At 71.0% G+C, this 114,116-nt stretch carries 102 protein-coding genes, 2 pseudogenes and 1 riboswitch (2 of these 105 cut by a window edge); of the genes and pseudogenes, 29 read left to right on the forward strand and 75 right to left on the reverse strand.

The annotated features are described in order from the left end of the window. The 4 genes from AC5P09_RS03255 to AC5P09_RS03270 all read right to left on the reverse strand — a co-directional run. Window positions 1–914: the 5' portion of a glycosyltransferase gene (locus AC5P09_RS03255; protein ID WP_493872352.1), read on the reverse strand. Its footprint begins 250 nt before the window's first position; 914 of the gene's 1,164 nt are visible here — the first part of the coding sequence; the start codon lies at window positions 912–914; the stop codon falls past the left edge of the window. Further along, window positions 911–2,044: a glycosyltransferase family 4 protein gene (locus tag AC5P09_RS03260; protein WP_493872353.1), complete on the reverse strand. Its 1,134-nt coding sequence runs from the start codon at window positions 2,042–2,044 to the stop codon at window positions 911–913. The genes AC5P09_RS03255 and AC5P09_RS03260 overlap by 4 nt, the downstream gene beginning before the upstream one ends. A gap of 231 nt (window positions 2,045–2,275) precedes the next feature. Next, window positions 2,276–3,694 carry a HEAT repeat domain-containing protein gene (locus tag AC5P09_RS03265; RefSeq protein WP_493872354.1) on the reverse strand — a complete coding sequence of 473 codons (1,419 nt, stop codon included), beginning with the start codon at window positions 3,692–3,694 and terminating at the stop codon, window positions 2,276–2,278. A 299-nt stretch (window positions 3,695–3,993) separates the two neighbouring features. After that, window positions 3,994–4,386, reverse strand: coding sequence for an ankyrin repeat domain-containing protein (locus AC5P09_RS03270; RefSeq protein WP_493872355.1), 393 nt, complete (start codon window positions 4,384–4,386; stop codon window positions 3,994–3,996). Window positions 4,387–4,659: 273 nt separating this feature from the next. Here AC5P09_RS03270 and AC5P09_RS03275 point away from each other — a divergent pair, with 273 nt between their 5' ends. After that, complete coding sequence (locus AC5P09_RS03275; RefSeq protein WP_015661880.1) at window positions 4,660–4,854, forward strand: hypothetical protein; 195 nt, start codon at window positions 4,660–4,662, stop codon at window positions 4,852–4,854. A 68-nt stretch (window positions 4,855–4,922) separates the two neighbouring features. Beyond that, window positions 4,923–6,542, forward strand: coding sequence for an ATP-binding protein (locus tag AC5P09_RS03280; RefSeq protein WP_493872356.1), 1,620 nt, complete (start codon window positions 4,923–4,925; stop codon window positions 6,540–6,542). A 60-nt stretch (window positions 6,543–6,602) separates the two neighbouring features. Here AC5P09_RS03280 and AC5P09_RS03285 read toward each other — a convergent pair whose 3' ends face one another. Further along, on the reverse strand, window positions 6,603–8,108 hold the full coding sequence (locus tag AC5P09_RS03285; protein WP_493872357.1) for an SCO1417 family PLP biosynthesis transcription factor: 1,506 nt from the start codon (window positions 8,106–8,108) through the stop codon (window positions 6,603–6,605). 64 nt (window positions 8,109–8,172) lie between these two features. Here AC5P09_RS03285 and yczE point away from each other — a divergent pair, with 64 nt between their 5' ends. From yczE to AC5P09_RS03305, 4 genes are all read left to right on the forward strand, one after another. Then, window positions 8,173–8,868 (forward strand): membrane protein YczE, encoded by a 696-nt coding sequence (gene yczE / locus AC5P09_RS03290; protein WP_493872358.1) that lies wholly within the window; start codon window positions 8,173–8,175, stop codon window positions 8,866–8,868. Then, the gene (locus AC5P09_RS03295) at window positions 8,865–9,632 is read left to right on the forward strand and encodes a glycerophosphodiester phosphodiesterase family protein (RefSeq protein WP_493872359.1); all 768 of its coding nucleotides are present in this window, start codon (window positions 8,865–8,867) and stop codon (window positions 9,630–9,632) included. The genes yczE and AC5P09_RS03295 overlap by 4 nt, the downstream gene beginning before the upstream one ends. Before the next feature lie 65 nt (window positions 9,633–9,697). Continuing rightward, window positions 9,698–11,053 (forward strand): MFS transporter, encoded by a 1,356-nt coding sequence (locus tag AC5P09_RS03300; RefSeq protein WP_493872360.1) that lies wholly within the window; start codon window positions 9,698–9,700, stop codon window positions 11,051–11,053. A 267-nt stretch (window positions 11,054–11,320) separates the two neighbouring features. Next, the gene (locus AC5P09_RS03305; RefSeq protein ID WP_003977404.1) at window positions 11,321–11,695 is read left to right on the forward strand and encodes an RNA polymerase-binding protein RbpA; all 375 of its coding nucleotides are present in this window, start codon (window positions 11,321–11,323) and stop codon (window positions 11,693–11,695) included. Window positions 11,696–11,833: 138 nt separating this feature from the next. Here AC5P09_RS03305 and fxsA read toward each other — a convergent pair whose 3' ends face one another. The 4 genes from fxsA to AC5P09_RS03325 all read right to left on the reverse strand — a co-directional run bounded on the left by fxsA (window position 11,834) and on the right by AC5P09_RS03325 (window position 15,957). Next, the gene (gene fxsA / locus AC5P09_RS03310; protein WP_493872361.1) at window positions 11,834–12,397 is read right to left on the reverse strand and encodes an FxsA family membrane protein; all 564 of its coding nucleotides are present in this window, start codon (window positions 12,395–12,397) and stop codon (window positions 11,834–11,836) included. Window positions 12,398–12,517: 120 nt separating this feature from the next. Next, on the reverse strand, window positions 12,518–13,309 hold the full coding sequence (locus tag AC5P09_RS03315) for a polyprenol monophosphomannose synthase (RefSeq protein ID WP_493872362.1): 792 nt from the start codon (window positions 13,307–13,309) through the stop codon (window positions 12,518–12,520). 558 nt (window positions 13,310–13,867) lie between these two features. Further along, window positions 13,868–15,469, reverse strand: a complete 1,602-nt coding sequence (locus AC5P09_RS03320) for an amidohydrolase (RefSeq protein ID WP_493872363.1) — start codon at window positions 15,467–15,469, stop codon at window positions 13,868–13,870. A 47-nt stretch (window positions 15,470–15,516) separates the two neighbouring features. Continuing rightward, the gene (locus AC5P09_RS03325) at window positions 15,517–15,957 is read right to left on the reverse strand and encodes an Lrp/AsnC family transcriptional regulator (RefSeq protein WP_493872364.1); all 441 of its coding nucleotides are present in this window, start codon (window positions 15,955–15,957) and stop codon (window positions 15,517–15,519) included. A gap of 268 nt (window positions 15,958–16,225) precedes the next feature. On the opposite strand from AC5P09_RS03325, the gene AC5P09_RS03330 reads away from it, so the two are divergent. Next, a complete protein-coding gene (locus AC5P09_RS03330; RefSeq protein ID WP_266443195.1) occupies window positions 16,226–16,660 on the forward strand; it encodes a hypothetical protein in 435 nt (144 codons plus the stop codon). 183 nt (window positions 16,661–16,843) lie between these two features. After that, the gene (locus tag AC5P09_RS03335) at window positions 16,844–17,104 is read left to right on the forward strand and encodes a hypothetical protein (RefSeq protein WP_493872365.1); all 261 of its coding nucleotides are present in this window, start codon (window positions 16,844–16,846) and stop codon (window positions 17,102–17,104) included. On the opposite strand, the gene AC5P09_RS03340 is transcribed toward AC5P09_RS03335, so the two are convergent. Next, the gene (locus tag AC5P09_RS03340; protein WP_493872366.1) at window positions 17,067–18,239 is read right to left on the reverse strand and encodes an acyl-CoA dehydrogenase family protein; all 1,173 of its coding nucleotides are present in this window, start codon (window positions 18,237–18,239) and stop codon (window positions 17,067–17,069) included. The two genes, AC5P09_RS03335 and AC5P09_RS03340, sit on opposite strands and share 38 nt — an antisense overlap. A 332-nt stretch (window positions 18,240–18,571) precedes the next feature. Here AC5P09_RS03340 and AC5P09_RS03345 point away from each other — a divergent pair, with 332 nt between their 5' ends. Beyond that, on the forward strand, window positions 18,572–19,822 hold the full coding sequence (locus tag AC5P09_RS03345) for a glycoside hydrolase family 18 protein (RefSeq protein WP_493872367.1): 1,251 nt from the start codon (window positions 18,572–18,574) through the stop codon (window positions 19,820–19,822). A 97-nt stretch (window positions 19,823–19,919) separates the two neighbouring features. Here the strand turns inward: AC5P09_RS03345 and AC5P09_RS03350 are convergent, their stop codons facing one another. The 3 genes from AC5P09_RS03350 to AC5P09_RS03360 all read right to left on the reverse strand — a co-directional run bounded on the left by AC5P09_RS03350 (window position 19,920) and on the right by AC5P09_RS03360 (window position 22,303). Then, window positions 19,920–20,582, reverse strand: a complete 663-nt coding sequence (locus AC5P09_RS03350; RefSeq protein WP_493872368.1) for a TetR/AcrR family transcriptional regulator — start codon at window positions 20,580–20,582, stop codon at window positions 19,920–19,922. Window positions 20,583–20,646: 64 nt separating this feature from the next. Further along, window positions 20,647–20,787, reverse strand: coding sequence for an SCO1431 family membrane protein (locus tag AC5P09_RS03355; RefSeq protein WP_493872369.1), 141 nt, complete (start codon window positions 20,785–20,787; stop codon window positions 20,647–20,649). Between the two features lie 148 nt (window positions 20,788–20,935). Next, entirely contained in the window at window positions 20,936–22,303 is a 1,368-nt protein-coding gene (locus tag AC5P09_RS03360) for a C39 family peptidase (protein WP_493872370.1), read from the reverse strand. A gap of 204 nt (window positions 22,304–22,507) precedes the next feature. Here AC5P09_RS03360 and AC5P09_RS03365 point away from each other — a divergent pair, with 204 nt between their 5' ends. Together AC5P09_RS03365 and AC5P09_RS03370 are read left to right on the forward strand one after the other, a co-directional pair. After that, complete coding sequence (locus tag AC5P09_RS03365) at window positions 22,508–23,128, forward strand: uridine kinase family protein (RefSeq protein WP_493872560.1); 621 nt, start codon at window positions 22,508–22,510, stop codon at window positions 23,126–23,128. Between the two features lie 434 nt (window positions 23,129–23,562). Then, on the forward strand, window positions 23,563–25,425 hold the full coding sequence (locus AC5P09_RS03370; RefSeq protein ID WP_493872371.1) for an AAA family ATPase: 1,863 nt from the start codon (window positions 23,563–23,565) through the stop codon (window positions 25,423–25,425). A gap of 179 nt (window positions 25,426–25,604) precedes the next feature. On the opposite strand, the gene AC5P09_RS03375 is transcribed toward AC5P09_RS03370, so the two are convergent. The 9 genes from AC5P09_RS03375 to AC5P09_RS03415 form a co-directional block, all read right to left on the reverse strand. Further along, entirely contained in the window at window positions 25,605–26,690 is a 1,086-nt protein-coding gene (locus AC5P09_RS03375) for a hemolysin family protein (RefSeq protein ID WP_493872372.1), read from the reverse strand. Then, window positions 26,687–28,015: a hemolysin family protein gene (locus tag AC5P09_RS03380; protein WP_493872373.1), complete on the reverse strand. Its 1,329-nt coding sequence runs from the start codon at window positions 28,013–28,015 to the stop codon at window positions 26,687–26,689. Before AC5P09_RS03380 ends, AC5P09_RS03375 begins: the two co-directional genes overlap by 4 nt. A 157-nt stretch (window positions 28,016–28,172) precedes the next feature. Then, window positions 28,173–28,616, reverse strand: a complete 444-nt coding sequence (locus AC5P09_RS03385; protein WP_493872374.1) for a PH domain-containing protein — start codon at window positions 28,614–28,616, stop codon at window positions 28,173–28,175. Window positions 28,617–28,630: 14 nt separating this feature from the next. Continuing rightward, a complete protein-coding gene (gene hisG, locus AC5P09_RS03390; protein ID WP_493872375.1) occupies window positions 28,631–29,479 on the reverse strand; it encodes an ATP phosphoribosyltransferase in 849 nt (282 codons plus the stop codon). Window positions 29,480–29,536: 57 nt separating this feature from the next. Beyond that, the gene (locus AC5P09_RS03395) at window positions 29,537–29,809 is read right to left on the reverse strand and encodes a phosphoribosyl-ATP diphosphatase (RefSeq protein WP_030946750.1); all 273 of its coding nucleotides are present in this window, start codon (window positions 29,807–29,809) and stop codon (window positions 29,537–29,539) included. A 34-nt stretch (window positions 29,810–29,843) separates the two neighbouring features. Next, window positions 29,844–30,329 carry a 6,7-dimethyl-8-ribityllumazine synthase gene (gene ribH / locus AC5P09_RS03400; protein ID WP_493872376.1) on the reverse strand — a complete coding sequence of 162 codons (486 nt, stop codon included), beginning with the start codon at window positions 30,327–30,329 and terminating at the stop codon, window positions 29,844–29,846. A 21-nt stretch (window positions 30,330–30,350) separates the two neighbouring features. Beyond that, window positions 30,351–31,640, reverse strand: coding sequence for a bifunctional 3,4-dihydroxy-2-butanone-4-phosphate synthase/GTP cyclohydrolase II (locus AC5P09_RS03405; RefSeq protein ID WP_493872377.1), 1,290 nt, complete (start codon window positions 31,638–31,640; stop codon window positions 30,351–30,353). Further along, window positions 31,637–32,278: a nicotinamide mononucleotide transporter family protein gene (locus AC5P09_RS03410; protein ID WP_493872378.1), complete on the reverse strand. Its 642-nt coding sequence runs from the start codon at window positions 32,276–32,278 to the stop codon at window positions 31,637–31,639. Before AC5P09_RS03410 ends, AC5P09_RS03405 begins: the two co-directional genes overlap by 4 nt. Then, on the reverse strand, window positions 32,275–32,877 hold the full coding sequence (locus AC5P09_RS03415; protein ID WP_493872379.1) for a riboflavin synthase: 603 nt from the start codon (window positions 32,875–32,877) through the stop codon (window positions 32,275–32,277). Before AC5P09_RS03415 ends, AC5P09_RS03410 begins: the two co-directional genes overlap by 4 nt. 145 nt (window positions 32,878–33,022) lie before the next feature. Then, window positions 33,023–33,153, reverse strand: a riboswitch (FMN riboswitch). A 313-nt stretch (window positions 33,154–33,466) separates the two neighbouring features. Between AC5P09_RS03415 and AC5P09_RS03420 the strand changes: the two genes are divergently transcribed. Continuing rightward, entirely contained in the window at window positions 33,467–34,210 is a 744-nt protein-coding gene (locus tag AC5P09_RS03420) for an SDR family oxidoreductase (RefSeq protein ID WP_493872380.1), read from the forward strand. 122 nt (window positions 34,211–34,332) lie between these two features. Here the strand turns inward: AC5P09_RS03420 and AC5P09_RS03425 are convergent. Together AC5P09_RS03425 and AC5P09_RS03430 are read right to left on the reverse strand one after the other, a co-directional pair. After that, window positions 34,333–34,608 (reverse strand): annotated as a pseudogene (locus AC5P09_RS03425) (ROK family transcriptional regulator); the annotation flags it as partial. 744 nt (window positions 34,609–35,352) lie between these two features. Further along, window positions 35,353–36,240, reverse strand: a pseudogene (locus AC5P09_RS03430) (ROK family transcriptional regulator); the annotation flags it as partial. Between the two features lie 126 nt (window positions 36,241–36,366). Here AC5P09_RS03430 and AC5P09_RS03435 point away from each other — a divergent pair. After that, window positions 36,367–37,578, forward strand: coding sequence for an MFS transporter (locus AC5P09_RS03435; RefSeq protein WP_493872381.1), 1,212 nt, complete (start codon window positions 36,367–36,369; stop codon window positions 37,576–37,578). Window positions 37,579–37,601: 23 nt separating this feature from the next. Further along, window positions 37,602–38,489: a phosphotransferase gene (locus AC5P09_RS03440; RefSeq protein ID WP_493872382.1), complete on the forward strand. Its 888-nt coding sequence runs from the start codon at window positions 37,602–37,604 to the stop codon at window positions 38,487–38,489. Window positions 38,490–38,505: 16 nt separating this feature from the next. Here AC5P09_RS03440 and AC5P09_RS03445 read toward each other — a convergent pair whose 3' ends face one another. Beyond that, the gene (locus AC5P09_RS03445) at window positions 38,506–39,633 is read right to left on the reverse strand and encodes a glycoside hydrolase family 6 protein (RefSeq protein WP_493872561.1); all 1,128 of its coding nucleotides are present in this window, start codon (window positions 39,631–39,633) and stop codon (window positions 38,506–38,508) included. Window positions 39,634–39,815: 182 nt separating this feature from the next. On the opposite strand from AC5P09_RS03445, the gene AC5P09_RS03450 reads away from it, so the two are divergent. Beyond that, window positions 39,816–40,526, forward strand: a complete 711-nt coding sequence (locus AC5P09_RS03450; protein ID WP_493872383.1) for a DUF5995 family protein — start codon at window positions 39,816–39,818, stop codon at window positions 40,524–40,526. Between the two features lie 19 nt (window positions 40,527–40,545). On the opposite strand, the gene AC5P09_RS03455 is transcribed toward AC5P09_RS03450, so the two are convergent. The 8 genes from AC5P09_RS03455 to AC5P09_RS03490 form a co-directional block, all read right to left on the reverse strand. After that, a complete protein-coding gene (locus AC5P09_RS03455; RefSeq protein ID WP_493872384.1) occupies window positions 40,546–42,243 on the reverse strand; it encodes a flavin monoamine oxidase family protein in 1,698 nt (565 codons plus the stop codon). A gap of 234 nt (window positions 42,244–42,477) precedes the next feature. Beyond that, window positions 42,478–43,266, reverse strand: coding sequence for a carbon-nitrogen hydrolase family protein (locus tag AC5P09_RS03460; protein WP_493872385.1), 789 nt, complete (start codon window positions 43,264–43,266; stop codon window positions 42,478–42,480). A 257-nt stretch (window positions 43,267–43,523) separates the two neighbouring features. Next, window positions 43,524–44,720 carry an MFS transporter gene (locus tag AC5P09_RS03465; RefSeq protein WP_493872386.1) on the reverse strand — a complete coding sequence of 399 codons (1,197 nt, stop codon included), beginning with the start codon at window positions 44,718–44,720 and terminating at the stop codon, window positions 43,524–43,526. A 105-nt stretch (window positions 44,721–44,825) separates the two neighbouring features. Further along, entirely contained in the window at window positions 44,826–46,280 is a 1,455-nt protein-coding gene (locus AC5P09_RS03470; RefSeq protein ID WP_493872387.1) for an HAD-IA family hydrolase, read from the reverse strand. A 28-nt stretch (window positions 46,281–46,308) separates the two neighbouring features. Continuing rightward, window positions 46,309–47,385 (reverse strand): ABC transporter ATP-binding protein, encoded by a 1,077-nt coding sequence (locus AC5P09_RS03475; protein WP_493872388.1) that lies wholly within the window; start codon window positions 47,383–47,385, stop codon window positions 46,309–46,311. 3 nt (window positions 47,386–47,388) lie between these two features. Further along, a complete protein-coding gene (locus tag AC5P09_RS03480; protein ID WP_493872389.1) occupies window positions 47,389–48,201 on the reverse strand; it encodes an ABC transporter permease in 813 nt (270 codons plus the stop codon). Then, the gene (locus AC5P09_RS03485; protein WP_493872390.1) at window positions 48,189–49,085 is read right to left on the reverse strand and encodes an ABC transporter permease; all 897 of its coding nucleotides are present in this window, start codon (window positions 49,083–49,085) and stop codon (window positions 48,189–48,191) included. Before AC5P09_RS03485 ends, AC5P09_RS03480 begins: the two co-directional genes overlap by 13 nt. After that, a complete protein-coding gene (locus tag AC5P09_RS03490; RefSeq protein ID WP_493872391.1) occupies window positions 49,082–50,239 on the reverse strand; it encodes an ABC transporter substrate-binding protein in 1,158 nt (385 codons plus the stop codon). Before AC5P09_RS03490 ends, AC5P09_RS03485 begins: the two co-directional genes overlap by 4 nt. Before the next feature lie 254 nt (window positions 50,240–50,493). Between AC5P09_RS03490 and AC5P09_RS03495 the strand changes: the two genes are divergently transcribed. Continuing rightward, window positions 50,494–51,234, forward strand: coding sequence for a GntR family transcriptional regulator (locus AC5P09_RS03495; protein ID WP_493872392.1), 741 nt, complete (start codon window positions 50,494–50,496; stop codon window positions 51,232–51,234). A gap of 11 nt (window positions 51,235–51,245) precedes the next feature. Next, a complete protein-coding gene (locus tag AC5P09_RS03500) occupies window positions 51,246–51,695 on the forward strand; it encodes a hypothetical protein (RefSeq protein ID WP_493872393.1) in 450 nt (149 codons plus the stop codon). 14 nt (window positions 51,696–51,709) lie between these two features. On the opposite strand, the gene AC5P09_RS03505 is transcribed toward AC5P09_RS03500, so the two are convergent. The 6 genes from AC5P09_RS03505 to rpe all read right to left on the reverse strand — a co-directional run bounded on the left by AC5P09_RS03505 (window position 51,710) and on the right by rpe (window position 57,778). Continuing rightward, the gene (locus AC5P09_RS03505; protein WP_493872394.1) at window positions 51,710–52,162 is read right to left on the reverse strand and encodes an Lrp/AsnC family transcriptional regulator; all 453 of its coding nucleotides are present in this window, start codon (window positions 52,160–52,162) and stop codon (window positions 51,710–51,712) included. A gap of 10 nt (window positions 52,163–52,172) precedes the next feature. After that, on the reverse strand, window positions 52,173–53,642 hold the full coding sequence (locus AC5P09_RS03510) for an amino acid permease (protein ID WP_493872395.1): 1,470 nt from the start codon (window positions 53,640–53,642) through the stop codon (window positions 52,173–52,175). Between the two features lie 322 nt (window positions 53,643–53,964). Continuing rightward, window positions 53,965–55,407: a GuaB1 family IMP dehydrogenase-related protein gene (locus AC5P09_RS03515; RefSeq protein WP_493872396.1), complete on the reverse strand. Its 1,443-nt coding sequence runs from the start codon at window positions 55,405–55,407 to the stop codon at window positions 53,965–53,967. Window positions 55,408–55,538: 131 nt separating this feature from the next. After that, window positions 55,539–55,853 (reverse strand): barstar family protein, encoded by a 315-nt coding sequence (locus AC5P09_RS03520; RefSeq protein ID WP_493872397.1) that lies wholly within the window; start codon window positions 55,851–55,853, stop codon window positions 55,539–55,541. A gap of 116 nt (window positions 55,854–55,969) precedes the next feature. Continuing rightward, window positions 55,970–57,013: a sugar-binding transcriptional regulator gene (locus tag AC5P09_RS03525; RefSeq protein ID WP_266443092.1), complete on the reverse strand. Its 1,044-nt coding sequence runs from the start codon at window positions 57,011–57,013 to the stop codon at window positions 55,970–55,972. Between the two features lie 78 nt (window positions 57,014–57,091). Next, window positions 57,092–57,778 (reverse strand): ribulose-phosphate 3-epimerase, encoded by a 687-nt coding sequence (gene rpe, locus AC5P09_RS03530; protein ID WP_493872398.1) that lies wholly within the window; start codon window positions 57,776–57,778, stop codon window positions 57,092–57,094. A 311-nt stretch (window positions 57,779–58,089) separates the two neighbouring features. Between rpe and AC5P09_RS03535 the strand changes: the two genes are divergently transcribed. Continuing rightward, entirely contained in the window at window positions 58,090–60,270 is a 2,181-nt protein-coding gene (locus AC5P09_RS03535; RefSeq protein WP_493872399.1) for an MMPL family transporter, read from the forward strand. 73 nt (window positions 60,271–60,343) lie between these two features. After that, the gene (argG, locus tag AC5P09_RS03540; RefSeq protein WP_493872400.1) at window positions 60,344–61,789 is read left to right on the forward strand and encodes an argininosuccinate synthase; all 1,446 of its coding nucleotides are present in this window, start codon (window positions 60,344–60,346) and stop codon (window positions 61,787–61,789) included. A gap of 63 nt (window positions 61,790–61,852) precedes the next feature. Here argG and AC5P09_RS03545 read toward each other — a convergent pair whose 3' ends face one another. Further along, window positions 61,853–63,280: an RsmB/NOP family class I SAM-dependent RNA methyltransferase gene (locus AC5P09_RS03545; RefSeq protein WP_493872401.1), complete on the reverse strand. Its 1,428-nt coding sequence runs from the start codon at window positions 63,278–63,280 to the stop codon at window positions 61,853–61,855. A gap of 61 nt (window positions 63,281–63,341) precedes the next feature. Continuing rightward, complete coding sequence (gene fmt, locus AC5P09_RS03550; RefSeq protein WP_493872402.1) at window positions 63,342–64,274, reverse strand: methionyl-tRNA formyltransferase; 933 nt, start codon at window positions 64,272–64,274, stop codon at window positions 63,342–63,344. A 332-nt stretch (window positions 64,275–64,606) separates the two neighbouring features. Here fmt and AC5P09_RS03555 point away from each other — a divergent pair, with 332 nt between their 5' ends. Beyond that, a complete protein-coding gene (locus AC5P09_RS03555) occupies window positions 64,607–65,149 on the forward strand; it encodes a hypothetical protein (protein WP_493872403.1) in 543 nt (180 codons plus the stop codon). A 137-nt stretch (window positions 65,150–65,286) separates the two neighbouring features. On the opposite strand, the gene AC5P09_RS03560 is transcribed toward AC5P09_RS03555, so the two are convergent. The 14 genes from AC5P09_RS03560 to pyrR form a co-directional block, all read right to left on the reverse strand. Then, window positions 65,287–67,440: a primosomal protein N' gene (locus tag AC5P09_RS03560; protein WP_493872404.1), complete on the reverse strand. Its 2,154-nt coding sequence runs from the start codon at window positions 67,438–67,440 to the stop codon at window positions 65,287–65,289. Between the two features lie 132 nt (window positions 67,441–67,572). Then, window positions 67,573–68,781: a methionine adenosyltransferase gene (gene metK, locus AC5P09_RS03565; RefSeq protein WP_266443068.1), complete on the reverse strand. Its 1,209-nt coding sequence runs from the start codon at window positions 68,779–68,781 to the stop codon at window positions 67,573–67,575. A gap of 238 nt (window positions 68,782–69,019) precedes the next feature. Beyond that, window positions 69,020–70,222 carry a bifunctional phosphopantothenoylcysteine decarboxylase/phosphopantothenate--cysteine ligase CoaBC gene (gene coaBC / locus AC5P09_RS03570; RefSeq protein ID WP_493872405.1) on the reverse strand — a complete coding sequence of 401 codons (1,203 nt, stop codon included), beginning with the start codon at window positions 70,220–70,222 and terminating at the stop codon, window positions 69,020–69,022. Between the two features lie 123 nt (window positions 70,223–70,345). After that, window positions 70,346–70,618: a DNA-directed RNA polymerase subunit omega gene (gene rpoZ / locus AC5P09_RS03575; RefSeq protein ID WP_003988945.1), complete on the reverse strand. Its 273-nt coding sequence runs from the start codon at window positions 70,616–70,618 to the stop codon at window positions 70,346–70,348. 53 nt (window positions 70,619–70,671) lie between these two features. After that, entirely contained in the window at window positions 70,672–71,229 is a 558-nt protein-coding gene (gene gmk, locus AC5P09_RS03580) for a guanylate kinase (protein ID WP_307673456.1), read from the reverse strand. A gap of 60 nt (window positions 71,230–71,289) precedes the next feature. Further along, window positions 71,290–71,613 carry an integration host factor gene (locus AC5P09_RS03585; protein WP_003977346.1) on the reverse strand — a complete coding sequence of 108 codons (324 nt, stop codon included), beginning with the start codon at window positions 71,611–71,613 and terminating at the stop codon, window positions 71,290–71,292. Window positions 71,614–71,890: 277 nt separating this feature from the next. Then, window positions 71,891–72,733 (reverse strand): orotidine-5'-phosphate decarboxylase, encoded by an 843-nt coding sequence (pyrF, locus tag AC5P09_RS03590; RefSeq protein ID WP_493872406.1) that lies wholly within the window; start codon window positions 72,731–72,733, stop codon window positions 71,891–71,893. Then, window positions 72,730–73,836: a quinone-dependent dihydroorotate dehydrogenase gene (locus AC5P09_RS03595; protein WP_493872407.1), complete on the reverse strand. Its 1,107-nt coding sequence runs from the start codon at window positions 73,834–73,836 to the stop codon at window positions 72,730–72,732. The genes pyrF and AC5P09_RS03595 overlap by 4 nt, the downstream gene beginning before the upstream one ends. A 63-nt stretch (window positions 73,837–73,899) precedes the next feature. After that, complete coding sequence (carB, locus tag AC5P09_RS03600; RefSeq protein ID WP_493872408.1) at window positions 73,900–77,208, reverse strand: carbamoyl-phosphate synthase large subunit; 3,309 nt, start codon at window positions 77,206–77,208, stop codon at window positions 73,900–73,902. Beyond that, window positions 77,201–78,358: a glutamine-hydrolyzing carbamoyl-phosphate synthase small subunit gene (gene carA / locus AC5P09_RS03605; RefSeq protein WP_493872409.1), complete on the reverse strand. Its 1,158-nt coding sequence runs from the start codon at window positions 78,356–78,358 to the stop codon at window positions 77,201–77,203. The genes carB and carA overlap by 8 nt, the downstream gene beginning before the upstream one ends. Further along, the gene (locus AC5P09_RS03610) at window positions 78,355–78,921 is read right to left on the reverse strand and encodes a PH-like domain-containing protein (protein WP_493872410.1); all 567 of its coding nucleotides are present in this window, start codon (window positions 78,919–78,921) and stop codon (window positions 78,355–78,357) included. Before AC5P09_RS03610 ends, carA begins: the two co-directional genes overlap by 4 nt. Continuing rightward, the gene (locus tag AC5P09_RS03615; protein ID WP_493872411.1) at window positions 78,918–80,204 is read right to left on the reverse strand and encodes a dihydroorotase; all 1,287 of its coding nucleotides are present in this window, start codon (window positions 80,202–80,204) and stop codon (window positions 78,918–78,920) included. The genes AC5P09_RS03610 and AC5P09_RS03615 overlap by 4 nt, the downstream gene beginning before the upstream one ends. 5 nt (window positions 80,205–80,209) lie before the next feature. Continuing rightward, window positions 80,210–81,187 carry an aspartate carbamoyltransferase catalytic subunit gene (locus AC5P09_RS03620; RefSeq protein ID WP_493872412.1) on the reverse strand — a complete coding sequence of 326 codons (978 nt, stop codon included), beginning with the start codon at window positions 81,185–81,187 and terminating at the stop codon, window positions 80,210–80,212. An 87-nt stretch (window positions 81,188–81,274) separates the two neighbouring features. Next, window positions 81,275–81,844 (reverse strand): bifunctional pyr operon transcriptional regulator/uracil phosphoribosyltransferase PyrR, encoded by a 570-nt coding sequence (gene pyrR, locus AC5P09_RS03625; RefSeq protein WP_307673463.1) that lies wholly within the window; start codon window positions 81,842–81,844, stop codon window positions 81,275–81,277. A 253-nt stretch (window positions 81,845–82,097) separates the two neighbouring features. On the opposite strand from pyrR, the gene bldD reads away from it, so the two are divergent. Beyond that, window positions 82,098–82,601: a transcriptional regulator BldD gene (bldD, locus tag AC5P09_RS03630; RefSeq protein ID WP_217239608.1), complete on the forward strand. Its 504-nt coding sequence runs from the start codon at window positions 82,098–82,100 to the stop codon at window positions 82,599–82,601. Window positions 82,602–82,813: 212 nt separating this feature from the next. Here the strand turns inward: bldD and nusB are convergent, their stop codons facing one another. The 12 genes from nusB to AC5P09_RS03690 form a co-directional block, all read right to left on the reverse strand. Then, window positions 82,814–83,248, reverse strand: coding sequence for a transcription antitermination factor NusB (nusB, locus tag AC5P09_RS03635; RefSeq protein WP_493872413.1), 435 nt, complete (start codon window positions 83,246–83,248; stop codon window positions 82,814–82,816). A gap of 2 nt (window positions 83,249–83,250) precedes the next feature. Next, window positions 83,251–83,817 (reverse strand): elongation factor P, encoded by a 567-nt coding sequence (gene efp / locus AC5P09_RS03640; RefSeq protein WP_030038547.1) that lies wholly within the window; start codon window positions 83,815–83,817, stop codon window positions 83,251–83,253. 48 nt (window positions 83,818–83,865) lie between these two features. Beyond that, window positions 83,866–84,972 (reverse strand): aminopeptidase P family protein, encoded by a 1,107-nt coding sequence (locus tag AC5P09_RS03645; RefSeq protein ID WP_493872414.1) that lies wholly within the window; start codon window positions 84,970–84,972, stop codon window positions 83,866–83,868. Between the two features lie 137 nt (window positions 84,973–85,109). Next, window positions 85,110–85,976, reverse strand: a complete 867-nt coding sequence (locus tag AC5P09_RS03650; RefSeq protein ID WP_411148972.1) for a Pro-rich N-terminal domain-containing protein — start codon at window positions 85,974–85,976, stop codon at window positions 85,110–85,112. A gap of 166 nt (window positions 85,977–86,142) precedes the next feature. Continuing rightward, the gene (aroB, locus tag AC5P09_RS03655; protein WP_493872415.1) at window positions 86,143–87,792 is read right to left on the reverse strand and encodes a 3-dehydroquinate synthase; all 1,650 of its coding nucleotides are present in this window, start codon (window positions 87,790–87,792) and stop codon (window positions 86,143–86,145) included. After that, a complete protein-coding gene (gene aroC / locus AC5P09_RS03660) occupies window positions 87,789–88,973 on the reverse strand; it encodes a chorismate synthase (protein ID WP_493872416.1) in 1,185 nt (394 codons plus the stop codon). Before aroC ends, aroB begins: the two co-directional genes overlap by 4 nt. A 187-nt stretch (window positions 88,974–89,160) precedes the next feature. Beyond that, complete coding sequence (locus tag AC5P09_RS03665; protein WP_493872417.1) at window positions 89,161–90,000, reverse strand: shikimate dehydrogenase; 840 nt, start codon at window positions 89,998–90,000, stop codon at window positions 89,161–89,163. After that, the gene (gene mltG, locus AC5P09_RS03670) at window positions 89,981–91,756 is read right to left on the reverse strand and encodes an endolytic transglycosylase MltG (RefSeq protein WP_493872418.1); all 1,776 of its coding nucleotides are present in this window, start codon (window positions 91,754–91,756) and stop codon (window positions 89,981–89,983) included. The genes AC5P09_RS03665 and mltG overlap by 20 nt, the downstream gene beginning before the upstream one ends. Before the next feature lie 121 nt (window positions 91,757–91,877). Next, on the reverse strand, window positions 91,878–92,342 hold the full coding sequence (gene ruvX, locus AC5P09_RS03675) for a Holliday junction resolvase RuvX (RefSeq protein WP_493872562.1): 465 nt from the start codon (window positions 92,340–92,342) through the stop codon (window positions 91,878–91,880). Window positions 92,343–92,377: 35 nt separating this feature from the next. Beyond that, window positions 92,378–95,050 (reverse strand): alanine--tRNA ligase, encoded by a 2,673-nt coding sequence (alaS, locus tag AC5P09_RS03680; RefSeq protein ID WP_493872419.1) that lies wholly within the window; start codon window positions 95,048–95,050, stop codon window positions 92,378–92,380. Next, window positions 95,050–95,400, reverse strand: coding sequence for a hypothetical protein (locus AC5P09_RS03685; protein WP_493872420.1), 351 nt, complete (start codon window positions 95,398–95,400; stop codon window positions 95,050–95,052). Before AC5P09_RS03685 ends, alaS begins: the two co-directional genes overlap by 1 nt. 9 nt (window positions 95,401–95,409) lie before the next feature. Continuing rightward, a complete protein-coding gene (locus tag AC5P09_RS03690; RefSeq protein WP_266443005.1) occupies window positions 95,410–95,859 on the reverse strand; it encodes a DUF948 domain-containing protein in 450 nt (149 codons plus the stop codon). Window positions 95,860–96,013: 154 nt separating this feature from the next. Here AC5P09_RS03690 and AC5P09_RS03695 point away from each other — a divergent pair, with 154 nt between their 5' ends. Then, window positions 96,014–98,026: an ATP-binding protein gene (locus tag AC5P09_RS03695; RefSeq protein ID WP_493872421.1), complete on the forward strand. Its 2,013-nt coding sequence runs from the start codon at window positions 96,014–96,016 to the stop codon at window positions 98,024–98,026. Next, window positions 97,914–98,735: a hypothetical protein gene (locus AC5P09_RS03700; protein WP_493872422.1), complete on the forward strand. Its 822-nt coding sequence runs from the start codon at window positions 97,914–97,916 to the stop codon at window positions 98,733–98,735. Before AC5P09_RS03695 ends, AC5P09_RS03700 begins: the two co-directional genes overlap by 113 nt. Before the next feature lie 27 nt (window positions 98,736–98,762). On the opposite strand, the gene rpsD is transcribed toward AC5P09_RS03700, so the two are convergent. The 3 genes from rpsD to AC5P09_RS03715 all read right to left on the reverse strand — a co-directional run bounded on the left by rpsD (window position 98,763) and on the right by AC5P09_RS03715 (window position 101,759). Continuing rightward, on the reverse strand, window positions 98,763–99,377 hold the full coding sequence (gene rpsD, locus AC5P09_RS03705; RefSeq protein WP_067428966.1) for a 30S ribosomal protein S4: 615 nt from the start codon (window positions 99,375–99,377) through the stop codon (window positions 98,763–98,765). 300 nt (window positions 99,378–99,677) lie between these two features. Further along, window positions 99,678–101,033, reverse strand: a complete 1,356-nt coding sequence (locus tag AC5P09_RS03710; protein ID WP_493872423.1) for a replication-associated recombination protein A — start codon at window positions 101,031–101,033, stop codon at window positions 99,678–99,680. 69 nt (window positions 101,034–101,102) lie between these two features. Then, the gene (locus AC5P09_RS03715) at window positions 101,103–101,759 is read right to left on the reverse strand and encodes a vitamin K epoxide reductase family protein (RefSeq protein ID WP_493872424.1); all 657 of its coding nucleotides are present in this window, start codon (window positions 101,757–101,759) and stop codon (window positions 101,103–101,105) included. 144 nt (window positions 101,760–101,903) lie between these two features. On the opposite strand from AC5P09_RS03715, the gene AC5P09_RS03720 reads away from it, so the two are divergent. The 4 genes from AC5P09_RS03720 to AC5P09_RS03735 are packed head-to-tail and all read left to right on the forward strand — an operon-like array spanning window position 101,904 to window position 105,434. Then, window positions 101,904–102,770 carry an ABC transporter ATP-binding protein gene (locus AC5P09_RS03720; protein ID WP_493872425.1) on the forward strand — a complete coding sequence of 289 codons (867 nt, stop codon included), beginning with the start codon at window positions 101,904–101,906 and terminating at the stop codon, window positions 102,768–102,770. Further along, complete coding sequence (locus AC5P09_RS03725) at window positions 102,767–103,612, forward strand: ABC transporter permease (protein ID WP_493872426.1); 846 nt, start codon at window positions 102,767–102,769, stop codon at window positions 103,610–103,612. The genes AC5P09_RS03720 and AC5P09_RS03725 overlap by 4 nt, the downstream gene beginning before the upstream one ends. Further along, complete coding sequence (locus AC5P09_RS03730) at window positions 103,588–104,814, forward strand: sensor histidine kinase (protein ID WP_493872563.1); 1,227 nt, start codon at window positions 103,588–103,590, stop codon at window positions 104,812–104,814. Before AC5P09_RS03725 ends, AC5P09_RS03730 begins: the two co-directional genes overlap by 25 nt. Then, window positions 104,811–105,434 carry a response regulator gene (locus tag AC5P09_RS03735; RefSeq protein WP_493872427.1) on the forward strand — a complete coding sequence of 208 codons (624 nt, stop codon included), beginning with the start codon at window positions 104,811–104,813 and terminating at the stop codon, window positions 105,432–105,434. The genes AC5P09_RS03730 and AC5P09_RS03735 overlap by 4 nt, the downstream gene beginning before the upstream one ends. A 130-nt stretch (window positions 105,435–105,564) precedes the next feature. Here the strand turns inward: AC5P09_RS03735 and hisS are convergent, their stop codons facing one another. Next, a complete protein-coding gene (gene hisS / locus AC5P09_RS03740) occupies window positions 105,565–106,827 on the reverse strand; it encodes a histidine--tRNA ligase (RefSeq protein WP_493872428.1) in 1,263 nt (420 codons plus the stop codon). Window positions 106,828–106,838: 11 nt separating this feature from the next. Beyond that, a complete protein-coding gene (locus tag AC5P09_RS03745) occupies window positions 106,839–107,561 on the reverse strand; it encodes an MBL fold metallo-hydrolase (protein WP_493872429.1) in 723 nt (240 codons plus the stop codon). Window positions 107,562–107,740: 179 nt separating this feature from the next. On the opposite strand from AC5P09_RS03745, the gene AC5P09_RS03750 reads away from it, so the two are divergent. Together AC5P09_RS03750 and AC5P09_RS03755 are read left to right on the forward strand one after the other, a co-directional pair. After that, complete coding sequence (locus tag AC5P09_RS03750; protein WP_493872430.1) at window positions 107,741–108,559, forward strand: peptidylprolyl isomerase; 819 nt, start codon at window positions 107,741–107,743, stop codon at window positions 108,557–108,559. A gap of 135 nt (window positions 108,560–108,694) precedes the next feature. Next, window positions 108,695–109,924 (forward strand): DUF349 domain-containing protein, encoded by a 1,230-nt coding sequence (locus tag AC5P09_RS03755; protein WP_266442973.1) that lies wholly within the window; start codon window positions 108,695–108,697, stop codon window positions 109,922–109,924. Between the two features lie 83 nt (window positions 109,925–110,007). Here the strand turns inward: AC5P09_RS03755 and AC5P09_RS03760 are convergent, their stop codons facing one another. From AC5P09_RS03760 to secF, 3 genes are all read right to left on the reverse strand, one after another. Further along, on the reverse strand, window positions 110,008–112,557 hold the full coding sequence (locus AC5P09_RS03760; RefSeq protein ID WP_493872431.1) for a RelA/SpoT family protein: 2,550 nt from the start codon (window positions 112,555–112,557) through the stop codon (window positions 110,008–110,010). 193 nt (window positions 112,558–112,750) lie between these two features. Then, the gene (locus AC5P09_RS03765) at window positions 112,751–113,299 is read right to left on the reverse strand and encodes an adenine phosphoribosyltransferase (RefSeq protein WP_493872432.1); all 549 of its coding nucleotides are present in this window, start codon (window positions 113,297–113,299) and stop codon (window positions 112,751–112,753) included. Next, a protein-coding gene (gene secF, locus AC5P09_RS03770) for a protein translocase subunit SecF (RefSeq protein ID WP_329342475.1) crosses the window boundary here: on the reverse strand, window positions 113,296–114,116 show its 3' portion. The gene runs 298 nt beyond the window's last position; 821 of the gene's 1,119 nt are visible here — the last part of the coding sequence; its start codon lies off the right edge, out of view — the gene reads right to left on this strand; it ends in the stop codon at window positions 113,296–113,298. Before secF ends, AC5P09_RS03765 begins: the two co-directional genes overlap by 4 nt.

Raw genomic sequence — 114,116 nt, forward strand, 5'->3', positions numbered from 1 at the left:
GTCCCACAGGCCATCGCCTCCAGCGCGGCCAGCCCGAACGTCTCGGCGGGCCCCGGCGCCAGGCACACGTCGGCCGACGCCTGCAACGCGCCCAGCAGCGCCCGGTCGGTGACGTGCCCGAGGAACGTCACCGGCAACCCGCGCTCCCGCGCCCGCTGTTCGAGCCGCGGCCGCAGCGGCCCGTCCCCGGCCACCACCAGCACGGCCCGCCGCCCGCGCCGTACGAGCGCCTCCAGGGCGTCCAGCGCGGTGCCGGGCCGCTTCTCCACGGACAGCCGGGTGCACGTCACCAGCAGCGTCTCGTCCTCGAGCGCGTGCCGGGCGCGCAGGCCGGGGTCGTGCAGCGCGGGATGCCGCTGCACGAGATCGACGCCGAGCGGCGCGCGGACGACATTCCGGGCCCCGATCCGCACGAACTCCCGCTCGGCGAACTCCGTGGTGCACACCACGCGCGCGTACGTGTGTGCCGTACGGACGTTGAGGGCGTCCGCGGCACGCCGGGCGGCGCCCTCCGGCACGCCCCAGGTGCGCAGCACGCCGTCGGCGGTCTCGTGGGAGACCATCACGGCGGGGATCCGGGCGCGCCGCGCCCACTTGCCGGTCCACCTGAGCGTCGTACGGTCGGAGACCTCCAGGCGGTCGGGGGCCAGCTCCTCCAGGAGCCGCGCCACCCGCCGCCTGTCGGTGAGCACGCGGTAGCCGCCGGTACCGGGCAGCAGCGGCCCGGGAAGGGTGATCACCCGTCCCTGCTCGGTCTCCCGGTCGCTCGCACGCTCACCGGGCACGATCAGCACCGGCTCGTGCCCGGCGGCCTTGAAGCCCTTGCCGAGCTCGCGCAGCGCGGTGCGCAGACCGCCGGAGGCCGGGGCCACGAAGTTCGCCAGGCGCACGATCCGCAGTGACTCGCCGCTCATGCCGCCACCACCGTCCGACGCCCCGTGAGCACGTTCGCGTAGTGCCCGATCAGCTGGTCGCCGACGGCCGCCCAGGTGCGTCCCTCGACCGTCGCGCGCGCGGCGGCGCCGAACGCGGTGCGCAGGCCGGGGTCGGCGGCCAGGGACCACACGGCGTCCCGTACGGCGTCCGGATCGCGCGGCGGCACCAGGAGCCCGGTGCGCCCGTGGGCCACCAGGTCCAGCGGGCCGCCGGCGGCGGGCGCGACGACGGGCACGCCGCTGGCCATGGCCTCCTGCACGGTCTGGCAGAAGGTCTCGAAGGGGCCGGTGTGCGCGAAGACGTCCAGGGAGGCGAAGATCCGGGCGAGTTCGTCGCCGGTGCGGCGGCCCAGGAAGACCGCCCCCGGCAGCGCCTGGTCCAGGCTCGGCCGGCTCGGGCCGTCGCCGACGACCACGACCCGGACGCCGTCCAGGCCGCAGACGCCGGCCAGCAGCTCGACCTGCTTCTCAGGGGCAAGGCGGCCGACGTAGCCGACGATCAGCTCGCCGTTCGGGGCGAGTTCGCGGCGCAGCGCCTCGTCCCGCAGCTCGGGGCGGAAGCGGGCGGTGTCCACGCCCCGCGGCCACAGCCGCACCCGGGGCACGCCGTGTGCTTCCAGGTCGTGCAGGGCCGGGCTGGACGGGGCGAGGGTGAGGTCGGCGGCCGAGTGGACGGAGCGGATGCGCCGCCAGGCCGCGGCCTCACCGGCGCCCATGTAGGTGCGGGCGTATCCGGCCAGGTCGGTCTGGTAGACGGCCACGGCGGGGACACCGAGCCGGGCGGCGGCGGCCATGCCGCGGACGCCGAGGACGAAGGGGCTGGCGAGGTGGACGACGTCGGCACGGTGCTCGACGATCGCCGCGGCCACCCGGCGGCTGGGCAGGGCGACGCGGACCTGGGGGTAGCCCGGGAGCGGGAGGGAGGGGACACGGATGACGGGGCACGGCGCCAGGGCATCGGCCCCGGGCCCGGTACCGGCGGCGGTGGCCGGCGCGACGACGAGCGGAGAGTGACCGCGATCCACGAGGTGCCGGGCGGTCTGGAGCGCGCAGTGGGCCACGCCGTTCACGTCGGGGGGAAAGGATTCGGTCACGATGACAACACGCATACCCGTGTTGTCGCCGTGCTGGACGTGGCCGCGTCAACGTGGATCTTTCCGGACGAGGAACGTCCTGTGAGCGTTGCGCTGCGCACCCGAGCAGGTCAGACCGTGTCCATGCCCGTCTGACCCGCGGGTCACCCCGAGTTCACCCGGAAGGTGCGCCGGAGCCCGGTGGGTTCGTTCCGAGGGCGCCCCCGAGCCGGATGCGGTCAAGATCGGCCACATCGACAGCGGCGGTCACATGGCGGCCGCGTCCGGTCCGATCCGGCTGCGTACGGCCGTCTGGACCTCGGCCTCCTCGGCCGGATCGGCGGCGAGCCGGCGCAGTCGCTCCACGACCCGGGCGTCACCGGTCTCGGCGTGCCGGGCGGCGATCTCGCGGGTGGTCTCCTCGCAGTCCCAGAGGCACTCGACGGCGAAGCCGGTGGCGAAGGAGGGGTCGGTGGCGGCGAGGGCGCGGGCGGCCCTGCCGCGCAGATGGGACGAGGCGGTCTCGCGGTAGATGTGCCGGAGTACGGGTGCCGCACAGACGATGCCCAGCCGTCCGGTGCCGTCGACGAGGGTCCACAGCGTCGGGGCGTCGGGGCCTTCACCCCGTACGGCCTCCCTGAGCGCCGCGAGGACGAGGTCACTGTCCCGGGAGGCGCCCCGGCAGGCGAGCATGCGTCCGGCGGCGGCGCCGAGGGGGTCGGGCCGACGGGCCCAGCCGCATGCCCGGTCGACCGCGGCGACACTGCGCATGCGTTCGAAAGCGTCCACGGCCGCCTCCACCACGGCCGCCGAGCCGGTGGCCACGGCGACCTCGATCAGATCGGGAGCGCTCGGATCATTGCTGTCGGCGAGATAACGCAGGGCGGTGCAGCGGGCTCCGTCGCTGCCGTCCTCGGCGGCCCGGAGGATCTCCGGCCGGTCCTCGGGGCCGGCGACGGCGGCGAGACAGCGGGCGGCGGGAACATGGAGGGCCACGCCGCGCTCGACACCCTGCTGGGCCCAGTCGAAGACCGCCTGCACGCTCCACCCCGGACGGGGCCCGGTAGGTCGCATCTGCCGTTGCCAGCGGTCGAAACTGCCGGACTCCTGAGCGGCACGCACGCGCGTGGCGATGGATTCGCGCGGATCGTCGGCCCACAGCCGCCAGGGCCGTGGCTCGAACGCGTCGCGCACCGCGACGGCCAGTTCGGCCTCGCCCTCGGCGTCGGTCGGGAAGCGCGCCAGGACCGGTGCCGCGAGGGCGCGCAGTCCGGCGTCGTCGTCGCGCAGCGCCAGTTCGTCCAGGGCCCAGGCCCAGTTGGTGCCCGAGGCGGCGTACCTGCGCAGCAGTTCGAGCGCGTCCCGCCTGCCGTACGAGGCGAGGTGGCCGAGGACGGCGAGGGCGAGCCCGGTGCGGGACTCCTCGGTGTCGAGGACGTCCTCGACGTCGAAGAGGTGCGCCTCGATCTCGTCCAGTTCGCCGTTCAGGTCGAGGTAGAGACGGGCGTAGTACAGGGAGCGGTTCTCCACCTGCCAGTCGTGGCGGGGATCGCGCAGCACACAGTGGTTCAGGGCCGCGAGCGCTTCGGCGCGCGGTGCGGTGAGCGCGTGCAGAGTGCCGTCGCCGCGGCCCCGCTGGAGCAGGCCGAGCAGCGTGCCGCTGGGCGCTATGACCGGATCGAACATGGGAAACAGCCTCACATCAAGCGTCGACGCAACCGGGATCGTGCATTACCTGGCCGCGTGACAACACGTCGGGGCGCCCGCCGTTTCCTGCTTGCTGTAAGCCATCTTCCTCTGCCTCTCGTAGGTGGCCCATGCGGACCGCATCACGGTCCGCGCGGTGCGGCATCACCTGCCCAGCCGTCGCGTCCGTGAATCACGACGTCATGATGACTCGGCAGTTCCATCCACCGCGACCGAAATTTCGGCGGCCCGTTACCGCCTCCCCCGTTGTTCGTGTCCGCCCTGGTCAGGCGGACGTGTCAGTGTGCGCCGAACAGTTCGAGCAGCTGCGTCTTGCCGAACATCCGAGCGGTGTCGACGGCCGACGGAGTGCCCGCGGCGGGATCGGCACCACCCTCGAGAAGCGCCTTGATGACTTCTTCCTCGCCCTTGAAGACGGCCCCGGCGAGCGGGGTCTGGCCCCGGTCGTTGATCCGGTTGCCCTCGGCACCCCGGGCGAGGAGGGCGCGCACGGTGTCGGCATGTCCGTGGTAGGCGGCGAGCATCACCAGGGAGTCGTCGCGGTCATTGGTGAGGTTGGCCGGAACGCCCGCGTCGACGTACGCCACGAGCGCCTCGGTCTGCCCCTGCCGGGCAAGATCGAAGATCTTGGTCGCCAGCTCCACGACCTCGGGGTCCGGGGCTTCGGTCATCGGCCGGTCCGCCTCTCAGTGCAACCGTTCAGGTGAATCGCCAGGGTACTGGCTCACGGGGCACATCACGGGGCACATGACCCGTTGTGCCCGAGGTAAAGATCACCGCAGACCCGGGCGGACGCAAGAGCCCAGCTCAAACGGACGAAGGCGACTCCGCCACTGGGGGGAAATCGGCGGAAATTCACCCAGTTGCACCTTTTATCGTATGGATACATGCTGTGATCCTGGAAGTACTCATGGTGACTGTCCCCACGAACCAGGAGAACTCAAATGATCCTGTCCATCTCAGGCGTGGTCCTGCTCGGAATCATCGTCTTCCTCTTCTTCAAGAAGGACGGCCTCAAGGCCTCCCACGCCCTGGTGGCCGCACTCTTCGGCTTCTATCTCGCGAGCACGGCCATCGCTCCGAGCATCAAGGCCGGCGGCGAGAGCCTGGCGAGCCTCCTCGGCGGAATCAAGTTCTGACGCCCCCACGTCGGCACGCACCACCATCCGTACGCACCACCATCCGTACGCACCACCAGGAGACAGCAGTGGCCCGGCGCCCCCTCCCCCGCATCCTGAGCACAGGCAGCGCGCAGATCGCCCGGAGCCGGGAGCTGGCCCGGACGGCGGCCGACAGCGCCACCGACGTCCTCCACCCACTGATCACGATCACCCGCGGTCTGCGCCGGCTGGCCTCGGCCGGGCGGCGCAAGTGGGCCGACACTCCCAAGGACAAGCGCGGGCCGCTGCTCTTCCTGGTGGCGTCGGTGGTGCTGGTCGTGGCGCTCGCGCCGTACGGCCCGCTGCTCGCCGTCATCACACTGATGGCGGCGGCAGCCTGGCAGGGCCGCGACCGCGCACAGCCGGAGTCCGACGGCCCCGACGAGTCCCAGACCCAGCGCCTCCAGTCGCTGTACGAGGCCCTGGTCCCGTACTTCTCGGCCGCCGAGGACCCGGCCCCGCTCTACGCCCACGGCGGCGAGTGGGACAAGGCCTTCCCCGCGTACGACTTCGACGGCACCGGCCGCATCACGCACCTGCTGATCCGCTACCCGGCGTACTTCACCGACGGCGAGGCCGAGGCCCGTACCCGCATCGAGCAGCTGCTGCACGCCAAGTCGGGCCGCGACCGCGAGTACCACTTCTCCTGGGACGAGGAGGGCAACCAGCTCACGGTGACCGTACTCGCGCCCCTGCCCACCGACATTTCCGCCCAGCGTTTCGTCACGTCCCCCGGCGAGACGGTCCTCGGCTTCACCGACCCCACCCAGGTCCAGCGGACGCTCCCCCTCACCCACGGTGAGGAACAGCGCGACGTACCGCCGGTCGTCTGGCGCACGGGCATCCGCTCCACCGAGCCGCACCTGCTGGTCATGGGTCAGCCGGGCAGCGGTACCTCCACGCTGCTGCGCTCCATCGCCCTGCAGGCCCTCCAGTACGGCGACCTCGTGATCGTCGAGGGCGGCGGCACCGGCGAGTACGCCTGTCTCACCGGCCGGGACGGCGTCCTCGCGGTCGAGTGCGGGCTGGCCGGGGCGCTGGCGAGCCTGGAGTGGGCGGCCACGGAAACGGAGCGCCGGCTGATCGCGGTCAACCGTGCCCGCCAGGCGGGCAATCCGCCGCCGGACGACACGAAGCGCCCCCTGTGGATTCTCCTGGACCGCCCGAGCGCCTTCGCCCACGTGGCCGCCGCGGACGGCCGCCAGGACCCGCAGTCCCTGCTCCAGGTCCCGCTCCGGCACGGCCGCGCGGCGAACGTGACGGTGGTCGTGGCCGACCAGTTCGACAGCGCCGAGACCCTCAGCGACGCCGTACGCCAGCACACGCGCGCGCGTGTCGTCCTCGGCCCGGCCACGACCGATCAGCTGGAAGCGGTCCTGGGCGCGCCCCCGCACACGACCCCGGTCGCCCAGGTCCCGCCCGGCCGCGGCTACGCCCGCCTCGGCACGGGCCCGGTCCACCGACTCCAGGTCCCGTGCACCCCGGATCCGTACGACGAGGCGACGAGCGAGGCGGACCGCCAGGCGGTACTGGCACTGCTGCCGCCGCGGACCACGCCGGCTGACGGGGAGCACGTGCCGGAGGCGGTACCGGCAGAGGGCGAACCGACACAGGGCGTACAGACGGAGGCCGTACAGACGGGGGCCGTGGCGGCGGAAGCTCCGTAACCGCCGGGCTGCGCGACCCACCCCCGCCCAGCACCCGCTCCCGCCCGACCCCCGCTCCGCTCACGCCACAAACGTACGAGGCGCCTCCCCACCCCCAGAGCCTCCGCTCTCCACCAACCGTGCCGCCGCGGCCAGCCGCACCGCGGCCTCCTCCGCCACCGCACCCCCCACGGTGAACGGCAACCGCACATACCCCTCGAACGCTCCGTCGACACCGAACCGGGGCCCGGACGGCACGCGCACGCCCACCCGCTCCCCCATCTCCGCGAGCCGCGACCCGGACAGCCCGCCCGTGCGGACCCAGAGGGTGAGCCCGCCCTTGGGCACCTCGAACTCCCAGTCCGGCAGCTCCCTGCGTACGGCGGTCACCAGCGCGTCCCGGTTGTCGCGGGCCTGATCCCGCCGTACATCCACGGCCTTCGCCCAGCCCCCCGTGCTGAAGAGCCAATTCACGGCCAGCTGCTCCAGCACCGGCGTGCCCAGATCGGCGTACGCCCGCGCGGCGACCAGGCTGCGGATCACATCCGGTGCCGCCCGCACCCACCCGATGCGCATCCCCGCCCAGAAGGCCTTGCTGGCCGACCCGACGGTGACGACCGTCGACCCGGCCGGGTCGAAGGCGCACACGGGACGCGGCATCGCGTCCTTGATGTCCTCGTCCAGCCACAGCTCGCTCATCGTCTCGTCGGCGACCAGGACCGTCCCGGCCGACCGTGCCGCCTCCACCAGCCGCCGCCGCTGGTCCTCGTCGGCGAGTGCGCCGGTCGGGTTGTGGAAGTCGGCGACGACATAGGCGATCCGGGGCGCGGCGTCCCGCAGGACCTGCCGCCAGCGGTCCATGTCCCACCCGGTGAGGCCCTCCGCCATCGCGACGGGCACCAGCCGGGCGCCCGCCTCCCGCATCAGCTGGAGGATGTTGGCGTACGAGGGCGACTCCACGGCGATGCGTTCACCGCGCCCCGCGAACAGATGACAGATCGCGTCGATCGCGCCCATCGCACCGGTCGTGACCATGATCTGCTCGGGCATCGTCGGGATCCCGCGCGCGGTGTACCGCTCGGCGATCATCGTGCGCAGTGCGGGCAGCCCGGCCGGATAGTCGCCGTGGGTGTGGGCGTACGGCGGCAGCTCCTCCAGGGCGCCCTGCACGGCCCGCGTCAGCCACGGTTCGGGGGCGGGGAGCGCCGCGCAGCCGAGGTCGATCATCGAGCCGAGGGCCTCGGGGGGCAGGGGTTCGAGCCCGCGCGCGGGCAGCGGATTGCCGGCCGGTACCGCCGTCCAGCTGCCGGCGCCGCGCCGGGACTCCAGGAATCCCTCGCTGCGCAGCGCCTCGTACGCCGCCGCGACCGTCGTACGACTCACGGAGAGGGACAGCGCGAGCTCGCGCTCGGCGGGCAGCCGGGCGGCGACCGGCACCCGGCCCTCGAGGACCAGCAGGCGGATGCCGTCGGCCAGCGCCCGATAGGCGGGCGGGCGGCGCGTGCCCGGTCCGGCCGGGCGGTCCTGCTGGGAGTTGAGCAGCCGGGCGAGCTGTGCGGCACCCATCGCCGAGGTCCACTGCGCCATGCAAATCAGTCCACCTTCCCCGAATTGGCCATGGATGATGTTTCCACCCAAGCCACAGGGTGTCATGCGTCAGGCCACTACGACCACATGGGGGGACCTCTTGTCCACGAAGAGGCCGAGCCGTCTCGGGCGCCGGTTGATCCAGCTGTACGTCGGTCTCGCGCTGTACGGGGCGAGTTCGGCGCTCCTCGTCGAGGCGGGCCTGGGGCTCGAACCCTGGAACGTGCTGCACCAGGGCCTGGCCGAGTTCACCGGCCTGACGATCGGCGTCGTGTCGATCGTCGTCGGCGCGGCGGTGCTGCTCCTGTGGATCCCGCTGCGCCAGCGCCCGGGCCTCGGCACGGTGTCCAACGTCTTCGTGGTCGGCCTCGCCATGGACGGCACCCTGACCCTGATCCCCGAGGCGCACGGCCTCGCCGCACGGATCCCCCTCATGCTCGCCGCCATCGTGCTCAACGGGGCGGCCACCGGTCTCTACATCGCCGCGAACTTCGGACCGGGCCCGAGGGACGGACTGATGACCGGGCTGCACCGGCGCACCGGCCGCTCGATCCGCCTGATGCGGACGGCCGTCGAGGTGGCGGTCGTGACGACCGGCTTCGTGCTGGGCGGCACCATCGGCATCGGCACCCTGCTGTACGCGGTGTCGATCGGCCCGCTCGCCCAGTTCTTCCTGCGTGTGTTCGCCGCCCCGTCGGCATCCGACGGCGGCACGGTCGTTGCCGGCGGGCAACCGCAGCAGGCGATACTTCGACGGTGACCTCGCGGATACGCCATCCCTACCTCGACCATCCCGGCCCCATCGCCTTCGCCCACCGCGGCGGAGCGGCCGACGGCCTGGAGAACACGACGCCGCAGTTCCGGCGCGCGGTCGAGGCGGGCTACCGCTACCTGGAGACCGACGCCCACACCACCGCGGACGGCAGACTCGTCGCCTTCCACGACGCGACCCTGGACCGGGTGACCGACGGGGCGGGCCGGATCGCGGACCTGCCCTGGAAGGACGTACGGCACGCGCGCGTGGCGGGCAGGGAACCGGTGCCCCTCTTCGAGGAGCTCCTGGAGACCTTCCCCGACGCGCGCTGGAACGTCGACGTCAAGGCGGAGCCGGCACTGCTGCCCCTCCTGGACCTGATCGAGCGTACGAACTCCTGGGAGCGGATCTGCGTCGGCTCGTTCGCCGAGGCGCGGGTGGTCCGTGCCCAGCGGCTGGCCGGCCCGCGCCTGGCGACCTCGTACGGCACCCGTGGCGTCCTCAATCTTCGGCTGCGCTCCTGGGGCCTGCCGGCAGCGGTGCGCCGTTCCGCGGTCGCCGCGCAGGTGCCCGAGATGCAGTCGGGGATCCAGGTGGTCGACCACCGCTTCCTGCGCACCGCCCACGCGCTCGGGCTGCAGGTGCACGTGTGGACGGTGAACGAGCCGGAACGCATGCACCGGCTCCTGGACCTGGGAGTCGATGGCATCATGACCGATCACATCGACACGTTGCGCAAGGTCATGGAGGACCGCGGCGTCTGGGTCTAACGCCCCGGACACCCCCTGGGCCGCACGCCCTAGCGCGGCACCTTCACGGGGAAGCGAGGGCACGGGTGGGCACCGACACCGTGCGGGCGGAATCGGCGGACGAGGCCGCCGACCGGCGGCGCGAACAGCGCGGCTGGTACTTCTACGACTGGGCCTGCTCCGTCTACTCGACGAGCGTGCTCACCGTGTTCCTGGGCCCCTATCTGACGTCGGTCGCCAAGGCGGCGGCGGACGCGGACGGCTTCGTGCATCCGCTGGGGATCCCGGTGCGCGCCGGGTCCTTCTTCGCGTACTCGGTGTCCCTGTCGGTGATCGTGGCCGTGCTGGTGATGCCCCTGGTGGGCGCCGCCGCCGACCGCACCGGCCGCAAGAAGCCCCTCCTGGCCGCCGCCGCCTACACCGGGGCCGCGGCGACGACGGCCATGTTCTTCCTCGGCGGCGACCGCTATCTGCTCGGCGGCGCCCTGCTGGTCGTCGCGAACGCCGCGCAGTCCGTGGCGATGATGCTCTACAACTCCTACCTCCCGCAGATCGCCCCGCCCGAGGAGCGCGACGCCGTCTCCGCCCGGGGCTGGGCCTTCGGGTACGCGGCCGGCGCCCTGGTCCTGGTCGTGAACCTCGTCCTCTACACCGGCCACGAGTCCTTCGGGCTCTCGGAGAGCGCCGCGGTCCGTATCTGCCTGGCCTCCGCGGGCCTGTGGTGGGGTGCCTTCGCCCTCATTCCGCTACGACGGCTGCGCGACCGCCGCTCCGCCTCGAAGGCCACGCCGGGATCGACAGCTCCCGGCTTCCGCCAGCTCGCCGCGACCGTCCGCGACATGCGCCGCCACCCGCTGACCCTCGCCTTCCTGCTGGCGTACCTCGTCTACAACGACGGCATCCAGACCGTGATCTCCCAGGCGTCGATCTACGGCTCCGAGGAACTAGGACTCGGGCAGTCGACGCTCATCGGCGCCGTGCTGCTGGTCCAGGTGCTCGCGGTGGCGGGAGCGCTGGGCATGGGGCGGCTGGCCCGGATCTACGGCGCCAAGCGCACGATCCTGGGCTCGCTGGTCGCCTGGACGGTGACGCTGGCCGCCGGGTACTTCCTGCCCGCCGGCGCACCCGTGTGGTTCTTCGTGCTCGCCTCCGGGATCGGCCTCGTCCTCGGCGGCAGCCAGGCGCTGTCCCGGTCGCTGTTCTCCCATCTCGTGCCGCCCGGCAAGGAGGCCGAGTACTTCTCGGCGTACGAGATGAGTGACCGGGGCATGAGCTGGCTGGGCCCGCTGCTCTTCGGGATCACCTACCAGGTGACCGGAAGTTATCGGGACGCGATCATCTCGCTGGTGGCCTTCTTCGTCATCGGATTCGTGCTGCTCGCACGGGTTCCGGTGCGGCGGGCGATCAGCGACGCGGGCAACCCGATTCCCGAGAGGATTTAGCGTTCAAGGCGAAAGCGCTGTAGTGTACGCGTTTGGCCTGCCAGGCGTACCGTTACTGCGCGTCAAAGAAGCCGAAACGCTGGGTGACATCTGCTAGCAGATGTGACAAACCGGGCGCTGGTGGGTACAACAAGGGGCGGCTACGACGGCGACGCATTGCCCGGGACGGGACCCGGAACGGGAATCTTTACCGCCGACCGGACGTTGACCGGATGACGACGACAGCGACACCTGTCCTGTGGGCGACAAGCCCGGGAGGCACGATTCATGAGTGAGCGAGCTCTTCGCGGCACGCGCCTCGTGGTGACCAGCTACGAGACGGACCGCGGCATCGACCTGGCCCCGCGCCAGGCCGTGGAGTACGCATGCGAGAAGGGACATCGCTTTGAGATGCCCTTCTCGGTCGAGGCGGAGATCCCGCCGGAGTGGGAGTGCAAGGTCTGCGGGGCCCAGGCACTCCTCGTTGACGGCGACGGCCCTGAAGAGAAGAAGGCCAAGCCCGCGCGTACGCATTGGGACATGTTGATGGAACGGCGCACTCGCGAGGAACTCGAAGAGGTCCTCGAGGAGCGCCTGGCTGTTCTGCGCTCCGGCGCAATGAACATCGCGGTCCATCCGCGAGACAGCCGGAAGTCGGCGTAGTCCCTTCGGGGTCTGGGCGGACAAACAACACAGCAAGCAACCGCGGGCGCCGTACGTGATGTCACGTACGGCGCCCGCGGTTTCGTGTGCCGGTCAGGGCCGAACAGCTCAGCTTCGTGTGCCGGTACGGCCAACAGCTCAGCGCGTCAGCGGCGGGCGGGGGTTCTCGGGCGCGTCACCCGGCTCGTCCCTGATGACCTCGCCCTGGACCACCTTGCCGTCGGGCCGGTGCATGCGGGCCTGCTGGAAGGCGTCACCCAGGGTGCCCTGGGCGGCCTCGCGGAGCTTGCGGTCGACGGTGCGCTCCGCGTAGCGGCCGAGGGCCTTCTGGATCGGGGGGACCAGCAGGAGCAGCCCCACCGCGTCGGAGACCAGGCCGGGGATCATCAGGAGCAGGCCGCCGAGCATCATCAGGCCGTTGCCGCCGCCCTTCGACGAGTCGGACGGTGCTCCGCCCCGCTGCAAGGCCTCGTTCAGGTTCTGGAAGGCGCGTCGGCCCGCCCGCTTGATGACCACCGAGCCGAGCACGAAGCCGGCCAGGAGCAGCAGGAACACCGTGATCCCGCTCGACGCGCCGGCGACCACGGTCAGCAGCCAGATCTCCAGCACCAGCCAGGCGGCGACGCCCAGCGGCAGGAAGGTGCGCAGCCGGGAGCGCCGGGGCCGGGCAGGGTACGTGGGAGTCGGAGCGCCAGTCGTCATACGTCCAGTGTGCCTGGGCCGGGCTCAGCACGGGATAAGGGGACGATCAACCCTGCCTGTGAAGTCGTACCGCTACGGCCGCCAGGTACGGCCGCCAGGTACGGCAGTCAGGTGCGGCTGTCAGGGCTTGCCCCGGCCGACGATCCTGCCGACCCGCTCCCCCACGCCCCAGGTCGTGACCCGCCACAGGGCCTCCACCAGGATGTCCCGGCTCATCTTGGAGTCGCCGTGCTCGCGCTCGACGAAGGTGATGGGCACCTCGACCACGTGGTAGCCGGCCTTGACCGCACGGCGGGCGAGGTCGACCTGGAAGCAGTAGCCCTGGGAGGCGACCTCGTCGAGGCCGAGGCCCTCGAGGGTCTCGCGACGGAAGGCGCGGTAGCCGCCGGTGACGTCGCGCAGCGGCAGGTCCAGGGCGAGGCGGGAGTAGAGGCTGCCGCCCCGCGAGATGACCTCGCGGGACTTGGGCCAGTTGACGACCCGGCCGCCGGGCACCCAGCGGGAGCCGAGAACCAGGTCGGCGCCTTTGAGGGCGGTGAGCAGACGGGGCAGTTCCTCGGGCTGGTGCGAGCCGTCGGCGTCCATCTCGATCAGGACGCCGTAGTCCTTCTCGATGCCCCAGCGGAAGCCCGCTAGGTACGCGGCGCCGAGGCCCTCCTTGCCCTTGCGGTGCAGGACCTGGACGTGGTCGTCGGTGGCGGCCAGTTCGTCGGCGAGCTTGCCCGTGCCGTCGGGGCTGTTGTCGTCGGCCACCAGCACGTGGGCCTCGGGGACGGCCTTGCGCACCCGGCCGACGATCGCCTTGATGTTCTCCGCCTCGTTGTAGGTCGGAATGATCACCAACGCCGTGCCGAGCGGGCCGAACTGTCTCCCCCGGTCCTGTGCCGCGAGGGTCCCGTCGCCGTCGTTCACTGCTGCCCCTTCAAGTCCGTACGCAGACGTCCACCATAGTGGCCGCGGCCTGCGATGACGTGACAGGACGTAAGTATGGTGGTGTCGTTTCCACAAAAGCCGGGTAAGGATGCGCACTTTGGGGACTGTGCCTGCGGCGGCGAGGGCTGTGCGTGCTGCGGATGGGGGCCCGGCGCCCTTCGGGCCGACCTGGGACCCGCCGGCTGCGGGTCGACCGAAAGCCGTTGTCTACTGAGCGCCCGGCCCCATCCGGGTCACACCTCCCCGACCGGGCCGGAACGTTCCCTCGCCGTGTCACGGGCGCTGAGCCTGGCTCCCAGTGGCGGTGCCCCGGTGCGGCACACCGTCCCTGACCCAGCGGCGCGGCGGCGAGTGCGCGGGCGTTCCCCGGTCGGGCGTCCGGTGGTGGACTCGGACGAACCTACCGGCCCGCCGCCGTCGGCTGTCAACAGCCGCTCCACCTGCGGCTCTTGCATCGAAGCCCTGGTCAGCGCGGAGGATGCGCAGGTCGCGCGTCGGGGCGGCGACGACCGATCGACGGTGCGCCACCCCGGTAGATCACTCGCCCGGCCGTACGAACACGGTCCGTCCGCCCACCACGGTGCGCAGGCAGACGGGGAGGTCGCGGCCCGGGGTCAGGTCGGGCAGACCCGGGGTGCCGGAGCGGGGATCGGTCGACCAGCGGGCCACTCGGTCGTCCGGGGCCTGGACGACCAGTTCGCCGGTGCGCCACACGGCGTAGTCCGCGGGTGCGCCCGGCACCAGGACACCCGCGTCGTCCCGTCCGACGGCCCGCCATCCACCGCGCGTATGCGCGGTGAACGCGGCGCGTACGGAGACCCGGTGCTCGGGGGTGCGGTGGAAGGCGGCCGCGCGGACGCCACCCCAGGGGTCGAGGGGCGTGACCGGGCTGTCGGAGCCGAAGGCGAGCGGGACGCCGGCCCGGAGCAACGCCGCGAAGGGGTTCAGAGCCCGGGCTCGCGCGGCGCCCAGGCGCTGGGCGTACATGCCGTCCTCGCCGCCCCACAGCGCGTCGAAGGCGGGCTGGACGGACGCGGTCAGGCCGAGCTCGGCGAAGGCCGCGATCGTCTCGGGCGTGAGCATCTCGGCGTGTTCGACGCGGTGACGGGCTGCCCGGATACGGGCCAGGCCGAGCTTCTCCGCGGCGGCGCGCACGCCGTCGACGACGGAGGTCACGGCGGCGTCGCCGATCGCGTGGAAGCCCGCCTGGAGGCCCGCCTCGGTGCAGGCGGTGACGTGCGCGGCGACGGCGGCGGCGTCCAGGTAGGCGGTGCCGGTGTGGTCGGCGTCGGTGTACGGCTCGTGCAGGCAGGCGGTGTGCGACCCGAGGGCGCCGTCCACGAACAGGTCGCCGGCCGCGCCGATCGCGCCCAGTTCCCGGGCCTTCTCGACGTCCTGCTCGGCCCAGTAGCCGACCACGCGCGGGCCCGCCTGCTCGGAAGCGAGGTTCAGCAGATCAGTGAAGTCGTCCTCGGAGGAGATCTCCGGGCCCGCGCACTCGTGGACGGTCCCGATACCGAGGGACACGGCGTGCGCGAGGGCGGCGCGCTGGGCCTCCCTGCGCTGCTGCGGGGTGACGGCGCCGAGGGCGGCGGCGCGTACGGCGTGGTGGGCGTCGGCGGTCAGCGGGGCGTCCGGGGCGCCGAGGCCGGGGGTCAGGTCCAGCAGGGCCGTCGTGACGACCGCCGAGTGGACGTCGATCCGGCTCAGGTACAGGGGGCGGCCGCCGGTGGCCGCGTCGAGCTCGGCGCGGGTCGGGGGGCGGCCGCCGGGCCAGCGGGCGGCGTCCCAGCCGTGCCCGAGCAGGACGCGGTCGTTCGGGCGGGCGGCGGCGAAGTCCCGTACCAGGGCGAGGGCCGCGTCCAGGGAGGGGGCGTCGGACAGGTCGAGGCCGGTGAGGGCGAGGCCGGTGGACGTGGTGTGCACGTGCGCGTCGGTGAACGCGGGGGTGACCAGGGCGCCGTCCAGGTCGACCACCTCGTCGACACCGTCCGCGAAGGCGTCGGCCGCGCCCTCGGAGCCGACCCAGGCGACTTGGCCGCGCTCCACGACCATCGCCGTCGCGAACGGGTCGGCGGGGCTGTGCACCTCGCCGCGGCGGAGGAGGACGGTGGTCGGTTCGGCGGTGCGTTCACTCATGAGGGACAGTTTCGCGCCTCGCGCGGGGCGTCCGGCACGCAGGTCGGTCAGATCCGCGGCGGTCGTGCCTCGTACGGCGTGGACAGCACCACCGTGGTCCGTGTGGAGACGCCCGCCAGCGACCTGAGCCGGGCCAGCAGCTCCTCCAGCGCGTGCGGTGTGGAGACCCGCACCTTGAGGATGTAGTTCTCGTCGCCGGCGACGCTGTGGCAGGCCTCGATCTCGGGGACGCCGGAGAGGCGGTCCGCGATGTCGTCGGGTGCGCTGGGGTCGAACGGCTTCACCGAGATGAACGCGGTCAGGGGCAGCCCGACGGACTCCGGGTCGACCACCGCCGCGTAGCCGCGGATCACTCCGCGCTGTTCCAGCCGGCGCACCCGCTGGTGCACGGCCGACGTGGACAGGCCGGTGGCCTTGCCCAGGTCTGTGTAGCTCATCCGCCCGTCCTTGACGAGCAGCTGCACGATTTGTCGGTCGAGCTCCTCCATGGCGCAAGAACCTACAGTGCGGCTGATCTCCTGCGATACCTGAGCGGCGCAGGTCATGCCCGGTTCGTGATGTGGCCGAGAGCAGCCGGTGAGCCGTCCGGGGAACAAAGGGGCCGCGTCCGGCACCTGCGGATGGCATGTGACTAAGACCACACTCCTCGAACAGGCTCCGTGATGGTCTCGTGATTACCGCCGAGACGGGGCGGGAAGTGCTTGCTGTGGTCGAGGCCGCAGCGCCTTCACGGCCCAGCCCGAGGGGGAGAATCCTATGCAGAGTCTTAAGCGCCCTGGTCGTACCGCACCCAAGCGGTCGCAGCCGGTTGTCGAGCCCGAGCCGGAGGGCGTCGAACCCGACGCCCTCGAGGACGAACTCGACGACTACGACACCTTCGAGATGTACCGGGTCGTGTGCCCGGACTGCGCGCAGCCGATCGCCCTGCTGGCGGACGAGGAGGTCCTGCCGGAGCACGCGCTGTGTGCCTCGCCGTGGAACCCGTTCGGGCTCACGGTCTGCGCCGGCACCGGCCGCAAGGCGTCCGACGCCCGGTCGGCGGACGAGTCGGCCGAGCCGCAGGAGCAGGACACCGCCCTTCTGTTGACGCTCCCTCAGGGACTCGACTGGCGGACGCAGCCCTTCTCGCACGTCGGCGGCCCGGGCTCGCGCCCCATGCGGGTGCCCGTCATGCGCCGCCAGGCCGCCTGAGCGGCCTCGCTCCGACCCCGTGACCGAGCCGCGCCACGGCTCACAGACTGCCGTGGTGCGGTTCGGTGCGGCCTGACCGGAAGTGGCGGTACGTCAGACAGTCACACCGACTCGGACCTCGGCGAACTCACTCCCGATTCCGCGCACCGGTGACCTGTCCGCCGACCTCTGCGTTGCCCCGGTATGACCCCCACAACTTCGGCGACCGGGCGTCAGCGCCGTGTGTATGTTCCCGCACCGGTCCCCGCATCGACAGAATCGGTTCCGCTCGCGCCGCCGCAGGTCCAGGACCCGCCCATCTACCGTGATCTGATGCGCACTTGGGCGGACGGCGGCCGCACCCTGCCGGGGCGCCACGACCCGGAGTGGGTGCGGCTCGCGGCACCCCAGGTGACGCCGGGCCAGTTCAGCGGGTCTCGGGACCCGCGAGGTGACGGGCGATGACCATCCGCTGGATCTGGTTGGTGCCCTCGACGATCTGCAGGACCTTGGCCTCGCGCATGTACCGCTCGGCCGGGAAGTCGGCCGTGTAGCCGTACCCGCCGAGGACCTGGACGGCGTCGGTGGTCACCTTCATCGCGGTGTCGGTGCAGTGCAGCTTGGCCATGGCCGCCTGCTTGGCGAACGGCCGGCCCGCGTCGCGCAGTCGCGCCGCCGCCAGGTACAGCGCCCGGCCCGCCTCGATCTGGGTCGCCATGTCGGCGAGCATGAAGCGCAGGCCCTGGAAGTCGGCGATCGGCCGCCCGAACTGCTGCCGCCCGGTCGCGTACGCCACCGCCTCGTCGAGCGCCGCCTGGGCCAGGCCGACGGCACAGGCCGCGATGCCGAGACGTCCGGAGTCGAGGGAGGCCAGGGCGATCGCGAAGCCCTGGCCCTCGTCGCCGATGCGCCGGTCGTCGGGGACGCGGACCCCGTCGAAGTGGACCAGGGCCGTCGGCGAGCCCTTCATGCCCATCTTCTTCTCCGGCGCCGCGCCGCTGAGGCCCGCCGCGTCGCCGGGCACCAGGAACGCCGTGATCCCGCGCGGGCCCGCTTCGCCCGTACGGGCCATGACCGTGTAGAAGTCGGCGATGCCGCCGTGCGTGATCCACGCCTTGGTTCCGGTGATCACCCAGTCGCCGCCCTCGCGCACCGCCTTCGTGCGCAGTGAGGCCGCGTCCGAGCCGGAGGAGGGCTCCGAGAGGCAGTACGCGCCCAGGAGGCCGCCGCCGAGCATCGCGGGGAGGTGTTCGACCTGCTGCTCCTTGGTGCCGTAGGCGGCGAGTGCGTAGGAGGACAGGGTGTGCACGCTGACACCGAGGCCGACGGTGAGGCGGGCCGCGGCGAGCTCTTCGAGGACCTGGAGGTAGACCTCGTAGGGCTGGTCGCCGCCGCCGTACTCGGAGTCGTACGGCAGGCCGAGCAGTCCGGATTCGGAGAGCAGGGTGAAGACCTCGCGCGGGAAGCGTCCGGCGTCCTCCTCCTCGGCCGCCTTCGGGGCGATCTCGCGCTGCGCGATGTCGCGGACGAGCGAGATCAGATCCCGGGCCTCGTCCGTGGGCAGTTGCCGGTCCACCGGCTGCGGGGCGCGGTCGGGCATGGCGACGCTCTCCTCCCTGTCGGACACGGGCGGACGGCCCGTTGTGGGGGCGGCTCCGCCAGGTCTCACTGAGTGCGACCGAGGCTCGCACTTCCGGGTCTCGGAAGCTGCTGACCAGCGGCTGTGCGCTGTGAGTATGCCCGATCGGAGGCACTCCGTCACCGGTTAACGACCGCTCACTTCAAGAAGTTCCGACGCGCCCACCCTCCCTGAAATTGGTACGAACCATTGACCGATTGGTCTAGTCCTCTTACTGTTTCGCTCCAACGCTTCCCCGCGTTCATGCCAATCGGCGTGCGATCCCCTCCCTGTCCCCCGCGAGGAGACACCCGATGCACACCCCACTCCGCCCCCGCGTCCGGTTCCGGGCCCTCCTGTCCGCCTCGTGCTGCGCCGCCCTCGGCGCCGGCCTGCTCGCCGGTGCGGGCACCGCCACCGCCACGGAGCCCGGCCCCGCCGAGTCCACCGCGGCCGGCGCGGCCGACTCAAAGGTGGTCGGCTACTTCACCGACTGGGGCATCTACGGCCGCCAGTACTTCGTCAAGAACATCGAGACCTCCGGCTCCGCCGACAAGCTCACCCACATCAACTACGCCTTCGGCAATGTCACCGACGGCAAGTGCGCCCTCGGCGACGCCTGGGCGGACACCGACAAGCCGTTCACCGCCGAGGAGTCCGTGGACGGTGTCGCCGACACCGCGGACCAGCCGCTGAGCGGCAACTTCAACCAGCTGATCAAGCTGAAGAAGCTCCACCCCGACCTCAAGGTCATCTGGTCGTTCGGCGGCTGGAGCTGGTCGGGCGGCTTCGGTGAGGCGGCCAAGGACCCGGCCGCCTTCGCCCAGTCCTGCTACGACCTGGTCGAGAACTCGAAGTGGGCGGACGTCTTCGACGGCATCGACATCGACTGGGAGTACCCGAACGCCTGCGGCCTGACCTGCGACACCAGCGGCCGGGAGGCGTTCCGGGACGTGATGGCCGCGCTGCGCGCCAAGTTCGGCAAGCGGCAGTTGGTCACCGCGGCGATCACCGCCGACGCCACACCCGGCGGCAAGATCGACGCGGCGGACTACGCGGGCGCGGCGCGGTACGTCGACTGGTACAACCCAATGACGTACGACTACTTCGGCGCCTGGGCCGCCACCGGGCCGACGGCACCGCACTCCCCGCTGACGTCGTACCCGGGCATCCCGGAGGAGGGCTACAACACCGCCGCCACCATCGCCAAGCTCAGGAGCCTGGGCATCCCGTCCTCGAAGCTGCTGCTCGGCATCGGCTTCTACGGGCGCGGCTGGACCGGCGTCACCCAGGCGAAGCCGGGCGGCACGGCCACCGGCCCGGCGGCGGGGACGTACGAGGCCGGTTTCGAGGACTACAAGGTGCTCAGGACCACGTGCCCGCCGACCGGCACCGTGGGCGGCACCGCCTATGCCAAGTGCGGCAGCGACTGGTGGAGTTACGACACTCCGAAGACGATCAAGGGGAAGATGAAGTACAAGGACGCGCAGCGCCTGGGCGGCACGTTCTTCTGGGAGCTGAGCGGGGACACCGCGGACGGCGAGCTGATCAACGCGATCAACTGACCGAGCCGAAAGGCGACTGGGGGCGGAGGACCACGAGCCTCCGCCCCAAGTCGTCCGTCAAGAGAGCATCGGCCGTGAAGGCGTCAGCCGGGTGTCGTCAGCCGTCGTCGCGGCGGGCCGGCGCCGGGGCCGGATAGGCGGGGTCCATCTCCTCGATGGCCCGCATCGAGCCGCCGAGCGTCTTCACCAGGAGTTCGCGCATCGTCTCGCGGGACAGCTTGGGGCGGTCGATCCAGTCGAGGGCGGCGCCCTCGACGCTGCACACCCAGGCGAGCAGGCCCATGCGCGGCACCTGCGCGATGTCACTGCGGCCGTACGCCCCTTCGGCGATGGTGGCGACGATCGCCTCGCGCACCCCGTCCCGGATGGCGTGCACCTCGGCGTCGAAGCCGACGCCGCCGCTGACGATCGTGCGGTAGGCGGCCTGGTTGTGCTCGGCGTAGCGCAGATAGCTGTCGATGGTGCGGTGGACCCGGCCCACCGGCTCCAGTTCGAGGCCGCTCGCCGCGTAGGTGACCAGGTCGGCGACGGAGTCCTGGATGATCGCCAGGTAGTAGCCGCGCTTGGACTGGAAGTAGTAGTAGATCAGTCCCTTGGCGACATGGGCCTGCCGGGCGATGTCGTCCATCGAGAGCGCGTCGTACGACGTGTCGGCGAACAACTTCCGCCCGATGGCGATGAGTTCGGCACGGCGTGCGACCGAGCGCTCGGTGCCGCGCGCCCGGGGACGGGCGGCGTCGCGCTGTTGACTGATATTCAATTTCGACCCTGGTCTCAACCGGTGGCGGGACACCCGCAGTATGTCAGGTCGGGTATGCGTCAGGTCACAGCAGGCCGAGCTGGGTGACGAGCATCGCGATCACCACGACGAGGGTCCAGCCCATGATGTGCTCGACGATCTTCGGGCCGTCTTCGCGGGGGCCGCCGGTACGGGCGCGGGCGGCGGCGGCTGAGTGTGCGGTCATGGCTTCTCGCTGAGGTCGGACGTACGGGTGGACTCCCCCCACCGGTCTGTCCACCTTGCCACTCGGGGCGGCTTTTGCGGCAGAGAGCTTGGTCACACGCGAACGGCCCCCGGCTTCGCTTCGAGCCGGGGGCCGTTCGTACGTCGGCTCAGCGCACGCCGACCGCCGCGAGCGCCTTGCGCTGGCGCGGGCTCGGCTGGGCCGGGAAGTACAGGTAGCAGACGCCGCCGGTACCGGAGACGACCTTGCCACTGGCGTTGTACCGCTTGGTCCTGAGCCAGATATTTTCCCACTCGCGCCGCTTGTAGACGCGCCGCACGGCCTCGTTGGTCGGCGAGTTCGGGTCGTTGGCGATCACGTCACCGGTGGCCGTGAAGCCGATCACGGTCATCAGGTGGCCGGAGGTGCCGTAACCCGCGCCCGTGAGCTCCTCCTTGAGGAAGGACTGGGACGTTATGGCCGGGATGCCGGCGGCGATCAGCGTCTCCAGGTCGGTGAGCGAGCCGAGCCGGGTGACCACGCCCTGGAGGCCCTTGAAAGTGGCCGCGTAGGCGGCGTTGAACGGCCAGTTGCCGCAGCCCTCGTACTGGTAGTCGTAGGTGTACCGGGCCGCGTGGCAGACCTGCGGGTCGGCGTACGCGGGGTCCACCCAGGCCAGTTGCTCGGAGCTGAGCCGGCCGCCCCAGTACTCGATGATCATCTGCGAGGAGGTGGGGCTGCACCAGGCCTCCCCGCCGTTGTCGTACTCGGGGTACTGGCCGATGTGGATCTCCTGCGAGTAGCGCGGGACGGTCAGTTCCTGGGCGAGACCCGGGGCGGAGGCCGGGACGGTGAAGCGGTCGGGGACGTCGGAGCCCATCGCACCGAGCCGCCAGACCGTGGGCGTGGTCTTCGCGCCGGGCTTGCGGTAGAGGGTGAGCCTGAGGCGGTACGACACCAGGCGCAGGCCCGCGGCCGGGTCGTCGATCGCGAAGGTGTCCGTCCAGACGCTGCTCTTGTCGTCGCTCTGGTCGTCGACCGAGGTCCGCCTGATGTCCTGGTCGCCGGCCGCCCAGCGGCCCATCACGTACCAGGGGGTGTCCGTGCCGTCGGAGTACGTGCCCTTGAGCTCCACCTGGAGCCAGGTGCCGGCCGGGGTGTGGGCGTTCCAGGAGGCGATCGCCTCCGTGGCGGGGACGGCGAGCTCGTGGACGGGGGACGTCCAGGTCGCGTACTCCCAGGCGGCCGTCCTGCCGGTGTGCGGGTCGGTGTAGTCGGCGGTGCCCGCGGGGGTGCCGATCACGACACCCGGGCGGACGCCCGCGACGGCCCGGGTGCCCTTGGCGGTGCCGCCGCGCCAGTGGGCGTACGTGGTCCAGAAACGGTTGTCGACCGGGCGGGCCGGGGCAAGGTCGGTCGTGTCGGTCACGATGCTGCTCGTGGTGTCGGCGGACGCCGGGCCCGCGCTGCCGGCCACGGCGGCGGCGACCGCGGCGGCCAGGACGGTTCTCCGGGACGGCTGTTCGGCTCTGCTCATGGGCGGAATGACTCCCAGGTGTCCGAGTCGGGGCAGGTCCAATGCACGGTTGTGCGCCAACTATGGAGCAGGCGGCATGCTCCTGCCAGCACTTCGGGCCATGCCACGCCCGGCAATATTGGTCTCTTCCACTGGCGTGACCTGGCCGACTTAGACTGCGGGGAGAAATCCTGCTCCCTGCTCCCTGCTCCCCGAGGAACGGCCATCCGCGACCTCGCCTCCCGGCTCCGCCGACTCCCCCCGTCCTGCGGACCGGTCCGCCTGATCGGCGTCGACGGACACGCCGGCTCCGGGAAGTCCACGTTCGCGCGGCAGTTGGCCCGGGAGCTGGACGGCGCGCCGGTACTGCGTCTCGACGACATCGCCAGCCATGCGGAGCTGTTCGGCTGGACCGAGCGGCTGCTGACCCAGGTGATCGAACCGCTCGGCCGCGGCGAGACGGCGCGGTACACGCCGTACGACTGGCACACCCGCCGCTTCGGACCGCCCCGCCCGCTCCCCCCTGCCCCGGTGGTTCTCGTCGAGGGCGTGGGGGCGGGCCGCCGGGCGCTGCGCCCGTATCTGGCGCACCTGCTGTGGATGGAGCTGCCCCGCGAGGAGGCGTGGGGGCGTGGGCGGGCGCGGGACGGGGAGGAGCAGCGGGAGTTCTGGGACGGCTGGGTCCGGGCGGAACAACGGCACTTCGCCGAGGACCCCTCACGGCCCTTCGCCGATCTGCTGGTACGGCAGTGCGCAGAGGGATATGAGGTGCTGTCGGGGCCTGCCGGAAGCATTGGACCGAACCAGAACATCACGCAGGGTGACGGACCATCCGCAGTGTGCTGAACTTGTGAAGAGCCGTGCGGGAGAACTTCCCGGAGTGCTTCAACTCGGCTTGACCGACGGGCCGTACAGGTCTTACGTTCTGAATGTGCGGCACATCGAAGCCGCCCCTCAGACGCGAAGCCCCCGGTTGTTCCCCCGTGATCGGGGGCTTCGTTCTGCCCTCTTCGCGTTTTCCGGACGCCCCGGGGCATGATTCGCTCACCCTCGGTCACCACGCGCGAGTGCGCCCCTGTGCTCCCACCTCGTCAAACGGCCTGTGCGGCACCCTACGGCGGGCGACACCACCGCAGGTACGATGCCCTCGGTGCGACCTACGGACGGCTGCTCTGCGCACCGTTGCAACTCCGGTCCGCGGCACAGCGGTTGGACCAAGGCGGTCGACGGGCACCGGCCCGCCGGCCAACCAAACGGGGGCACGGTTTGTGGGGGACGTGATGGACTTCGGCACGCAGGGCCCCGAGGCCCCGGCCGACCTCGCCTGGCTGCGAGGTGTGGACGCCTACACGATGGGCGCCTATCCGCAGGCGGAGGAGGAGTTCCGCACCGCGGTGCGGATCGATCCCGGCATGGCCGACGGCTGGCTGGGACTGCACGCGCTGCGCGTGGACACGACGACAGCGCTGCTCAGGATGTTCCGGCACCGGGACCGCTTCGGCGAACAGCGCGCGCGGCACCGCCGCACCATCAACTCCTGGTACTGGCTGGGCTGGTGGGTGCAACCGGTGCTGGAGAGCCCGCGCGACCTGCTCCTCGCCCACGCCTCGCACTGGCTGGACGGCCGGCACGTCCCGGAACTCGACCGGGCCCTGGCGGGCCTGCCGCCGGTGGACGCCGACCACCAGGTCCGCTTCCTGCACGCCTGCCGCGCCTATCTCGTCAAGGACTGGGAACAGCTGGTCCGGCACACCGACCCGCTGATCAACGACCCCATGCTGGGCATCGAGGCGGGCCTGTTCGGCGGTATGGCCCGGGTCCGCCTGGAGATGTACGGGCAGGCCGAACCTCTGCTGTCGGCGGCCCTGATGCGCTGCCGCAGCGAACAGCCCCAGCGCAAGGAACTGCGCTACTGGCTGGCGCGGGCCCACGAGGGCACCGGCCGCAGCGCCGCCGCGCTGCCCCTGTACCGGGCCGTGCACCGCGTCGACCCCGCCTTCATGGACACCTCGGCCCGGCTCGCGGCGATCGCCGAGGGCGACGGGTACGACGAGTCCACCGACCTCGCCGCGATCACGCTCACCGGAGCGGGGCAGGACGTGCTGGACGGCCCGGACGGACTCGACCCGCTCTTCGGCGGCGAAGGGCGCGACCTGAAGCTGACGGAGCCCGAGCTGCCGTCCTCCGGACCGCTGCCGTCGGCATCCGATCCCGCGGTCCGCGAGAAGGCCGTGCCCTCGCCCTCGCTGCCCGCCGGGCCCACGGATCCCGCGTTACTCGAGGAGGCGCTCGCCGAGCTCGAGCGCATGGTGGGCCTGGAACCAGTGAAACGCCAGGTGAAGGCGTTGTCCGCACAGTTGAACATGGCCCGGCTGCGCGCCGGGCAGGGGTTGCCGGTCCAGCCGCCGAAACGGCACTTCGTGTTCTCCGGCCCCTCCGGCACCGGCAAGACCACCGTGGCCCGCATCCTCGGCCGGGTCTTCTACGCCCTCGGGCTCCTCGGCGGTGACCATCTCGTGGAGGCCCAGCGGGCCGACCTGGTCGGCGAGTACCTCGGCCAGACCGCCGTGAAGGCCAACGAGCTGATCGACTCCGCGCTCGGCGGTGTGCTGTTCGTCGACGAGGCATACTCGCTCTCCAACTCCGGTTACGGAAAAGGCGACGCGTACGGCGACGAGGCGCTCCAAGTGCTGCTGAAACGCGCCGAGGACAACCGTGACCACCTCGTGGTGATCCTGGCCGGCTATCCCGAGGGCATGGACCGTCTGCTGGCCGCCAACCCCGGGCTGTCGTCCCGCTTCACGACCCGCGTCGACTTTCCGTCCTACCGGCCGCTCGAACTCACCTCGATCGGCGAGGTGCTGGCCACGGAGAACGGTGACGTGTGGGACGAGGAGGCGCTGGACGAGCTGCGCTCCATCGCCGGGCATGTGGTCGACCAGGGGTGGATCGACGAGCTGGGCAACGGGCGGTTCCTGCGGACGCTGTACGAGAAGAGCTGCGCGTACCGGGATCTGCGGTTGTCGACGTATCCGGGGGTGCTGACGCGGGACGACTTGTCGACGCTTCGGTTGCCGGACCTGATGCAGGCGTACGGAGAGGTGCTGTCGGGGCGGGGGCCGCAGGATCCGTCGACGATGTGACGGGGCTTGGGCAGGTGCTGGTGCGGGTGCGGGTGCAGGCGGGGGCTGCGCAACCCGGCGCTGACGGGGTGCCGCTGCGCCCACCCGTGCCGCCCCGGCGGCACCACTGCCCGCAGCTACGCACGATGCCGGCTGGGCGCCGCCGCTGAGGCACAGTAGCCCGCAGGCGGCGGCGCGCCTCAGCTCGCCAGCGCCTCCTCCGGCTCCCCGCTCACCCTCGGCTCCGCGACCCGTACCTCCGGCACCTCGCGGTGGGCCGGATCGCGTACCTCGCCGACCAGCAGCTCCAGTACGTCCTCCAGGGCGACGAGCCCCAGCACCTTGCCGGACGCGTCCGCGACCTGGGCGAGGTGTGTCGCGGCCCGGCGCATCACCGTGAGCGCGTCGTCGAGGGGCAGCTCGGACCGGAGCGTCGTCATCGGGCGCCAGACCTGCTGCGGCACCGCCCGCTCGGAGTCCTCCAGGTCGAGTACGTCCTTGACGTGCAGGTAGCCCATGAAGGCGCCGTTCTCCGCCGCCACCGGGAAGCGGGAGTATCCGGTGTGGCCGGTGAGTTCGACGATCTGTCCCGGGGTGACCGAGGGGCTGACCGTCACCAGCGACTCACGCCTCAGAAGCACGTCCGTGACCGGGCGGGAACCCAGCTCCAGGGCGTCCTCCAGGCGTTCCTGCTCCTCGGGGTCGAGCAGACCGGCCTGGCCGGAGTCCTCCACGAGGCGGTTGAGCTGTTCGCTGGTGAAGACGGCCTCCACCTCGTCCTTGGGCTCGACGCCGAAGAGCCGCAGGATGCCCCCGGCGCAGGCGCCGAGGCCCACGGTGATCGGCTTGCAGAGACGGGCGAAGGCGACCAGGCCGGGGCTGAGCCACAGCGCGGCCTTCTCCGGGGCCGCCATGGCGAGGTTCTTCGGGACCATCTCGCCGATGACGAGGTGGAAGAAGACGACCGCGGCGAGCGCGATGACATAGCCGAGCGGATGGATCATGCCGTGCGGCAGGTGGATCCACTCGAAGACCGGCTCCAGCAGGCGCGCCACCGTCGGTTCGGCGACCGCGCCCAGGGTCAGCGAGCAGACGGTGATGCCGAACTGGGCGGCCGCCATCATCTGCGGCAGCCGCTCCAGGCCGTACAGGACCTGCCGGGCCCGGGCGGTGCCGAGCGGTTCGATCTGGCTGCGGCGCACGGAGACGAGGGCGAACTCGGCGCCGACGAAGAAGCCGTTGAGGAGCACGAGCAGCGCGGCGAACAGAAGTTGGAGCACGCTCATCGGGCTGCCTCCACCACGACGGGGGCCGTCCGCACCAGGCGGACGCGCTCGGCGCGGTAGTGCCCCACCTGGCGCACCGACAGCCGCCAGCCGGGCAGATCGGCCCGGTCGCCGACGGCCGGGATGCGGCCGAGGAGGTCGGCCACCAGGCCGGCGACGGTCTCGTACGGCCCCTCGGGCACGTCCAGGCCGATGCGCCGGAGGATGTCGACGCGGCAGCTGCCGTCGGCCTCCCAGGCGGGCCTGCCGTCCTCCGGCGCGGCGGGGGCGAGTTCGGGCACGTCCTGGCCGTCGTGCTCGTCGCGGACCTCGCCGACGATCTCCTCGACGATGTCCTCCAGCGTGACGACGCCTGCCGTGCCGCCGTACTCGTCGACGACGACGGCTATGGGCTGTTCGTTGCGCAACTGTGCGAGCAGGGGCCGTACGGGCAGGGTCTCGGGTACGAGCAGCGCCGGACGGGCGATGTGCACCACCGGGGTGCGCAGACGGTTGTGGGCGGGGACGGCCAGGGCGTCCTTGAGGTGCACCATGCCGACGATCTCGTCGATCTTCTCGCGGTAGACGGGGAAGCGGGACAGACCGGTGGCGCGGGTCAGGTTGACCACGTCCTCGGCGGTGGCCGACGACTGCAGGGCGCTGACCTTCACGCGCGGGGTCATGACGTGCTGCGCGGTCAGCTCGGCCAGCGACAGCGTCCGTACGAAGAGGTCCGCGGTGTCCTGCTCCAGGGCGCCGGCCCGCGCGGAGTGCCGGGCCAGGGAGACGAGTTCGCCGGGGGTGCGGGCGGAGGCCAGCTCCTCGGTGGGCTCGATGCCCAGTGCGCGGACGAGATGGTTGGCGACCGCGTTCAGGCCGGCGATCACCGGGTGGAAGAGGCGGGCGAAGGCATGCTGGGGGCCGGCGACGAAGCGCGCGACCTGCATCGGCTTGGACACCGCCCAGTTCTTGGGCACCAGTTCGCCGATCACCATCTGCACGGCCGAGGCCAGCAGCATGCCGATGACCACGGCGACACCGGAGACCGCTCCCTCGGGGATGCCGGTCGCGGTGATGGGGCCGTCCAGCAGCTCGGCGAGCGCCGGTTCGGCGAGCATGCCGACGACGAGGGAGGTGATGGTGATGCCGAGCTGGGTGCCGGAGAGCTGGAAGGACAGCTCCTTGAGGGACTCGACGACCGTACGGGCTCGTCGGTCGCCCTCGGCGGCGGCCTTCTCGGCGTCCGTCGCCTCGACCGTCACCAGGCCGAACTCGGCCGCGACGAAGAATCCGTTGGCGAGAATCAGCAGGAAAGCCGCTCCGAGGAGCAGCAGGGGGGTGGTCATGATGCCGCCGCCTCGATATGTCGGGAGGGGGCGGCGCAGGTACTACAGGACGATCCGTCCATCGCTGGAGGGAGTCACTCCTCGGGTAGCAGGAACAACACAGGGCGGAGGCGCAACGAGAACGCCTCCGCCAACAGATTAATCAAGACATGGCCCGTTACGGCAGATCCCCAGTCGAACGGTCTTCGACGAGCGCCCGCAGGGCGCGTGCGTCGGCGATGGCGTGCTGCTTGGCGATGCCCGGCTGGATGCCGAGCGCGGGCAGGCTGGTGCCGTCGCTGAGGTTGAGGAAGACCCAGGGGTCGCCGGGGCGGAGGTTCACCTGGATGATCTCGGCCCAGGCCAGGCGGCGCTTGCTGGCGATATTGACGACGGTGACACCGGTCTCGTCGGCGACGACCTTCGGCCGCGACAGCATGAGCAGCACACCGAACAGGAGCGCCCCGGTGAAGACGAAGCTGAGGCGCTCGCCGGGGCTGAGCTGCTCCAAGAGCATCGCGACTGTCGTGATGACCACGAAGATCGCGACTCCGGCGGTCAGCAGCACGGCGCGGGTGCGCCCTGGCCGGAACGTGACGGGGAGAGCGGGCATTTCGGACATTCTGACGGTGCCCCTCAGAGACGGCAGGCGTGGATGGCCGTCGTCAGGATGGCCCGCGCGCCGATGTCGTACAGGTCGTCCATGATCCGCTGGGCTTCCTTGGAAGGGACCATCGCACGGACGGCGACCCAGCCCTCGTTGTGCAGCGGGGAGACGGTCGGGGACTCGAGGCCCGGCGTCAGCGCGACGGCCTTCTCGAGCTGCTCGACGCGGCAGTCGTAGTCCATCATCACGTACGTCCGGGCCACCAGGACGCCCTGGAGGCGGCGCAGGAACTGCTGGACCTTGGGCTCGTCGGCCTCAGCTCCGACGCGGCGGATGACGACGGCCTCCGACTTCATGATCGGGTCGCCGAAGACTTCGAGGCCCGCGTTGCGCAGCGAGGTGCCGGTCTCCACGACGTCCGCGATGACTTCGGCGACGCCCAGTTCGATCGCGGTCTCGACGGCGCCGTCGAGGTGGACGACCGAGGCGTCGATGCCGTTGTCGGCGAGGTGCTTGGCGACGATGCCCTCGTACGAGGTGGCCACCGTCTTGCCGGCGAGGTCCGCGATGCCGGCCGCCGTGCCGGGCTTGCCGGCGAAGCGGAAGGTGGAGCGGGCGAAGCCGAGCGGGAGGATGGCCTCCGCGCTGGCGCCCGAGTCGATCAGCAGGTCGCGGCCGGTGATGCCGATGTCGAGGCGGCCGGAGGAGACGTAGATCGCGATGTCGCGGGGGCGGAGGTAGAAGAACTCCACCTCGTTCTCCGGGTCGACGATCCGCAGTTCCTTGGACTCGCGGCGCTGCTGGTAGCCGGCCTCATGCAGCATCTCCGCCGCAGGTCCTGACAGGGAACCCTTGTTGGGGACGGCGATGCGCAGCATGAGGTCGGCTTCCTTCGTTCGTGCGTGTGTGGTGTGCGGGTGGGTGGGTGGCGCGGCTCAGAGGTGGGCGTAGACGTCGTCCAGGGAGATCCCGCGGGCGACCATCATCACCTGGACGTGGTACAGCAGCTGCGAGATCTCCTCGGCAGCCGCCTCCTTGCCCTCGTACTCGGCGGCCATCCAGACTTCGGCGGCCTCCTCGACGACCTTCTTGCCGATGGCATGGACGCCCTTGCCGACCAGTTCTGCGGTGCGGGAAGTGGCGGGGTCGCCGTGTGCGGCCTTGTGCTGGAGCTCGGTGAAGAGCTCCTCGAACGTCTTATTGGACATGGTGGCGCCCACTTTACGCGGTGTGGTGGCCGGCCTAACGCCACGGTTCAGATACTGAGCGGAGGGTGGCCGCCGTGGCCACCGCCGCCGTCACCGCCTCGTGGCCCTTGTCCTCGTTGGAGCCCTCGATGCCGGCCCGGTCCAGGGCCTGCTCCTCGGTGTCGCAGGTGAGGACACCGAAGCCGACGGGGACGCCGGTTTCCACGGACACCTGGGTGAGGCCCTGGGTGACGCCCTGGCACACGTACTCGAAGTGGGGGGTGCCGCCGCGGATGACGACACCGAGGGCGACGATCGCGTCGTAGCCGCGGCCCGCGAGGACCTTGGCGACGACCGGGAGCTCCCAGGTGCCGGGGACCCTCAGCAGGGTCGGCTCGTCAATCCCCAGGTCGCGCAGGGCGCGCAGCGCGCCGTCCACCAGACCGTCCATCACCTTCTCGTGCCACTGTGCCGCGATGACGGCGACCCGCAGGTCTCCGACATTGCGTACGGACAGTTCCGGTGCACCCTTGCCGCTCACGTCGCTCCTTGGTGTTCTGTCTTACTGGTTGCCGCAGGTGGACACGGGTGTCGTGTCCAGCCAGGGCAGGTCGTGACCCATCCGGTCCCGCTTGGTGCGCAGGTAGCGGAGGTTGTGCTCGCCCGCCTGTACGGGCATCGGCTCGCGGCCGTTGACCTTGAGGCCGTGGCGGACGAGCGCGTCGGTCTTGTCGGGGTTGTTGGTCATCAGACGCACGCTGTGGACGCCGAGGTCCTGAAGGATCTGCGCGCCGGCGCCGTAGTCCCGGGCGTCGGCGGGCAGGCCGAGTTCCAGGTTGGCGTCGAGGGTGTCGTGGCCCTGCTCCTGGAGCTCGTACGCGCGCAGCTTGGACAGCAGGCCGATGCCGCGTCCTTCGTGGCCGCGCAGATAGACCACCACTCCCCTGCCCTCGCTCTGGATGCGCTCCAGGGAGGCGTCGAGCTGGGGGCCGCAGTCGCAGCGGGCGGAGCCGAAGACGTCGCCGGTGAGGCACTCGGAGTGGACGCGGACCAGGACGTCCTCGCCGTCGCCGATGTCTCCGTGCACCAGGGCGACGTGCTCGACGCCGTCCACGGTGGAGCGGTAGCCGTACGCCGTGAAGGTGCCGTGGACGGTGGGCAGGCGGGTCTCGGCCTCGCGGCGGACGGTGGGTTCGGAGCTGCGGCGGTAGGCGATCAGGTCCTCGATGGAGATGATCGTCAGGCCGTGCTTGCGGGCGAAGGGGATCAGTTCGGGCAGGCGCAGCATGCGGCCGTCCTCGCCGGCGATCTCGACGATCGCGCCGGCCGGGCGCAGGCCCGCGAGGCGGGCGAGGTCGACGGCTGCCTCGGTGTGGCCGTTGCGGACCAGGACCCCGCCGGGCTTGGCGCGGAGCGGGAAGACATGGCCGGGGCGGACGAGGTCCGTGGGCTCCGCCGTACCGCTCGCGAGCAGCTGAAGCGTGGTGGCCCGGTCGGAGGCCGAGATGCCGGTGCTCACACCGTGAGCGGCGGAGGCGTCGACGGAGACTGTGAACGCGGTTTTCATCGACTCGGTGTTGTCGTCGACCATCTGCGGGAGCCGCAGCCGCTCCAGCTCGTCGCCCTCCATGGGGGCGCAGATCAGGCCGCGGCACTCGCTCATCATGAAGGCGACGATCTCGGGGGTCGCCTTCTCGGCGGCGACCACGAGGTCGCCCTCGTTCTCCCGGTCCTCGTCGTCCACGACCACGATCGGGCGGCCGGCCGCGATGTCCGCGATGGCCTGCTCGATCGGGTCGAGCGCGAAGTCCTCGAAACCGTCGGTGCTGTACAGGATCGGTGCCGCTGTCATGCCGGCGCTCCTTCCAGAGTGGGCTGCGAGGCCTTGCGGGAACGCAGCCACCAGTCGCGCATGCCCCACAGGACGAGCGCGCCGTAGATGACGTAGACGAAGCCGGAGAAGGCGTAGCCGTTGGCGAAGTTCAGGGGGACGCCGACCAGGTCGACCAGCAGCCAGGCGAACCAGAACTCGACCATGCCGCGTGCCTGGGCGTACATGGCGACGATGGTGCCGACGAAGATGTAGGCGTCCGGCCAGGGGTCCCAGGACAGGGTCGGGTAGGCCTTGAAGAGGAGGGCCACCGCGACGGTGCCGACGGCGGCGGCGCCGACCATCGCCGCGCGCTCGCGCCAGGTGGCGAACCGCGGGGTGATCTGGCCGTCGCCGGACTGACCCTGGCGGCGGTTCCACTGCCACCAGCCGTACCCGGCGACGACCATGACGACGGCCTGCTTGCCCGCGCTGCCCGTCAGGTGGCCGAAGAAGGCCCCGAAGAGGACGAGGCCGGACAGGAACTGGACGGGCCAGGTCCATATGGACCGGCGCCAGCCGAGGGCGAGGCCGACCAGGCCGAGGATGTTGCCGACCATGTCCGACCAGAGGATGTGCTGGTCGAAGAGGACGAACGCCTCGGAGTTCAGCCAGTTCACTGAGCGGCCCCCTGACTGCCCATCAGCCGCTCGACGTACTTGGCGATGACGTCGACCTCGAGGTTGACCGGGTCGCCGGGCTGCTTGCGGCCCAGCGTGGTCAGGTCGAGGGTGGTGGGGATGAGGCTCACCGTGAAGTAGTCCGGGCCCGCGTCGACGACGGTGAGGCTGATGCCGTCGACGGTGATGGAGCCCTTCTCGACGACATAGCGCGTGAGGTCCGCGGGGAGCGAGATCTTCACGATCTCCCAGTTCTCGGACGGCTTGCGCTCCAGCACCGTGCCGGTGCCGTCGACGTGGCCCTGCACGATGTGGCCGCCGAGGCGGGCGCCGAGGGCCATGGGGCGTTCGAGGTTGACGCGGGAGCCGACGGCGAGGGCGCCGAGGCTGGAGCGGTTCAGCGTCTCGGCCATCACATCGGCCGTGAACCAGTCGCCCTCGTGCTCGACGACGGTCAGACAGACGCCGTTGACGGCGATGGAGTCGCCGTGCTTCGCACCCTCGGTGACGATGGGGCCGCGCAGCCGGAAGCGGGAGGCGTCGCCGAGGTTCTCGACGGCGGTGACCTCACCCAGCTCTTCGACGATTCCGGTGAACACTTCCCGGGTCCTCCTGCCTCTTCGGGCACGGACTCCGGGGCTGTCGATGACGACAGAATGTACGAGCGGGAACACCGGGGACGACGCCGGACAGGGCTCGCCCCATGGACGAACCGGTTCGGCGGCGCGCACGAATGCCCGCCCGCCGCGCACTGCCTCCCATCCGGACTTTAACCGTCGGTCCAGGAATTTCACCTGGTCAACCGGCCGCTGGAAGCGACCGGGTCGCGGACTGTAACCGCCGGTTCGGACTTTCACCGACCCCGGAGTGCGCTGCTTCTGGTACAGAGCCAGTGTGCCACGCCTGATCGACGTCCATACGGGCGAACGGTGTGGGGTGACTCACAGGATCCGCCGATGGACTTCTCGGGCGGACCGTGGCGGCCCAATTCCCGCACGCGGTCCGCAGCTTGACCTTGGTCCGCGACCCTTGACGCAATGGTCTAGTCCTTTTTAGGGTCACCTTGGGTGGACACCCGCACAGACGGGCCCGGCGGCGGTGACGACGGCCCTTGCCCGCCGCCGGGCCTCTTTACTGGGGAGGGGCGCTCCATCCGGGGACGTCCGGTGTGCGAAGGGGCTGAACACCATGACCACGATCCTGGTGACCGGCGGCAGCGGAACGCTCGGCCGGCTCGTCACCGAGCGGCTGCGCGCGGGCGGGCACGAAGTGCGGGTACTCAGTCGGCACACGCAGCCGTACGCCGTCGATCTGCGGGAGGGCGGCGCCGGACTGGACGCCGCCGTCGCGGGCGTGGACACGATCGTGCACTGCGCGAGCACACCGCGCGGCGGTGACGAGCAGGCGGCGGCACACCTGATCGCGGCGGCGCGGCGGGCGGGCGTGGGCCACCTCGCCCACATCTCGATCGTCGGGGTGGACCGGGTGCCGCTCGGCTACTACCGGACCAAGCTCGCCGTGGAGAAGCAGATCGAGGAGTCGGGGCTCGGCTGGACCGTGCTGCGGACGACCCAGTTCCACGATCTGCTCGTACAGGTGTTCCAGGTGCTGGCCAAGGCGCCGGTCGTGCCGTTGCCCGCGGGTGTCCGGGACCAGCCGATCGAGGTGGCCGAAGTCGCGGAACGGCTGGCCGAGTTGGCGGCGGGCGCACCCGCGGGGCGGGTCGACGAACTGGGCGGACCCGAGGTGCGGTCGCTCGAGTCGCTGGCTCGCGCCTACCTGAAGGCGACGGGGCGGAAGCGGGCGGTTGTGAACGTGCCGCTGGCGGGCAAGGCGTACCGGGGGTTCCGGGCGGGCGGCCATCTGACGCCGGAACGGGCCGTGGGCAAGGGGACGTTCGAGGACTACCTGGCTGCCAAGCGGCGGGGTTGAGGGCTGTCCGGCGGCTCAGGCGGAGGGAAACGGCGGCACGCCTCGTCGACGCCGGGGACGACACCGATGAGCCGAGGCGATGGGGCGCTGACGCGCGAGCGCGGCGGTCGAGAGGTCCTGGCTCAGCTCGTCCTCCGGGGCGCGAACAGCTCGTCCTGCGCCTGCTCCCGCGCCGTGAGCAGCGCCCCGCGCAGCACCGCACCGCCCCCCAGGGCGCTGGGCCGCACCTCCGTGGGCAGGGGTGACAGCCGGGCGAGACGGTCCTGGACCCGCAGTGCCAAGGTGTCGCCGCCCGCGCGACCGATCTCACCGGCCAGCACCACACAGCCAGGGTCCAGTACGGCGATGACAGCGGCGGCGCCGAGGGCGACGCGGTCGGCGAGAGCGTCGAGGAAGCGGTCGGGGGCGGGGCTGGGGGGCGGCGCGGCGTGGTCACCCTCGGCGGGCGCGGTCGGGCTGTGGTCGGCGTCAGAGGCCGGGCCTGCATGCGACGCGGCACCAACCTCGGGATCGGTGGGCGGCCCGGCACCGCCGCCCGCGGCGAGCGCGTCCGGGGAGCGGGCAGCGTCAGGAGCCGGGCCCGGATGGGGCGCGGCACGGATGTTGTCGGCGAGCGCGTCCCGGGAACGGTCGGCATCAGAAGCCGGGCCCGGATGCAACGCAGCACGACCATCCCCCGCCCGAGCGTCCAGAAAGCCGCCAACCGCAGATCCCGTGACCGGCCCACCACCGCCGCCCTCGGCGAGCACGTCCAGCGAGCGGCCGGCATCAGAAGCCAAGCCCGGATGCGACCCACCACGACCATCCCCCGCCCGAGCGTCCAGAAAGCCGCCAACCGCAGGTCCTGTGACCGGCACGGCACGACCACCGTCGGCCGGCGCGGCCAGGCTGCGGTCGGCGTCAGGAGCCGAGGCCGGATGCGGCGCGGCACGGTCGCCCTTCGCGAGGGCTCCGCGGTGCGCGCGGTCCACCGCGGCCGCCGGGCCTTCCACCGCCTTGCCCATCGCGGCCGCCCGGCCCTCCCCCACCCTCTCCACGGCCACCGCCATGTCCGCTGCTGCCGCCGCCCCCTCCAGCAATACCGCCCGGCCCGCCACCGCCGCCTCGTCCACCATGACCGCCCGGCCCTCCACCGCCTCCACCGCCGCCCGCACAAGCGCCGCCGCCCGCGGCTCGTGTGCCGTGGGCGTCGCGGTGAGACCGTGTTCTGCCGCCAGGTCGGCGATCGCGCCCGCACCCGCGAGGGAGTGGAAGCCTCCGTCGCAGTCGGTCGCCGAGGGCAGGCCCGTGGTGCCCGGTACCGGCAGGAAGCCGATCTCGCCCGCGCCGCCGGAGGCTCCCCGGCGCAGGGTCCCGTCGAGGACGACCGCCGCGCCGATGCCCATGCCGAGCCAGAGGAGCACGAAGGTGTCCCGGTCGCGGGCGGCGCCGTCGCGCTGTTCGGCGAGGGCGGCGAGGTTGGTCTCGTTCTCGACGCTGACGCGGGCCTGGGGGAACCGTTCCTGGAGCGCCGCCACCAGTTGCCGGTGCCATTCGGGCAGGCCCGAGGAGTCGCGGAGGTCGCCGCTCGCCGGGTCGATCAGGCCGGGGGCGCCGATGCCGAGGGTGTGCAGCCGGTCGGCGCCGGCCTCCTTCGCCACCCGCTCGACGAGGGTGACCGCCTGCTCGACCGCGGAGCCGGTGCCGGTGTCGTCGCCGATCGGCACGGACGCCTCGGCGAGCACCTGGCCGAGGAGGTCGGAGACGAGGACAGCGACGCCCTCGGTACGGATGTCCAGGGCGGCCAGATGGGCGCGGTCGGCGACGATCCCGTACAGCTTCGCGTTCGGCCCGCGCCGCTGCTCGCCCGACTCCCCGACGACCCCGATCAGGCCGACGGCGGTGAGGCGTTCGACGAGGTCGGCGACGGTGGGCCGGGACAGGCCGGTGAGCTGCTTCAACTGCCCTGCCGTCAACGGACCCTGCTGCTGGAGCAGACGCAGGGCAAGCCTGTCGTTGATGGCCCGGGCGGTGCTCGGGGATGCGGGCATGCCGGGATCCTTCCAGATCGGGCGGACCGTACAGCGGGGGCCGATTATCCCGTTATCTATCAGGCAGGGTTCCTGATAGTTTACGGCGGCGCCGTCGGGCACCGAAATCCTGGGAGGGGTCGGAGAATGAGCGAAGTGGTCCAGGACCGACACGTGGTGAGGCGGGCCCGGTACGCCGTGGCCGCCGTCTTCGCCGTGCACGGAGCCGTGACCGGCTCGTTCGCCACCCGGGTGCCGTGGATCCAGGACCATGCGTCGGTGAGTGCGGGGCAGCTGGGCCTCGCCCTGGCCTTCCCCGCGCTCGGCGCGTCCCTGGCCATGCCGCTCGCGGGCAGTATCAGCCACCGCTTCGGCGCCCGGAACGCCCTGCGCGGCCTGATCGCCCTGTGGACCCTCTCGCTCGTCCTGCCGTCCCTGGCCCCGAACCTCCTCACCCTCTGTCTGGCCCTGTTCGTCTACGGCGCGACGGCCGGCATGGCGGACGTGGCGATGAACGCGCTCGGCGTCGAGGTCGAGAACCGCATGGGCCGCTCGATCATGTCCGGTCTGCACGGACTGTGGAGCGCGGGCGCCCTGATCGGTTCGGCGGCCGGCACCCTCGCCGCGCACCTCGGTGCGGACGCCCGGCTGCACCACACGCTGGCGGCCGGGGTCCTGACCGTGGTCGGCGTCGCCTCCTGCGCGTGGGTACTGGACCTTCAGCCCGCCGAGGACGAGGAGCCGCCGCCCCGGTTCGCGCTGCCGCCCCGGTCGGCGCTGCTCATCGGCGCGGTCGGGTTCTGCGCGGTGTTCGCGGAGGGTGCGAGCCTGGACTGGTCGGCGGTGTATCTGCGCGACCGGCTGGAGGCCTCGGCGGGGCTGGCGGCCGCGTGCACCACGGGCTTCACGCTCACCATGGCGCTCGCCCGGATCGTGGGCGACAAGGTGGTGGACCGGTACGGCTCCGTGCGCACGGTACGCGTCAGCGGAGTCCTCGCGGTGCTCGGCGGACTCCTCATCGTCGTCGCGGACCATCCGGCCGTGGCGATGGGCGGGTTCGCGCTGATGGGTCTCGGCATCGCCGTCGTCGTACCGCTGTGTTTCGCCGCGGCGGGCCGCAGCGGATCGAACCCCAGCCTGGCCATCGCCGGCGTCGCGACCATCACGTACACGTCGGGTCTGATCGCGCCGAGCGCGATCGGCGGTATCGCCGAGGCGACCAGCCTGACCGTGTCGTTCGGCCTGGTGACGGTGCTGGCGTGCGGGCTCGTGGCCTTCGCGGGCGTCCTGCGCGCGGGCGACCGCGACCGGCCGAAGGTCGATCGGCAGGCCGCGGCAGTTCCCGACCCCCGACCCTGAAACCGTCGCTCCAGGACCGCATCGTGAATCCCACCCTGCCCCACCTCTCGAACGACGACGCGGGCCGCCTGCACGGGCTGCTCGGCGCGCGGCCGGTGTACGCCCACCGGCTCACCGAGCGCGGCTACTCCAACGTCCACCGCCTGCTGGTGCGCCTGGACGACGGGCGTTCGGCGTTCGTGAAGCGGGCGGCCGACACGCAGACGGCCGGCTGGTTGCGGGATGAACACCGTGCCTATGCGGAACTCGGCGGCTCCTTCATGCCCCGGCTGCTCGGCTGGGCCGACGGAGACCATCCGCTGCTCGTCCTGGAGGACCTGTCGTCCTGCCACTGGCCGCCGCCTTGGTCCCCCCACCAGGTCGGTGCCGTCTTCGACGCGCTCGCGGAACTCGCCGCGTGCCGCCCCTTCCCGGGCCTGGGCAGGATCATTGGGACCGTGCACGCGCAGAGCGGCTGGGCGGAGGTGGCCCGCGACCCCGCTCCCCTCCTCGCCCTCGGCCTGTGCTCTCCCTGCTGGCTCGACCGGGCGCTCCCGGCGCTCCTGGACGCCTCGGGCGACGCCACGTGCCTGGACGGCGACGCGGTGCTCCACCTCGACGTGCGCAGCGACAACCTCTGCTTCCGGGACGGCAGGGCGCTTCTGGTCGACTGGAACCTCGCGGCCGTCGGCGACGCGCGGTACGACCTCGCCTTCTGGCTGCCGAGCCTGCACGCCGAAGGAGGGCCGCCGCCGGAATCGGTCGCCTCGGTCCCGCCCGAGCACGTCGCGCTGGTCGCCGGGTTCTTCGCCTGCCGGGCCGGGCTGCCGGTGATCCCGGCGGCGCCGCGGGTCCGGGACGTCCAGCTGAGCCAGCTGAGGACGGCGCTGCCCTGGTGCGCACGGGTGCTCGGGTTGCCGGAGCCCGGCTGACCCGCCTGGGGTCCTGTCAGCGCGCCAACTCGTAGGCGTACGACGGCGTGAACGTGCCCGGTGCTCCCTTGCAGCCGTCCGACTCCCCCGGCAGCTTCACCCACAGATAGCCGTCGATCCGCGCCTCCCCCGTGCTCAGCGTGGGCGTGCGGCCGAGCTTGCGGCCGGACGGGTCGCACCACTCGCCGTCGGCCGGGGCGCCGTTGCCGTTGCGGCTGGTGTCGATGACGGCACCGAGGCCGGCCGGGCCGCCCAGGGCGTCGAGGACCTGGCGGTCGTAGGCGATCTCGTCGTCCGTGCGGTGGAAGTTGGAGACGTTGCTGAAGACACCGTCGGAGGAGGCGGCCGAGGCGGCCCCGGCCTGCCGCAGCCAGCCCGCCTGTTTCGCGGCGGCGTGCCAGCCGGAGTGGCCGGCGTCGTAGTAGACCCGTGCCTTGGGGTTGGCGGCCTTGAGGACGCGGCCCGCGCGCGCCAACGAGGCGAAGCGGCGGCCGCGTTCGCCCGTCGAGAGGCAGTCGGCCTGGGCGACCGAGTCGGGCTCCAGGATCACGATGACCTCGCCGGAGCCCAGTCCGGCGGCGAAGGCGTCGATCCAGTCGTCGTACGCGTCGAGGTCGGGCGCACCGCCCTGCGAGGCGCCTCCGCAGTCGCGGCCGGGGATGGCGTACGGCACGACGACGGGCACCCGGCCCTGTGTGCTGCCGCCGGCGGTGACCGCGCGGACCCGGGAGGTGATGGTCGAGGGCGTGAAGTCGGCGAACCAGACGGCCGCGGGCTGGTCGGCTATCCGGGACTCTATGACCACGTGGCGCGGATCGCCGTCGTTGGCGCGCACCCACTCGAGCACCTGGGACTCGGGGTGGCGGTAGAGCCGGGTGGAGGCGGCGGGCGCCTGCCGCTTGTCCGTCGTCTCCGTCTTCGTCGGGGACGGCGTGGGGCTCGCCTTCTTCTTCGGGGACGGCGAGGCGGACGGACTCGCGCTGGGCGAGGCGGACGACGGCGTCGGAACAGCTGGCGGGGGCGCCAGATATGGCGAATTGGTCACCTCGGGCCTCGCCGTGTCGGAGTCCTGCCGGTCGTCGAGGGCGGACAGCATCCCGGACGCGGTGCCTATCGCGACCACCACCGAGGCCGCCGCGACCATGGCGCCACGCCGCGCGGTCCGCCTGCGCTCGGCCCGGCGCGCGGCCAGGCGATGCGCACGTGAGCCTGACACGGTGCAGCTCCCCCCTGTTGCTCTCCCCCACGGCGGGCGCGTTCCCCCGTTCTGGGGAAGCGTCGGGCCCGCCGGTACCCGGGCCAGCCTAAAGGTGCGACTCTGCCCCCATGGTGCAATGCGAACAAGTCGCCACCCCCGTCGAGCGAGTCACCACCCCCGTCGACGAGGTCGTCTACCGGATGCGCGCACTCGACGCGAGCCTGCCGGTGGGCGACGGCCTCGCGGTCTTCAACCGCGTCTACCTCGCCGTCACCGAGGCCGTCGACCGGCGTATCGACAGCGGGCAGTTCGGGGACGCGCGGGCCGCGATCACGCTGGACGTGCGGTTCGCGGAGCGCTACCTGGACGCCGTCGAGGCGGTGGCCGACGAGCGGCGCCCGCCGGCCTGCTGGCGGCCCCTGTTCCAGATGCGCCGCCATCCCGGCGTACGACCGTTGCAGTTCGCGCTGGCGGGCATCAACGCGCACATCGGGCACGACCTGGCGCTCGCCGTCGTGGACACCTGTCGTACGCTCGGCTGCGAACCCGCCGACGTGGAGGACGAGTTCGACCGGGTGGGCGATCTCCTCGTCTCGCTGGAGGAGCGGATCCGCGAAGAGCTGATGCCGGGCCCCGACCTCCTCCAGATCGCCGACCCGCTCACCCATCTGCTCGGCTCCTGGAGCCTGGAGCGCGCCCGGGAGGCGACGTGGACGGCGGCGCGGGCCCTGTGGGTGCTGCGCCGACTGCCCGACGTCGCCGAGGAGTTCACCGAGCGCCTGGACGCGGCGGTGGGCCTGGCGGGACGCATGCTGCTCACGCCCTTGCCCGACCGGTGATCCCTGCCCGACCGGTGATCTAGTCCTCGGGGAGTTCGACGGGTGCGATCTCGTCGTACACGTCCCCCGGCCCGGGGTTCGTGGCGTCGGTCGTCCCGCCGAAGTGGTGCATGACGCCCCACACCGCGTTCAGCGCGGTCTGCACGGCGCCCTCGGCCCAGCCGGCCGTCCAGGAGATGTCGTCGCCGGCGAGGAAGACGCCCCGCTTGTCCTCGGGCAGCCGGTCCTGCATGAAGTGGGTGAACAGGCGCCGCTGGTAGCGGTAGTGGCCGGGCAGGTTGGCCTTGAACGCGCCCATGAAGTAGGGCTCGTTCTCCCAGGACACGGTCACCGGGTTGCCGATGATGTGCTTCCTGATGTCGACCTTCGGGTAGATCTCGCCGAGCGACTTCAGCATGACCTCCATCCGCTCGTTGGCGGACAGCGGCAGCCACTTCAGGCTGTCGTCGCACCAGGTGTACGACAGACAGATCACGGCCGGCTTGTCCGGACCGTCGTCCAGGAGGTAGGTCCCGCGGGTCATGCGGTCGGTGAGGGTCATCGACATGACGTCCCGGCCGGTCTGCTCGTCCTTGTCCAGCCAGAACGGCCGGTCCACGGGCACGAAGAGCTTCGACGACTCCATGTAGTGCGTCCGCTCGATCGCCGTCCAGTGGTCGATCGGGAAGAGCGAGTCGTCGCAGGCGATCTTCGACAGCAGCATCCAGGACTGGGCGGTGAAGACCGCCGCCCGGAAGGTGCGGATGTCGCCGTCCGCGTCCGTCACGGTGATCCGGTTGCCCGCGGTGCGGTGCAGCCGGGTCACGGCCGGGCGGGGTTCGCCGCCCTCGTGCAGGCTCGCGAGCGAGGTGCCGTACGGCCAGTGGACGATCTTCTCCGGCTCGCGCTCCCACAGGCGCAGCGGCAGTTGCTGGGAGCCGCCGACGATGCCGCGGTGGTGGTCGTCGGCCTCGGTGTAGACGACCCGGAGGATTTCGAGGATGGAGTTGGGGAAGTCGGTGTCCCAGCCTCCTGTCCCGAAGCCGACCTGGCCGAAGATCTCGCGGTGCCGGAAGGACTTGAAGGCCTCGGAGTCGCAGAGGAAGCCGTAGAAGGTCTGGTTGTCGAGCTTCTCGACGAGCTTCGCCCAGATCTCGCGGATGCGCGGCACGTCCCGCTCGCGCATCGCCCGGTTCATGTCGGAGAAGTCGGCGCCCTCTTCGAGGCACGCGTTCCAGGCGGCCGCGACGTCCCGGTAGACCTGGGGCAGGTCGTCGACCGTCTCGGCGTAGTGGGACTCGCCCTTGAGGTCGACGACGGTCGAAGGGGTCGTCTCCGCGAGGGGGTTGGGGAAGGGCCGGGTCTCCAGTCCCACCAGGTCGATGTAGTGCTGGAGGGCCGTGGAGGAGGGCGGGAAGCGCATCGCGCCCATCTCGGCGGTGAGGGACGGGTCGCAGCCGTCGAAGCCCACCGTGCGCAGCCGGCCGCCGATCCGGTCGGCCTCGTAGACGACGGGCTTCAGGCCCATCTTCATCAGCTCGTACGCGGCCACGATGCCGGACAGGCCGCCGCCGATGACCGCGACCTCGGTGCCGTGCTCGGTCGCCGGTATCTGGCCGAGGCCCGCCGGGTGGGCGAGGAAGTCGTCGTACGCGTAGGGGAAGTCCGGGCCGAACATGGTGATCGGCGGCTGCTGCTCGTCTGCGTGCTCGACGGCGTTGGGCACGGTGGACGTCATGGGGACGGATTCCTCGCTGATTTCAGTATTCGTCGGCATCTGTCGGTCGGGGTGAGTAGAGTCGGGGCTGGTCGCCGGGAGTGGCTCGGAGACTGAAAACCTCACGTGGAGCCGGTGTAAGACCCGGGAGTCGTCTGGGCTGTCGGCGGTGAAGCGTGAACCGTAACCTCTGCTCAGCGAGCAGAGAACGGACCAGACTCCTTGCACGAGAGTGAGTCTGGAAGCAGCAGGACCTCAGACGAGGGTCCCGTAGAGTCCGGGGCGGCGATCCTTCAAGTACGGATTCGCCTCGCGGGAGGCGGCGAGGAAGGCGGGGTCGGCATCGGCCACCACCAACTCCTCGCCGCGCCCGGCGCGGGCACGGGCAACCCCGTCCGGGCCGGCCAGCGTGGAGAGTCCGACGAACTCGAACTCCCCTTCCTGCCCCACCCGGTTGACGTACGCCACGTACATCTGGTTCTCGAAGGCCCGCACCGGAATGACCGACTCGGCGACGAACTGGAACGGGTGCATCTGCGCGGTCGGCACGAGGAGGAGGTCGGTGCCGGCGAGGGCGTGGGCGCGGACGTTCTCCGGGAACTCGACGTCGTAGCAGATCATCAGGCCGACCCGCAGCCCGTCGAGCTCGGCCTGTACGACCGCCTGGTCGCCCGGCGTGAAGTGGTCGCGCTCGAAGCAGCCGAAGAGGTGGGTCTTGCGGTAGTCGGCGAGGCGGGTGCCCTCGGCGGAGATCAGCTGGGCGGAGTTGTACACCGCGTCCCCGGCCCGCTCGGGGTAGCCGTAGGCGATCGCGAGGCCGTGCCGACAGGCGGTCTCGGCGATCGCGTCCGCGGACTCGCCGTCGGCGGGCTCGGCGAGGCGGGCGATGTCGTCGCCGATGGCGTACCCGGTGAGGAACAACTCCGGCGCGACCAGGAGCCCGGCGCCCGCGGCGGCGGCGCGGCCCGCGGCCTCGTCGAGGACCTTGAGGTTCTCGACGCTCGAGCCGGGGCGGCCGGAGCTCTGGAGCAGGGCGGTGCGCATGCGTGTTCCTCACCGGGCTGACGAGTGGCGGAAGGGTGGCGAAAGGGTGGTTGTGGGGGCCATGTAACGGTACGGGCGGCGGCCTCGGGCGGACAAGAAGGAGCCGTTGCGCGTGCGTGAGCGATTCGTTGCGTGCGCCGGGCGTGCGGCGGCGATTCGTTGCGCTCGCCGCGCGCCGCTCCGTACGGGCGCCGCGGCGGGGGCGAGAAGCCTGCCGGTGCCGAACCACCCCACCCGCACCCCGCCCGCCGGCACGGCTACGTCACGGCCGGCCGCCCCTTGGCCGCCAGCACCGCCGCCGTCACCAGATACGGCACCGCGAGCATCGCGAACACGGTGCCGTGCGAAGCCTGCGTGCCGAGCGTCGCGTACACGCCGAACACGGTGACCGTGGCCAGTTCGGTGCCCAGGCTCGCGACCGAGGTCAGGGTGGCCCGGCCGGTGCTGTCGATCCGGTGCTGGAGCCGGACGTCGGCGAGGATCTCGGCCACCTGGAAGCCGCCGAAGGCGAGGGCGACGAGGGCGATGCCGGCCGGGGCACCCATGACGGCACCCGCGGCGAGGGCGAGCGCGGCACCCGCGAGCAGCACGGCGAGTCCGGTCGCGCCCAGGCGTTCGGCCGCCCCGGACAGCAGACTGCCGGCCGTGACGACCAACCAGACCAGCAGGAGGAGGTGGGGCACGGTCGAGTCCGCCACGCCGGTGTCCCGGATCAGGAGGGGCGTGTACTCGTCCAGAGCGCCCCACACCGCGGCGACGGCCGGCACGAGCAGCAGGGCGCCGCGCACGGACCGGTCCTTGCGGGCGTCGGCCAGTCCCGCCCGCAGGGACGCCGTCCAGCCCTCGCCCTCGGTCACCCGTGGCACCCGGTGCTCCGGGAACCGGGTCGCCGTCGCCGCCGCCAGCAGACACGCCAGCACGCTCGCCGCGCCGGCCGCCGGGTAGCCGCCCAGCGCGAACACCGGGCCGGCCAGACCCATCGCGGCCATCACCGCCACCAGCCCCGCCGCCCGGGCCCGGCCCATGACGCGCGCGTACCGGTCGGCGGCGCCGAGCCGGTCCAGTTCGTCGTAGACCAGCGCCTCCAGGGCTCCCGAGCCGAGCGCTCCCCCGGCGCCCCACAGGACGAAGCCGAGCGCGAAGGCGCCGTACGACGGGACGGTCACCCAGAGGGTGAAGCCGGTGGCGGTGAGCAGCGGGGCGAGCCACAGCAGCGTCCGTCGGGAGACGGCGTCGGCCCAGGCGCCGGAGGGGACCTCCAGGAGCACGCCGGTGATCGACCAGAGGGCGAAGAGGGAGGAGATCTGCCACAGAGACAGACCGGTGTCGGCGAACAGCAGCGCGTACACCGGGTAGAGCAGGACCAGCTCATCGAGGAACGCGTAGCCGTACAGCGTGGCCGTGAGCCGTCGCACACCGGTGGTGTCGGGCACACGCGCAGGTGAGAGTGTCATGAGGCCTTCCCGCAGGGACGGATCGGATGCCGGAGGTACGGCGTCCGAGGCGGCCCTCGGGAGGCACGGCTCGTGGATCAATGTCGCCAGGTCATGCAACCGATGTTAGACGGGCTCCGCCCCGCTGCCCAGCGAAAATGTGGTGACCACGGCCGCGTGGTCGGACGGCCAGTCGTTGTCCTCGACGTCCGGCCAGGGCCGGGGGCGGCCGCTGACGTACGTCCGGGAGTCGAGCACGCCGAGACCCCGGTGCAGGACGAAGTCGATGCGGTCCTGTGGCTCCGGGCGGCCGCTGCCGTCCTCGTGCTCGGCGTGGACCGGGGACCAGGTGTGGCCGGGATCGCGTACCGGGTCGGGGTGGGCCTCGCGGTAGGAGTCGCTGAAGCCCGCCTCTGCCGCCGCCTTGGTCACCGGCCACTCGACGTCCGGCCAGTCCTGGTGGGAGGGGCTGTTGAAGTCGCCCATGAGGACGACGGGCACGGTGTCGTCGATGCGGCCGAGGGTGTCCCGCATCTGCTCCAGCCGCACGTCCTCGTGGGCGATCAGCTCGTCAGCCGAGCGCCCGTCGAAGGCGGACTCGTAGGGCCCGTACGGCTTGTAGTCGAGGTGCGTCGTCCAGATGTCCACCTCGGTGGCCGCGCCGACCCGGATCCGGACTCCCGCCGCCCCGTAGAAGCCGACGTCCGGGTCGCCGAAGCGGGCCGTGATCGGGTGGCGGCTGATGATGCCGAGGTTCTCCCCGGCCCGGTGGTGGTGCCAGCCGAGGGCGTCGGCGAGTTCCTGGGCGGCGGTGCCGTACGTCTCCTGGAGGCCGACCACGTCCACGCCGGTCTCCGTGATGACCTTGAGCTGCTTGGCCCGGTGGTCGCGGACCTTGGTGCCGCCGTACCAGAGGTTCCAGCTCATGACGCGGAGTTCGTACGGCAGCAGGGCGCGCAGACGTGACGGTGTCACGTCCTCCAGGCTGGCCAGCACGGTCCGGCCGGGTGCCGCCTCGATCGGGGCGAGCGAGGGCACCGCGAGCACCGCGCAGCCGGCCGCCTCGGCGGAGGTGACGCCGGTCTGCGTGTCCTCGACGGCCACGCAGGCGGCGGGGTCGACGCCGAGGGCGCGGCAGGCGGCGAGGTAGGGGTCGGGCGCGGGCTTGGTGTGCTCGGTGTCGTCGGCGGTGACGGAGACCGCGAAGCGGCTCGCGCCGAGCGCCGCCAGTACGGTGTCGGCGACCGCTCGGGGCGACGCGGTCACCAGGGCGGTGGGGACGCCCTCACGGGCCAGGGCGTCGAGCAGGCCGAGCGCGCCGGGGCGGGGCACGATGCCGGTGCGCACCCGGTCCGCGAACTCCCGGTGCAGGGCGTCGGCGAGGTCCGCGGCCAAGTTGCCTGTGGCCGCGGCGAGCCAGGCGGCGGTGTGCTCCACCGGACGGCCGAGCACCTCCGGCTGGTCGGCCTCCGTCAGGGCCCGCCCGGCGACCTGCTCCACCGCCTCCCACCACAGCCGCTCGGTGTCGACGAGCGTGCCGTCCATGTCGAACAGGACGGCTTGGAGCGGGAGTCGCGTCACAGGTGTCTCTTTCCTACGTGGGGGGAGTTCAGCGGGTTCGTTCCGCCACCAGTACCGGGCGCTCGGGCAGCGACACGCTCACCGCGGCCCCTGCACCGAGTCCGGTGGCCTCGTGGGCGGGCAGGTCGGCCTTCACCTCCATGCCGTCGGCGAGCCGTACGGTGACCCGGACGGCCGCGCCGAGGAACGCGGTGGCGACCACGCGCGCGTCCCCGTCGCCGTCGGCCCGTACGCCCATCGCCTCGGGCCGCACCAGCACGTCCACCTCGGTCACGGACGGGGCTTGGCCGTCGACCGGCAGGCGCTGTCCCAGCACCTCGACGGTCCCGCCCGTCAGCCGCCCCGGGATCCGGCTCATCGTGCCCACGAACTCGGCGACGAAGGCGGTGGCGGGACGGCCGTACAACTCGGCGGGGGCGGCGCACTGTTCGAGGCGTCCGGCGTGCATCACGGCGACCCGGTCCGCCATGGACAGCGCCTCCTCCTGGTCGTGGGTCACGAACAGCGTGGTGATACCCAGCTCCTGCTGGAGCCGCCGGATCTCCTCGCGGAGTGTGAGGCGCACCTTGGCGTCGAGCGCGGAGAGCGGTTCGTCGAGGAGCAGGACGCGGGGGCGCAGGGCGAGGGCGCGGGCCAGGGCGACGCGCTGCTGCTGGCCGCCGGAGAGCTGGTGCGGGTACTGCCGGCCCTTGTCGGCGAGGCCGACCAGTTCCAGCAGCTCGGCGGCACGCGAACGCCGTTCGGCGGTACGCACCTTGCGCATCCGCAGCCCGAAGGCCACGTTGTCGAGCGCGTCGAGGTGCGGGAAGAGGCTGTACGACTGGAAGACCATCCCGGCGTCGCGGCGGTGGGCGGGGACGCGGGTGACGTCCTCGCCGTCGACCAGCACCTCGCCGGAGTCGGGGTGTTCGAACCCGGCGAGCATGCGCAGCGCGGTGGTCTTGCCGCAGCCGGAAGGGCCGAGCAGGGCGAGGAGTTCACCGGGCTGGACGGTCAGGTCGAGGCCGTCGAGAGCGACGGTCGCCCCGAACTCCCTTCGCAGGCCCCGGAATTCGACGGTGGCGGCCTTGTCGGTGGCCGTCTTCTCAAGCGTGGTCGCGGTCATGATTCATCCCCGGGACTCGGTACGGCCGCGCCCGCCGACGCCGGCGAGCGCGAGGAGCAGGGCCCATGTGACGAACAGGCTGAGCACGGACACGGCGACGGACAGCTGGGCCTGCGATCCGGCGACGCTGTAGATCCACACCGCGAACGGCTGGAAGCCGAGCAGCTGGGCCACGGTGAACTCGCCGAGCACCAGGGCCAGGGTGAGGAAGGCGGCGTTCATCAGTCCCCCGCGCAGGTTCGGCAGCACGGCCCGGACCAGGGCCTGCGGCCAGGACGCCCCGCAGCTGCGGGCGGCCTCGACGAGCGTGGGCACGTCGACGGCCCGGAGCCCTGCGTCCAGCGCCCGGTACACGAACGGCAGGGCCATCACGACGTACGCGAGGACGAGCACGAACGGGAAGTCCGGGTTCTGGATGGCCACGAACGTCTGGAACAGCGGGGTCCGTGACAGGTGTTCGGGCCCCCACTTCAGGACGGTCGAGAGGCCGGCTACGAAGGCGATAGGCGGAACCACCAACGGCAGCGAGCACACGACCTCGACGACCGGCCGCAGCCGGGGCGCGCCGAGCCGGAGGGCGACCATGGCGGGCACCATCAGCAGCAGGACGATCGCGATCGTCGCGGCGGCCAGTTCCAGGGACAGCAGCAGACTGGCGACGAACCCGTCGGCGGAGACGATCTGCGTGTAGGCGTCGAAGGTGACGCCCTGCCCGGGCACGTCGACCGTGAAGACCACGGACGCGGCCAGCGGCACCAGGAAGTACAGCGCGGCCAGGCCGAACACGACCCAGCGCCAGGTGTTCAGGCGAGCCATCGGGCGCTCCGTCGTTGCAGGGGCAGGTAGACCGCCATGACCAGACCGGCGACGAGGACCATGTCGAGGCTCAGGGCGAGTGCCACGTTCTCCTGGCCGACCAGGACGTTGCCGGAGATGGCGTCGGCGATCTGCAGGGTGACCAGCGGTACCGAACTGCCCACCATGGCCGCCGCGGTGGCGTAGGCGGCGAAGGCGCTGCCGAAGAGGAGCACGAGCCCGCCGAGCAGGGAGGGCAGCAGCACGGGCAGGGCCACGTGCCGCCAGTACTGCACACCGGTGGCCCCGTTGTTCTGCGCGGCCTCGCGCCACTGGACGCGCAGTCCCTCCAGGGCCGGGGTGATGGTGAGCACCATCAGCGGGATCAGGAAGTACAGGTAGACGATCACCAGTCCCCAGAAGCTGTACAGGTCCCAGCCCTTGTCGGTCAGGTCGAAGTACCGGGTCAGCACACCGGCGTTGCCGAGCGTGGCGACGAAGGCGAAGGCCAGCGGGACGCCGCCGAAGTTGGCGAGCACCCCGGACGCGGTGAGCACGGCCTCGCGCAGCGCGCGGAAGCGGGAGGTCACGACTGCCTGCGCGAGCGGCAACCCGAAAAGCGCCCCCAGAGCCGCGGACACGGCGGACAGCTTCACGCTCCCGATCAGGGCGGTCAGATACGCCCCCTGCAGCGAGGCGGTCAGATTGTCGGCCGTGTACGAACTGACCCCCGTGGCCGGGTCCTTGGCCGTGAAGGCACCGTCGAGCATGGCCAGGGCGGGCAGCCCGAAGGCGATCGCGGTGAAGACGAGCAGCGGAACCACGGCGAGCCAGCCGAGGGCACGGCGCCGCCGCTTCACCGGAGCGGCGGTCGCCGTGTCGAGGCGCGGGAGGGTGGCCGTCATCCGGAGACGGCCTTCGCCCAGCCCTGTCCGAGGACCGTCTTGGCCTTGTCCTGCTGCTCCTCGGTCGGGAAGGAGGGCGTTCCGGAGACCTGGGGCAGCTTGGCGGCGGCGGTCTTGTCGAGGGTGCCGGCCTTCTCCATGGCGGTCATCAGGGCCGGACGGGCGTACCCCTTGAGCCACAGGTTCTGGCCCTCGGTGCTGTAGAGGTACTCCTGCCACAGGCGGGCGGCCGCCGGGTGCGGGGCGTCCTTGTTGATGGCCTGGGAGTAGTACTGGGAGAACTTGCCGTCGCTCGGCACCGACACCTTCCAGTCGACGCCCTTGGACTTGAACTCGTCGGCGTACCCGGCGTTGAGGTAGTCCCAGTCGATACTGATCGGCGTCTCGCCCTTCTCGACGGTGGCCGGGGTCGACTCGACGGGCGTGTAGTTGCCGTTCTTCTTCAGCTCGGCGAAGAAGTCGAGGCCGGGCTGGATGTCGTCGAAGGAACCGCCGTTGGAGAGCGCGGCCGCCCAGACACCGCCGAAGGCGGAACCCGACTTGGTGGGGTTGCCGTTGAGGGCGACCTGGCCCTTGTACTCGGGCTTGAGCAGGTCCTTCAGGGTGGTGGGGCAGGTGGTGACCCGCTTCGCGTCGCACCCGATGGAGATGTAGCCGCCGTAGTCGTTGTACCAGCGTGCCTGCGCGTCCTTCTGCGCCGTGGGGATGTCGGCGAAGGCGGCCACCTTGTAGGGCGCGAGCAGCCCCTGCTGGGCGGCGCTCAGCGCGAAGGAGCTGCCGAGGTCCAGGACGTCCGGCGCGCGGCCCTGGCCCTTGCGGGAGGTGACGGCGTTGATCTCGTCCTGGCTGGAGCCGTCCGGGTTCTCGACCTCGACCTTGATGCCGTACTTCTTCTCGAAGCCGTCGATGAGAGCGCCGTAGTTGGCCCAGTCGCGGGGCAGCGCGATGGCGTTGAGCGTGCCCTCCTTCTTCGCCGCCTTCTCCAGGGCGGCCAGGCCGCCGAAGTCGGCGGCGGAAGCGGCGGTGGCGGCGCTCTTGCCGTCGGCGGTGGTCGACGCGTTGTCGGGGGCGGCGCCGCAGGCGCTCAGGGCGAGCGCGGCGACGACGGCGAGGGCGCCGCCGCGGACGGCGGTTCTCGGCAGGGACACGGTCACGGCTTCTCCAGGGGACGCGCGAGGGTGCAGGAGCCAAACAGAGAGAACGACGGTCAAGCAGAGAGGACGACAGTCAGACAGAGGAACTTGTCTGAACAAGTTGGCCTCAGTAAGCCCGCCGCTGGTGTCGTGCTCGTAAACACTGGCGAAACGCTGACCGCTGAATTCCTGCAGATCTCCGACTGACAGGGGTGACTGTGGGAACTCGACTAGGCTGCTCACGCTGTGCACAGCGACCGACTCGGAGGGGGAGCATGGCGGCGCGACACGAGGAGATCGCCGACGAACTGCGCCGGGCGATCGACCGCGAGGAGTACACCGTCGGGAGCCTGCTGCCCGCCGAGACGGAGCTCGCGGCCCACTACGGCGTCTCGCGCGGCACGGTCCGTCAGGCCGTCGCGGCACTCACCGCCGAGGGCCTCATCGGCTCGCGCCAGGGCGCCCGCCGCATGGTCCTGGCCGGCCGCCGCAGCCAGAGCTTCGCCGAACTGCGCAGCTTCGCCCAGTGGGCCCGCGCGATGGGCCGCGAGGCGAGTGGCCGGGTGGTCGCCCAGGAGTACCGTCCGGCGACCGCCGAGGACGCCGTACGCCTCCAACTGCGCGAGAAGACCACGGTGTTGCACGTCCTGCGGGTGCGCGGTCTGGACGGCGACCCGGTCCTGCTGGAGCGGACCGTGTACGCCGACTGGATCGCCCCCGCCGTCGAGCCGATCGAGCCGGACTGCCCCTCCGTCACCCAACGCCTCCTCGAAGACACCGGCCTGGTCTTCGCCTACGGTGAACACGTTATCGACGCGGTGGCAGCGGGCGCCCAGGACGCCGAGCTTCTCGGTGTCCGCCGGACGAGTCCGCTGCTGCGCGTGCGCCGGGTGACGACGACGCGGGAGGGGCGCCCGGTGGAGTGGTCGGACGACCGCTACCGCTCCGACGCGGTGAGCTTCAGCGTGCACAACTCGATCGGGAACAACGCCCTGGCCCGGAAGACAGCCGACTGAAGGAGGCCCTCATGGAGATCGCCGCCCTGCCGCACGTCGACGAACACACCACCACGGTCACGGCGGGGCCCGATGCCGTCTGGCGCGGCCTGAGCGAGGTCCTGGACCGCTCCTTCACCGGCGACCGCGGGGTCGGCTACGCACGCCTGGTCGGCTGCGCCGACAGCGCGGCGTCCGGACCCCGGCCCCTGGCCGAAGGCTCGACGGTGCCCGGCTTCCGGGTGGCCTCCGCGGACCGGGGCCGGGAGCTGGTCCTCGTCGGCCGCCACTACTTCTCGACGTACGCCCTGGTCTTCCGCCTCGACGAGGCGGGCGCGGGCCGCACCCGGCTGCGGGCCGAGACCCGGGCCAGGTTCCCAGGCCCCTTCGGTGGCCTCTACCGGCTGTGCGTCATCGGCACGGGCGGGCACGCGATCACCGTTCGGCGACTGCTCGCGGCCGTCCGCCATCGCGCCGAGTAGACGGCGCGCAAGGCTCAGGTCGGGGACCGCGACGAGAACCGGCGCAGCAGCGGCGACAGCACCAGCACGGACTTCGTCCGCTCCACGAACGGCTCCCCAGCGATCCGCTCCAGGACCCGCTCGAAGTGCCGCATGTCGGAGGCGAAGACCTGGACGACCGCGTCCGCCTCGCCGGTGACCGTCGACGCGGCCACGACCTCCTGGTAGCGCTCCAGGCCCCGCCGGATGGTCTCGGGCGAGGTGTTGTGCCGGCAGTAGATCTCGACGAACCCCTCCGTCTCCCAGCCGAGGGCCGACGGGTCGACCCGGACGGTGAATCCGGTGATGGCTCCGGTGGCGCGCAGCCGGTCCACGCGCCGTTTCACGGCGGGCGCGGACAGGCCGACCAGCTGCCCGATGTCCGCGTAGGAGCGGCGGGCGTCCTCGGCGAGGGCGTGCACGATGCGTTCGTCGAGATCGTTCAGCACTGCGGGTGGTTCACTTCGCTTCAGGTGTGGCCAGACGGGAGCGGCGATGGCCGTACAGGAAGTAGAACACGAGCCCGACGGCCATCCAGACTCCGAAGACCACCCAGGTGACGGCCGAGAGGCTGCCCATCATCCAGACGCAGAACCCGAGGCCCAGGGCGGGCAGGACCGGTGACAGCGGCACCCGGAAGGTGCGGGGCATGTCGGGACGGGTCCGGCGCAGCACCACGACCGCGATGTTGACCAGCCCGAAGGCGAAGAGGGTGCCGATGCTGGTGGCGTCGGCGAGCTGTCCCAGCGGGACGGCGGCGGCGAGGACCCCGCAGAACAGGGAAACGATCACAGTGTTGGCGCGCGGCGTGCCGGTCTTCGGGTGGACGCGTCCGAACACCTTGGGCACGAGCCCGTCCCGGGACATCGCGAAGAGGATGCGGGTCTGGCCGTACAGCACGGTCAGGACGACGCTCGCGATGGCGATGACCGCGCAGAACGCCAGCAGCGTGCCCCAGAAGGTCTGTCCGGTCACCTCGCGCATGATCTGGGCGAGCGCGGCCTCGGAGTCGGTGAACCCCTGCCAGGGCTTGGCGCCCACGGCGACGGCCGCGACGAGGACGTACAGCGCGGTCACGATGACGAGCGAGAGCATGATCGCGCGGGGCAGGTCGCGCTGCGCGTTCTTCGCCTCCTCGCCGGCGGTGGAGGCCGCGTCGAAGCCGATGTACGAGAAGAACAGCGTGGCACCGGCGGCGCTGACCCCGGCCATGCCGAGCGGCATGAAGTTCTCGTAGTTGCCGGAGCGGAAGCCCTGGACGCCGATCGCGCAGAACAGCACCAGCGCGGCGATCTTCACGACGACCATGACGGTGTTGGCGCGCGCGGACTCCCGGGCGCCGCCCAGCAGGAACGCCATCGCCAGCAGGACGACGATCAGCGCCGGCAGGTTGAAGACGCCGCCGTCACCGGGCGGGGCGGACAGCGCGGCCGGAATGGTGACACCGAGGGTTCCGTCGAGCAGTTCGTTCAGGTACTCGCCCCAGCCGACGGCGACGGCGGCGACCGAGACGCCGTACTCGAGGACCAGACACCATCCGCAGACCCAGGCGACGAGCTCGCCCATCGTCGCGTAGGCGTACGAGTACGAGGACCCGGAGACCGGGATGGTGCCCGCCAGCTCGGCGTACGAGAGGGCCGAGAAGAGGGCGGTCAGGCCGGCGATGACGAAGGCCAGGGTGACGGCCGGACCGGCCTTGGGCACGGCCTCGCCGAGGACGACGAAGATGCCGGTGCCGAGGGTGGCACCGATGCTGATCATGGTCAGCTGCCACAGCCCGAGGGTGCGGCGCAGGCTGCCTCCCTCGCCCTGGCCGCCCTCCGCGACCAGGCGTTCCACCGGCTTGCGACGCATGAGGCGCGCACCGAGGCCCGGGGACGAGGGCCCGTTCTGACTGCGCTGTTGCGGGGGTGCGCCTTGGTCGAGCACGCGCTGACTCCTTTGTCGCTGCCACTGAGGGCGGCGGGGACCGGCGGCACTCCTGCGCGAGCAGGAACCCACCGAGCGGGGTCCCCGCCACGCCATGTACAGGGCATGACCCTATGAGCCAGGGCATCACGGTCGTAATGCGGCAACCTTGCGCATCTCCGCAAGATCCTTGCGTTCATCGCGGGCCGGCGGGTGTTCGTTGCGCGGGGACGTTCGACCGTTGCGGAAGGCCCTGATCGGCGCCTGTGCCGGGGCCGGGCACGCGGACGGCCCCCGGGTTCCCGGCGGGCGGGACAACGGGGGCCGTGCGGATGGGAGTTGGTCAGACCCAGCTGGCGTGCAGCGGCTTGCCCTCGGCGTAGCCGGCCGCGCTCTGGATGCCGACGACGGCCTTCTCGGCGAACTCCTCCAGGGAGCCGGCTCCGGCGTAGGTGCAGGAGGAGCGGACGCCCGCGATGATCGAGTCGATCAGGTCCTCGACGCCCGGGCGGTCCGGGTCGAGGAACATGCGGGAGGTGGAGATGCCCTCCTCGAACAATGCCTTGCGGGCACGGTCGTACGCCGACTCCTCCGACGTACGGTTGGCCACCGCACGCGCGGACGCCATGCCGAACGACTCCTTGTAGAGGCGGCCGTTCGCGTCCTGCTGGAGGTCGCCCGGGGACTCGTAGGTGCCTGCGAACCAGGACCCGACCATCACGTTGGACGCACCGGCGGCCAGCGCCATGGCGACGTCGCGGGGGTGGCGGACACCGCCGTCGGCCCACACGTGCTTGCCGTACTTCTTCGCCTCCGCCGCGCACTCCATGACCGCGGAGAACTGCGGCCGGCCCACGCCGGTCATCATGCGGGTGGTGCACATGGCGCCGGGGCCCACACCGACCTTGACGATGTCCGCGCCGGCGTCGATCAGGTCCCTGACGCCCTCCGCGGCGACGATGTTGCCCGCGACGATCGGCACCTGCGGGTCGAGGCCGCGCACCGTCCTGATGGTGCTGATCATCGACTCCTGGTGGCCGTGCGCCGTGTCGATGACGAGCGTGTCGACGCCCGCGTCCAGCAGCTGCTTGGCCTTGGCCGCGGCCTCGCCGTTGATGCCGACGGCGGCGGCGATGCGCAGCCTGCCGTTCGCGTCCACGGCCGGCGTGTAGAGCGTGGCGCGCAGGGCGCCCTTGCGGGTGAGGATGCCGGCGAGGCGGCCGTCCTTGTCGACGGCGGGGGCGTAGCGGCGGTTGGCGTGGTCCAGGCGGTTGAAGGCCTCGCGCGGGTCGATGTCCGCGTCGAGCAGCAGCAGGTCCTTGGACATGACCACTTCGAGCTGGGTGAAGCGGTCCACTCCGGTCAGGTCCCGGTCGGTGACGACACCGACGGGCCGCTGCTCCTCGTCGACGACCACACCGGCGTTGTGCGCGCGCTTGGGCAGCAGGGACAGCGCGTCGGCGACGGTCTGGTGCGGGGCCAGCACGATCGGGGTGTCCAGGACGTGGTGGCGGCTCTTCACCCAGGAGACGACCTCGGTGACGACGCCGATCGGGATGTCCTGCGGGATGACCACCAGTCCGCCGCGCCGGGCCATCGTCTCGGCCATCCGGCGCCCGGCGATCGCGGTCATGTTGGCGACGACCAGCGGGATGGTGGTGCCCGTGCCGTCCGGGGAGCTGAGGTCCACGCCCTGCCGCGAGCCCACGGCGCTGCGGCTCGGGACCATGAACACGTCGTCGTACGTCAGGTCGTACGGGGGCTGGATGTCATTGAGGAAACGCACGTGCTGCACATCCCAGTCGATCAGAGGTGGCCCCCGGACAGGTCAGCCAGGGGGAAGAGCACGTACTTCATTGTCCCATGGCGACCGGAACGCGATACACGGGCGGAACATCCAGCCAGGTCAGAGGGGCCTTAGGAGGAACCTCCAAGGGTGAGCGCCACGGTCAGCGCCCGCGTCCGGTCCGCCGCCTCGGCGAACACCTCCTGAGCGGTCTCCCACTCCTGCGGGAGGGCCTTCGCGTACGGCTGCCAGTTCCGTACGACGATCAGCAGCCCGCTCTCCACGGCGCCCTCGGGCCAGACGGTGTGGTCGCCGAGGCTGTCGGCCAGCGCGTCCCAGTTGCGGCCGAACCAGTCGGGCAGCCCCAGGGCCCGGGCGCAGCGGTCCATCAGACCCGCCTTGTCCGTGACCCCGTCGAGGTCCACCGTGACCACGTGCTCCGTCATCTCCGTACCGCCCTGAACGAGTTGTGGTGATCGTCGGTGTAGTGGACCACAAAGGAGAACACAAAGGGGGCGGCCGTGGCGGCCCACCGCCACGGCCGCCCCCTGCGGACGATCCGTCAGATCCCGTCAGGATCAGCCCGGTTGAGCGCCGGCTTCGGCGTCGGTCCCGCCGTCATCAGGTAGTCCGCGGCCGACGTGTCCGTCACCAGGCTGGTGACGAGCCCGGACCGCAGCACGGCGTCGATCGCGCCCGCCTTGCGCTGCCCGCCCGCGATCGCGACGACCTCGGGGATACGGCGGAGCTGGTCGGCCTTGACGGTGATACACCGCTCGCCGAGGTCCCGTCCGACCCGGCGGCCGTCGGCGTCGAAGAGGTGCGCGGACATCTCGGCGGCGACACCGAGCGAGGCGTAGTGCGACACCTCCTCGTCGCTGAGCATGTCGTGCACCGTCGAGATGCCCGGCTCCCAGGAGCCGATGGAGACGCAGGCGACCGTGACCTTGTCGAAGTACTCGAAGGCCCGGGCGATCCCGGTCTGGTTGCGCAGCGCGGCCGCGGTCGCCGCGTCCGGCAGCAGCATCGGCGCGTAGATGGGGTGGGCGTCGCCGCCCGACACCTGTGCGGCGCGCCGCACCGCCTCCACCGAGCCGCGCTCGGCGGTCCCGGCGTCGTACACGCCCGTCAACTGGACCACCGTGCAAGGCGGCAGCCGGTCCAGCGCCGCCGCCATGTGGATCGTGGACCGGCCCCAGGCCAGTCCCAGCACATCACCTTCGTTCACGAGCTCGCCGAGCAGGTCGGCGGCCACTTCCCCCAGGTTCTCGGGATCGGGCGAATCCTGGGCCTCGGCCGGGGACTCGACCACCACGGCGTGCCTGAGGCCGTACCGGGCGCGGAGCGCGTCAGAGCGCTCGGCGTCCAGTTCGGCCGGCACGCGGATCTCGATGCGTACGAGATCCCGTTCGAGAGCGGTTTCCAGGACCCGGGCCACCTTGAAGCGGCTGACGCCGAACTCCTCCGCGATCTGGATCTTGGACTTGCCCTCGAGGTAGAAGCGGCGGGCCATGGCCGCCGCCTGCACCAGCTCTGCGGGTCCCATCCGCATGGCTGACCGGCCCGCCGACATACCCGACACGGCGATCTCCTCACTGCTGTTCACATTCTGGATTCGCCGTTCATCCTTGCAGATCCGGCGCACTTGATCAGCCCTGATGAGAGCCGTTCACGTTCCCGTGGTTCAGTGGCCGCATGCCCAGGAGGCCTTGGCCGTCGCCCCCTCCGCCTGCGTGCGCAATGCACGTACCGCCTCGGCCGGGTCCGATGCCCCGTAGACGGCCGAGCCGGCCACGAAGACGTCGGCTCCCGCGTCCGCGCAGCGCTCGATGGTGGCGGCCGAGACCCCGCCGTCGACCTGGAGCCACAGCTCAAGACCGTGCTTGGTGATCAACTCGCGGGTGCGGCGAATCTTCGGAAGCATGATGTCGAGAAACGCCTGTCCCCCGAATCCCGGCTCGACCGTCATGATCAGCAGCATGTCGAGCTCGGGGAGCAGATCCTCGTACGGCTCGATGGGCGTCGCGGGCTTCAGCGCCATGGAGGCGCGGGCGCCCTTGGCGCGGATCTCCCGGGCGAGCCGGACGGGAGCGGCGGCCGCCTCGACGTGGAACGTGACGGAACCGGCCCCCGCCTCTACGTACTGGGGTGCCCACCGATCGGGGGCCTCGATCATCAGATGGCAGTCCAGCGGAGTGTCCGTCGCACGGGCCAAAGACTCTACGACCGGCACCCCGAGCGTGAGGTTCGGGACGAAATGGTTGTCCATGACGTCGACGTGAAGCCAGTCGGCTCCTCGCACCGCCTCCGCCTCGTCCGCAAGGCGGGCGAAGTCGGCGGACAGGATGCTGGGGTTGATCTGCGCGGCCATGCCCCAAGCCTGCCATGTCCGGGCACGAATGTTCGCGCCGGTCCATACCCAAGCCGTTCATCGGATGTTGCACCGGGGCCTCGCGTGCCATGCTGGGCCGCCGATCTGGGCGATATGCGGCTGGGTCCTGTCGTCGGCCGCCCGTCGTCCGCCCGGAGGGCGGGCTCCACGGCGGCAGGCGCGTGCTCTCGGCGTGCCGGGCCCTGGCCCGCGTACTGGACGTACTCGGGCCAGGGCCAGGGGCGGCGAGAGTACGTGCATGGCGGCGTGGAGCAGGCGGGAGGCCGACGGCAGGACCCAAGGGGGTGGCCATGACGGAGATCCAGGAGAACAGGCAAGGGCGGTCGGGACAACGGGGCATCGGGCACCTTGTCTGCGGGCGGCGCGCCAAGTGGCTGGTACTGGTGCTGTGGCTGATCGTGCTGTTCCTGACGGCACCGTTCGCCCAGAAACTCACCGACGCCCAGGACAACGACGCGGCCTCCTGGCTGCCCGGCTCCGCCGAGTCGACCCAAGTCCTGCAGATCTCCGAGGACTTCAGGCCCGAGCAGATCCCCGCGGTCGTCGTGTACGCCCGCGAGGACGGCCTGACCGCCGAGGACCGGGCGCAGATCGCCGAGGACACGGCCGAGATCAAGCGGCTGACCGCCCACGGCATCCGCGGCGCCGAGACCCGGGGCCCGGTCTTCGACCGGCAGACCGACCCGCGCGCCGCCCAGGTCCTCGTGCCGATCACGATGGACGAGAACGGCTGGGAGGAGATCGCCCCCGCCGTCGACTCGATCCGGGACATCGTCGGGGAGGGCAGCGGCGCCCTCGCCGTGCACATCACGGGCCCGGGCGGCACCTCCGCCGACTTCTCCGAGGCCTTCGAGGGCATCGACTCGACGCTGCTGATCTCCGCGATGGCCGTCGTCATCGTGATGCTGCTCATCACCTACCGCAGCCCCAGCCTCCTCCTGATCCCCCTGCTCTCGGTGATCGCCGCGCTGTTCACCGCGCAGGCGCTGATCTACTTCCTGGCGGAACACGCGGGCCTGACGGTCAACGGCCAGAGCGCGGGCATCCTGACGGTGCTCGTGTTCGGCGCGGGGACGGACTATGCCCTGTTGCTGGTCGCCCGCTACCGGGAGGAGCTGCGCCGCCACGAGGACCGTCACGAGGCGATGGCGCTGGCCCTGCACCGCGCGGGCCCGGCGGTCCTCGCCTCCGGCGCCACCGTCGTGCTGAGCATGCTGGTGCTGCTGGCCGCCGAGATGAACTCGACGAGGGGGCTGGGCCCGGTCGCCGCCATCGGCGTCGCGGTCGCCCTGCTGGCGATGATGACGCTGTTCCCGGCCCTGTTGGTGATCTTCGGCCGCTGGATCTTCTGGCCGGCGATCCCGCACCTCGGCGCGAAGAACCCGGCCGACACCGGCGTCTGGGCCCGCATGGGCAGCCGTATGGCCCGCCGCCCCCGCATGGTCTGGGGCGTCACCGCGGCCGTGCTGGCGATCTGCTCGCTCGGCCTGATCCAGCTGCGCGCCGAGGGCATCGGCAACGCGGACGCGTTCACCGGGAAACCGGACTCGATCGTCGGCCAGGAGGTCTCGGCACGCTACTTCCCGGCGGGCAGCGGCGATCCGCTCGTCATCGTCAGCAACCAGGCGCAGGCGCGGCAGGTCGGCGAAACGGTCGCCGCCACCCGCGGAGTCGTCCCCGAGTCCCTCGGTCTGCCACCGGGCACCAAACCGTCCTTCGAGGGCAAGGTGCTGTTCGAGGCCACCATGACCGACCCGTCCGACAGCGAGGCCGCGAAACAGACCGTGGAGCGGGTCCGGGACGCCGTACACGCGGTGCCGGACGCCGAAGCCCAGGTGGGCGGCGGTACGGCGGCCCTGCTGGACATGGACGAGGCGACCACGCACGACAACATCCTGATCATCCCGCTGGTGCTGATCGTCGTCCTGCTGATCCTGTGCGTGCTGCTGCGCGCGCTGATCGCCCCACTGCTGCTGGTCGGGACGGTGATCCTGTCGTTCGCGGCGGCGCTCGGCATCAGCGCGCTCGCGTTCCGGTACGCCTTCGACTACGCGGGCGAGTCGACGGACTTCCCCCTGTTCGTCTTCGTGTTCCTGGTCGCCCTGGGCATCGACTACAACATCTTCCTGACCACCCGCATCCGCGAGGAGGCCGGCCATCAGGGCACCCGCAAGGGCGCGCTGACCGGCCTGGCCGCGACCGGTGCGGTCATCACCTCCGCGGGCCTGGTCCTCGCGGGCACCTTCGCCGCCCTCGCCACCCTCCCGATGGTCGCCTTCGCCGAACTCGGCTTCGCGGTGGCCCTGGGCGTGCTGCTCGACACGTTCATCGTGCGGTCGGTCCTCGTGACGTCCCTGTTCCTCGATGTCGGCCCGAAGGTGTGGTGGCCGCACCGGCTGGCGCGGGAGGCCGGGGGCGAGGCCGCGGTGACCGGGGCGGAGAAGGTGAGCCAATCCGGGCCGGCGGGTTAGAACTCGGCACGCGCAGAGGAATGCGATGCGAACCCCCTTTGCATGATCATGCGCGATTATGCATACTCTTCCTATGTCTAAGGTCCTCACCTCCCTTCCCGCCGGCGAGCGCGTCGGCATCGCCTTCTCGGGCGGGCTCGACACCTCGGTCGCGGTCGCGTGGATGCGCGACAAGGGTGCCGTCCCGTGCACCTACACCGCCGACATCGGCCAGTACGACGAGCCCGACATCGCCTCGGTGCCGGGCCGCGCGAAGACCTACGGCGCCCAGATCGCGCGCCTGGTCGACTGCCGCGCCGCGTTGGTCGAGGAGGGCCTGGCCGCACTCACCTGCGGGGCGTTCCACATCCGCTCGGGCGGGCGGGCCTACTTCAACACCACGCCGCTCGGCCGCGCCGTCACGGGCACCCTCCTGGTGCGGGCGATGCTCGAGGACGACGTACAGATCTGGGGCGACGGCTCGACCTTCAAGGGCAACGACATCGAGCGGTTCTACCGGTACGGCCTGCTCGCCAACCCGCACCTCAGGATCTACAAGCCCTGGCTGGACGCGGACTTCGTGACCGAGCTGGGCGGCCGCAAGGAAATGTCGGAGTGGCTGCTCGCCCACGACCTGCCCTACCGCGACAGCACGGAGAAGGCCTACTCCACCGACGCCAACATCTGGGGCGCCACCCACGAGGCCAAGACGCTTGAGCACCTCGACACCGGCGTGGAGACCGTGCAGCCGATCATGGGCGTGCGGTTCTGGGACCCGGAGGTCGAGATCGTCACCGAGGACGTGACGATCGGCTTCGACCAGGGCCGCCCGGTGACGATCAACGGCAAGGAGTTCGCCTCCCCCGTCGACCTGGTGATGGAGGCCAACGCCATCGGCGGCCGCCACGGCATGGGCATGTCGGACCAGATCGAGAACCGGATCATCGAGGCCAAGAGCCGCGGCATCTACGAGGCACCCGGCATGGCCCTGCTGCACGCGGCGTACGAACGCCTGGTCAACGCGATCCACAACGAGGACACCCTCGCCCAGTACCACAACGAGGGACGGCGCCTGGGCCGGCTGATGTACGAGGGCCGCTGGCTGGACCCGCAGGCGCTGATGGTGCGCGAGTCGCTGCAGCGCTGGGTCGGCACGGCCGTCACCGGCGAGGTGACGCTGCGGCTGCGGCGCGGGGAGGACTACTCGATCCTCGACACCACGGGCCCCGCGTTCAGCTACCACCCGGACAAGCTGTCCATGGAGCGCACCGAGGACTCGGCGTTCGGCCCGGTGGACCGGATCGGCCAGCTCACCATGCGCAACCTCGACATCGCCGACTCGCGCGCCAAGCTGGAGCAGTACGCCGGGCTCGGCCTGATCGGCACCGCCAACACCGCGATCGGTGCCGCCCAGGCGGCCGCGACCGGCCTGATCGGCACGATGCCGGAGGGCGGCGCCGAGGCCATCGCCTCCCGCGGCGAGGTCTCCGACGACGACCAGATGCTGGACCGCGCCGCGATGGAGTCCGGCACGGACTGACCGGCCGCACGGACGCAGAAGGCCGGCTCGGTGTCGAGCCGGCCTTTTCGCGTCACCCAGCCGTCAGCCGGTCCTCCGGATGAGGGCCAGATACATGGCGTCCGTCCCGTGCCGATGCGGCCACAGCTGTACGTCGGGACCCTCGCCGAGGTCCGGTACGCCGGGCAACAGAGGCCGTGCGTCGAGGAGTTCGGTCTTGGGGCGCTGCTTGAGCACGTCGTCGACGACCGCCCGGGTCTCGGCGAGATGCGGCGAGCAGGTGGCATAGCCGACGACCCCGCCGACCCGCACGGAGTCGAGCGCGGTGTGCAGCAGTCCGCGCTGCAGCGGCGCGAACCCCTCGAGGTCCTCGGGCCGCCTGCGCCACCGGGCCTCGGGCCGCCGCCGCAGGGCGCCGAGCCCGGTGCACGGCACATCCATCAGCACCCGGTCGAAGGAACCGGGCCGCCACGGCGGCCGGATCCCGTCGGCGGCGATGACCTGGTAGGGCCCGGGGTTCCCGTCGAGGGCCTTGGCGACGAGCCCGGCCCGGTGCGGCAGCTTCTCGGAGGCCAGCAGGAAGGCCCCGCGCCCGGCGGCGAGTGCGGCCAGCAGCGCGGCCTTGCCGCCGGGTCCGGCACACCCGTCGAGCCACTTCTCGTCACGCCCTTCGAGGGGCGCGTTGGCCAGGGCCAGCGCGACGAGCTGACTGCCCTCGTCCTGCACACCCGCGCGGCCTTCCCGTACGGCCTCGATCGCGCCGGGCTCGCCGCCCTCGGCCAGCCGCACGGCGTACGGCGACCAGCGCCCCGCCACCGCCGCCTCCTCCTGAAGGAGTTCGTCGGTGGTGGACCGGCCCGGCCGGGCGACGAGGGTCACCTCGGGCCGCTCGTTGTCCGCCTCGAGCAGTTCCTCGAGGCCCGCGCGCCCGCCGCCGAGCGAGTCCCAGAGCGCGGAGACGATCCAGCGGGGGTGCGAGTGCACCACGGAGAGGTGGTCCTCGGGGTCCTCGTCGTACGGGGGCGCGACCTTCGCGATCCATCCGTCGAGGTCGTCCTGCGCGACCTTCCGCAGCACGGCGTTGACGAACTTGGCCCGCCCGTCACCGAGCACCACCCGGGCCAGCTCGACGGACGCGGACACGGCGGCGTGCGTCGGGATCCGCGTCCCGAGCAACTGGTGCACACCGAGGCTGAGCACGTCGAGCACCGGCGGGTCGACCTCGCGCAGCGGCCGGTCGATACAGGCTTTGATGACGGCGTCGTACGTCCCCTGCCGGCGCAGCGTCCCGTACACCAGCTCGGTCGCGAGCGCCGCGTCCCGCCCGTCGAACTTGTCGGGTCCCTCCTTCTCCCGCGCCTTGCGCAGCAGCGGCGGCAGGACGAGGTTGGCGTACGCGCCCCGCTCGTCCACGGCCCGCAACGCCTCGAAGGCGAGGAAGCGGACGGGATCCTTCTGGGGCCGACGGTAGGGCTTGCCTGCGGGGCGGGGCCGACGGGGTTGGTCGCTCACGAAAAGGTGCTCCGGGTTCAGAGGTGGATACGCACCCAGCGTAAGTCCGCGGGCCCCCGCCTCACGCGCCGAGGGTCTCGCCCTCCCCGATGCGCACCCCGCGCGCCCAGTCGGCGGCCTTCATCGGCCTCTTGCCCTGGGCCTGCACCCACAGCAGCTCCACGGCGTACGACCCCGTGCCGACGTGGACGTCGTTCTTGCCGACGGACAGCGCGCCGGGAGACAGGTCGGTCCGCTCGGGCACGGGCCGGACCTGGATGAGCTTGAGCCGCTCACCCCGGAAGACGGTCCAGGCGCCGGGCGCCGGCGTGCACCCGCGCACCACCCGGTCCACCCGCAATGCCGGGGTCGCCCACTCCACCTGGGCGTCCTCGACGGTGATCTTCGGGGCGAGGGTGACGCCCTCGGCGGGCTGCGGTACGGCCTTCAGCGTGCCGTCCTCGATCCCGTCCATGGTCGCGGCGAGCAGCCCGGAGCCCGCGAAGGCGAGCCGGGTCAGCAGGTCCCCGCTGGTGTCGGTGGGCCGGATCTCCTCGGTGACCGTCCCGTAGACGGGCCCGGAGTCGAGCCCCTCCTCGATCAGGAAGGTCGAGGCTCCGGTGATCTCGTCGCCCGCCATGATGGCGTGCTGCACGGGCGCGGCTCCGCGCCAGGCGGGCAGCAGCGAGAAGTGCAGGTTGACCCAGCCGTGGACGGGGATGTCGAGAGCGACGCGAGGCAGCAGCGCGCCGTAGGCGACGACGGGACAGCAGTCCGGGGCGATCTCGCGCAGCCGCTCCAGAAACTCCGGATCCCGTGGCCTGACAGGCTTCAGCACCTCGATCCCGGCCTCCTCGGCCCGCTCGGCGACGGGAGACGCGACCAGCCTCCGCCCACGACCGGCCGGCGCGTCGGGCCGCGTGACAACAGCGGCCACCTCGTGCCGGCCGGAGGCGAGCAGAGCGTCCAGAGCGGGAACGGCGACCTCGGGGGTACCGGCGAAGACGAGCTTCATGGGTGGGATCGGGCCTCTCGGGCGGGGTCGGACGGGGCAACGCCCAAGTCTATGACCACGCAAGAAGCAGCCGCCGACGGCGAGCACCCCCACAGGAGAGGTCCACCTTTCATCCAACTGGAAACGGGTGGTGCGAGGGTGGGAGACCAAGCCGAGGCCGAAGGCCGAGGCGCAAACCCCCCACCCCCGGCGCACGCATATGCCCATACGCCCCCCGTGCGTGACCAGCGGAGCGCAGACGCGTTGGTCAAGACGGAGTTGACCACAACGGGCCGCACATCGCGCGCGGCCCGATCCTTTTCCTTTTCATCGCCGGTTCGAGAGGCTTGTTCATGGCCGACCACGCAACCCACGACGCCCAGGCTCGGGCCAGCCTGCACTTGCTGGTGCGGGACATCGAGCGGGTCCGCCGGCAGGTGGACGCACTGCGTACGCTCACCGCCCAGTTGGGCAACGTCTACCGCCCGCGCCGCTCCGGCCCTTCCACGGGCTTCGTCGTGTACGGACGCGCCCCCGCCCCGACGGTCCGTCTCGCCCAGGAACTGCGGGACAGTGTCGAGACCCTGGTCACGGCCGCCGTGGACTTCGACCGCTCGCTCGGCTTCTCGTGGGACGCGGTGGGTTCCGCCCTCGGAGTCACCAAGCAGGCCGTGCACCGCCGTTACGGCGGCCGCCGCGCCACGGCCCAGACGGCGACCGAGCCCGAGCGGACCACGGAGCCCGCGGCTCCCCACCCGGTCAACGTGGGCACCGGCATCTCCGCCGTGCCCACGGTCCCCGCCGCCCGCTCGATGCCGACGCAGCCGACGGCAGGCAGCCCGTCCCTCCGCGAAGAGGCCAGGCCGACGGCGTTCCCGGCCCCGCGCAACGGCTGACGCCTGCCCCACCCCATCTCTGCCCTCCCGGCGCATCCGGGAGGGCAGCCGCATGTCACGGGGCCGTGGTGGCCCCGTCAGCCGACATCGGCCGAGGTCAGCCGACATCGGCCGAGGTCAGCCGACATCAGCCGGGGTCAGCCGATGTCAGGCGGATCGATCCGCACCCGAACCGCCGCCTCCCCGCCCCCACGCGCCATCCGCGCCGCCTGTGCGGCCTTCAACGCGGACGCCAGCGCCGCCCCCGTCCCCGGCGGCACCCGGATCAGCGCCCGCTCCCAGTGCTCCCCGGGAGGCGGCGCCCCTACGCGCCGCGGGCGCCCGGCGGTGGTGACGGGCACCGGCACAGGCCCCAGCACCTCGGTCTCCGAAGGCAGTTCCACCGCCCCCAGAAACTCGGCGAGCGCCTCCGCGGGCGCCGACACGGCCGCCATCCGTGACACCGGCGGAAATCCCAGCTCGGCCCGCTCGGCGAGCTCCCGCACCGCATGGCCGACCGGGTCCCACCGCACCAGGGCCTGCACGGGCCGCAACGTGGGCTCGGCGACGATCACGACCGTGCCCCCCGCACCCTGCGGCCGTACCAGCGCCGCCGCCCCGATCCACCGTCGCAACGCGTCCTCGCCGGCGCGCAGATCGGGCCGCCCGAGCATGGCCCAGCCGTCCAGCAGCAGCGCGGCCGCGTACCCGCCCTCGGCGACGGGCTCGGCCCCCGGTGTACTCACCACCAGTGCGGGCGCGGAGGCCACGGTGTCCAGCACCTGCTCACGCCCGGAGGTCCGCACGGGCACGGCGGGGAACGCCCGCCCGAGCTCCTCCGCGGTCCGCCGCGCGCCCACGACCTGCGCCCGCAGCCGGAACGCACCGCACTCCGGACAGTGCCAGCCACCCTCGTCGCGCCCGCACCAGCCGCAGCGCAGCGCGGCCCCGGACTCCTGCCCCTCCAGGGGACCGGCGCAGTGCCGACAGCGCGCGGGCGCCCGGCAGTTGGCGCACGCCATCCGCGGTACGTAACCCCGCCGGGGCACCTGCACGAGCACCGGCCCGTGCCGCAGTCCCTCTCTGACGACCTGCCAGGCGAGGGTGGGCAGCCGGGCGGCCCGGGCGGCCTCGTCCCGCGCGAGATCGCCGTCGCCGACGGTCCGGACCAGCGGAGCGGTGGCCCGCACCTGCTCCCGCCCGGCGACGATCGGCCGGGCCCACCCACTCTCCACGAGCTGCGCCGCTTCGACGGTGCAACTCCAACTGCCCAGCAGGAAAGCGCACTTGTCCTGTGCGGCCCGCAGCAACAGCACCTCTCGCGCATGGGGCTGGGGCGCGTGCTGCTCGCTGTGGCTGTCGTCGCCGTCGTCCCAGACGGCGACCAGCCCGAGATCCTGAACGGGCGCGAACATGGCGGCCCGCGTCCCGATGACCGCCTTCACCGCCCCCCGCCGTACGGCCAGCCACTCCCGATACCGCTTCTCCGGCCCGGCATCGGCGGTGAGCACGGCATGCCGCCCCTCCCCCAGCAACGCCGTCAGCGCGGCGTCGACCCGCGCGACCGCCCGCCCGTCCGGCAGCACGACCAGCGCACCGCGCCCGGAGGCCAGCGTGGCCGCCACGGCTCGCGCCAGCTCCTCGCTCCACTCCGGCCCGGGCAACGCGTTCCACACGGCCCGCGGCGCACCCCCGGAGGCCAGCGCCTCGAGAAACGCGGCACCCTGCTCGTAACGCCCCCAGGACCCCGCCTCGGGGGCGCTCGGCGGTGGCAGCGGCGCGGGCGACGGCCGCTGCTCGGCCCGCGCGCTGCGCGGCGGCACGGCGAGCTGCAGCACATCGGCAAGACTCCCGGCGTACCGATCGGCGACAGCACGAGCCAGCCCCAGCAACTCCCCACTGAGCACCGGCTCGGGCGACACCACCTGGGCCAGCGCGGCAAGGGGCCCTGAGTAGTCCGACTCGGCAAGCCGCTCGACGAGAAACCCGGCGATCAGCCCCCCGCCCTCACGCCGCCCGTCCCGCACCCGATGCCGCCCGGCCCCGAACCGCACCCGCACCCGCACGCCCGGCTGCGCGTCGGCGTCCAGTTCCTCCGGCACGGCGTAATCGAAGTACCGATCAAGATGCAGCACACCCTTGTCGACCAGCACCCGAGCAACGGGAAACTCCTTGGCGAGCGCAGCCCCCCGCCAGGTCCGCGGCTTCGCCCGCGGCACCTTCGCCTTCCGCACACTCTCCCGAATAAGCGCAAGCTGCTCGGGCGGCGCCCCCTCGGCCCCACCGTCCACCGACCCGTTCTCGCTGCTCACCCTTGCATTCTTACCAAACGCCACTGACATCCGACGCCGCCCGAGCTCTCCCCACCGCACGCCCCACCCACCTGAACGCGACCGAGGCCCGACCCCCACCGGGGAGCCGGGCCTCGCACGAAACAGGTTGTTCTAGAGCCCCGCAGCCTTGCGCAGCGCGTCCACCCGGTCCGTCTTCTCCCAGGTGAACTCGGGCAGCTCGCGGCCGAAGTGGCCGTACGCCGCCGTCTGGGCGTAGATCGGGCGGAGCAGGTCGAGGTCGCGGATGATGGCGGCCGGGCGGAGGTCGAAGACCTCGTCGATCGCCTTCTCGATCCGGTCGGTGTCGACCTTGGCCGTGCCGAAGGTCTCCACGAACAGGCCGACCGGCTCGGCCTTGCCGATCGCGTACGCGACCTGGACCTCGCAGCGGGTGGCAAGGCCCGCGGCGACGACGTTCTTGGCGACCCAGCGCATCGCGTACGCCGCCGAACGGTCCACCTTGGACGGGTCCTTGCCGGAGAAGGCGCCGCCGCCGTGGCGGGCCATGCCGCCGTACGTGTCGATGATGATCTTGCGGCCGGTCAGGCCGGCGTCGCCCATCGGGCCGCCGATCTCGAAGCGGCCGGTCGGGTTCACCAGGAGGCGGTAGTTCTCGGTGTCCAGCTTGATGCCGTCGTCGAGCAGTGCCTTCAGCTCCGGCTCCACGACGAACTCGCGGATGTCGGGGGCGAGCAGCGACTCCAGGTCGATGTCCGACGCGTGCTGCGAGGAGACCACGACCGTGTCGAGGCGGACGGCCTTGTCGCCGTCGTACTCGATGGTGACCTGCGTCTTGCCGTCGGGGCGCAGGTAGGGGATGGTGCCGTTCTTGCGGACCTCGGACAGGCGGCTGGAGAGCCGGTGCGCGAGGAAGATCGGCAGCGGCATCAGCGTGGGCGTCTCGTCGCACGCGTAACCGAACATCAGGCCCTGGTCGCCCGCGCCCTGGCGGTCCAGCTCGTCGTCGTCCCCCTCGACCCGGGACTCGTAGGCGGTGTCGACGCCCTGCGCGATGTCCGGGGACTGCGCGCCGATGGACACCGACACGCCGCAGGAGGCGCCGTCGAAGCCCTTCTTCGAGGAGTCGTAGCCGATCTCCAGGATCTTGTCGCGCACCAGCTGCGCGATGGGTGCGTAGGCCTTGGTGGTGACCTCGCCGGCGACGTGCACCAGGCCGGTCGTGATCAGCGTCTCGACGGCGACCCGGGAGGTCGGGTCCTCCTTCAGGAGCGCGTCGAGGATGGTGTCGCTGATCTGGTCAGCGATCTTGTCGGGGTGGCCCTCGGTCACGGACTCCGAGGTGAACAGGCGACGGGACACAACGCTCCCTGGGGTTGCAGCGGCTGCTGGCTGATCATTGGCGGACGGGACGGAGGCTGCGCCCGGCGTCGTCCGAGGACAGTTTATCGGTCGCACTCGGCCACCCGCCCCCCTGTCTCGCCTCTCGGGAGTGCTGTGACCTGCGGCACGGGCATTCTGCCCAATCCCGAGCGGGCTTGGCCAGGGGCGCCACGCCCCAATCTGCGGAGCGCCGACGACCTTGGGCCGAAGGAAACACTCAGCTCAGGCGTTCGGCCACCAAGTCCCAGACGGTTTCGGCCAGGGCTTCCTTGGGGCCGTACGGGACCGGGGTCTCGCTGCCGTCGGCGCCCAGCACCACGGCCTCGTTCTCCTCCGAGCCGAACGTCTTGCGCTCCCCCACCTCGTTCACCACGAGGAGGTCGCACCCCTTGCGGTGCAGCTTCGTACGGCCGTTGGCCAGCACGTCGTCCGTCTCGGCGGCGAATCCGACGACCACCTGGCCGGGACGAGCCCGGTCGGCCGAGATCTCCGCGAGAATGTCTGGATTCCGTACGAGCACGATGGGCTCCGGTTCCTGGTCGTCCTTCTTCTTGATCTTCCCGGCCGCGTACCTCTCGGGCCGGAAGTCGGCCACCGCGGCGGCCATGACGACCGCGTCGGCGTCCGCGGCGGCCTTCAGTACCGCTTCGCGCAGCTGTACGGCCGTGCCGACCGGGACGACGTCCACGCCCGCCGGGTCGGGCAGGCCGGTGTTCGCGGCGAGCAGCGTGACCCGGGCGCCCCGGGCGGCGGCGGTGCGGGCGAGGGCGTAGCCCTGCTTGCCGGAGGAGCGGTTGCCGAGGAAGCGCACCGGGTCGAGGGGTTCGCGGGTGCCGCCGGCGCTGACGACGACGTGCCGGCCGACGAGGTCCGGTTCGGTCACTCCCCTGGCCAGCACCCGACGGCAGACCTCGAAGATCTCGGCGGGCTCGGGCAGCCGGCCCTTGCCCGTGTCGACGCCGGTGAGGCGGCCGACGGCCGGCTCGATGACCACGGCGCCCCGGCGGCGCAGCGTCGCCACGTTCTCCTGGGTGGCCGGGTGCTCCCACATCTCGGTGTGCATGGCGGGCGCGAAGACGACCGGACAGCGGGCGGTGAGGAGGGTGTTCGTGAGGAGGTCGTCGGCGAGGCCGTGGGCGGCCTTGGCGAGCATGTCCGCGGTGGCCGGGGCGACGATCACCAGGTCGGCGTGCTGTCCGATGCGGACGTGCGGGACCTCGTGCACGTCGTCCCACACCTCGGTCGAGACCGGGTGGCCGGAGAGGGCGGACCACGTGGCGGCGCCGACGAAGTGCAGGGCGGAGGCGGTCGGCACCACCCGGACGTCGTGCCCGGACTCGGTCAGTCTGCGCAGCAGCTCACAGGCCTTGTACGCGGCGATGCCACCGCTGACGCCCAGAACGACCTTCGGCTTGTCCACCGTCTCTCCCCGCACCTCGGAAAACGTACGCCGCGGCTCCGCCGTACACGGCTCCATCACACACCACAGGCCCGGCAGTCGCGCTGCCGGGCCTGTGGAAAAGCTAACCGCAAGCTGAAAATACTACTGCGCCGGGCCCTCGACGGCCTCGGACGTCAGCAGACCCGCGTTGATCTCGCGCAGGGCGATCGACAGCGGCTTCTCGTGGACATGGGTGTCCACGAGCGGACCGACGTACTCGAGGAGGCCCTCGCCGAGCTGCGAGTAGTACGCGTTGATCTGGCGGGCCCGCTTGGCCGCGTAGATCACGAGGCTGTACTTCGAGTCCGTGGCCTCGAGAAGCTCGTCGATCGGCGGGTTGATGATGCCCTCGGGCGCGGAGATGGAAGAGGACACGCTCTACCTTCCGATGGATGGGAAAAGATCGGTCGTGATCACATCAGTCGTGATCACACAACATCCATCAAAGATAGCAGCTCACGAGCCACGTCCTCGACAGAGGTGTTGACCAGGGTCTCGTCGAACTCCGGCTCAGCCGCCAGTTCGACCTTCGCCGCGTCCAGACGGCGCTCGATCACCTCGGGCGGCTCGGTGCCCCGCCCGGTGAGCCTGCGCACGAGCTCCTCCCAGGAGGGAGGAGCCAGGAACACCAGTTGGGCGTCCGTCATGGACTCGCGGACCTGCCGGGCACCCTGGAGGTCGATCTCCAGGAGCACGGGCTCGCCCGCCTCCAGTCGCTCCAGCACGGCCGCACGCGGCGTGCCGTAGCGGTTGCCGGCGAACTCGGCCCACTCCAGCAGCTCGCCGTTGGCGATCAGCTTGTCCATCTCCTCGTCGGTGACGAAGAAATACTGGACTCCGTGCTTCTCGCCGGGGCGGGGCCTGCGGGTCGTCGCCGACACCGAGAGCCAGACCTCGGGGTGTTCCTTGCGCATATGAGCGACGACCGTGCTCTTGCCGACCCCGGAGGGGCCGGAGAGCACGGTCAGCCGCGGACGTTCACTCATGCAGCGATTATTCCAGCAATCCCGGAGTGCCCGGGACTACCTTGCCCGGAGTACCCGGGATCAGGAGCCGGTGCTGCCGAACTCACGCTCCAGGGAGGCGATCTGGTTGGAACCGAGGCCGCGCACACGGCGGCTCTCGGAGATGCCGAGTCGCTCCATGATCTGCTTGGCGCGGACCTTGCCCACGCCAGGCAGGGACTCAAGCAGCGCGGAGACCTTCATCTTGCCGATGACGTCGTTCTCCTGGCCCTGCTTGATGACCTCGTGCAGGGAGGCGCCGGAGTGCTTGAGTCGATTCTTGACCTCGGCCCGCTCCCGGCGAGCCGCGGCGGCCTTTTCGAGCGCGGCTGCGCGCTGTTCAGGGGTAAGGGGCGGAAGAGCCACGCCTACGTCACCTCGGATGTCGAACTGTCGGATACGGACCGGTGAGGAACCTAGTCGCCCCACACCTGGGGAGCTACGAGCAACACGCTTGCCCGTTCACTCTCGTCGGAGACTAGCGGCCAAGTGCGCCAGAGTCAGCGAGAACAGCGGAAAAGTCCTGGTCAGCCTCCGTCAGGCCGGACATTTCAGACATACTGCCCCGGATTTGAGGATGTATTCAGACTCAAGTCTGCCTCGAACCACTCATCGGATGACTCGAGCGCGTCAGCAGGGAGCCTCAGGCGGCCGCCACCGCGGCCCTGATCTCCTCCGCGAAGCGGTCCGCGGCGTCACGCAGAGCGACCGCGTCGGGACCGTGGCGCAACACACCCCGGCTGACGTTCGGCACGACGTTGCGCACGGCCGCGCCGAAAACGCCGGGAAGATCTGCGGGAGTGGCACCCTGCGCACCGATCCCGGGCGCCAGCAGCGGACCGTTGATGGCGAGGTCGTACGACGACAGATCGCCGAGCGTGGCGCCCACGACCGCCCCGAAGGAGCCCAGGGGCCCCTCCCCCGCGTTCTCGGTGGCCAGGTGGGCCAGCATCGTCGCTCCGACGTTGCGACCGTCCGCGCGGACGGCGTGCTGAACCTCGCCGCCCTCCGGGTTGGAGGTCAGCGCCAGCACGAACAGACCGGTGCCGTTCTCCTTCGCCAGCTCGACGGCCGGCTTGAGCGACCCGTAGCCGAGGTACGGCGAGACGGTCAGCGCGTCGGAGAAGAGCGGGGCGTCCTTGTGGAGGAAGGACTCGGCGTACGCGGCCATGGTCGAGCCGATGTCGCCGCGCTTGGCGTCCATCACGACCAGCGCGCCGGCCTGCCGCGCCTCGGCGACCGACTTCTCGAGGACGGCGACACCGCGCGACCCGAAGCGCTCGAAGAACGCGCTCTGCGGCTTGAGGACGGCGACCCGGTCGGCCATCGCCTCGACGACCGTGCGGCTGAACCGCTCCAAGCCTGCCACGTCGTCGTTCAGACCCCACTCGGTGAGCAGGGAGGCGTGCGGGTCGATGCCGACACACAAAGGGCCGCGCTCGTCCATCGCCCGGCGCAGGCGTGCGCCGAAGGGCTCCAGAGTCATGCCGTCTTCCTCACGTCGGCGCCGACCGCGTCGGCAAGGGTGGCGTACGGGCTCGTCCGCAGACGGGCAGCGAGCCCCTTGTGGATGGCTCGGGCCCAGAAGGGGCCCTCGTAGACGAAGGCGCTGTATCCCTGCACGAGGGTGGCGCCCGCCAGGATGCGCTGCCAGGCGTCCTCGGCGTTCTCGATGCCGCCGACGCCCACGAGGGTGATCCGGTCGCCCACGCGCGCGTAGAGGCGACGCAGCACCTCCAGGGAGCGTGCCTTCAGGGGTGCTCCGGACAGCCCCCCGGTCTCCTTCACCAGGCCGGCCTCCGACGTCAGACCGAGGCCGTCGCGCGCGATGGTGGTGTTGGTGGCGATGATCCCGTCCAGGCCGAGCTCCACGGCCAGGTCGGCCACCGCGTCGACGTCCTCGTCGGCCAGGTCGGGCGCGATCTTCACCAGGAGCGGCACACGGCGCGAGGTGACCGTACGGTCGGCGGCCTCGCGGACGGCGCTCAGCAGGGGGCGTAGATGGTCGACGGCCTGCAGATTGCGCAGCCCCGGCGTGTTCGGCGACGACACGTTCACGACCAGGTAGTCGGCGTACGACGCCAGCCGCTCGGTCGACTTCACGTAGTCGAGGACGGCCTCGTCCTCGGGGACGACCTTGGTCTTGCCGATGTTGACGCCGACGACCGTCCTGAAGACGGGCGTACGGGAGGCCAGGCGGGCGGCGACGGCCAGGGAGCCCTCGTTGTTGAAGCCCATGCGGTTGATCAGCGCGCGGTCCTTCACGAGGCGGAACAGCCGCTTCTTGGGGTTGCCGGGCTGCGGCTCCCCCGTGACCGTGCCGATCTCGACGTGGTCGAAGCCGAGCATCGTCATGCCGTCGATGGCGACGGCGTTCTTGTCGAAGCCGGCGGCCAGCCCGAAGGGGCCGTGCATCCGCAGCCCGAAGGCCTGCGTGCGCAGTTCCTTGTGGCGGGGAGCGAGGGCGGCGGCGACGAACGTCCGCAGCACGGGGATCCGGACGGCGAGTCGGATCCAGCGGAAGGCCAGGTAATGGGCCTTCTCGGGGTCCATCCGTTGGAAGACCAGACGGAAGAAGAGCTTGTACATCGCGGGAGTCCTCTGGGGTCCTCATGAAGAGGGGGACACCTTCCGGTGTCCCCCTCAGGGCTGCTAGTCGCGGGCCGCGGTCAGGTGTTCCGCGTGTTCCTGGAGCGAACGGACGCCCACGTCTCCGTGGTTGAGGGCGTCGATGCCCTGGACGGCCGCAGCGAGCGCCTGGACGGTCGTCAGACACGGCACGGACCGCGCCACGGCCGCCGTACGGATCTCGTAGCCGTCGAGGCGGCCGCCGGTGCCGTACGGGGTGTTGACGATGAGGTCGACCTCGCCGTCGTGGATGAGCTGGACGATGGTCTTCTCGCCGTTCGGGCCGGTGCCCTCGGACTGCTTGCGCACGATCGTGGCGTTGATGCCGTTGCGCTTGAGGACCTCGGCCGTGCCGGAGGTGGCGAGCAGTTCGAAGCCGTGGGCGACCAGTTCGCGTGCCGGGAAGATCATCGAGCGCTTGTCACGGTTGGCGACCGAGATGAAGGCGCGGCCCTTGGTCGGCAGCGGACCGTAGGCCCCGGCCTGCGACTTGGCGTACGCCGTGCCGAAGACGGAGTCGATGCCCATGACCTCGCCGGTGGAGCGCATCTCCGGGCCGAGGACCGTGTCGACGCCCCGCCCGTGGATGTCGCGGAAGCGGGACCACGGCATGACGGCCTCCTTGACGGAGATCGGCGCGTCGAACGGGAGCTCGCCGCCGTCGCCCTTCGCCGGAAGCAGCCTCTCCGCGCGCAGTTCGGCGATGGTCGCGCCCAGCGAGATCCGGGCGGCGGCCTTCGCCAGCGGCACCGCGGTCGCCTTCGAGGTGAAGGGGACGGTGCGGGAAGCACGCGGGTTGGCTTCGAGGACGTACAGGATGTCGCCCGCCATCGCGAACTGGATGTTGATCAGGCCGCGGACGCCGACGCCCTTGGCGATGGCCTCCGTGGAGGCCCGCAGGCGCTTGATGTCGAAGCCGCCCAGCGTGATCGGGGGCAGGGCGCACGCCGAGTCGCCGGAGTGGATGCCGGCCTCCTCGATGTGCTCCATGACACCGCCGAGGTAGAGCTCCTCGCCGTCGTACAGGGCGTCGACGTCGATCTCGATCGCGTCGTCGAGGAAGCGGTCGACCAGGACCGGCCGGGAGGGGCTGATCTCGGTCGACTCGGCGATGTACGACTCCAGCCGGGTCTCGTCGTACACGATCTCCATGCCGCGCCCGCCGAGGACGTACGAGGGCCGCACCAGGACCGGGTAGCCGATCTCGTCGGCGATGGCCTTGGCGCCCGCGAAGGTGGTGGCGGTGCCGTGCTTGGGGGCCGGGAGACCGGCCTCGGCGAGGACCTGGCCGAAGGCGCCGCGGTCCTCGGCGGCGTGGATGGCCTCGGGGGGCGTGCCGACGACCGGTACGCCGTTGTCCTTGAGCGCCTGCGCGAGGCCCAGCGGGGTCTGGCCGCCGAGCTGCACGATGACGCCCGCGATCGGGCCGGCCTGCGCCTCCGCGTGGACGATCTCCAGCACGTCTTCCAGCGTCAGCGGCTCGAAGTACAGGCGGTCGGAGGTGTCGTAGTCCGTGGAGACGGTCTCCGGGTTGCAGTTGACCATCACGGTCTCGTAGCCGGCGTCGCTCAGCGCGAAGGAGGCGTGGACGCAGGAGTAGTCGAACTCGATGCCCTGGCCGATGCGGTTGGGTCCGGAGCCCAGGATGATTACGGCCGGCTTCTCGCGGGGGGCGACCTCGCTCTCCTCGTCGTAGGAGGAGTAGAAGTACGGCGTCTTCGCGGCGAACTCGGCGGCGCAGGTGTCGACCGTCTTGTACACCGGGCGCACGCCGAGCGCGTGCCGCACCTCGCGCACGACGTCCTCGCGCAGGCCCCGGATCTCGCCGATCTGCTGGTCGGAGAAGCCGTGCCGCTTGGCCTCGGCGAGCAGCTCGGGGACCAGACGCTCGGCGGCGGCGAGTTCGTCCGCGATCTCCTTGATCAGGAACAGCTGGTCCACGAACCAGGGGTCGATCTTCGTGTACTCGAAGATCTCCTCCTGCGTGGCACCGGCGCGGATCGCCTCCATGACCGTGTTGATCCGGCCGTCGGTCGGGCGGACCGAAGCCTCCAGGAGCTCCTTCTTGTCGCCCGTCTCGCCGACGAAGGTGAACTGCGAGCCCTTCTTCTCCAGCGAGCGCAGCGCCTTCTGGAAGGCCTCGGTGAAGTTGCGGCCGATCGCCATGGCCTCGCCGACCGACTTCATGGTCGTGGTCAGCGTGGAGTCGGCGCTCGGGAACTTCTCGAAGGCGAAGCGCGGGGCCTTCACGACCACGTAGTCGAGGGTCGGCTCGAAGGAGGCCGGGGTCTTCTCCGTGATGTCGTTCGGGATCTCGTCGAGGGTGTAGCCGACGGCCAGCTTGGCGGCGATCTTGGCGATCGGGAAGCCGGTGGCCTTCGACGCGAGGGCCGAGGAGCGCGACACCCGCGGGTTCATCTCGATGACGATGATGCGGCCGTCGACGGGGTTCACCGCGAACTGGATGTTGCAGCCGCCGGTGTCGACACCGACCTCGCGGATGATCGCGATGCCGATGTCGCGCAGGCGCTGGTACTCACGGTCGGTGAGCGTCATCGCGGGCGCGACGGTGATCGAGTCACCGGTGTGGACGCCCATCGGGTCGAAGTTCTCGATGGAGCAGACGACCACCACGTTGTCGTTCTTGTCGCGCATCAGCTCCAGCTCGTACTCCTTCCAGCCGAGGATGGACTCCTCCAGGAGCACCTCGGTGGTCGGGGAGAGCGTGAGGCCCTGGCCGGCGATGCGGCGCAGCTCCTCCTCGTCGTGGGCGAAGCCGGAGCCGGCGCCACCCATGGTGAAGGAGGGGCGGACCACGACCGGGTAGCCGCCGAGCTGCTCGACGCCCCTGAGTACGTCGTCCATCGAGTGGCAGATGTAGGACCGGGCGGACTCGCCGTGCCCGATCTTCTCGCGGACGGCCTCGACGACGCCCTTGAAGAGGTCGCGGTCCTCGCCCTTGTTGATGGCTTCGACGTTGGCGCCGATCAGCTCGACACCGTACTTCTCCAGCACACCCTGCTCGTGCATGGAGATCGCGGTGTTGAGGGCCGTCTGGCCGCCCAGGGTGGGCAGCAGCGCGTCCGGCCGCTCCTTGGCGATGATCTTCTCGACGAACTCCGGGGTGATCGGCTCGACGTAGGTGGCGTCGGCGATCTCCGGGTCGGTCATGATCGTCGCCGGGTTGGAGTTGACCAGGATGACGCGCAGGCCCTCGGCCTTGAGCACGCGGCACGCCTGGGTGCCGGAGTAGTCGAACTCGGCGGCCTGGCCGATGACGATCGGGCCGGAGCCGATGACCAGGACGGACTGGATATCGGTGCGCTTAGGCACGCTGGCCCTCCATCAGGACTGTGCTCATCAAAGACGTGAAGCGGTCGAACAGGTAGGCGGCGTCGTGCGGGCCGGCTGCCGCTTCGGGGTGGTACTGGACGCTGAAGGCGGGGCGGTCGAGCAGTTGCAGCCCCTCCACCACGTTGTCGTTGAGACACACGTGGGAGACCTCGGCGCGGCCGTAGGGCGTGTCGGACACCTTGTCGAGCGGGGCGTCGACGGCGAAGCCGTGGTTGTGCGCGGTGACCTCGACCTTGCCGGTGGAACGGTCCTGCACCGGCTGGTTGATGCCGCGGTGGCCGTACTTCAGCTTGTAGGTGCCGAAGCCCAGCGCGCGGCCCAGGATCTGGTTGCCGAAGCAGATGCCGAAGAGCGGGGTCCCGCGCTCCAGCACCGCCTGCATCAGCGCTACCGGGTGGTCGGCGGTGGCCGGGTCGCCGGGCCCGTTGGAGAAGAACACGCCGTCCGGGCCGGTCGCGTACACCTCCTCGACGGACGCCGTCGCCGGCAGCACGTGCACCTCGATGCCGCGCTCGGCCATGCGGTGCGGGGTCATGCCCTTGATGCCGAGGTCGACGGCGGCGACGGTGAACTTCTTCTCGCCGATCGCCGGGACGACGTACGTCTCCTTGGTGGCGACCTCCGCGGAGAGGTTCGCGCCCTTCATCTCGGGGGCCTGGCGTACCTCGGTGAGCATGGTGCCGTCGTCGGGCAGCGCCTGGCCGGAGAAGATGCCGACGCGCATGGCGCCGCGCTCGCGCAGGTGGCGGGTCAGCGCGCGCGTGTCGATGCCGGAGATACCGACGACACCCTGTGCGGCCAGCTCCTCGTCGAGCGTGCGGCGGGAGCGCCAGTTGGACGGCACGCGCGCGGGGTCACGCACCACGTATCCGGCGACCCAGATCCGCTTCGACTCGGGGTCCTCGTCGTTGACGCCGGTGTTGCCGACGTGCGGGGCGGTCATCACGACGACCTGGCGGTGGTACGACGGGTCGGTGAGGGTCTCCTGGTAGCCGGTCATGCCGGTGGAGAACACCGCTTCGCCGAAGGTCACCCCCACGGCCCCGTAGGCACGGCCGCGGAAGATCCGGCCGTCCTCCAGGACGAGTACCGCGGGAGTTTTGGCGGCTCCCCTTGTGGAGGTCGTCATCGTGCGCCTTCCGTTTCCGTCTTGTTGATCATGGAGTTGATTGCGTCGACCCACTCGTTGTGCTCGGCCGCGCGCTCGGAGCGGAACCCGGAGTCGATCAGCCGCTCGCCGTGCGCCCAGGTCACGACGAGCAGCCCGCCCTCGGTCAGCACCTTGCCGGCGATGCCCTTGTCGAGCCGGGCCTCGCGCAGCGCCTCGAGAGGGACGAAGAAGTCCGTCGCTCCTGGCCGTACGACGTCCAGTCCCGCGTCCGTCAGGGTGAGCTCGACCCGGCTGCGGGTGCCCAGGCCGTGCGCCACGATGCGGTCGAGCCACTGCCCGGCGGTGGTGGAGCCGTGGTAGCGGCCGCTCATCGTCAGTGTGGCCTCACCCGGGTCGGAAGGCGCGTCGGGCAGCTGGGGCAGGTCGCCCTGGAGCGTGCCGCGCCACTTCCAGCCCTCGCGCATCAGCCAGTAGACGAGCGCGACGAAGAGGGCGAGTCCGACGAGCCAGCCGATGCGGGCGGCCCAGTCGGTGACCTGAGCCGATTCCTTCTCGGCGGCCAGCAGAATTACAGGTGTCACGTGAGCTTCCCGTCGACGAGCGTGGCCTTGCCCCGGAGCCACGTGTGCGTGACACGGCCCGGCAGCTCGCGACCCTCGTAAGGGGTGTTGCGGCTGCGCGAGGCGAAGCCCGCGGGGTCCACGGACCCACGGTATTCCGTGTCGACGAGCGTGAGGTTGGCGGGCTCACCTGCCGAGACGGGACGGCCCTGTCCCTTGGCCTGTCCGATCTGTGCGGGCTTGACGGACATACGGTCAGCGACCTGGTCCCAGTCGAGGAGCCCGGTGTCGACCATCGTCTCCTGGACCACCGACAACGCGGTCTCCAGGCCGACCATGCCCATGGCGGCCGCGGCCCACTCGCAGTCCTTGTCCTCGTGCGGGTGCGGGGCGTGGTCGGTGGCCACGATGTCGATCGTGCCGTCCGCGAGGGCCTCACGCAGGGCGAGCACGTCTCGCTCGGTGCGCAGCGGCGGGTTGACCTTGAAGACCGGGTTGTAGGTACGCACCAGCTCATCCGTGAGGAGGAGGTGGTGCGGGGTGACCTCGGCGGTGACGTCGATGCCGCGGGACTTGGCCCAGCGGACGATCTCCACCGAGCCCGCGGTCGACAGGTGGCAGATGTGGACGCGGGAGCCGACGTGCTCGGCGAGCAGGACATCCCGGGCGATGATCGATTCTTCGGCCACCGCCGGCCAGCCGCCGAGACCCAGCTCGGCGGAGACGATGCCCTCGTTCATCTGGGCGCCCTCGGTCAGCCGCGGCTCCTGCGCGTGCTGGGCGACGACCCCGCCGAAGGCCTTCACGTACTCCAGCGCCCGGCGCATGATCACGGCGTCGTCGACACACTTGCCGTCGTCGGAGAAGACGGTGACGCCGGCGGCCGACTCGTGCATCGCGCCCAGCTCGGCGAGCTTGCGGCCCTCCAGGGCGACGGTGACGGCACCGATGGGCTGCACGTCGCAGTAGCCGTGCTCCTGGCCGAGCCGGTAGACCTGCTCGACCACGCCGGCGGTGTCGGCGACCGGGAAGGTGTTGGCCATGGCGAACACGGTGGTGTAGCCCCCGGAGGCGGCTGCCCGCGTGCCGGTCAGCACGGTCTCGGAGTCCTCGCGGCCAGGCTCGCGCAGGTGGGTGTGCAGGTCCACCAGACCCGGCAGCAGCACCTTGCCGCCGGCCTCGACGACCTCGGCGCCCTCGGCCGACAGACCGACGCCCACCTCGGCGATGGTCGCGCCGTCGATCAGCACGTCCTGCGGCTCGCCGCCGAGCACCTTCGCACCGCGGATCAGGATCTTGCTCATCTGTCTTACTTCTCCTCGATACGGGTGGGGCTGAGGGCGGGCTCGTTGCCGCCCAGAAGCAGGTACAGGACGGCCATCCGGACGGAGACTCCGTTTGCGACCTGCTCGACGACGGTGCAGCGCTCGGAGTCGGCGACCTCGGCGGTGATCTCCATGCCGCGGACCATCGGACCGGGGTGCATCACGATGGCGTGCTCGGGCATCTTCGCCATGCGCTCGCCGTCGAGGCCGTAGCGCCGCGCGTACTCGCGCTCGGTCGGGAAGAACGCCGCGTTCATGCGTTCCCGCTGGACGCGCAGCATCATCACCGCGTCGGACTTGGAAAGGGTGCTGTCCAGCTCGTAGGAGACCTCGCAGGGCCAGGTCTCGACGCCGACCGGCACCAGGGTGGGCGGGGCGACCAGGGTGACCTCGGCACCGAGGGTGTGCAGCAGGTCGACGTTGGAGCGGGCCACCCGGCTGTGCAGGATGTCACCGACGATCGTGATCCGCTTGCCGTCGAGGTCCTGCCCGATCCCGGCGTCCCGCCCGACGAGCCGGCGGCGCATGGTGAAGGCGTCCAGCAGGGCCTGCGTCGGGTGCTGGTGGGTGCCGTCACCGGCGTTGATCACGGCCGCGTCGATCCACCCGGAGTTGGCGAGGCGGTACGGGGCTCCGGAGGCGCCGTGCCGGATCACGACGGCGTCCACGCCCATGGCTTCGAGGGTCTGGGCGGTGTCCTTCAGGGACTCGCCCTTGGACACGCTCGACCCCTTGGCGGAGAAGTTGATGACGTCCGCGGACAGGCGCTTCTCGGCGGCCTCGAAGGAGATCCGGGTCCGGGTGGAGTCCTCGAAGAAGAGGTTGACGACGGTTCGGCCGCGCAGGGTCGGCAGTTTCTTGATCGGCCGGTCGGCGACCCGGGCCATCTCCTCGGCGGTGTCGAGGATCAGGACGGCGTCGTCGCGGGTGAGGTCGGCGGCCGAGATGAGATGACGCTGCATCTGTCAGGCTCCGTAAGGCAGTTCAGGTCGGGAGATTTCGCGCGCGGGCGTGCGGGGGCGCACTCGGGGACGTACGACCGAGTGCGGCTACTGCTCGCGCGTCGGGGAGGTCTTCACACCGAGCAGCACGGTGTCGCGACCGTCCTCCTCGGCGAGCTGGACCTTGACCGTCTCCCGCAGCGACGTGGGGAGGTTCTTGCCGACGTAGTCGGCGCGGATGGGCAGTTCGCGGTGGCCCCGGTCGACGAGGACCGCGAGCTGGACCGCGCGGGGGCGCCCGATGTCGTTCAGGGCGTCGAGGGCGGCTCGGATGGTGCGGCCGGAGAAGAGCACGTCGTCGACGAGGACGACCAGCCTGCCGTCGATGCCGTCACCGGGGATGTCGGTGCGGGCCAGCGCACGCGGCGGGTGCATGCGCAGGTCGTCGCGGTACATGGTGATGTCGAGGGAGCCGACCGGGATCTTGCGGTCGGTGATCTCCTCGAGCTTGGCGGCGAGCCGCTGGGCGAGGAAGACGCCCCGGGTGGGAATGCCGAGGAGCACCACGTCGTCGGCGCCCTTGGCGCGCTCGACGATCTCGTGGGCGATGCGGGTCAGTACCCGCGCGATGTCAGGGCCTTCGAGCACTGGCCTTGCATCGGACGCTTGAGTGTCCATAAGAAACGGACCTCCTTCTCCGCCTCACGGGACGGACCTTAAAGGACGTCGGATTTGCGCCATCCACGGTAGCAGGCCGGGACGACGTCCCTGATCACCCCCTTGGCCCAACCGGCCACCGATACCACGGAAGAGTCGGTGCGGACCATTCGGCTTGACGCGGAAGAGTAACGCTGCGTAACCTCACAGTGAGTTACCAGCCGCGCGGCATGGAAACAACCCAGTCGCGTCGACACAGTGTCCGGGGAGCTATATGTCCAGCGAATACGCCAAACAGCTCGGGGCCAAGCTCCGGGCCATCCGCACCCAGCAGGGCCTTTCCCTCCACGGTGTCGAGGAGAAGTCCCAGGGTCGTTGGAAGGCCGTCGTGGTCGGTTCGTACGAGCGCGGCGACCGCGCCGTGACCGTGCAGCGACTTGCCGAGCTGGCGGATTTCTACGGCGTTCCGGTGCAGGAGCTGCTGCCGGGCACCACGCCGGGCGGGGCCGCCGAGCCGCCGCCGAAGCTGGTCCTCGACCTGGAGCGGCTGGCCCACGTGCCGGCCGAGAAGGCGGGTCCCCTCCAGCGGTATGCCGCCACCATCCAGTCCCAGCGCGGTGACTACAACGGCAAGGTGCTCTCGATCCGCCAGGACGACCTGCGCACACTCGCCGTCATCTACGACCAGTCGCCCTCGGTCCTCACCGAGCAGCTGATCAGCTGGGGCGTCCTGGACGCGGACGCGCGCCGTGCGGTGGCCTCCCACGAGGACAGCTGAGCCGCTTCTCACCTGAGCAGAAACGTGCCGCCGGGGTGGCCGGAACTTCACGGTTCCAGCTACCCCGGCGGCTTTCTGCGGGCCTGACGGGGCTCCGGGGCACAGGGACGCCCGAGGGCCCGCAGCGTCACCGCTGCGGGCCCTTGGGCGATGCGTGCCGATCGCGCCGGTCCTCCGGCGCCTCGTGGCGGCTCCTGTGCCTCGTCGTGGCGCTAGGCCTCGTCGCGGCGCAGCGAGGGCTTGAGTTCCTTGAACCGGCCGAGCAGGCCGTTCACGAACGAGGGCGACTCGTCCGTGGAGAACTCCTTCGCCAGCTGCACCATCTCGTCGAGGACGACGGCGTCGGGCGTCTCGTCCGCCCAGATCAGCTCGTAGGCGCCGAGGCGCAGGATGTTGCGGTCGACGACGGGCATCCTGTCGAGCGTCCAGCCGACCGAGTACTGGGCGATCAGCTCGTCGATGCGCTTCGCGTGCTGCGCGTACCCCTCGACCAGCTGCATCGTGTACTCGCTCACCGGCGGCTGCCGGGTGTCGTCCCGGGAGAGCCGGATCCAGTCCGCGAGGACCGTCAGGACGTCCGCGTCGCGCTGGTCACCCTCGAAGAGGATCTGGAAGGCGCGCTTGCGGGCCGTGTTGCGGGCAGCCACGGTTAGCTGTTCACCCGGCCGAGGTAGTCGCTCGTGCGGGTGTCGACCTTGATCTTCTCACCGGTGGTGATGAAGAGCGGGACGTTGATCTGGTGACCGGTCTCCAGGATGGCGGGCTTGGTGCCACCGGTGGAGCGGTCGCCCTGGACGCCCGGTTCGGTCTCCTGGATGACGAGCTCGACAGCGGCCGGCAGCTCCACGAAGAGCACCTCGCCCTCGTGCTGCGCCACGGTGGCGGTGAAGCCCTCGATCAGGAAGTTGGCGGCGTCGCCGACAGCCTTGCGGTCGACCATGAGCTGGTCGTAGGTCTCCATGTCCATGAAGACGAAGTACTCGCCGTCCATGTAGGAGAACTGCATGTCGCGCTTGTCGATCGTGGCCGTCTCGACCTTGACGCCGGCGTTGAACGTCTTGTCGACGACCTTGCCGGAAAGCACGTTCTTCAGCTTGGTGCGCACGAAGGCCGGGCCCTTGCCGGGCTTGACGTGCTGGAACTCGACGACGGACCACAGCTGGCCTCCGTCGAGCTTGAGCACCAGGCCGTTCTTGAGGTCGTTCGTGGAAGCCACGGTTGCGGAATCTCCTGGACTGACGTGGACGACCCCGGGGGCACACGCCTACAGCGCGAGCAGCTCCTTGGTCGTGATGGTGAGTAGCTCTGGGCCGCCGTCCGCCTCGGGGCGGACGACGAGCGTGTCATCGATCCGGACGCCGCCCCGGCCCGGGAGGTGAACCCCCGGTTCGACGGTGACCGGCACGCAAGCGTCCAGTTTACCCATGGCCGCGGGGGCCAGCTGCGGGTCCTCGTCGATTTCGAGTCCCACACCGTGCCCCGTCAGGGCCGGAAGGCCCTCCGCGTACCCCGCGGAGTCCAGTACCTGGCGTGCGGCGCGGTCCACGTCGCGGTAGGCGGCGCCGGGTACGAGACTCTCCCGTCCGGCCCGCTGGGCGGCGAAGACGAGGTCGTACAGCTCGATCTGCCAGTCCGCGGGGGACGTACCGATGACGAAGGTACGGCCGATCTCGCACCGGTAGCCGCGGTAGGTCGCACCGAGGCAGACGGACAGAAAGTCACCCTCCTCGACCCGCCGGTCGGTGGGGCGGTGGCCGCGTCTGCCGGAGTTCGGGCCGGTACCGACGGAGGTCGCGAAGGCGGGACCGTCGGCACCGTGGTCGACCAGGCGACGCTCCAGTTCCAGGGCCAGGTGACGTTCGGTACGGCCGACGAGGATGGACTCGAGCAGTTCGCCGAGGGCCTGGTCGGCGATTTCGGCGCCGATCCTGAGGCAGGAGATCTCCTCCTCGTCCTTCACCACCCGCAGCTGCTCGACGGCGCCGCCCAGATCCGCGAGGCGCAGCCGGGGCACGACCGAGCGGATGGCGCGGTGCCGGGCGACGGTCAGGTGATGCTCCTCCACGGCGAGGGACTCACCGCCTTGCCCTGCCGCGAGGTCGGCGGCGGCGACGGCCGGATCGCCACCGGGTCCGGGCAACCTCTGCACGCGCAGCGCCTCGTCGGGCCGGCCTTCGGCAGGGCGGTCGTCCGGTGGGCCGGGGCACAGCAGCAGGTCCTCGGTCCTGCCGAGCAGCAGGACGGCGCCGTGCGGGGCGGTGCCTGCGAGGTAGCGGACGTTGGCGGGGCGGGTCACCAGCGCGGAGGCGCTGCCGCTGGCTTGGCAGCGTTCCCGTAGGCGGGTTCGGCGGGCACCGTAGACCTCTGACATGACACGAGCGTAGGAGCGGTGTCCGGATTGTGCTGGTTGAGAGGGTGCCGTTTGGGGGACCGGGGTGCGTGCGGGTGTTGTGTGCCGGGTGCGGGCCGGTGAGGGCTGAGCGCGCAGTTCCCCGCGCCCCTGAACGCCTACCAGCTCGGTGGGCTGGCTATCGACCTTGCCAGTACCTCGTCCAGGACCTGAGCCGTCTGTGGTACGTCCAGCTGGGAGTTGTCGATGATGGGGAGGCCGGAGCCGTACCAGCCGGCCATGCGGCCGTGGATGCGGGCGACCTCTTCGTCGGTGAGGCGGCGGTTTCCCGAGCGTTCGGCGTTGCGCTCCAGGACGATCTCGAGGCCCGGCAACAGAACCACCGGCAGCAGGCCCGGGCCCACGTGGCGCTTCCAGCCGCCGAGGCCGACGACCGGGCGGTCGGGGAAGACGGCGTCGTCGAGGATGCAGGAGATGCCGTTGGCCAGGAAATTGCGGGCCGCGAAGCCGCAGGTGCGGCGGGCGAGGCGGTACTGGGCCTCGGAGTGGTCGTTCCACCCGGACTGCGGGTCGGCGAAGCCCGAGCGGACCCATTCGCGTACGTCGTCGAGGCTGATGTGGGCGGTGGGGACCCGGCGGCGGCCCGCCCAGTACCGGGCGACGCTCGTCTTTCCGGCGCCGGCCGGGCCGATGAGCAGAACCGCGAGGGTCGTGGCGGCCGGGTCGGCGGTCGTGGCGGGCGGCGCGCTCGGCATGGCGACGGGACCGCCGGGCGGCAACGGCACATGGCCGGTGGTCTCCGGCACCGGCGGGACCGGGGCGTGCTGCGGTGCGGGCGGTACCGGCGCCGAGGGCGCGCCGGTGAAGCCCGGAGCGGGAGGAGGCGGTGGGGGCACGGGGGCGGAACCCTGGTGTGCGCCCGGGTGCTGCGGACCCGGGGGATGTGCGGCCGGCGACCAGCCGGCGACCGGTCCGTGCCCCGGCTGGTGGGGCGGCGGCAGCGGAGAACCCACTGCGTGCTGCATCCGGTGCCACTCCGTCTCGTACAGGCAATGGGCGCTGACAGCGCGGGGGATTCCCGCTTCGCTACCGAACGGTACCGCCCCCGGCCGTCGTTTGGTGAAACGGCCGGGGGCGGTCCGAAGTGCCCGGTGGCGCAAGGTGAATCGGGCGGATGGAGTACCGCGGGACTTACTCGCCCACTTCGCCGTACGCGGCGAGGAGGACCGCCGGGTCGGGGCCCTCCAGAACGGTCGGCTTGGCCAGACCGTCCAGGACGATGAAGCGCAGCAGGTCGCCGCGGGACTTCTTGTCGACCTTCATGGCCTCCAGCAGCTTGGGCCACTGGTCGTAGCGGTAGTGCAGGGGCAGGCCGACGGATTCGAGGACCGTGCGGTGCCGGTCGGCCGTGGCGTCGTCCAACCGGCCCGCGAGACGGCCGAGTTCGGCGGCGAAGTGCATGCCGACCGAGACCGCGGCGCCGTGCCGCCACTTGTAGCGCTCGTTCTTCTCGATGGCGTGCGCGAGCGTGTGGCCGTAGTTGAGGATCTCTCTGAGGCCCGACTCCTTGAGGTCGGAGGAGACGACCTCGGCCTTGACCCGGATGGACCGCTCGATGAGCTCCGCGGTGTGCGGGCCCGCCGGAGTGCGGGCGGCCTCGGGGTCGGACTCGATGAGCTCCAGGATCGTCGGGTCGGCGATGAAGCCGGCCTTGATGATCTCGGCGAGCCCGGAGACGTAGTCGTTGACCGAGAGGGAGTCGAGCGCGGCCAGGTCGCACAGCACGCCGGCCGGCGGGTGGAAGGCGCCGACGAGGTTCTTGCCCTCGGCGGTGTTGATGCCGGTCTTGCCGCCGACGGCCGCGTCCACCATGGCCAGCACGGTGGTGGGGACGGCGATCCAGCGCACCCCGCGCAGCCAGGTCGCGGCCACGAACCCGGCGAGGTCCGTGGTCGCGCCGCCGCCGACACCGACGACGACGTCGGTGCGGGTGAAGCCGGACTGGCCGAGTGCCTTCCAGCAGTAGGCGGCGACCTCGGCGGTCTTGGCCTCCTCCGCGTTCGGCACCTGGATGGCGACGACCTCGAAGCCCTGCTCGGCCAGGTCGCCGCGCAGCGCGTCGCCGGTCTCGGCCAGCGCCTCGGGGTGGACGATCGCGACCCGCTTGGCCTTGTCGCCGATCAACCCGGCGAGCTCGCCAAGGAGTTGCCGGCCCACCAGTACCTCGTAGGGCTCGCTGCCCGCGGTACCGCCGACCTGGATCCTCGTCACCTGGTCTGCCATTACGTCCTCCGGCCGGGGGTCCGGGGGTTGTCCCCCGGGAATTACAGTCTTCAACTCCAGTGCGTCCAGGGCGGCTTGGGTGACCTCTTCGGGCGTACGGCCGTCCGTGGACACGACCGCCGTGGCGATCGACTCGTACAGGTGCCGCCGCGCCTCCATCAGTTCGCGCCACTGCTTGCGCGGGTTGACCGCGAGCAGCGGCCGGGCGGCGTTCAGGCCGGTGCGCTTGACGGCTTCCTCGACGTCCATGGAGAGGTAGACGACGCGCTGCCCGGTGAGCAGCGCGCGGGTGTCCTCGTCCAGGATCGCGCCGCCGCCCAGCGCGAGTACACCGTCGTGCTCGGCGAGCGCCCGGCGCACCGCCCGCTTCTCGATCGCGCGAAAGTCCGGCTCACCCTCGTCGACGAAGATCTCGGCGATGGACCGGCCCTGCTCCGCGACGATGTCGTCGTCGGTGTCCCGATAGCCGACGCCGAGCCGCTCGGCGAGCAACTGCCCGACGGTGGACTTGCCGACGCCCATCGGCCCGACCAGGACGACCACAGGCACAGCGCTCATCGGACCGGGAGGTTGTCGAGGTACGACCGGACGTTGCGGCGGGTCTCACCCACGCTGTCGCCGCCGAACTTCTCCGCGACCGCGTCCGCAAGGACCAGCGCGACCATCGCCTCCGCGACGATGCCGGCGGCCGGCACCGCGCACACGTCCGAGCGCTGGTGGTGGGCCTGCGCGGGCTCGCCGGTGGCCACGTCGACCGTCTGCAGCGCGCGCGGCACGGTCGCGATCGGCTTCATCGCCGCCCGCACCCGCAGCAGCTCACCGGTGGTCAGGCCGCCCTCGGTGCCGCCGGAACGGCCGGTGGCCCGCCGGATGCCCTCGTCGGTGGCGAGGATCTCGTCGTGCGCCTTCGAGCCGGGCACGCGCGCCAGGTCGAAGCCGTCGCCGACCTCGACGCCCTTGATGGCCTGGATGCCCATCAGGGCGGCGGCCAGCCGGGCGTCCAGCCTGCGGTCCCAGTGCACGTGCGAGCCCAGGCCCACCGGCACGCCGTACGCCAGCACCTCGACCACGCCGCCGAGGGTGTCGCCGTCCTTGTGGGCCTGGTCGATCTCCGCGACCATCGCCTTCGACGCGTCCGCGTCCAGGCAGCGCACCGGGTCGGCGTCCAGCTTCTCGACGTCGGAGGGCTTGGGGTAGACGCCGTAGGGCGCCCTCGCCGCGGCCAGCTCGACGACGTGGCTGACGATCTCGATGCCGGCCGTCTCCTTCAGGTACGACCGGGCCACCGCGCCCAGTGCCACCCGGGCCGCCGTCTCCCGGGCGGAGGCGCGCTCCAGGATCGGCCGGGCCTCGTCGAAGCCGTACTTCTGCATGCCGGCCAGGTCGGCGTGGCCGGGGCGCGGCCGGGTCAGCGGGGCGTTGCGGGCCAGGCCCGCGAGGATCTCGGGGTCGATGGGGTCGGCCGCCATGACCTGCTCCCACTTCGGCCACTCGGTGTTGCCCACCATCACCGCCACCGGGGAGCCCAGAGTGAGGCCGTGCCGCACACCGCCGAGGAACGTGACCTCGTCACGCTCGAACTTCATGCGCGCACCGCGTCCATAACCGAGCCGGCGCCGGGCCAGGTGGTCCGCCACCATCTCCGTGGTGATCGGCACGCCGGCGGGAAGTCCCTCCAGCGTCGCCACGAGTGCGGGACCGTGGGACTCCCCCGCGGTCAGCCAGCGCAACCTGCTCAACGGTGCTCCTCAGTGCTCGCGCCCTGGTACTGCCCTTCGTACGCGCGTCCTCGCGTACGGCGACGGCCCGACCAGGTGCGCGGCCCTGGCCCGCCACCTCCGATCCTCCCACGTCCGGGCACGGGGATCGGCCGCCGGTCCACAGGGCGGACGGGACACGGCTGTCCCGACGGCGGCCGAGCGGCTCCTAGCGGGCGGCGAGCGCGTGCTCGCCCGCCTTGCGCATCGCGTCCAGCGGGGCAGGGGTCCGGCCCGTCATCTGCTCCACCTGCAGGACCGCCTGGTGCACCAGCAGGTCGAGTCCGCTGACGACGGCCCCGCCGTACGCGGACCAGCGGGCGGCGAGCTCGGTGGGCCACGGGTCGTAGAGCACGTCGAAGAGAGTGGCGGGGCGTTCCGGCAGGGCCGAGGACAGCGCGTCGGTCGCACCGGCCGGGGTGGTCGCGACGACGAGCGGTGCGCGCAGGGCCTGCTCGGCGTCCGCCCAGTCCGCCGTGCGGAGCTCGATGTCCAGCCGCTCGCCCCACTGCCGCATCTCGGCGGCACGGGCCTCGCTGCGGACGTACGCGACGACCTCGCCGGTGCAGATCCGGGACAGGGCGGCGAGCGCGGAGGAGGCGGTGGCGCCGGCGCCGAGGATCGCGGCGGAGTCGACCTGTTCGATGCCGTGTTCGCGCAGGGCGGCGACCATGCCGGGGATGTCGGTGTTGTCGCCGACCCGGCGGCCGTCCTCGGTGAACACGACCGTGTTGACCGCGTCGACCGAGGCAGCGGTCTCGCTGATGTCGTCGAGCAGCGGGATGACGGCCCGCTTGAGCGGCATGGTCACCGAGAGCCCGGCCCACTCCGGGCCGAGTTCCGCGAAGAAACCCGGCAGGGCGGCCTCGTCGAGCTCGAACCGGTCGTACGACCAGTTCGTCAGGCCCAGTTCCTGGTACGCGGCGCGGTGCAGCACGGGCGAGAGGGAGTGCGCGATGGGCTTGCCGAGCACGGCGGCCCGGCGGGCGTCAGCTGCCCGAGCTCTCATTGAACTTGTCCTTGAGCCTTTCGAATTCCGCGAAGGTCTTCGCGTATTCGGTCTTTTTCACACCGTCGGTCGCCACGAAGTAGAGCCAGCCCTCGTCGGTCGGATTCTCCGTCGCCTTCATCGCCTCGTCACCGGGGTTACCGATGGGACCGGGCGGCAGACCCTCCTGCGTGTACGTGTTGTACGGGTCCTGGTTGCTGTTGATCTCCGACTCGCTGATGTTGATGTTGCTCTCGTTCTTCAGGTAATTGAAGGTCGAGTCGAACTGCAGCTTCCGGTTGGTCTCGGTGTTCGTGGACTTGAGGCGGTTGTAGATCACCTCCGCCATCTTGCGGAAGTCGTCCTCGGTCTTGCCCTCGGCCTGGACGAGGCTGGCGACGGTGACGACCTGCAGCGGGTTGTCCAGTTTGAGCGCCTTGGCCTTTGCCTCCACGTCGAACTCGTCGTACTTCTTCGCCGCCTGGGTCACCATCTCCTTCAGGACCGTCTCGGCCTTCATGCCCTTGGCGGCGGGATAGGTGCCGGGGTAGAGGAATCCTTCCAGCGGATCCTTTATGTCTTTGTTGTCGTTCGCCCAGCCAGGCAGCCCGAGGCTCTCGAACTCCTTCTCGGCGATCTTCCTGGTGGTGCCGGACGACAATTCGAGTTTCGCGTCGATCGTCTTGTAGACGCTGATATTGCGCTCGCCCGGCTTGACCAGCACATTGTTCTGGCTCTTGGGGTCGAGCATCATCTCGATGGCACTGTCGGCGGACATCTGTTTCTTCAGCAGATAGGCGCCGGCCTGGATCGTCTTGCCTTTGGCGTTCTGCTCCTGAGCTGCCACGAACGCGTCGACGCTCTTGACCACGCCGGCTTCTTTCAGCTTCTGACCGATCGTCGACCCGTAGGCGCCCTTGGGGATGACGACGGATACCAGCTCGCTCGTACCGTCCCCGGCGTAGTCCGGAGCCGAGCCGAAACGATCCTGGTAGAACTGGTAGCCGAAATATCCGACTCCGCCCAATCCTCCGCCGAACACCAGCAGCACCACCAGACACGCGCATCCGCTGCGGCGCTTCTTCGGCTTGCCGCCGCGTCCCTTGCGGTCGCCGCGGTCGCCCTTCGGTTCGTCCGAGTCGTCCTCGTCGTCGTCGGCGCCCGAGAAGAACGCGTGCTCGCCCTGATCGGGACCGGGATCCCAGTCGGGCTGCTGCGGTTCGGGTTCGGCGCGCCGACGGGCGAGCGGCTCCGGCGGCGGGTAGGCGTCCGGGGTGCCGTAGAAGTCGGGCTGCTGCTGGCCGCCGTACGACATGCCCTGCTGCTGCCCGTACGGGTCCGACGGATCGGGGTACTGGACGGGCTCGTGCGCGCCGGTGGCCCAGCCGCTGTTGTCGTACTGCTGCTGGGGCTGGGGCGCGTACTGCTGCTGATCGTACTGCTGCCCGCCGTACTGCTGCTGCTCGCCGTGCTGCTGGTCGTACTGTTGCTGGTCGCCGTACTGCTGGTTGTACTGCTGCTGATCGTACTGTTGCTGCTCGCCGTACTGCTGCTGGTAGTGCTGCTGCGCCTGACCGTATGCGGCCTGTTGGCCGTCGCCCCAGCCTCCATTGTCGTACTGCGGCTGCTGCGGCTGCTCCGGATGGTGCTGCGGCTGGCCGCCGTAGGGGGACTGCTGACCCGCCTGGGCCTGCTGTCCACCCCATCCGTCATCCCCGTACAACGGGTCCTCCGGATGCCACGGTTCGGAGCCTTCGCCCCGGCCATACTCAGTCATCGATCCCCTAGAGCCGCGAGGCGGCGGTTGCGCGGCTTTCGGCTCGGCTCCCGTTCCGCCTCTCTTTGTGCGGTGGCTGTTCGAACACCTCCGCATCGCGCGGAACGTTACCGTATCGCGATCAGATGACCACTTCGACGCCCTCGCCGGGTGCTTTACCTGACACCCGTTCGGATTCCAGGGCCTGTTGAAGGATGATCACGGCGGCTACCTGGTCGATGACCGATCTGCCCTTTTTCGACTTCACGCCCGAGGCACGCAGTCCCTGACTGGCCGTCACCGTGGTCATCCGCTCGTCCACGAGCCGGACCGGGACGGGGGCGATGCCCCGGGCGAGCTCCTGGGCGAAGCCGCGGACCTTCACCGCGGCCGGGCCCTCGCCCCCCTTGAGGGAGCGGGGAAGGCCGACCACGACCTCGATCGGCTCGTACTCCTCGACCAGTTGCTTCAGCCGACGGTGAGCTGCGGGGAGGTCCCGGCCGGGGACCGTCTCCACCGGAGTGGCGAGGATCCCGTCGGGGTCGCACGAGGCGACCCCGATGCGGGCGTCCCCGACGTCGATCGCGAGTCGACGGCCGCGGCGCATGCCCCGGCCGTCGTCACTCTCTCGGACCTCGGCGCTCACTTGGCCGTTTCCGCCACGAGCCGCTCGACGGCCTCGACGGCCTCGCCGACGGCGGCCGGGTTCTGGCCGCCGCCCTGGGCGAGGTCCGGCTTGCCGCCACCGCCGCCGCCGAGGGTCTTGGCGGCCGTACGGACCAGGTCGCCGGCCTTGAGGCCGCGCTCGCGGGCGGCCTCGTTGGTGGCGATCACGGTCAGCGGCTTGCTGTTGTTGACGGCGAACAGGGCGACCACGGCGGCCCGGCCGCCCTGGATGCGGCCGCGCACGTCGAGGACCAGCTTGCGCAGGTCGTCGGGGGTGGTGCCGTCCGGGACCTGACCGGTCACCAGAGCGACGCCCTGGACGTCCTTGGCCGACCCGGCGAGACCGGCGGCGGCCTGGAGGACCTTCTCGGCGCGGAACTTCTCGATCTCCTTCTCAGCGTCCTTCAGCCTGCCGAGCATGGCGGAGACCTTCTCCGGAAGCTCCTCCGGACGACCCTTGACCAGCTCCTGCAGCTGGGCGACGACCGTGTGCTCACGGGCGAGGAAGTTGTAGGCGTCGACACCCACGAGGGCCTCGATACGGCGCACACCCGAGCCGATCGACGACTCGCCGAGCAGCTTCACCAGGCCCAGCTGGGCGGTGTTGTGGACGTGCGTGCCGCCGCACAGCTCCTTGGAGAAGTCGCCGATGGTGACGACACGGACGCGCTCGCCGTACTTCTCGCCGAACTCGGCGATGGCACCCTGCTTCTTGGCCTCGTCGATGCCCATGACATCGGCGCGGACGTCCAGGTCGCGGGCGAGCACCTCGTTGATCTTCTGCTCCACGTCGGTCATCACGGCCGTGGGAACGGCGGCGGGGGAACCGAAGTCGAAGCGGAAGCGGCCGGGCTGGTTCTCGGAACCGGCCTGGGCGGCCGTCGGGCCGAGGGCGTCGCGCAGGGCCTGGTGGGTCAGGTGCGTGGCCGAGTGGGCGCGGGCGATGGCCGTGCGGCGCCGGGAGTCGATCGAGGCGTGGGCCTTGGAGCCGACGGTGACCTCGCCGACCTGGACGACGCCCTTGTGGACGTACACGCCGGGCACCGGCTTCTGGCAGTCGCGGATCTCGATGACGGCACCGGTGTCCACCTTGATCCGGCCGGTGTCGCCGATCTGGCCGCCGCCCTCGGCGTAGAACGGGGTGCGGTCCAGGACGATCTCGACCTCGTCGCCCTCGGTGGCGGCCGGGGAGGAGGCACCGTCGACGAGGATCCCGACGATCGTGGACTCGCCCTCGGTGTCCGAGTAGCCGATGAAGTCGGTCTCGCCGGCCTTGTCGGCGATCTCGCGGTAGGCGCCGACGCCGGCATGGCCGGTCTTCTTGGCCTGGGCGTCGGCCTTGGCGCGCTCCCGCTGCTCCTTCATCAGACGGCGGAAACCGTCCTCGTCCACGGAGAGGCCCTGCTCGGCGGCCATCTCCAGGGTGAGGTCGATCGGGAAGCCCCAGGTGTCGTGGAGCAGGAAGGCCTTGTCGCCGGACAGGACGGTGCCGCCGGCCTGCTTGGTCTCGGTGACGGCGGTGTCGAGGATGTTCGTGCCGCCCTTGAGGGCCTTGAGGAAGGCGTTCTCCTCGGCGACGGCGACCTTCTCGATCCGCTCGCGGTCGGTGACCAGCTCCGGGTACTGCTGCCCCATCATCTCGATGACCGTGTCGATCAGGTCCTTGACGACCGGGCCGGTGGCACCGAGCAGACGCATGTTGCGGATGGCGCGGCGCATGATGCGGCGCAGGACATAGCCGCGGCCCTCGTTGCCGGGGGTCACGCCGTCGCCGATGAGCATCACGGACGTGCGCATGTGGTCGGTGACCACGCGCAGGGAGACGTCGGAGTCGTGGGCCTGGCCGTACTCGACACCGGTCAGCTCGGTGGCCTTCTTGATGACGGCCATGGAGGTGTCGATCTCGTACATGTTCTGCACGCCCTGCAGAATCATGGCGAGGCGCTCCATGCCGAGGCCCGTGTCGATGTTCTTGCTCGGCAGGTCGCCCAGGATCTCGAAGTTGTCCTTGCCGATGCCCTCGCCGCGCTCGTACTGCATGAAGACGAGGTTCCAGATCTCCACGTACCGCTCGTCGTTGACGGCGGGGCCGCCCTCGACGCCGAACTCGGGGCCGCGGTCGTAGTTGATCTCGGAACAGGGGCCGCACGGGCCGGGAACGCCCATGGACCAGTAGTTGTCCTTCATGCCGAGGCGCTGGATGCGCTCCTTGGGCACGCCGACGACCTCGTGCCAGATGCGCTCGGCCTCGTCGTCGTCCTTGTAGACGGTGATCCAGAGCTTTTCCGGCTCCAGTCCGTAACCACCCTTGTCCTGGGGCGTGGTGAGCAGCTCCCAGGCGTACTTGATGGCGCCTTCCTTGAAGTAGTCGCCGAAGGAGAAGTTGCCGCACATCTGGAAGAAGGTGCCGTGCCGCGTGGTCTTGCCGACCTCTTCGATGTCCGGCGTGCGCACGCACTTCTGCACGCTGGTGGCGCGCTGGAACGGCGGCTTGACCTCACCCAGGAAGTAGGGCTTGAAGGGCACCATGCCGGCCGGGACGAGGAGCAGAGTCGGGTCGTCCGCGATGAGCGACGCCGAAGGGACGACGGTGTGCCCGCGCTCCTCGAAGAAGCTCAACCAGCGGCGACGAATCTCGGCCGACTCCATCAGTGGTCCTCATTCCGGTTGTACGAGTATGTCGTCCTGTCGCTCTCGACGGACTTCGGGTTGTTGCGGTTCTCGATGGCGGCGTACCGCCGGGGGGAGGGGAGCTCGGGGTTCTCGTTGATCCCGAGGGCGTCACCCAGCTCCGCCTCCCGCTGGGCCATGTTGTCGCGGACGTCCAGCGCGAAGCCCACCGCGCGGTCCTTGATGCGGTGACCGGCATCGAGCGCCTTGTTCGCCGCGGTCACGGCGAGGTTCTCGGGGGTCAGCTGCTTCAGCTTGCGATTGACCTTGGTGGTGGCCCACACACCGGCGGCGACGCCCGAGGTGAACCAGAAGGTACGGCGGAACATCGCTGGCTCTCAGTCCTTCTTTTTGCGGAGGTCTCGCTTGTCCCGCCGAGAGACCGTGCGGCCCACGATCACGGTACGCCGGGGTGCCTTGGCGGGAACGTCGTCCTTGCGGCCGCCGAGGGCCCGGCGCACGCCGTAGCCGAAGGCGGCGACCTTCACGAGGGGGCCGCCGAAGGTGGAGGCGACGGTCGTCGACAGCGCGGACGCGTTCGACGTGACCTCCTGGACGTCCGACGCGATCGCGTCGACCCGGTCGATCTGGGTCTGTGCGGAGCGCACCGCCGAGGAGGCGTCGGCCAGCAGCGGGACGGCCTGGTCGGTCACGTCCGCCACGAGCTTGGTGGTCGCCCTGAGCGTCTGGGCCAGCCTCGCCAGCGCGACGGCGAGGAAGGAGACCAGAATCGCCCAGAAGACGGCCACCAGGATCCCGGCCACCTCTCCACCGGACACTGTGTGCACCCGCTCCCTGAAACGTGCCTGCATATCGAAAAAGTCGTACGCCGAGCCTATCGCGCCGGGGGTCTGGCTCCGAACCGGATTACCGCCCGCGCGCACCCGGGTTCGCGCGAAGCGATTGTACGGACTGAATACGGTTCAGTACGCTCCGTGTTCCATGTGCATTCCTCAGCACGGCGACACTTCGGCGAACGGCAACCTGCTCCTGGAACTCGACGCGTTCGTGGGCCGCACGGCCGAACTGGCCGGGCTGGCGCGGGCGCTCGGCTCCTCGCGGCTCGTGACGGTCACGGGTGTGGGCGGGGTGGGCAAGTCGCGGCTGGCGGCGCACGCGGCCGCGCGGTCCGCCGCAGGTGACGGCGTGTGGCGCGTCGAGCTGGCGCCGGTGCGCGATCCGGAGTTCCTCGACCATGCCGTCATGGACGCGCTCGGACTGACGGACCACACCGCCCGGCTGCCGCGCGAGATCCTGCTCGGGCATCTCGCCGGGCGCGAACTCCTGCTGGTGCTCGACGGGTTCGAGCACCTCGTGGACGCGTGCGCCGAGCTCGTGACCGAGTTGCTGCGCCGGGCACCGGGCCTCAGGGTGCTCGCCGTGGGACGCAGACCGCTGGCCGTGGCGGGCGAGCGGGTGTTCTCGCTGGGGCCGCTCGGCGAGGACGAGGCGGCGCAGCTGTTCCTGGACCGGGCGGACCGGCAGGGGTTCGCATTGCGTGACGATCCGGACGTACGCGAGCTGTGCCGGCGCCTGGACGGCATCCCGCTGGCGGTCGAGCTGGCCGCGGGACGGCTGCGGGCCCTGTCCCCCGGGCAGCTCCTCGAGCGGCTCGACGACCGGTTCCGGCTGCTCACGGGCGGCGGGCGGGACGCTCCCCCAGGCTCTCGGCTTCGCTCGATCCCGGGGGGACCCCCATCCCGCCATCAGACGCTGCGCACGGCGATCGGCTGGAGCCATGAACTGTGCACGCCCGAGGAGCGGTTGCTGTGGTCACGGCTGTCCGTGTTCGCCGGGCGGTTCGACCTGGAGGCCGCCGAGTACGTGTGCAGCGGGGACGGTCTGCGCTCCGACGACGTCCTGGACGTCCTGACGGAGCTGCTCGCCCAGTGCGTGGTCACCCGCGAGGAGACCGCGACCGGCGTGCGCTACCGCATGCTGGACACGGTCCGGGCGTACGGCGCCGACTGGCTGGAGGCGACGGGCGACGACCTGCGGCTGCTGCGGCGGCACCGCGACTGGTACCTGGGCCTGGCCACCTGGTGCGAGCTGGACTGGTTCTCGCCGCGTCAGAACGAGGTGGCGGCGCGGATCGAGGCGGAGCTGCCGAATCTGCGCCGCGCCCTGGAGTACTGCCTGTCCGAGCCGGACGAGGTCCATCTGGGCCAGTACCTGGCGGGCTCGCTGTGGTTCCACTGGGCCGGCTGTGGGCGGTTGTCGGAGGGTCGGCACTGGCTGGAGCGCAGTGTCGGGCTGGAGTCGGAGCACGAGCAGCCGCGGCTGAAAGCGCTGTGGGTGCTGGGCTATGTGGGGATCCTGCAGGGCGACACGGTGCCCGCGCTGGCGGCGCTCCAGGAGTGCCGCGAGGAGGCGGAACGCACCGCGAACCCCACGGCGGTGGCGTACGCCGAGCACCGCACCGGCTGTCTCGCCCTGGTCAGTGACGACATGGCCCGCGCGGAGACGCTGCTGCGCTCGGCGCTGGCCCGCTATGAGGAGATCGGCGAGCTCAGCAGCAATGTGCTGATGTGCCAGGTCGAGCTGGCGATGACACGGGCGTTCCAGGGTGATCTGGTGGAGGCGGTGGAGCTGTGCAAGGACGTCCGCCAGGTCTGTGCCGAATCTGCGCCGCGCCCTGGAGTACTGCCTGTCCGAGCCGGACGAGGTCCATCTGGGCCAGTACCTGGCGGGCTCGCTGTGGTTCCACTGGGCCGGCTGTGGGCGGTTGTCGGAGGGTCGGCACTGGCTGGAGCGCAGTGTCGGGCTGGAGTCGGAGCACGAGCAGCCGCGGCTGAAAGCGCTGTGGGTGCTGGGCTATGTGGGGATCCTGCAGGGCGACACGGTGCCCGCGCTGGCGGCGCTCCAGGAGTGCCGCGAGGAGGCGGAACGCACCGCGAACCCCACGGCGGTGGCGTACGCCGAGCACCGCACCGGCTGTCTCGCCCTGGTCAGTGACGACATGGCCCGCGCGGAGACGCTGCTGCGCTCGGCGCTGGCCCGCTATGAGGAGATCGGCGAGCTCAGCAGCAATGTGCTGATGTGCCAGGTCGAGCTGGCGATGACACGGGCGTTCCAGGGTGATCTGGTGGAGGCGGTGGAGCTGTGCAAGGACGTCCGCCAGGTCTGTGAGGACCACGGCGAGCGCTGGGCCCGCGCGTACGCGCTGTATGTCCTGGCCTACGCGGCCTGGCGCGAGGACGACCCGGCGAGTGCCCGCGCACTGCTGACGGACTGCCTGTCCGGTGCCCACGCGTTCCACGACCTGCTCGGCTCGGTGCTGACGATCGAGCTGCTCGCCCTGGTCACGGCCACGGAGGGCGACCCGGCGGAGGCCGCTGTGCTGCAGGGCGCCGCCGCCGCGATGTGGCCGTCGGTGGGGCTGCCGCTGTTCGGTTCGGCGTACTACAACGCGCCGCACGAGCTGTGCAAGGCGATCGCCCGGGAGCAGCTGGGCGACGAGCGGTACGAGGAGTGCGTACGGCGGGGCGCGCGGCTCGGCCGGGACGCGGCCGTCGTCCGGGCGTTGGGGCGCTGCGCGGATCGCTCGCTGGACGCGGTACCGACGCCGCGCGGGCCGGTGCGGCATGCGACGGCGACCCTGGCCCTGGACACACAGCAGCCCGCCGCCTCGCCCACCCGGAAGGGCGGGGAGACGGCGGGCTGATGAGGTGCTGCTACGGCCTGCTGGTGATCAGCGGGCGTAGTACTCGACGACGAGCTGCTCGTCGCAGATCACCGGGATCTCCTTGCGGTTCGGCTCGCGGTCCAGGCGGAAGGCCAGGGCGCGGAGGTTCACCTGGAGGTAGCGCGGGGTCTCGCCGTCGGGGGCGAAGCCGCCCTCACGGGCGATCGAGAACAGGGTCTTCTCGCGGCTGCGCTCGCGGACCATCACGACGTCGTCGGGCTTGACGCGGAAGGAGGGCTTGTCGACCTTCTGGCCGTTGACCTCGATGTGGCCGTGGACGACCATCTGGCGGGCCTGGTAGATCGTGCGGGCGATGCCCGAACGCAGGACCAGCGCGTCGAGACGGCGCTCGAGCTCGATGACCAGGGCCTCACCGGTCTTGCCCTGGGTCTTGGCGGCACGCTCGTAGGCGCGGACGAGCTGGCGCTCGGACACGTCGTACTGCGCGCGCAGACGCTGCTTCTCGAGCAGACGGACCTTGTAGTCCGAGTTCTGCTTGCGGCCACGACCGTGCTCACCCGGCGGGTAGGGACGGGCCTCGAAGTACTTGACGGCCTTCGGGGTCAGCGCGATGCCGAGGGCACGCGACTTCTTGACCTTGGGGCGGGGCTGGTTCGCCACTTCTTTTCCTTTTCCTTTTCGGCTGCCTCAGGGTTACGGGAGGTCGCATCCGCAGCCGGGGAATCCCGACAGGTCCACGAGGGACTTGTCAGGCAGCCGTTCCCCTGTGCTGGGCACATACGTGCAGCACACGAACGGCCCACCGACCGCTCCCGGAACTCCGGGTGGTGGTGGGCTGCCCGCGACACCTACAACGGTGCGCGACGCTCCTGGATCAACAGATCCGGCTGGATGTCCCGCCTGAGGCGCCGACCGGAGCCGGACACGGGACGCAGCACTTCGGACGAGTCTACAGGCTGCTCAGGGCCGCTTGCGACCGAGGTGCTTCCTGGTCCACTCCACCGCGTCCGCGTAACGGGCCTCGGCGCCGTGCCGGGTGGGGGTGTAGTACTCGCGGTCCTGGATCGCGTCCGGGGCGTACTGCTGGGGGGCGATGCCCTCGGGCCGGTCGTGCGGATACACGTACCCCTGCGCGTGGCCGAGCTTGGCGGCGCCCTTGTAGTGCCCGTCGCGCAGATGCGGGGGCACGGGTCCGGCCAGTCCCTTGCGTACGTCGTCCAGGGCGGCGCCGATCGCCGTCGTCGCGGCGTTGGACTTGGGGGCCAGGGCGAGGGCGATGGTGGCGTGGCTGAGGGTGAGGGCGGCCTCGGGGAAGCCGATCATGGCGACGGCCTGGGCGGCGGCGACGGCGATCGGCAGGGCGTTCGGATCGGCGAGGCCGATGTCCTCGCTGGCGGAGATCATCAGGCGGCGGGCGATGAAGCGGGGGTCCTCGCCGGCCTCGATCATCCGGGCCAGGTAGTGCAGGGCCGCGTCGACGTCGGAGCCGCGGATGGACTTGATGAGGGCGCTGGCCACGTCGTAGTGCTGGTCGCCGTCCCGGTCGTACTTCACGGCGGCCCGGTCGACGGTCTCCTCGAGCGTCTGGAGGCCGACCTCGGTCTCGCCCTTGTCGAGGGCAGCCCCGGCGGCGGCCTCCAAGGCGGTCAGGGCGCGGCGCGCGTCGCCGCCGGCGATGCGCAGCAGGTGGTTCTCGGTGTCCTCGGGGAGGGTGACGGCGTCCTTGAGTCCGCGCTCGTCGCTCACCGCACGGCGGACGAGGCTGCGCAGGTCGTCGTCGGTGAGGGGTTCGAGGGTGAGGAGGAGGGAGCGGGACAGCAGCGGGGAGATGATCGAGAAGTACGGGTTCTCGGTGGTCGCCGCGATCAGGGTCACCCAGCGGTTCTCGACGGCCGGGAGCAGGGAGTCCTGCTGGGCCTTGCTGAAGCGGTGGATCTCGTCGAGGAAGAGGACGGTCTCCTTGCCGTAGCCGCCGGTGGCGCGGCGGGCTCCGTCGATGACCGCGCGGACTTCCTTGACGCCGGCGGTGATCGCGGACAGCTCCACGAAGCGCTTGTTGGTGGCCTTGGAGACGACGTAGGCCAGGGTGGTCTTGCCGGTGCCGGGCGGGCCCCAGAGGATCACCGAGGAGGGTCCGGCGGGGCCGCCCGAGCCCTCGCCGACCAGTCTGCGCAGGGGCGAGCCCGGCTTCAGCAGGTGCTGCTGGCCCACGACCTCGTCGAGGGTGCGCGGGCGCATCCGGACCGCCAGGGGGCTGCTGGACGGGTCCTTCTCCTGGCGGTCTTCCGCCGCGGCGGTGAACAGGTCGGGCTCCACGTCCAAAACCCTATGTCACCGCACTGACAATCCCGTCGGGGCCGTCGGAGAGCCCAGGTGCCCGGGCGGTCAGCTGGTCCAGAAGTCCCACCAGCGGGTCAGGATCAGCATGCCGATGATGCCGATGTGCAGCACCGGCATGACCCAGGTGAACTCGCCGAAGAAGCTCTTCAGCCAGCGCGGAGCGGGCAGGAAGCCGTTGCGGATGTTGAACGAGGTCACGTACCAGAACATGATGATCGTCGCGACCCAGGCCAGGCAGCACCACAGGCACAGCGCGTTGATGCGGTACAGGGACTGGAACATCAGCCAGGCGCAGAATCCGGCGCCGAAGAGGGTGCCGGCGTTGAAGGTGAGCCAGTACCAGCGCGGGAAGCGGGCGCGGCCGAGCAGGCTCATGCCGACGGCGATGACGATGCCGTAGGCGACGAGGCCGAGCATCGGGTTGGGGAAGCCGAAGGCCGAGGCCTGGTCGCTCTCCATGACGCTGCCGCAGGAGACGACGGGGTTCAGACTGCAGCCGGGCGTGAAGCTCTTGCCCTCGACCTTGGCCTCGAGCAGCTTGAACTTGTCGATCGTGATGACCCATGCCGCGAGCAGTCCCGCGGCGCCGGTGATCACCAGCAACAGGGCGAACGCACGGCTGCCGCCCACCGACCGCGGCGCGGCCTCGGCGCGCTCCGGCTCGGGTTCCGTGGAGACGTCCTTCACTGTCGTCTTGCTCATCACGCCGTTCCGTCACTTGAGAGTCGGACCTTCCCCGGACAGGAGTCATTGTGCCGTACCGAGGCGCGTGTCCACCGTTCGGTGGACGTAAGGAAGTACGTGCGGTCGTCCCGGAGCGTTCGGTTCCGGACGAGGCTCGGCGGCATGACAACACACGCGAACGGACTCGCGGTGGACGTACGGGGGCTGCGCAAGCAGTACGGCGACGTGACCGCGGTCGACGGCATCGATCTCGGTATCCGCAGGGGTGAGGTGTTCGGCCTGCTGGGGCCCAACGGGGCGGGCAAGAGCACGACGGTGGAGATCCTCCAGGGCAACCGTGACCGGGACGCGGGCGAGGTGTCCGTCCTCGGGTCGGATCCGGCGCACGGCACGCGCGCGTGGCGCTCACGTGTCGGAATCGTCTGGCAGGACGAATCCGCGCCCGCTGAGTTGACGGTCCGCGAGACCGTACGGCACTTCGCCCGCTACTACCCGAGGCCCCGGGACCCGGAGGAGGTCATCGGCCTGGTGGGTCTGGAGGCCAAGGCGGGCAGCCGGATCAAGGCGCTGTCCGGCGGGCAGCGCCGACGGCTCGACGTGGCCCTCGGGGTGATCGGCGGTCCCGAGCTACTGCTTCTGGACGAGCCGACGACCGGCTTCGACCCCGCGGCGCGGCGCCAGTTCTGGGACCTGATCCGCAAGCTGTCCGCCGAGGGCACGACCATCGTGCTGACCACGCACTACCTGGAGGAGGCGGAAGCCCTCGCGGACCGGCTGGCGATCATCGCCCAGGGGCAGGTCGTCGCCGAGGGCGAACCGGCCGGCCTGCGGGAGCGGTACGGCACGGGCGCCACCGTCGAGTGGACCGACCCGGACGGCACCCCGCGCGCGGAGCGCACGGACACACCGACCAGGACGGTCGGCACGCTCATGCGCCGCTTCGAGGGCGAGATCCCCGGGCTGCGCGTGCGCCGCCCCACCCTGGAGGACGTCTACCTCCGCCTGACCGGACAGGAGGACGCGCGATGACCACGACCGCCGTACGACCGCGGGCGGACGCCCTGGCCGAGAGGCTGCCCGGCGCCTGGGGCATCGGTCTCCAGCGGGGCGCCCTGGAACTGCGGCAGTTCTTCCGGCAACGCGACCACGTGGTGTTCACCTTCGCCTTCCCGGTGGTGTTCCTGTTCCTGTTCGCGTCGATCTTCCGCGACGACGTGCGAGGCGCGGGCATCAACGCCTCGCAGCTGTACGTCCCGGCGATGATGGCCGCCGGCATCATGTCGACGAGTTTCCAGTCCCTCGGCATCTCGATCGCGATCGAGCGGGACGAGAAGGTGCTGCGTCGGCTGCGCGGCACGCCGATGCCGCCGGCGTCGTACTTCCTCGGCAAGATCTGGTTGGTTCTGGTCACCGGTCTGCTGGAGACGGCGATCCTGCTGCTCGTCGGCACCGCCTTCTACGACATCGACCTGCCCTCGGACACGGGCCGGTGGTTCGACTTCGCCTGGATCTTCGTGCTCGGGCTGACGGCGTGCGCACTGCTCGGCATCGCGATCAGCTCGGTCCCGAAGACCGGCAAGAGCGCGACCTCCGTGGTCGTACTTCCGTTCCTGGTGTTGCAGTTCATCTCCGGGGTGTACATCGCGATCGACACCATCCCGGACTGGATGCTGAACATCGGGGCGCTGTTCCCGCTGAAGTGGATGTGCCAGGGCCTGCGCGGGGTGTTCCTGCCGGAGTCGGCACAGGTTCTGGAACAGGCCGGAGGCTGGGAGTTCGGGCGGATCGCCCTGGTGCTGGGGGCGTGGTGCGTCGGAGGATTGCTGCTGTGTCTGCTGACCTTCCGGTGGAAGAACCGGCGCGACGGGTGACCCTTCCCGACGAGGTCGTCGGCGCCTACACCTGGACGCGGTCGTTCCGGATCTGGGACATCTACTTCGCGCTCATCTGGCTGGCCACCCTGGTGTTCGTGCTCGGCGCGGGGCCCCCGGGGTGGCCGGTCCGCATCACCGCGGCGGCGCTGCTGGTCCCCCTGATCCCCCTGTTCGTGTGGGTGGGCCGGCCCATCCTGCGGGGCGATCCGCCCGAGGAGCGGCAGGCCCTCGGCTACCTCGTGGCGGCGATGGCGCTGTTCCTGCCGTCGGCGATCCTGGTCGGCGAGACCCGGCTGATGACCTTCGCGCTGGTTCCCCAGTGCTTCATGTCGTTGCGGATGCGGCAGGCGCTGGTGGCGGTGGCCGTCATCAATCTCGCGCCCGTCGCCGGCTGGGCCCTGCTGTGGTGGCCGAGTGACCAGGAGGTCTTCTTCAACGGGCTGTTCGCCGTGGTCACCCTCGTCTTCTCGCTGGCCGTCGGCACCTGGGTCATCCGGATCATCGAGCAGAGCCAGGAGCGGGCCGAACTGATCGCGAAGCTGGACTCGAGCCGTCACGAGATCTCCCGGCTGTCGGCCGCGCACGGCGCCCTGGCCGAGCGGGAGCGGATGGCGCGGGAGATCCACGACACGCTCGCGCAGGGCTTCACCAGTCTGCTGATGCTGGTCCAGGCCGTCGAGGCGGAGCTCGACCACGACGTGTCCCAGGCCCGCCGGCATCTGGCGCTGATGGACGAGACGGCCCGGCTGAACCTCGCCGAGGCCCGTGCCCTGGTCGCCGGGGGCGCGCCCGCCGACCTGGCCGGCGCCTCCCTGCCGGACGCGCTGCGCAGACTGGCCGCCCGCCACGAGGCGACGCTGGAGGTGACCGGCCCCGTACGTGCCCTCCCCGCCGGCCCCGAGGTCGTCGCCCTGCGCGCCTGCCAGGAGGCACTGGCCAACGCCCGCAAGCACGCCGGGAGTTCGGCGGTCGCCGTGACGGTGGCGTACGCCGACGACTCGCTGACCGTCTCCGTACGGGACGACGGCTGCGGCTTCGAACCGACCGCCGTCGACACCGCTGCCGGCGGCTACGGCCTGACGGGGCTGCGGGCCCGGGCCACCGAGGTCGGCGGAACGGCCCAGGTGCGCAGCGCCCCCGGCGACGGCACGACGGTGACCGTCCGCCTGCCCCTACCGTCCCCGAGGAGTTCATCGTGATCCGGATCATCCTGGCCGACGACCATCCCGTCGTACGGGAGGGACTGCGGGCGATGCTCAGCGCGGAACCGGACCTGGAGGTGATCGCCGACGCGTCCAGCGGGCCGCAGGCGGAGGCGCTGGCCGCCGAGTTGCGGCCCGACATCGTGCTGATGGACCTGCGGATGCCGGGCGGAGGGGGCGTCGACTCCATCGTGCGGATGAGCGAGGCCGGGCTGCCGTGCCGGGTGATCGTCCTGACGACCTACGAGACGGACCGGGACATCCTGCGGGCGGTGGAGGCCGGAGCGGCGGGTTACCTGCTGAAGGATCTGCCACGGGGAGAACTCGCGGAGTCGGTACGGGCCGCCGCTCGCGGCGAGACAGTGCTGGCGCCGTCGGTGGCGGCACGGCTGGTGGACCAGCTGCGGACGAAGCCGGATCGACCGCGGTTGTCGGAGCGGGAGACGGCGGTGCTGCGGCTGGTGGCCGAGGGCTGCACGAACGCCGAGATCGGCCGCCGGCTGTTCATCGGTGAGTCAACGGTGAAGACCCACCTGCTACGGGCCTTCGGCAAGCTGGGGGTGGACGACCGGACAGCGGCGGTGACGAGCGCGATGCGATACGGCTTGCTGGACTGAACCCAGCCCGTCCGGCGTTTGAGGACGAGGCCCTTCGGGCCGAAGCGGGGGCCTGGGGGCGGCAGCCCCCAGGGACGGGACGGGAAGGGGCGGCGGGGGCGAAGAAACACCCCCTCTCACCCCTCCCCCCTCAGCCCAGCCTCGACTCCAGTTCCGCCACGATCTCGTTGACCCCGACCGCCGTCTGCTCCCCGGACTCCATGTCCTTGAGCTGGACGACACCCTCGACGAGGTCACGCTCACCGGCGACGATCGTGTAACGGGCGCCACTGCGGTTGGCGTTCTTCATCGCGCCCTTCAGCCCCTTGGCGCCGTAGGAGAAGTCGGCCGCGATACCCACCTTGCGCAGCTCGGTGACCTTGGCGAACAGCACCCGGCGGGCATCCTCGCCGAGCGGAACCGCGAACACGCTGGTGGTGGAAGGCAGTTCGAGCTCGACGCCCTCCGCCTCCAGGGCGAGGACCGTACGGTCGACGCCCAGCGCCCAGCCGACGGACGGCAGCGCGGGACCGCCGATCATCTCGGACAGACCGTCGTAGCGACCGCCGCCGCCCACCGCGGACTGGGAACCCAGGCCGTCGTGGACGAACTCGAACGTGGTGCGGGTGTAGTAGTCCAGGCCGCGCACCAGCTTCGGGTCGTCCTCGAAGGAGACGCCCGCCGCGGTGATCAGCTCGCGCACCTCCTCGTGGTACGCCTTGCAGGCGTCGCAGAGGTAGTCGCGCAGCAGCGGGGCGTCGGTCAGCTGCTTCTGGACGTCGGGACGCTTGTCGTCGAGGACGCGCAGCGGGTTGATGTCCGCTCGGCGCAGGGTGTCCTCGTCGAGGTCCAGGCCGCGCAGGAAGTCCTGCAGGGCGGCCCGGTACACCGGACGGCACTCCTTGTCGCCCAGGCTGTTCAGCAGGATCCGGAAGTTCCTGAGCCCCAGCGAGCGGTACGCCTGGTCCGCCAGGATGATCAGCTCGGCGTCCAGCGCCGGGTCCTCCGCACCGATCGCCTCGGCGCCGACCTGGGAGAAGTGGCGGTAACGGCCCTTCTGGGGACGCTCGTAGCGGTAGTACGAGCCGGAGTACCAGAGCTTGACGGGGAGGTTGCCCGTTTTGTGGAGGTTGGCCTCCAGGGCGGCCCGCAGGACGGACGCCGTGCCCTCGGGGCGCAGGGCGAGCTGGTCGCCGCCCTTGGTCTCGAAGGCGTACATCTCCTTCGTCACGATGTCGGTCGACTCACCCACACCGCGCGCGAACAGTTCGACGTTCTCGAAGCCGGGCGTCTCGATGTAGCCGTAGCCGGAGGTGCGCAGGGGCGCGGCGATCGCCTCGCGGACGGCCAGGAACCTGGCGCTGTCCGGCGGGATCAGGTCGTACGTGCCCTTGGGGGCCTTGAAGGTGCTCACGGAAGGTCTCGTCACATTCCTCGTCGGGGAGCGGCGTTGGAATCCGCACCGCGATCTTGGCGGCCTGCGGCCACTTGCCGCAGATACGGGTTGGTGGCGCGCTCCTGGCCGATGGTCGTCTGGGGGCCGTGGCCCGACAGCACCACGGTCGAGTCCTCGAGCGGCAGGCACACGCGGGCCAGCGAGTCGAGCATCTCGGCCATGTCACCGCCGGGCAGGTCGGTGCGTCCGATGGAGCCGGCGAAGAGCAGATCGCCCGAGAAGAAGACCGACGGGATGTCGGCCGTCTCGGGCATCCGGAAGGTCACCGACCCCTTGGTATGGCCGGGCGCGTGGGCGACGGACAGTTCCATGCCCGCCAGCTCCAGCTTCACGCCGTCGGTCAGTTCGCGGACGTCGTCCGGCTCCCCCACGGTCAGCTCGCCCATCAGCTGCGTCCCGATGGAGCGGCCGAGACCCATCGACGGGTCGGTCATCATGTACCGGTCCTCGGGGTGGATCCACGCCGGTACGCCGTGCGCCCCGCACACCGGGACGACCGAGGCCACGTGATCGATGTGGCCGTGGGTGAGGACGACGGCGACGGGCTTGAGCCGATGCTTCTTCAGCGTCTCCTCGACTCCCTGGGCGGCCTGGTGGCCCGGGTCGATGATCACGCACTCCTCACCGGCGGCGGGGGCGACGAGATAACAGTTCGTCCCCCAGGCCCCGGCGGGGAACCCGGCAATGAGCACGATCGTCCTTCGTTTGTGTCGATACGGGTGGGCTGCTCGGCGACTGCGCCTGTGGTCAGAGCCTACCGGCGCTGCCGATTCCTCAGCGAACCCATATACGGTACGGGGCACACGCACGCGGTCGGCTCACAAGACGCACGCGTCCCAGAGGCGTACGAGACGCATGAGGAGAGAATCCGGTGGTCACCCAGGAACAGCGGAAGCGGCAGCTCGCGCGGGAGAAGTTCTTGCGGCAGCAGCAGCGGCGCACGTCCGCGCGACGCAAGGCGCGCATGCGCAACTCGGTGATCGCGTCGGTGCTCGGCGTGGTCGTGATCGGCAGCGTCGCGCTGTACACGACCGGCGCCCTCAAGGACGACGACAAGACCAACGCGAGCTCCGAGACGACCCCGAGCGCGGAGGCGACCAGCAAGGCGCCGGACCCGTGCGAGAAGGCCGCCGCGGGCAAGGTCAAGACGGCGACCTGGAAGAAGGAGCCGGCGGTCACCATCGACAAGTCGGCGAAGTACACGATGAAGCTGGCGACGACGTGCGGTGAGATAGACATCGCGATGAAGACGTCGGCGGCCCCGCACACCGTGAACTCGTTCAGCTTCCTCGCCGGCAAGGGCTACTTCGACCACACCAAGTGCCACCGGCTCACCACCAGCGGCATCTACGTGCTGCAGTGCGGCGACCCGACCGGCTCCGGCAGCGGCGGCCCCGGCTACACGATCCCGGACGAGAACCTGAAGGACAAAAGCCTGAAGGACAACATCTATCCGGCGGGCACGGTCGCGATGGCGAACACCGGCCAGGCGCACACCGGCGGCAGCCAGTTCTTCCTGGTCTACCAGGACAGCCAGTTGCCGCCCAGCTACACACCGTTCGGCACGATTTCGGAGGCCGGCATGAAGGTGCTGAAGAAGATCGCGGGCGCGGGCGAGAGCACCGGAGCGGGCGACGGAGCGCCCAATGCAACGGTCGTCATCAACAAGGCAACCGTCACCAAATCCTGACCGCCAACTGCGTAATTTCGGTCGCGCGGGATGCGGACAGGCAACCCGCCGGTCGCCTATGTTGGCCGTGACGAAACTGTGGACGATGCTCGGGGGCGCTGAGGCTCCTTGCAGGCATCATGTGGAGGAGGCGCTGTGAGCAGCGACCCGTGGGGCCGCGTCGACGAGACGGGGACCGTGTACGTGCGTACGGCCGACGGCGAGCAGGTCGTCGGTTCCTGGCAGGCCGGCTCTCCTGACGAGGCGCTGGCCTACTTCGAGCGCAAGTACGAGGGCCTGGTTGTCGAGATCGGCCTCCTCGAGAAGCGAGTGAAGACCACCGACCTGTCGGCGAAGGACGCGCAGGCCGCGATCGACCACATCCGCGAGCAGGTCGACGCCCACCACGCGGTCGGCGACCTGGACGCCCTGCGGGTCCGGCTGGACAAGCTCGTGGAGACCGTCGAGAAGCGGCGCGAGGAGCGCAAGCAGCAGCGTGCCAAGCAGTCCGACGAGGCGCGTCACGCCAAGGAGGCGCTGGTCACCGAGGCGGAGGAGCTGGCGCAGTCGGACCAGTGGCGGGCGGCCGGTGAGCGGCTGCGCGCGCTGGTGGACACCTGGAAGGGCCTGCCGCGCCTGGACCGCAAGTCGGACGACGAGCTGTGGCACCGCTTCTCGCACGCGCGCTCGGCGTTCTCCAAGCGCCGCAAGGCACACTTCGCGTCGCTGGACGCGCAGCGCGAGGAGGCCCGCAGGACCAAGGAGCGCCTGGTCGGCGAGGCCGAGGCGCTGTCCGGTTCAACGGACTGGGGTCCGACGGCCGCGCGCTACCGCGAGCTGATGGCGGAGTGGAAGGCCGCGGGCCGTGCCCAGCGCGAGCACGAGGACGACCTGTGGAACCGCTTCCGCGGCGCCCAGGACGTCTTCTTCGCCGCCCGCAGCTCGGTCTTCGCCGAGCGGGACGCCGAGCAGTCGGAGAACCTGAAGCTGAAGGAGGAGCTGGCCGAGGAGGCCGAGAAGCTCCTGCCGATCGGCGACCTGAAGAGCGCCCGCGCCGCCTTCCGCTCGCTCAACGAGCGCTGGGAGGCCATCGGCCACGTCCCGCGTGACGCACGGCCGAAGGTCGAGGGCCGGATGCACGCGGTCGAGCGGGCCCTGCAGGAGGCCGAGGAGACCGAGTGGCGCCGGACGAACCCGGAGGCACGCGCGCGTGCCGAGGGTCTGACCGGTCAGCTCCAGGCCGCGGTCGACAAGCTGAGGGGCCAGATCGAGCAGGCCCGGACCCAGGGCAACAACGCCAGGGCCGACAAGCTCGAGAAGGAGCTGGCGGGCCGCGAGGCTCTGCTGGAGCAGGCTCTGAAGGGGCTCCAGGAGTTCGGCGGCTGAGCCTTTAAGAGGCGGCTGAGCCGTTAAGAGGGGCTCCCGTACCTTGCCGGTACGGGAGCCCCTCTGCGTATGCGGCGCTTGTGCTACCTGCTGCGCGCTGACGTCACCCGGTACACGTCGTACACGCCCTCGACTCCCCTGACCGCCTTCAGAACGTGCCCGAGGTGCTTCGGGTCGCCCATCTCGAAGGTGAAGCGGGACGTGGCGACGCGGTCGCGGGAGGTCTGGACGGCCGCGGAGAGGATGTTGACGTGCTGGTCGGACAGGACGCGCGTGACGTCCGACAGGAGCCGGGAGCGGTCCAGTGCCTCGACCTGGATGGCGACCAGGAAGACCGAGGACTGGGTGGGTGCCCACTCGACCTCGAGGATGCGCTCGGGCTCGCGGGACAGTGAGTCCACGTTCACGCAGTCGCTGCGGTGAACCGATACGCCACTACCGCGTGTGACGAAGCCTATGATCGGGTCGCCGGGGACGGGCGTACAACAGCGGGCGAGTTTGACCCACACGTCGTCGACGCCCTTGACCACGACACCCGGGTCGGTGCTGGTGCGGCGCTTGCGGCCGCGACCGCGGGACGGCGGAACCGACTCGTCGATCTCCTCGGTGGCCGCTTCCTCGCCGCCGAGCGCCTGGACGAGCTTCTGCACCACGTTCTGCGCGGAGACATGCCCCTCACCGATCGCCGCGTACAGCGCGGAGATGTCCGGGTAGCGCATCTCGTGGGCCAGCGTCACCAGGGAGTCGCCGGTCAGGATGCGCTGGATCGGCAGGTTCTGTTTGCGCATCGCGCGGACGATGGCGTCCTTGCCCTGCTCGATCGCCTCGTCGCGCCGCTCCTTGGAGAACCACGCCCGGATCTTGTTGCGGGCGCGCGGCGACTTCACGAAGTTCAGCCAGTCGCGGGACGGTCCGGCCCCGGCCGCCTTGGACGTGAAGACCTCCACCAGGTCGCCGTTGTCCAGGGTCGATTCCAGCGGTACGAGGCGTCCGTTGACGCGGGCTCCTATGGTGCGGTGACCCACCTCGGTGTGCACCGCGTACGAGAAGTCCACGGGCGTGGCACCCGCCGGCAGCGCTATCACGTCGCCCTTGGGGGTGAAGACGAAGACCTCGTTGCGCGACAGGTCGAAGCGCAGGGACTCCAGGAACTCGCCGGGGTCCTCGGTCTCCTTCTGCCAGTCGAGGAGCTGGCGCAGCCACGCCATGTCGTTGAGGTGGTCGTCCTTGCCGGTGGTCCTCGGCTGGTCCGAACGCACCTTGGAGGCGCCGGCGACGGCCTCCTGCTTGTACTTCCAGTGCGCGGCGATGCCGTACTCGGCGCGGCGGTGCATGTCGAACGTACGGATCTGGAGTTCGACCGGCTTGCCGTTGGGTCCGATGACCGTCGTGTGCAGCGACTGGTACATGTTGAACTTGGGCATCGCGATGTAGTCCTTGAACCGCCCCGGAACCGGGTTCCAGCGGGCGTGCACGGTGCCCAGCGCCGCGTAGCAGTCTCGGACGGTGTCCACCAGGACGCGGATGCCCACCAGGTCGTAGATCTCCGCGAAGTCACGGCCGCGGACGATCATCTTCTGGTAGACGCTGTAGTAGTGCTTCGGGCGGCCGGTGACGGTCGCCTTGATGCGGGCGGCGCGCAGGTCGGACTGCACCTCGTCGGTCACTATGGCGAGGTACTCGTCGCGCTTGGGGGCGCGCTCGGCGACGAGGCGGACGATCTCGTCGTACATCTTGGGGTAGAGGATCGCGAAGGCGAGGTCCTCCAGCTCCCACTTGATGGTGTTCATGCCCAGCCGGTGGGCGAGCGGCGCGTAGATCTCGAGGGTCTCGCGCGCCTTCTTCTCCTGCTTCTCGCGCTTGAGGTAGCGCATGGTGCGCATGTTGTGCAGGCGGTCGGCGAGCTTGATGACCAGGACGCGCGGGTCCTTGGCCATCGCCACGACCATCTTGCGCACGGTCTCGGCCTGCGCGGCCTCGCCGAACTTGACCTTGTCCAGCTTGGTGACGCCGTCCACGAGGAGGGCGACGGAGTCGCCGAAGTCGCGGCGCAGCTGGTCGAGGCCGTACTCGGTGTCCTCGACGGTGTCGTGCAGGAGCCCGGCCATGAGGGTGGCGGGGTCCATGCCGAGCTCGGCGAGGATGGTGGTCACCGCGAGCGGGTGCGTGATGTACGGGTCGCCGCTCTTGCGCTTCTGGCCGCGGTGCCAGCGCTCGGCGACCTGGTAGGCCTGCTCGATCTGCCGGAGCGTGGCCGTCTCGATCTTGGGGTCGTTGCTGCGGACTATCCGCAGCAGCGGCTCGAGGACCGGGTTGTACGGATTGGAGCGCTGCACACCGAGACGGGCGAGGCGGGCGCGGACGCGGTTGGAGGAGCCGGTGCGGGCGGGCTGGCCCGCGGTGGGGCGGACCGCCGGCGAGTTGGTGGGCCGCTGTGCCGGAGCCGGAGGGGCGGGCGGGACGGGCTTGGGGCGCGTCTGCTCGGCCGACTTGTCGACGGGCCCGGACTGGGCGTGCTCGACCGGCCCGCGGGGGTCGTTCTTCGCGTTGTTCGCATGCGGCGCGGGCTTCGCCGTGGCGTCCGAGGCGGACTCGGGCTTGGCGGCGGTGAGTGGCTGGGCCTCGTCTGGCAAGAGGGCTCCTCGTGCGCGATCCGGGTCCCCCGGTCAGGCTCCGGACACCCCATGGTAGCGATCCTTTGCCTGAGGATCGCCTTCAGGCCACTGTGAGGACCGTCAACCGGAGAAACACGAGAGGCGGGCGCCGGATTCCTCCGGGCCCGCCTTCGCGGTGTCGGCACGTGATGCGCGCCTTGTGTACCGGTGCTCAGACCTTGAGCAGCGCCTCCAGCGGGGCGCCGGCGAGGGCCGGCTCCAGGCGGGCGCGGCCGCCGAGGAAGCCCAGCTCCATCAGTACGGCGAGGCCCGCGACCTCGGCGCCCGCCCGGCGGATGAGCTGGATCGACGCCTCGGCGGTGCCGCCGGTGGCGAGGACGTCGTCGATGACCAGGACGCGGTCGCCCGCGCTCAGGTCCTCGGCGTGTACCTCGATCTCGGCGGAGCCGTACTCCAGGTCGTACGCCTGGCTGAGGGTCGCTCCGGGGAGCTTGCCCGCCTTGCGCACGGGGATGAAGCCGAGCCCGGCGCGAACGGCGACGGGGGCGCCGAGGATGAAGCCGCGGGCCTCCAGGCCGACGATCTTCGTGGCGCCGGTATCCGTGGCCAGAGCGGCGAGGGCGTCGGTGAGTGCGGTGAACGCCGCCGGATCCGCCAGGAGCGGGGTGATGTCCTTGAACATCACGCCCGGCTCCGGGTAGTCCGGCACATCACGGATGCGGCTGAGCAGCAGTGCCGTGATGTCGGTGAGCTCGGTCATCGGCGCTTCCCGGAGGGTCGGCCGCGGCCCCGGTTGCGGGACGCGGGCTGGGTGCGCGGGCCCACGACCGCCGGCGCCGCGTCCTCCGGCTCGTCGTCGAACGGCTCGTCGACGGCCTCGTTCTCCGGCGGCTCGCCCTTGGCGGCGGCCTGCGCGCGCTTGGCGAGCACGCGCTTCTTGAGGGCCTTCATCTGCGGCTCGCGCTCCTTGAGGTCGGCGACGAGCGGCGTGGCGATGAAGATCGAGGAGTACGCACCGGCCGCGAGGCCGACGAACAGCGACAGCGAGATGTCGTTGAGCATGCCGGCGCCGAGGACACCGCCACCGATGAACAGCAGGGCGGCCACCGGAAGCAGCGCGACCACCGTGGTGTTGACGGACCGGACCAGGGTGCTGTTGATCGAGCGGTTGGCGATGTCGCTGTACGTCCAGCGGGTCTGTTTGGTGATGTCCTTCGTCTGCTCCTTGAGGCTGTCGAAGACGACGACCGTGTCGTAGAGCGAGTAACCAAGAATGGTCAGCAGACCGATCACCGTGCCCGGTGTGACCTCGAAGCCGACGAGGGCGTAGATGCCGACCGTGATGGTGATGTCGTGGATCAGCGCGACGAACGCGGCGAGTGCCATGCGCCACTCGAAGGCGATCGCCAGATAGATCACGACCAGGACGAGGAAGATGCCGAGGCCCTGCCAGGCCTTGTTGGCGACCTGATCACCCCAGCTGGGGCCGACCAGGTCGGCGTTGATCTGCTCGCTGTCGACCTTGAGGTCCTTGGCGAGCTCCTGCTTGATCTGGCCGGACGTGTCGGTGTCGATGC

The sequence above is a fragment of the Streptomyces sp. a15 genome (assembly GCF_059026085.1).

Coding starts and splice junctions, on each gene's coding strand:
- AC5P09_RS03445 (WP_493872561.1), bottom strand. CDS start 39,633: ATGGTCGCGGCGGCCTCGGTGGTGGTCGCGATAGGCACCGCGTCCGGG.
- AC5P09_RS03715 (WP_493872424.1), bottom strand. CDS start 101,759: ATGAGCAAGACGACAGTGAAGGACGTCTCCACGGAACCCGAGCCGGAG.
- AC5P09_RS03535 (WP_493872399.1), top strand. CDS start 58,090: ATGACGGAGATCCAGGAGAACAGGCAAGGGCGGTCGGGACAACGGGGC.
- mltG (WP_493872418.1), bottom strand. CDS start 91,756: ATGACTGAGTATGGCCGGGGCGAAGGCTCCGAACCGTGGCATCCGGAG.
- AC5P09_RS03555 (WP_493872403.1), top strand. CDS start 64,607: ATGGCCGACCACGCAACCCACGACGCCCAGGCTCGGGCCAGCCTGCAC.
- AC5P09_RS03520 (WP_493872397.1), bottom strand. CDS start 55,853: ATGACGGAGCACGTGGTCACGGTGGACCTCGACGGGGTCACGGACAAG.
- AC5P09_RS03620 (WP_493872412.1), bottom strand. CDS start 81,187: ATGCAGCGTCATCTCATCTCGGCCGCCGACCTCACCCGCGACGACGCC.
- gmk (WP_307673456.1), bottom strand. CDS start 71,229: ATGAGTGAACGTCCGCGGCTGACCGTGCTCTCCGGCCCCTCCGGGGTC.
- AC5P09_RS03485 (WP_493872390.1), bottom strand. CDS start 49,085: ATGACGGCCACCCTCCCGCGCCTCGACACGGCGACCGCCGCTCCGGTG.
- AC5P09_RS03320 (WP_493872363.1), bottom strand. CDS start 15,469: ATGAGTGAACGCACCGCCGAACCGACCACCGTCCTCCTCCGCCGCGGC.
- AC5P09_RS03665 (WP_493872417.1), bottom strand. CDS start 90,000: ATGAGAGCTCGGGCAGCTGACGCCCGCCGGGCCGCCGTGCTCGGCAAG.
- AC5P09_RS03265 (WP_493872354.1), bottom strand. CDS start 3,694: ATGTTCGATCCGGTCATAGCGCCCAGCGGCACGCTGCTCGGCCTGCTC.
- AC5P09_RS03325 (WP_493872364.1), bottom strand. CDS start 15,957: ATGGAGGAGCTCGACCGACAAATCGTGCAGCTGCTCGTCAAGGACGGG.
- ruvX (WP_493872562.1), bottom strand. CDS start 92,342: ATGCGCCGCGGCCGTCGACTCGCGATCGACGTCGGGGACGCCCGCATC.
- AC5P09_RS03480 (WP_493872389.1), bottom strand. CDS start 48,201: ATGGCTCGCCTGAACACCTGGCGCTGGGTCGTGTTCGGCCTGGCCGCG.
- AC5P09_RS03395 (WP_030946750.1), bottom strand. CDS start 29,809: ATGTCCAATAAGACGTTCGAGGAGCTCTTCACCGAGCTCCAGCACAAG.
- AC5P09_RS03460 (WP_493872385.1), bottom strand. CDS start 43,266: ATGCGCACCGCCCTGCTCCAGAGCTCCGGCCGCCCCGGCTCGAGCGTC.
- AC5P09_RS03260 (WP_493872353.1), bottom strand. CDS start 2,044: ATGCGTGTTGTCATCGTGACCGAATCCTTTCCCCCCGACGTGAACGGC.
- AC5P09_RS03765 (WP_493872432.1), bottom strand. CDS start 113,299: ATGACCGAGCTCACCGACATCACGGCACTGCTGCTCAGCCGCATCCGT.
- alaS (WP_493872419.1), bottom strand. CDS start 95,050: ATGGAGTCGGCCGAGATTCGTCGCCGCTGGTTGAGCTTCTTCGAGGAG.
- AC5P09_RS03375 (WP_493872372.1), bottom strand. CDS start 26,690: ATGAGCGTGCTCCAACTTCTGTTCGCCGCGCTGCTCGTGCTCCTCAAC.
- AC5P09_RS03330 (WP_266443195.1), top strand. CDS start 16,226: ATGCAGAGTCTTAAGCGCCCTGGTCGTACCGCACCCAAGCGGTCGCAG.
- AC5P09_RS03720 (WP_493872425.1), top strand. CDS start 101,904: ATGACAACACACGCGAACGGACTCGCGGTGGACGTACGGGGGCTGCGC.
- AC5P09_RS03475 (WP_493872388.1), bottom strand. CDS start 47,385: ATGACCGCGACCACGCTTGAGAAGACGGCCACCGACAAGGCCGCCACC.
- pyrR (WP_307673463.1), bottom strand. CDS start 81,844: ATGGACACTCAAGCGTCCGATGCAAGGCCAGTGCTCGAAGGCCCTGAC.
- AC5P09_RS03645 (WP_493872414.1), bottom strand. CDS start 84,972: ATGTCAGAGGTCTACGGTGCCCGCCGAACCCGCCTACGGGAACGCTGC.
- hisG (WP_493872375.1), bottom strand. CDS start 29,479: ATGCTGCGCATCGCCGTCCCCAACAAGGGTTCCCTGTCAGGACCTGCG.
- rpe (WP_493872398.1), bottom strand. CDS start 57,778: ATGGCCGCGCAGATCAACCCCAGCATCCTGTCCGCCGACTTCGCCCGC.
- AC5P09_RS03495 (WP_493872392.1), top strand. CDS start 50,494: ATGGCGGCGCGACACGAGGAGATCGCCGACGAACTGCGCCGGGCGATC.
- AC5P09_RS03685 (WP_493872420.1), bottom strand. CDS start 95,400: ATGTTCCGCCGTACCTTCTGGTTCACCTCGGGCGTCGCCGCCGGTGTG.
- AC5P09_RS03385 (WP_493872374.1), bottom strand. CDS start 28,616: ATGTCCGAAATGCCCGCTCTCCCCGTCACGTTCCGGCCAGGGCGCACC.
- AC5P09_RS03405 (WP_493872377.1), bottom strand. CDS start 31,640: ATGACAGCGGCACCGATCCTGTACAGCACCGACGGTTTCGAGGACTTC.
- AC5P09_RS03695 (WP_493872421.1), top strand. CDS start 96,014: ATGTGCATTCCTCAGCACGGCGACACTTCGGCGAACGGCAACCTGCTC.
- AC5P09_RS03270 (WP_493872355.1), bottom strand. CDS start 4,386: ATGACCGAAGCCCCGGACCCCGAGGTCGTGGAGCTGGCGACCAAGATC.
- AC5P09_RS03465 (WP_493872386.1), bottom strand. CDS start 44,720: ATGACACTCTCACCTGCGCGTGTGCCCGACACCACCGGTGTGCGACGG.
- bldD (WP_217239608.1), top strand. CDS start 82,098: ATGTCCAGCGAATACGCCAAACAGCTCGGGGCCAAGCTCCGGGCCATC.
- aroB (WP_493872415.1), bottom strand. CDS start 87,792: ATGAGCGCTGTGCCTGTGGTCGTCCTGGTCGGGCCGATGGGCGTCGGC.
- AC5P09_RS03275 (WP_015661880.1), top strand. CDS start 4,660: ATGATCCTGTCCATCTCAGGCGTGGTCCTGCTCGGAATCATCGTCTTC.
- AC5P09_RS03500 (WP_493872393.1), top strand. CDS start 51,246: ATGGAGATCGCCGCCCTGCCGCACGTCGACGAACACACCACCACGGTC.
- AC5P09_RS03370 (WP_493872371.1), top strand. CDS start 23,563: ATGGACTTCGGCACGCAGGGCCCCGAGGCCCCGGCCGACCTCGCCTGG.
- AC5P09_RS03725 (WP_493872426.1), top strand. CDS start 102,767: ATGACCACGACCGCCGTACGACCGCGGGCGGACGCCCTGGCCGAGAGG.
- AC5P09_RS03380 (WP_493872373.1), bottom strand. CDS start 28,015: ATGACCACCCCCCTGCTGCTCCTCGGAGCGGCTTTCCTGCTGATTCTC.
- AC5P09_RS03435 (WP_493872381.1), top strand. CDS start 36,367: ATGAGCGAAGTGGTCCAGGACCGACACGTGGTGAGGCGGGCCCGGTAC.
- pyrF (WP_493872406.1), bottom strand. CDS start 72,733: ATGACTCTGGAGCCCTTCGGCGCACGCCTGCGCCGGGCGATGGACGAG.
- AC5P09_RS03340 (WP_493872366.1), bottom strand. CDS start 18,239: ATGCCCGACCGCGCCCCGCAGCCGGTGGACCGGCAACTGCCCACGGAC.
- yczE (WP_493872358.1), top strand. CDS start 8,173: ATGCGTCAGGCCACTACGACCACATGGGGGGACCTCTTGTCCACGAAG.
- AC5P09_RS03345 (WP_493872367.1), top strand. CDS start 18,572: ATGCACACCCCACTCCGCCCCCGCGTCCGGTTCCGGGCCCTCCTGTCC.
- AC5P09_RS03455 (WP_493872384.1), bottom strand. CDS start 42,243: ATGACGTCCACCGTGCCCAACGCCGTCGAGCACGCAGACGAGCAGCAG.
- AC5P09_RS03335 (WP_493872365.1), top strand. CDS start 16,844: ATGACCCCCACAACTTCGGCGACCGGGCGTCAGCGCCGTGTGTATGTT.
- AC5P09_RS03305 (WP_003977404.1), top strand. CDS start 11,321: ATGAGTGAGCGAGCTCTTCGCGGCACGCGCCTCGTGGTGACCAGCTAC.
- AC5P09_RS03595 (WP_493872407.1), bottom strand. CDS start 73,836: ATGTACAAGCTCTTCTTCCGTCTGGTCTTCCAACGGATGGACCCCGAG.
- AC5P09_RS03355 (WP_493872369.1), bottom strand. CDS start 20,787: ATGACCGCACACTCAGCCGCCGCCGCCCGCGCCCGTACCGGCGGCCCC.
- AC5P09_RS03285 (WP_493872357.1), bottom strand. CDS start 8,108: ATGGCGCAGTGGACCTCGGCGATGGGTGCCGCACAGCTCGCCCGGCTG.
- AC5P09_RS03650 (WP_411148972.1), bottom strand. CDS start 85,976: ATGCAGCACGCAGTGGGTTCTCCGCTGCCGCCGCCCCACCAGCCGGGG.
- argG (WP_493872400.1), top strand. CDS start 60,344: ATGTCTAAGGTCCTCACCTCCCTTCCCGCCGGCGAGCGCGTCGGCATC.
- fxsA (WP_493872361.1), bottom strand. CDS start 12,397: ATGACGACTGGCGCTCCGACTCCCACGTACCCTGCCCGGCCCCGGCGC.
- AC5P09_RS03420 (WP_493872380.1), top strand. CDS start 33,467: ATGACCACGATCCTGGTGACCGGCGGCAGCGGAACGCTCGGCCGGCTC.
- AC5P09_RS03360 (WP_493872370.1), bottom strand. CDS start 22,303: ATGAGCAGAGCCGAACAGCCGTCCCGGAGAACCGTCCTGGCCGCCGCG.
- carA (WP_493872409.1), bottom strand. CDS start 78,358: ATGACGACCTCCACAAGGGGAGCCGCCAAAACTCCCGCGGTACTCGTC.
- fmt (WP_493872402.1), bottom strand. CDS start 64,274: ATGAAGCTCGTCTTCGCCGGTACCCCCGAGGTCGCCGTTCCCGCTCTG.
- AC5P09_RS03450 (WP_493872383.1), top strand. CDS start 39,816: ATGGTGCAATGCGAACAAGTCGCCACCCCCGTCGAGCGAGTCACCACC.
- AC5P09_RS03615 (WP_493872411.1), bottom strand. CDS start 80,204: ATGAGCAAGATCCTGATCCGCGGTGCGAAGGTGCTCGGCGGCGAGCCG.